The organism is Salinimicrobium sp. TH3, assembly GCF_026676115.1.
GTDB lineage: Bacteria > Bacteroidota > Bacteroidia > Flavobacteriales > Flavobacteriaceae > Salinimicrobium.
Genome location: NZ_JAPONB010000005.1, coordinates 230686 through 316510 on the forward strand (window position 1 = coordinate 230686; position 85825 = coordinate 316510).

At 40.7% G+C, this 85825-nt stretch carries 57 protein-coding genes and 1 other RNA gene (1 of these 58 cut by a window edge); 20 read left to right on the top strand and 38 right to left on the bottom strand.

What is annotated here, in order from left to right:
- Positions 1–452, top strand: the 3' portion of a protein-coding gene (locus OU683_RS10115; protein WP_268137817.1) for a hypothetical protein. Its footprint begins 313 nt before the window's first position; the window shows 452 of its 765 coding nt (coding positions 314–765); the start codon falls outside the window, past its left edge; it ends in the stop codon at positions 450–452.
- A gap of 139 nt (positions 453–591) precedes the next feature.
- Here OU683_RS10115 and OU683_RS10120 read toward each other — a convergent pair whose 3' ends face one another.
- From OU683_RS10120 to OU683_RS10135, 4 genes are all read right to left on the bottom strand, one after another.
- Positions 592–2223 carry an amidohydrolase gene (locus tag OU683_RS10120; protein ID WP_268137819.1) on the bottom strand — a complete coding sequence of 544 codons (1632 nt, stop codon included), beginning with the start codon at positions 2221–2223 and terminating at the stop codon, positions 592–594.
- Positions 2224–2299: 76 nt separating this feature from the next.
- Complete coding sequence (locus tag OU683_RS10125; protein WP_268137821.1) at positions 2300–3433, bottom strand: hypothetical protein; 1134 nt, start codon at positions 3431–3433, stop codon at positions 2300–2302.
- A gap of 208 nt (positions 3434–3641) precedes the next feature.
- Positions 3642–5372, bottom strand: coding sequence for a TonB-dependent receptor (locus OU683_RS10130; RefSeq protein ID WP_268137823.1), 1731 nt, complete (start codon positions 5370–5372; stop codon positions 3642–3644).
- Positions 5373–5391: 19 nt separating this feature from the next.
- The gene (locus OU683_RS10135; protein WP_268137825.1) at positions 5392–8412 is read right to left on the bottom strand and encodes a tetratricopeptide repeat protein; all 3021 of its coding nucleotides are present in this window, start codon (positions 8410–8412) and stop codon (positions 5392–5394) included.
- Between the two features lie 199 nt (positions 8413–8611).
- Between OU683_RS10135 and OU683_RS10140 the strand changes: the two genes are divergently transcribed.
- Positions 8612–9295 (top strand): cell division ATP-binding protein FtsE, encoded by a 684-nt coding sequence (locus tag OU683_RS10140; protein WP_228915182.1) that lies wholly within the window; start codon positions 8612–8614, stop codon positions 9293–9295.
- 289 nt (positions 9296–9584) lie between these two features.
- Here OU683_RS10140 and OU683_RS10145 read toward each other — a convergent pair whose 3' ends face one another.
- Together OU683_RS10145 and typA are read right to left on the bottom strand one after the other, a co-directional pair.
- Complete coding sequence (locus tag OU683_RS10145; RefSeq protein ID WP_268137828.1) at positions 9585–9824, bottom strand: uroporphyrinogen decarboxylase; 240 nt, start codon at positions 9822–9824, stop codon at positions 9585–9587.
- A 140-nt stretch (positions 9825–9964) separates the two neighbouring features.
- On the bottom strand, positions 9965–11764 hold the full coding sequence (gene typA, locus OU683_RS10150; protein ID WP_268137830.1) for a translational GTPase TypA: 1800 nt from the start codon (positions 11762–11764) through the stop codon (positions 9965–9967).
- A gap of 307 nt (positions 11765–12071) precedes the next feature.
- Here typA and OU683_RS10155 point away from each other — a divergent pair, with 307 nt between their 5' ends.
- The gene (locus OU683_RS10155) at positions 12072–12665 is read left to right on the top strand and encodes a nuclear transport factor 2 family protein (protein WP_268137832.1); all 594 of its coding nucleotides are present in this window, start codon (positions 12072–12074) and stop codon (positions 12663–12665) included.
- Between the two features lie 62 nt (positions 12666–12727).
- Entirely contained in the window at positions 12728–13546 is an 819-nt protein-coding gene (gene kdsA, locus OU683_RS10160) for a 3-deoxy-8-phosphooctulonate synthase (RefSeq protein ID WP_268137834.1), read from the top strand.
- A 291-nt stretch (positions 13547–13837) separates the two neighbouring features.
- Here the strand turns inward: kdsA and OU683_RS10165 are convergent, their stop codons facing one another.
- Positions 13838–16396 (bottom strand): adenosylcobalamin-dependent ribonucleoside-diphosphate reductase, encoded by a 2559-nt coding sequence (locus OU683_RS10165; RefSeq protein WP_268137836.1) that lies wholly within the window; start codon positions 16394–16396, stop codon positions 13838–13840.
- A 308-nt stretch (positions 16397–16704) separates the two neighbouring features.
- On the opposite strand from OU683_RS10165, the gene OU683_RS10170 reads away from it, so the two are divergent.
- Positions 16705–18132, top strand: a complete 1428-nt coding sequence (locus OU683_RS10170) for a mechanosensitive ion channel (protein WP_268137839.1) — start codon at positions 16705–16707, stop codon at positions 18130–18132.
- Positions 18133–18194: 62 nt separating this feature from the next.
- On the opposite strand, the gene OU683_RS10175 is transcribed toward OU683_RS10170, so the two are convergent.
- Positions 18195–19025: an endonuclease/exonuclease/phosphatase family protein gene (locus OU683_RS10175; RefSeq protein WP_268137841.1), complete on the bottom strand. Its 831-nt coding sequence runs from the start codon at positions 19023–19025 to the stop codon at positions 18195–18197.
- Entirely contained in the window at positions 19022–20239 is a 1218-nt protein-coding gene (locus OU683_RS10180; RefSeq protein WP_268137843.1) for an NAD(P)-dependent oxidoreductase, read from the bottom strand. The genes OU683_RS10175 and OU683_RS10180 overlap by 4 nt, the downstream gene beginning before the upstream one ends.
- A 235-nt stretch (positions 20240–20474) precedes the next feature.
- Here OU683_RS10180 and ssrA point away from each other — a divergent pair.
- The 10 genes from ssrA (at position 20475) to OU683_RS10230 (ending at position 32478) form a co-directional block, all read left to right on the top strand.
- Positions 20475–20874: a transfer-messenger RNA gene (gene ssrA / locus OU683_RS10185) on the top strand.
- 257 nt (positions 20875–21131) lie between these two features.
- Positions 21132–22379, top strand: coding sequence for a site-specific integrase (locus OU683_RS10190; protein ID WP_268137845.1), 1248 nt, complete (start codon positions 21132–21134; stop codon positions 22377–22379).
- Positions 22380–23191: 812 nt separating this feature from the next.
- Positions 23192–24403 carry a primase-helicase family protein gene (locus OU683_RS10195; RefSeq protein ID WP_268137847.1) on the top strand — a complete coding sequence of 404 codons (1212 nt, stop codon included), beginning with the start codon at positions 23192–23194 and terminating at the stop codon, positions 24401–24403.
- 308 nt (positions 24404–24711) lie between these two features.
- A complete protein-coding gene (locus tag OU683_RS10200) occupies positions 24712–25608 on the top strand; it encodes a DUF8464 domain-containing protein (RefSeq protein ID WP_268137849.1) in 897 nt (298 codons plus the stop codon).
- A gap of 98 nt (positions 25609–25706) precedes the next feature.
- The gene (gene mbpA / locus OU683_RS10205; RefSeq protein ID WP_268137852.1) at positions 25707–26003 is read left to right on the top strand and encodes a mobilization protein MbpA; all 297 of its coding nucleotides are present in this window, start codon (positions 25707–25709) and stop codon (positions 26001–26003) included.
- Positions 26000–26641, top strand: a complete 642-nt coding sequence (locus OU683_RS10210; RefSeq protein ID WP_268137854.1) for a relaxase/mobilization nuclease domain-containing protein — start codon at positions 26000–26002, stop codon at positions 26639–26641. The genes mbpA and OU683_RS10210 overlap by 4 nt, the downstream gene beginning before the upstream one ends.
- Before the next feature lie 238 nt (positions 26642–26879).
- Positions 26880–27317: a DUF6730 family protein gene (locus OU683_RS10215; protein WP_268137856.1), complete on the top strand. Its 438-nt coding sequence runs from the start codon at positions 26880–26882 to the stop codon at positions 27315–27317.
- A gap of 344 nt (positions 27318–27661) precedes the next feature.
- A complete protein-coding gene (locus tag OU683_RS10220) occupies positions 27662–29971 on the top strand; it encodes a TonB-dependent receptor (protein WP_268137858.1) in 2310 nt (769 codons plus the stop codon).
- A 38-nt stretch (positions 29972–30009) separates the two neighbouring features.
- Positions 30010–31224, top strand: coding sequence for a DUF4374 domain-containing protein (locus OU683_RS10225; protein WP_268137860.1), 1215 nt, complete (start codon positions 30010–30012; stop codon positions 31222–31224).
- Positions 31225–31254: 30 nt separating this feature from the next.
- A complete protein-coding gene (locus OU683_RS10230) occupies positions 31255–32478 on the top strand; it encodes a PepSY-associated TM helix domain-containing protein (protein ID WP_268137862.1) in 1224 nt (407 codons plus the stop codon).
- Between the two features lie 764 nt (positions 32479–33242).
- Here OU683_RS10230 and OU683_RS10235 read toward each other — a convergent pair.
- From OU683_RS10235 to xylE, 15 genes are all read right to left on the bottom strand, one after another.
- Entirely contained in the window at positions 33243–34250 is a 1008-nt protein-coding gene (locus OU683_RS10235) for an aldose epimerase family protein (RefSeq protein ID WP_268137864.1), read from the bottom strand.
- Positions 34251–34430: 180 nt separating this feature from the next.
- On the bottom strand, positions 34431–35729 hold the full coding sequence (locus tag OU683_RS10240; RefSeq protein WP_268137866.1) for a serine hydrolase domain-containing protein: 1299 nt from the start codon (positions 35727–35729) through the stop codon (positions 34431–34433).
- 103 nt (positions 35730–35832) lie between these two features.
- Positions 35833–37281 carry a cellulase family glycosylhydrolase gene (locus OU683_RS10245; RefSeq protein ID WP_268137868.1) on the bottom strand — a complete coding sequence of 483 codons (1449 nt, stop codon included), beginning with the start codon at positions 37279–37281 and terminating at the stop codon, positions 35833–35835.
- Positions 37282–37299: 18 nt separating this feature from the next.
- Positions 37300–38811 (bottom strand): alpha-L-fucosidase, encoded by a 1512-nt coding sequence (locus OU683_RS10250; protein ID WP_268137871.1) that lies wholly within the window; start codon positions 38809–38811, stop codon positions 37300–37302.
- A 92-nt stretch (positions 38812–38903) separates the two neighbouring features.
- Complete coding sequence (locus OU683_RS10255; protein WP_268137874.1) at positions 38904–41156, bottom strand: glycoside hydrolase family 3 C-terminal domain-containing protein; 2253 nt, start codon at positions 41154–41156, stop codon at positions 38904–38906.
- Between the two features lie 7 nt (positions 41157–41163).
- Positions 41164–43329 carry a glycoside hydrolase family 3 C-terminal domain-containing protein gene (locus OU683_RS10260; protein ID WP_268137876.1) on the bottom strand — a complete coding sequence of 722 codons (2166 nt, stop codon included), beginning with the start codon at positions 43327–43329 and terminating at the stop codon, positions 41164–41166.
- Between the two features lie 25 nt (positions 43330–43354).
- Positions 43355–45370, bottom strand: a complete 2016-nt coding sequence (locus tag OU683_RS10265) for a glycoside hydrolase family 97 protein (protein WP_268137878.1) — start codon at positions 45368–45370, stop codon at positions 43355–43357.
- A 53-nt stretch (positions 45371–45423) separates the two neighbouring features.
- On the bottom strand, positions 45424–47823 hold the full coding sequence (locus OU683_RS10270) for a glycoside hydrolase family 31 protein (protein ID WP_268137880.1): 2400 nt from the start codon (positions 47821–47823) through the stop codon (positions 45424–45426).
- A 32-nt stretch (positions 47824–47855) separates the two neighbouring features.
- Positions 47856–50324 (bottom strand): beta-galactosidase GalB, encoded by a 2469-nt coding sequence (gene galB / locus OU683_RS10275; RefSeq protein WP_268137883.1) that lies wholly within the window; start codon positions 50322–50324, stop codon positions 47856–47858.
- A gap of 145 nt (positions 50325–50469) precedes the next feature.
- The gene (locus tag OU683_RS10280; RefSeq protein WP_268137885.1) at positions 50470–52332 is read right to left on the bottom strand and encodes a hypothetical protein; all 1863 of its coding nucleotides are present in this window, start codon (positions 52330–52332) and stop codon (positions 50470–50472) included.
- A 24-nt stretch (positions 52333–52356) separates the two neighbouring features.
- Entirely contained in the window at positions 52357–53946 is a 1590-nt protein-coding gene (locus tag OU683_RS10285) for a RagB/SusD family nutrient uptake outer membrane protein (RefSeq protein ID WP_268137887.1), read from the bottom strand.
- Between the two features lie 11 nt (positions 53947–53957).
- Positions 53958–57080 carry a SusC/RagA family TonB-linked outer membrane protein gene (locus OU683_RS10290; protein ID WP_268137889.1) on the bottom strand — a complete coding sequence of 1041 codons (3123 nt, stop codon included), beginning with the start codon at positions 57078–57080 and terminating at the stop codon, positions 53958–53960.
- 40 nt (positions 57081–57120) lie between these two features.
- On the bottom strand, positions 57121–58440 hold the full coding sequence (gene xylA / locus OU683_RS10295; protein WP_268137891.1) for a xylose isomerase: 1320 nt from the start codon (positions 58438–58440) through the stop codon (positions 57121–57123).
- A 5-nt stretch (positions 58441–58445) separates the two neighbouring features.
- Complete coding sequence (locus tag OU683_RS10300; protein ID WP_268137893.1) at positions 58446–59936, bottom strand: xylulokinase; 1491 nt, start codon at positions 59934–59936, stop codon at positions 58446–58448.
- A gap of 9 nt (positions 59937–59945) precedes the next feature.
- The gene (gene xylE, locus OU683_RS10305) at positions 59946–61574 is read right to left on the bottom strand and encodes a D-xylose transporter XylE (RefSeq protein ID WP_268137895.1); all 1629 of its coding nucleotides are present in this window, start codon (positions 61572–61574) and stop codon (positions 59946–59948) included.
- 163 nt (positions 61575–61737) lie between these two features.
- Between xylE and OU683_RS10310 the strand changes: the two genes are divergently transcribed.
- The 3 genes from OU683_RS10310 to OU683_RS10320 all read left to right on the top strand — a co-directional run bounded on the left by OU683_RS10310 (position 61738) and on the right by OU683_RS10320 (position 65806).
- Positions 61738–62457, top strand: coding sequence for an NUDIX hydrolase (locus OU683_RS10310; protein WP_268137897.1), 720 nt, complete (start codon positions 61738–61740; stop codon positions 62455–62457).
- Between the two features lie 656 nt (positions 62458–63113).
- Positions 63114–65396 carry a PAS domain S-box protein gene (locus tag OU683_RS10315; RefSeq protein ID WP_268137899.1) on the top strand — a complete coding sequence of 761 codons (2283 nt, stop codon included), beginning with the start codon at positions 63114–63116 and terminating at the stop codon, positions 65394–65396.
- Positions 65393–65806, top strand: a complete 414-nt coding sequence (locus OU683_RS10320; RefSeq protein ID WP_268137901.1) for a response regulator — start codon at positions 65393–65395, stop codon at positions 65804–65806. Before OU683_RS10315 ends, OU683_RS10320 begins: the two co-directional genes overlap by 4 nt.
- Before the next feature lie 116 nt (positions 65807–65922).
- On the opposite strand, the gene OU683_RS10325 is transcribed toward OU683_RS10320, so the two are convergent.
- Positions 65923–66324 (bottom strand): BLUF domain-containing protein, encoded by a 402-nt coding sequence (locus OU683_RS10325; RefSeq protein WP_268137903.1) that lies wholly within the window; start codon positions 66322–66324, stop codon positions 65923–65925.
- A 355-nt stretch (positions 66325–66679) separates the two neighbouring features.
- Here OU683_RS10325 and OU683_RS10330 point away from each other — a divergent pair, with 355 nt between their 5' ends.
- Entirely contained in the window at positions 66680–67804 is a 1125-nt protein-coding gene (locus OU683_RS10330) for a sensor histidine kinase (protein WP_268137905.1), read from the top strand.
- 189 nt (positions 67805–67993) lie between these two features.
- On the opposite strand, the gene OU683_RS10335 is transcribed toward OU683_RS10330, so the two are convergent.
- Positions 67994–68368 (bottom strand): response regulator, encoded by a 375-nt coding sequence (locus tag OU683_RS10335; protein WP_268137907.1) that lies wholly within the window; start codon positions 68366–68368, stop codon positions 67994–67996.
- 47 nt (positions 68369–68415) lie between these two features.
- Positions 68416–72834: a chemotaxis protein CheB gene (locus OU683_RS10340; protein WP_268137909.1), complete on the bottom strand. Its 4419-nt coding sequence runs from the start codon at positions 72832–72834 to the stop codon at positions 68416–68418.
- Between the two features lie 542 nt (positions 72835–73376).
- On the opposite strand from OU683_RS10340, the gene OU683_RS10345 reads away from it, so the two are divergent.
- On the top strand, positions 73377–74546 hold the full coding sequence (locus OU683_RS10345; RefSeq protein WP_268137911.1) for a sensor histidine kinase: 1170 nt from the start codon (positions 73377–73379) through the stop codon (positions 74544–74546).
- 505 nt (positions 74547–75051) lie between these two features.
- Here OU683_RS10345 and OU683_RS10350 read toward each other — a convergent pair.
- From OU683_RS10350 to OU683_RS10400, 11 genes are all read right to left on the bottom strand, one after another.
- Complete coding sequence (locus OU683_RS10350) at positions 75052–75744, bottom strand: GNA1162 family protein (protein WP_268137913.1); 693 nt, start codon at positions 75742–75744, stop codon at positions 75052–75054.
- Positions 75741–76085: a DUF4810 domain-containing protein gene (locus tag OU683_RS10355; RefSeq protein ID WP_268137915.1), complete on the bottom strand. Its 345-nt coding sequence runs from the start codon at positions 76083–76085 to the stop codon at positions 75741–75743. The genes OU683_RS10350 and OU683_RS10355 overlap by 4 nt, the downstream gene beginning before the upstream one ends.
- Entirely contained in the window at positions 76082–76408 is a 327-nt protein-coding gene (locus tag OU683_RS10360; RefSeq protein ID WP_268137917.1) for a hypothetical protein, read from the bottom strand. Before OU683_RS10360 ends, OU683_RS10355 begins: the two co-directional genes overlap by 4 nt.
- Positions 76405–77337: a CsgG/HfaB family protein gene (locus OU683_RS10365; RefSeq protein ID WP_268137919.1), complete on the bottom strand. Its 933-nt coding sequence runs from the start codon at positions 77335–77337 to the stop codon at positions 76405–76407. The genes OU683_RS10360 and OU683_RS10365 overlap by 4 nt, the downstream gene beginning before the upstream one ends.
- 547 nt (positions 77338–77884) lie before the next feature.
- On the bottom strand, positions 77885–78103 hold the full coding sequence (locus OU683_RS10370; RefSeq protein WP_268137921.1) for a hypothetical protein: 219 nt from the start codon (positions 78101–78103) through the stop codon (positions 77885–77887).
- A 266-nt stretch (positions 78104–78369) separates the two neighbouring features.
- Positions 78370–80757 carry a GumC family protein gene (locus OU683_RS10375; RefSeq protein ID WP_268137923.1) on the bottom strand — a complete coding sequence of 796 codons (2388 nt, stop codon included), beginning with the start codon at positions 80755–80757 and terminating at the stop codon, positions 78370–78372.
- Positions 80758–80761: 4 nt separating this feature from the next.
- Positions 80762–81541, bottom strand: a complete 780-nt coding sequence (locus tag OU683_RS10380) for a polysaccharide biosynthesis/export family protein (protein WP_268137925.1) — start codon at positions 81539–81541, stop codon at positions 80762–80764.
- A 49-nt stretch (positions 81542–81590) separates the two neighbouring features.
- Positions 81591–82937: an exopolysaccharide biosynthesis polyprenyl glycosylphosphotransferase gene (locus OU683_RS10385; RefSeq protein WP_268137928.1), complete on the bottom strand. Its 1347-nt coding sequence runs from the start codon at positions 82935–82937 to the stop codon at positions 81591–81593.
- Positions 82938–82949: 12 nt separating this feature from the next.
- Positions 82950–83756, bottom strand: coding sequence for a glycosyltransferase family 2 protein (locus OU683_RS10390; RefSeq protein WP_268137930.1), 807 nt, complete (start codon positions 83754–83756; stop codon positions 82950–82952).
- Positions 83757–83766: 10 nt separating this feature from the next.
- Positions 83767–83946, bottom strand: a complete 180-nt coding sequence (locus OU683_RS10395) for a hypothetical protein (protein WP_268137932.1) — start codon at positions 83944–83946, stop codon at positions 83767–83769.
- Between the two features lie 262 nt (positions 83947–84208).
- Positions 84209–85825, bottom strand: a 1617-nt coding sequence (locus tag OU683_RS10400; protein WP_268137934.1) for an Ig-like domain-containing protein, incomplete at its 5' end; no start/stop codon positions are given.

An 85825-nucleotide genomic window follows, 5' to 3' on the forward strand; every position in this document is an offset into this window, starting at 1 on the left:
AAGAGATCAAAAGTGTAGAGAAAAAAAACCGGACAGCTTTTTCAAAGGATAAGAAACTTGCAACTTTTATCTTTTTTGCCAATAATAAAAGTGAAGATAGCGAAAACCGCCACAGAATCCTGGGTAAAGCATATATGAATACCTCCATGGTGGTTTTTGAAAATGAAATTGATGAAATGGCAGGTACCATCTCAAGGAGTGAAGTACAAACTGTAACGCTGCACCATGAATTTGGTCACCTCTTCGGGCTGGTAGATAATGGATCCCCTGCTCAAAGTGCACACGAAGACACAAATAAAGAATACCGGGCCCATTGTAATGTAGATGGATGTCTAATGGCTGCTGCTATAGACATTAGCTCCTCTCCCCTTAGCTTTTTTGAAAATGGGCAAAAGGTCATTGATTTCGATGAAAAGTGTAAGCTGGACCTCAAGGCCAATGGAGGAAAGTAAGCCCCTGGCTTACTATTCAAAATTCAAAATCAAGGTTCAAAATTTGTTAGTTTCTAATCGAACATGAAAAATAAAATCCTTCAAAGATATTTTTTAAAGGGTTTTCAGATTCTGAATTCGTACGTCTAAACCCGTACTTCTAATAAACTTTCTTACCACCCAAATAGGTAGCGCTGGCTTTCATGTCTGGAATTTGTTCTTCGGAAACCTTCATGATATCCCTGTCTAAAATGACAAAATCTGCAAACTTTCCTGGCTCTATTGATCCTTTTTCATCTTCCTCAAAATTGCTGTAAGCGGCCCATATTGTCATTCCGCGCAAAGCTTCTTCCCTGGTGAGGGCCTGTTCGGGCATATAGCCGCCTTCCGGATAATTTTTAGTGTCTTTACGTGCTACCGCGGCGTAAAATGTAAGGAAGGGACTCACCTGCTCCACAGGAAAATCTGTTCCAAGGGCGATGATCCCCGCTTCATCCAGTAACTTTTTGTATGCATAGGCTCCTTTCTCCCTCTCCGGCCCCAGCCTTTCCTGTGCCCAATACATGTCACTGGTGGCATGTGTTGGCTGCACTGAAGGAATAATATTTTTACTGAAGTATTTAAAATCTTCGGGAGCTATGACCTGTGAATGCTCCACTTTCCAGCGTCTATCTCCCGCATCTGCAAGAAGGGAATCATAAGTCTTCAACACAACAACATTAGCCGAATCCCCGATTGCGTGAGTATTCATTTGATATTCTGAACCGGCAATGCGCGCCGCAGTTGCTTTAAAGTCGGCTACCGAAGATAGTAAGGCTCCAAAATGATTGTGCTTATCTGAATAAGGCTGTTTAAGAGCGGCTCCTCTTGACCCCAAAGCCCCATCTGCATAGAATTTCACAGCACGTACATTAAGTTTATCTGTCTTAAAAGGTTTCCTGTCAAGGAAATAATCCAGATTCTCCTTTGTGTTACTAATCATTGCATAAATCCTTACATCCAACTCTCCTGTTTGCTGCAAACTGTCAATGAGTTCTATTGTAGAACGATCTAAACCTGCATCATTAACTGTTGTTAAACCATACTGAAAAACCTCTTTTTGAGCATCCAGCAAAGCAAAAGTCTGATCTTCTAAACTTGTTTGAGGAACAGCGTTCTCCACCAGTGCCATTGGATTATCAATGAGGATCCCGGTTAATTCTCCATTCTTCTTTTCAATTTCTCCACCTTCAGCAGGAGTATTTAGGGTAATACCGGCAGCATCCAGCGCCGCCTGATTCGCCAATAAAGCATGCCCGTCAATGCGGGTTATGGCTACAGGAGTATCGGGGAACAATACATCAAGAGTGTCCTTCACGGGAAATTCCTTTACTTCCCAATCGTTCTGATCCCATCCCCGACCAACGATAAAATCGGAATTCTTTTCCTTTTGAAATTCAGTGATACGAGCGACCACTTCTTCAAAACTCTTGGTGCCGGTAAGGTTAACCGTTTGCATGGTAGACCCAAGACCGTAGAAGTGAGCATGGGCATCAATTAAACCGGGGAGAATTGTTTTTCCCTGGGCATCGAAGACTTCGGCGGCATTGTATTTCTCCTGCAGATCTTTCGAAGAACCAACAGCGAGGAACTTTCCGTCTTTCACTACAAAGGCTTCCGCAGTAGAAAATTCATCATCCACGGTATACACATTGGCGTTAATTACAAGAAGATCGGCTTCTTCTTTATTAATGTCATTGCAGCCAAAGAAAATTCCGAAGCTAAGAATGGAAAAAAATATTTTCTTGATCATTGTTTAGAGATTTAGGGTAAAAATAGAAAATGCGCTCCAAACCGGAGCGCATTTATATCATTTTGAGCAATGGAGATTAAATCCAGCCTACAATTGCTTCCCAAATGGCTTCACGAATATCGGGGTTGGCACCGGCTGCAAGAGCAATGGAAATGAATAACCCGATCATGGCATAGGAGAAATCTTTAAATATCATTCTGCCTGCTTTTTTACGGTGCTTTTTACCTTTTTTGGTACGTGCAAGACTCACTGCAATTTCCCTTCCTCCAATAACTCCCAGGAATACCCAGGTGGTACTCATTGGAACTGTACTAATAAAAAGTTTATAGATCAACAGGATCACATAAGTTGCATCAATTAAAGTTGCTGCCCTTATGTCTGAAATCCTCGCCTTTTCACTCACCACTTGCTGTATCTTATCTCCCCTTAGGTAGAACAGGAGACCAAGACCTACAAAAATAGTGACGGAAAAAATTATAAACTGCATGAAGTCAAGCTGTCGTGGAAGGAATACCGCTATGTTCGCACCATCCTGCATCACCCATACACCCCATAATGTACCACTCACAAGCCACTGAACAATATTCCAGCTTTTGTTGAATTTACGGCTCTTGAAGTACTTTTTAATGGTGTTATAGGATAAGTACCAAACCAAGAATGACAGCACAAAAGCCATGATATACCCCGTCCAGGACTTCCATACTACAGAGGTAATCCCCGAGGTATCTGCACTAAAGACACTTAATATAAGAAAGGTAGTAGATACCGGCATCCTTAACCTTGTAAGTATTAAAAGTACAAGGGGTGCAATGATCTGGAAAAAGCTAAAATTCTCGGGATGAGGATATTTTGTCGTTCCATCTGGGTTCAATAGTCTTTGGTAGGTGACATCTCCATCAAAAACTATCCAGCTATAGGTAACTACGGCCAGAAAAATAATCCCAATAAATAGCCACATCGTCCACCACTTGCGGCTCTTATTACTTTCGATAAAGGTTCCCAGCGACTGTATACTGTCATTAGCCACAGTTGCATAAGCGGCGAAAAAGAATCCAAGCCACATCCCGGCCTGTCCATAACCTGTAAGAATTCCTGCCAGAACGAGTCCCACAATTACTATGGCAAGGAATGTTTTTTCCTGAACCATGAAATCGAGCACGTTCAAATACGGCCGGTTCCTTTTAATCCTGTTAAATTTAGCTTTTGCCATTTCCTAATTATAGGTTTTCAAAAATTTCTTAAAAATGCGAATATAACTTCTTTTATCCCTTTTTGGGGCTGCAAAAATATATACTTGCATATATCCACTGTTTAATTCCTATGTTATCTAATTGTTAAGAATTCTTTAAATCCAATATTCCTGGAAGTTGAGCATAAAAAAAGCCGGTAAAAACCGGCTTTTTCGCACTTCATTAATTTTATCTTCCGAAGTCAAACTTGTAGGTAGCTCCTGCCAGCACCTGCAGCCCTAAAACGGGATAATCTGCCCACTTCTCGTAATTATCCCCCAAAAGGTTATGACCACGGGCAAATATGGAAAGCCTGTTATTAAATCTATATCCAAGATTTGCATTAAGATCAACATAAGAATCCAGGGTGACACTTTCTTCTACAACAGGAGTTCCCGAAGTAAAATCAAACGTACCGTAATCTTCCCGCTCACCAACTATAAAAATATTGCCCCCTGCAAACCATTTTTCTGTGATTTGATAATCGGCTAATAAATTCGCTTTGAAGTCTGGCAGGTTCCAGGCCTCATCCTGCTCATCGGTATCATACACAAAGTATTCAGCATTGATACGCAGGTTAAGTTTGCGATTTACATCGAAGTTGAGTTCCCCAAATGCCGAAATAGTACTCACCTTGTCATAAACAACTGCAAATGAATTCCCGAAAGCATAAGGTGGCCTGCTCAGGGCTTCAGAAGGATCGGAAGGCGTGGACACAAAGAGTGGCCTAAAATCTTCGGCCATATATTTTAAACGGGTATTATAACCTATACTGCTGGTTAATTTTCCTTTTGCACCTACGTAAGCTTTATATTGTTGATCTGTAGATGCTATTCCTACTCCCGGAGTAAGAAAAGGGTTCTCGTTCGTAAATTCATAATAAGAATTCTGTCGCAGTTCTCCTTCAAGACCGGCGTAAGCAATAAAATAATCTCCGGCAGCGCGATAGCTTGCAGTGACCTGCGGGTAAACATATATCCCGCTGTCACTGTTCTCTGAATCATAGCTGTAATAGATCGCAGCACCCAAATTAAGAGTAAGATCGTCTCTAAGCACAACTAGACTCGAGGCCAGTCCAATATTCATATAACTGTAATTAATTTCCTCAGAATCGCCGATAGCTAGAGAAGAACTACCATTTAAATAGTCTAAAATCACATTGGTATGAAACAATTCGCCACCAATAGGAATTTCAAGCGTTGGTTTAAATGTAAGACGGTGTTCGTTAGATTCAAAGTCATCACCAAAATATCGGTATTTGACTTCTGCCCTGTCAAAAAAGGCCTTTTCCCAGTTAATTTCCCCACCAGCATATACACTGTAGTAATTATGCTGGGGATCGATATCATCGATAATGTTATTACTTACCTCATCCACGCGTACTCCATACCAGTTAAATAGTCGGTGCTCTACCCCAAATTCGGTGTTCCAGATGAGATTTCGGTTTCTTGAAGAGTAATTAAGATTGAGTTCTGTATCGTAATAATTATCCTCCAGTTCCACACCGTCAATCCCACCTTGAGCCGAATTATGAGTGAGGAAAATTCCGAAGTTATCGGTCCTGGTGACTTCAATATTGCTGTAGAACTCGGCTAAAGCACTGGTGTAGGTACCAAAACCAAGGGTGATGTAATTATCATACAGCTTTGGCGGACGCTGGCGCTCCACGGTTGTAGCCCTTCCTTTGGCAGGGGCAAAAGTGGAGGCAACCGGAACAGAAAATATGCTGTATTGTACAGGTCTTTTTTCAAGGTTCACTGAATCTGATATTTTTGGAGTCTCCCTTATTTTGGAGGCATCACTAACAGTAGGGGTATATGGTTTCACCACTTCTACCGTTTCGCTCCCAAGGTCCTGGGCATATGTGAAGCCGGTAAAAAATAAGAACATGATAACTACACTTAACGAGTTGATTTTCATGGGAAGGCTTTTATGTATTTTAATTGTTGGTTTCTACAGAAGCATTGGTCCTTGCTTCCTGTGCTTTTATCCTGGCTAGTTCCTGTTTGGCTTCATTTACAACTTCGGGGAACTGGGTGAAATTCTTGATCACGTTATCCAGAATGTAAGTGGCCTGGTAAGCATCACCTAAGGCATAGAAATTCTTCGCCATCAACACCAGCCCTTTTGCACCAAATAATTTGTAACCCGAATAATCTTTGGCTAAGCGCTGTACAGCATCATTTGAAGCCTGGAAGTTTCCGGCTTTGTTCTTGAAATAAGCATCATAGTACAATGCCTCGGCTGCCAGCTCTCCGGTGGCCGATTTCTGCACTTCGGCATAAGCTCTTTTTGCGCGCTCTTCATTTCCCGTTCTCATAGCGGCACGGGCAATGATCACCTGCGCATCGTTTTTAGCACTGGTTTCGGCATTTGGATTTGCCAGCACCTTTTCGGCATAACTTACAGCTTCATCATATTTTCCTGTTTCCAGGTAAGACTTCATGAGGTTAGACTGTGCAAAAATGGTATTTTGAGCAAAAGATGCTTGAGATTCAAGACGCTTTAACAGCGGAATAGCTTCGGAATAATTGCTGTTTTCCAGGTAAACTTCGGAAAGTCTCGCAAGAGATTGCTCGAGATATTCTGATGCCGATCTTCCAATCACATATTTGTAATGCGGAATGCTTTTCTCCCTGTTTCCTTCACGGAAATATAATTGCCCCAGGTAAAAATGAGCCTGTACCGAATGTATTCCGTTAGGGAATTTTACAAGGTATTTGTCCAGCGCAGTAATGGCCGCTGAAGTATTGTTGTTTTGGTACTGTTTTTCGGCAGATTCAAAGGTGGTGTTATCAAGATCTACATCGGTCACTTCCACAAAATCCAGATCTTTAACCCAGTTTGCATATTCATCTGTTCTACCCAGATCTACATAAATAAGTCTGGCCGTACTTACTGCCTGGATAGCTTCAGCCGAATTAGGAAAATCGGCTACTACTCTTTTCATCTTTTCCAGCGCCTGGTTAGGCTTATCATTGTTGTAATAGATCAAGCCCTGCTTAAGCAAAGCCTGCGGGACGAAAGTGCTGCCGGGAACATCTCTAATAAGCCTGTTATAGGCTTCCATCCCCTGGCTGGTATTGTTCATCGCTACATAAGTATTACCGAGTTCATAGGCTGCATCATCCCGATATGAAGAGCGGGGATATTTCTTAAGAAATTCGGTTAACTCCTGAATTTTGGTCTCATTGCGCTGCACAAAACCATAGCTTATTGCTTTCTGAAAAGCTGCATAATCATTTTCGGATCCATTAAGAGCGATTGCAGCATTATAAGCATCCATGGCAGGCCAGTAGCTACTGTTCACAAAATGGCTGTCTCCCAATCGCACAAAGGCATCATTCCTCCTGCCCCGATCTTTAGAAGCATCATTAGCGTAGCGCTTAAAGAACTCTATCGATCTTCCGTAATCGCGCTGTTTAAAATACGCGTAACCTATATTATAATCAAGGTTTTCCTTTTCTGAAGCTCCCTGTGCACCACTCATACCGGCAAATTCCCGGTAGCCAATCAGGGCTTCATCAAAATTGCGCAGGTTAAAATCGGTCTCAGCTTTCCAGAAGGTTGCCAGGGCCGTAAAGCGGGGGTCACGTCTTTCTGTAAGGGCAAGATCAAAATATTCCTTTGCTTCACGATACTTTCCTTCTTCAAAAAGTTCCAGTCCGCGATAAAATGCCACTTGCTGGTAAACTACATTATTTTGAAAATTGCGGTTTCCTTTGAGAAGACGCATTGCTTCTTCATAGTTCTTCGAAGTAATAAAAGAGTTGATGAGCAACTCATTAATTTCCTCTTTGGCAGGAGAATTGGGATAAGCCTCCAGGTAGTTCATTAAAACCTGTGGCGTACTTGCATAACTGTTCCCAATCTCGTAGCTCAATTTAGCGTAATTGAGTGCAGCATCGGCCTTGATCTCAGGATTGAAATCCATCTCGCTGGCATTCTTAAATGCATTGAGTGCCTGCTGCTTTTTATCATCTTTTAGGTAAGACTGGGCAAGGTGATAATATGCATTTTGGGCGACGGCATTTTTCCCATCAATGATCTTGTTGAATTCGGAAATGGCAGCCTCATAATTTCCCTGCTGAAAATAGGCGTAACCTAACTGGTAATAATCTGTGTTGTTCCACTTCCCTCTTTCCCCCTGGTATTCTTTTAAATAAGGAATAGCTTTTTCGTACTGTCCAAGGTTAAAATAGCTCTCCCCAATAATTTTATTTAGTTCGGACCTGTCGCGGCGATCGGCCCGGGGTAATTGCTCCAGTCCAAGTTGAATAGCTTTTTCAAAATTCCCCTGCTTAAAATTCATATCGGCCTGGAAGTAAGAAAGATCTTCCTCGTAACGTTCAGTGTCCTCTACCTCCTCAAAAAGGGCATTTGCCTGCTCATAATCATCCCCCTCATAAGCCATAAAGCCCAGGTAGTATTTAGCCTGGGAACCATATTTTTTGGAGTCTTTTACTTTGCTCAAATATTCTTTAGCTTCTTCAGGCTGATTTGCCTTAAAGTAAGCGTAACCATTATTGAAGTTAAAACGTTCCTTTTCAGCTTTGCTTAAGTTCCTTTGATCAACCGTGTCATACCACTTGCGGGCAAGAGAATACTTTCCTGTTTCAAAATAATAGTCGGCCACATCGAGATAGGCTGCATTGGTTTTGGTGCTGGTAGGATAACGCTCCACAAAATCCTCCATGAGCGCATCGGCTCCCGGTTGATTTAAGCGAATAGCAGCATTGGCTATATAATAGGCGGCATTGGCCTTGATCCTTTCATCATCCACTTCATCCTGTACTTCATCAAATAAGGTTTGTGCGGCAAGATATTGCTGATTGTTGTATAACTCCAGGGCGCGGTTATAATCGGCCAGTTCATTTGTCTGAATAGCAGATTGTTGTGAAAAACCTAAAACCGAAGAAAAAACAAGGACAACAAAAAGGCAGATTTTGCAATGTTTCATTCGTAAATTTTATTTTGTTGATGATTCAAAGATATAAGAAACTCTAAGGTAATAACGCCTATGTTGTAAGATAAATTATGTCTTTCCGTTAAATGAAACCTAAAATTTCCTTCGAAAAATTTCGGCAGAAGAAAAGCAACACAAGCTCATATATTTACGTTCTCTTTCTTACTTTTACCTCTCAAAAATGTGATTTTTCATGTCCAATAATGTTCTGTACCTAAAAGACGCTGCCATTTATCAACGGGAGACCCTTATCCTTTCTGAAGTTAATATAGAGATCGAAAAAGGGGAATTCGTTTACCTCATCGGGAAAACCGGAACAGGAAAAAGTAGTTTCATGAAAACCCTTTATGGCGATCTTCCTCTAACCGAAGGTGAAGGCCAGATAGTGGATTACGATTTGCGCACGCTTAAGGAAAAAGATATCCCGTTCCTGCGCCGCAAACTTGGTGTCGTATTTCAGGATTTTAAGCTGCTCAACGATCGTAATGTCAATGAGAACCTGCTGTTTGTACTTAAAGCTACGGGCTGGAAAGACAGGGCATCTATGGATGCCAAAATCGAGGAAGTTCTTAAAAAAGTAGGAATGGGCACCAAGGGTTTTAAAAACCCCTACCAACTTTCGGGAGGAGAGCAACAACGTATAGCCATCGCCCGTGCGCTTCTTAATGACCCCGAACTCATTTTAGCCGATGAACCCACCGGAAACCTCGACCCACAAACTTCGGTTGAAGTGATGGAGGTCCTTCAACAAATCAGTAAAAACGGAAAAACCATTCTCATGGCTACTCATGATTACGCTTTACTGCTGAAGTATCCTTCCAAAACCCTCAAGTGCGACGGACAAAAAGTATTTGAGGTGGTTCAAAAAACAGTGTAACGGAAGCAACAAATCCCAGGCACCAAATTCCAGGCAACAAATTCCAAGCAGCAAATCTCAGGCAACAAATTCGAAAGAAGCCGAAAGACAACCGAATTTAAGCTCTTATTTTTAGGTTAAAGGATAATACTGCTTCCTCATTGGGAGATTGCTTGGCTTACTGCGTGTGCTCGCAAGGACGGTTCAAAACAAAACCAGCGCACAAAGAAAACACCTTCCAAAAATGACATTTTTGGAAGGTGTTTTCTGTAATTCTAACTTTTTACCTCGTTCTTCTTCACTTTAACTTCTAACCTTCAGTGTTCTTCCGGTTAATGAAGAGGTAATAAATATTGATAAGAATAATAGCACCGTTTGTTATAGTGATTGGCAAGGAATCAAGAAGAATTCCGTAGGCGACAAATAAACCGCAGCCAAGACTGTTGATGTATCTTAAGGTGGTTATGTTTCTCATTAGGAAGGACAATAGCAAAAAGAAAGATGCCAGGTATCCAATCCATTCTATGTAAGATATTCCAAGTATTTCCATTTTAATTTCAGGAGTTAAAATTTATAGATTCAAGATCGGGAAGGTCGCTTTCACTGTTTCCCGGGTTATTAAAAGAATTTAAAATATAAGAGCCGCCAAAATTACGAATTTTGGCGGCTCTTAATATATATTTCCCTTAATTAAAAGGTCTTATTTCTCTTTCTGTCGTTCTCTGTAAGATAGATCTTTCTTAGACGTATATGTTTTGGCGTAACCTCAACATATTCATCCTTTTGAATATATTCCAGTGCCTCTTCAAGAGAGAACTTTATTGCCGGAACTATCTTCGCTTTATCATCTGCCCCAGAAGAACGTACGTTGGAAAGCTTCTTGGTTTTAGTAATGTTCACCACCATATCATCCTGGCGCGAGTTCTCTCCAATTACCTGACCTTCATAGATATCTTCTCCCGGATCAACAAAAAACTTTCCACGATCCTGAAGTTTATCTATAGAGTAAGGAATAGCTTTTCCTTTTTCCATGGATACCAAAGAACCGTTTTGACGCTCTGGAATTCCTCCTTTAAGCGGCTGATATTCCTTGTACCGGTGTGCCATAATTGCTTCTCCAGCAGTAGCAGTAAGCAGTTGATTACGTAATCCTATAATACCGCGTGAAGGAATCTGGAACTGGATGGTCATCCTGTCTCCTTTTCCCTCCATGCTCAACATTTCACCTTTTCTCATAGTCACCATCTCCACTGCTTTTCCAGAAACATCTTCAGGAAGGTCAATGGTTAACTCTTCAATAGGTTCGCATTTCACTCCGTCAATCTCCTTGATGATCACCTGTGGCTGACCAATTTGAAGCTCATAGCCTTCACGACGCATGGTTTCAATTAATACAGATAAGTGAAGAACACCACGACCAAACACCATAAATTTATCGGCACTATCGGTCTCCTCCACTCTAAGGGCAAGATTCTTTTCAAGCTCCTTCATTAGACGTTCCTTGATGTGTCTCGAGGTAACGAATTTCCCGTCTTTTCCAAAGAAAGGGGAATCGTTGATGGTGAACAACATGCTCATTGTTGGTTCATCAATAGCGATTGTTTTAAGTCCTTCAGGATTTTCAATATCGGCAACAGTATCCCCAATTTCGAAACCTTCAAGTCCAACAATAGCACAAATATCTCCCGCCTGTACTTCTTCTATCTTTCTACGGCCAAGACCTTCAAAAGTATGTAATTCTTTAATTTTAGTTTTCTTGATGCTGCCATCTCTCTTCACAAGCGCAACCTGCATTCCTTCTCTCAAAGTACCGCGTTGAAGACGACCAATTGCGATCCTTCCCGTAAAAGAAGAAAAGTCAAGAGAAGTAATCAACATTTGTGGAGACCCTTCTTCAATTTTTGGTGAAGGAATATGCTCAATAACCATATCAAGCAAAGGCTCAATATTCTTAGTCTCATTTCTCCAGTCGTCACTCATCCAGTTATTCTTGGCCGAACCATAGACTGAAGGAAAATCAAGCTGCCATTCTTCGGCACCAAGTTCGAACATCAAGTCAAAAACTTTCTCATGCACTTCCTCGGGAGTACAGTTCTCTTTATCAACTTTATTAATTACCACACAAGGTTTCAATCCAAGGTCAATAGCTTTTTGAAGTACAAAACGCGTTTGCGGCATTGGACCTTCAAAAGCATCTACCAAAAGCAGTACACCATCGGCCATGTTCAACACCCTTTCAACTTCTCCTCCAAAGTCGGCGTGACCTGGGGTATCGATGATGTTAATCTTTGTTCCTTTATAAACTACGGAAACATTCTTAGAGGTAATGGTAATCCCACGCTCCCTTTCAAGATCATTGTTGTCAAGGATAAGATCCCCGGTATTTTCGTTTTCCCTGAATAGCTGACAATGGTACATAATTTTATCTACCAGAGTAGTCTTTCCGTGGTCAACGTGTGCGATAATCGCGATATTCTTAATAGCTGTCATATAAACGCCTGATTTTTAAAGGCTGCAAAGGTACGTTTATTTTTTCCATTTAAAATAGCCTTGCTTTGATTTAAATTTAATTTTAGCAGCCATTTAACGACATGACCTTCAGATAGTTAACTAAGATGCCTTATTAGTGAGCCTTCCTGGCGTAACATTTAAAAAAAGGAATAGCATCTATAAAGCCCAAAAACTGAGACTCCTCATATTTTAAGATTGTAAAATTCATTTAAAGATCATAATTCCTTAATTTTAAGTAATTGTGCTCCAATATTTTACACGAATAAGAATTAAAAATATAAGTGCTATGAAGTCAATAAAAAAATGGAAGAAAAAGAATTTGCTGCTCTGGATTGTAGTACTGGGATTATTTGTTTGGAGTCAACCCGTTACAGCCCAGGTGGATGGTAAACCGAGCCTTGACTTTCCTATGGAGGAAGAACTAATTCAAAAGGCCAAAGAAACAGTTAAAGCTTATGAAATGGGGAATTGGGACGCACTCAGGGAACATTCTGATGCAGATGCAATGTTTTACAACCTGGGAAGCTACGACAGCCTTAGCCTAAAAGAAACAATAAACTACTGGAGCAAAGGCCGTGAGATCGCCACTCCTGTATTGGCCGAAGATGGTGTATGGCTGGGAGTGACTGTTCCCGAAGGCCCAAGAGAGGGCAACTGGGTTTTACATTGGGGATATAATACCCTTAGTTATCCTAATGGTGAAACTATTAGCTTTCCATATCACGTCGCTTTAAAGTTCAAGGATGATAAAGTGAGTCGCGCTCATTTTTATTATGACAACAACAGGATAATTCGCGGACTGGGTTATGAAATTCGACCCCCGTTTGATGAAGAGCTGAATGACAGTTTATCGCAAGGTGATAAAAGTGGCAACCATTAGTAACCCAAAGCCCGGTGCGTATAAAATTTCCAAAAAAGGTATCTTTGCAGTAAATTTATTTTATGCAACTCAACAAAATACCACAGATAAAGCACACAGATTCGAACAATTTCTTTTTGCTAGCCGGCCCCTGTGCCATTGAAGGCGAAGAGATGGCATTAAGAATCGCCGAAACAATTTTAAAAATTACAGATAAGCTACAGATCCCTTTTATCTTTAAAGGATCATTTAAAAAAGCAAACCGAAGCAGGGTTGACAGCTTCACGGGAATTGGAGATGAAAAGGCTCTAAAAATTCTTCGGAAGGTTTCTGAAACTTTTCACATCCCCACGGTAACCGATATTCACGAAAGAGAAGATGCTACCCTGGCGGCAGAATATGTGGATGTACTTCAAATTCCTGCATTTTTAGTGCGGCAAACAGATCTTGTTGTCGCAGCCGCCGAAACCGGAAAAGTAGTCAATCTCAAAAAAGGACAATTCATGAGTCCCGAAAGCATGAAACATGCCGTGACCAAAGTAACCGACAGCAATAATGAGCAGGTAATGGTGACCGACCGGGGGACTATGTTTGGTTATCACGATATGATAGTCGACTTCCGCGGAATCCCAACCATGCGTGAATTTGCACCTACAGTGCTGGATGTTACCCATTCCCTGCAACAGCCCAACCAAAGCAGCGGAGTTACCGGTGGAAGACCCGATATGATAGAAACCATCGCCCGTGCCGGAATAGCAACAGGAGCCGATGGATTATTCATTGAAACTCACTTCGATCCCGCAAATGCGAAAAGTGACGGTGCCAATATGTTGGACATACAATATTTGGAGAAATTGCTGAGCAACCTAACAGCAATCAGAAAGACTATAAATTCTTTTTAATGTGGTAGCTCGGCACGGATTGCAAATCCGCGCCAACTTAGAGATACTTTAGGCCTAACAGGTTTCAAAAACCTGTTAGGCCTTTTTATTTGATACTCTCTTTTTATTCTTTTCGGTTTCCCGATTAAGAATGTGCGCAATTGTAATTCATTAGTACATGAAGTCTGCACGGATTACAAATCCGCGCCATCTGAGATTTCCAATAATTTTATTTGGATTTATAGAATAGCAAAACCCCGCTCCTTTTCAGAAGCGGGGTTTTCCTATTTACCGGGGGACTAAATTAAATTCTTACCCGCATTTTGAGTAGCCACAGCTCTTGCAAACCAGACAACCTTCAGAAAAAATGATTCCTTCGGGATCACCACATTCACCACAGGTCTTATCTGCGGCAGGTGTACCATCGGGGACGAACTGTTTAAGGGCACGTACAACACCGGCTTTCCAGGTATTTATACTTTCATCAAGCAGGTTAAGGTTGTTAATGAGGTCAACTACATATGGAATTGGCATTCCGTGACGAAGTACTCCGGAGATCAATTTGGCGTAGTTCCAGTATTCTTCGTTAAAAGATCTTGACAGACCTTCGATTGTCACTTTATATCCATGCTTGTCACAGAACTGGAAGTCATATCGGGATTTACCATCCTCATCACGATTTTTGATCACATATCCTTTTTCAACCCAGGTTGGGAGGTTAAATACATCTTCCATTTTTCCAGTGAAGATCTCATATGGGCGGTCATTAAGAATACCTACTACGGCAAGCCATTTCTCTTTTTCGTTGTTGAACCGGATAATTTTTGACTCCAGTTTCTTGGGACGTTTTGGTGCATAAGTTTCTGCAAATACACTTTGAGCTGCTTCTGCACTCTTGTCTTTCTTATCATCTGAAGAGACAAGAATTCCGCTACGTGAACCATCGCGATAAACAGTAATACCTTTTAGACCCTGTTTCCACGATTCAATGTAGATATCGCTTACCTTCTCCTGGCTCACATCTGTCGCAAGGTTAATAGTAGAACTAATAGAGTGCGTGGTATATTTTTGAACAAGCGCCTGCATCTCTACACGCTTTTGCCAGTTAATTTCTGAAGCTGTTGCTCCTGCATAAGGACTTTCCTCTATAGCATTTTTTCCAGAAGCTGCCATCCATGTTTTTACTTTAGGATGATAAACCGTAAATTCTTCAAAAGCATCTCCTGTGTCATCAACAAAGGCTACTTTGGCATTTGCTCCGGAAGCGTTTACTTTTCTTCTTCTTTTATAAGACAACATGAATACCGGCTCAATTCCCGAAGAGGTTTGGGCAAGCATACTTAAACTTCCTGTTGGAGCAACAGTACTAATAGAGATATTCCTTCTTCCATGCTGCATCATGCGGCTGTAAAGATCGGGGAACTCTCTCTTCATCATTTGAACAAAATCTGACTGCTCTTCGATAGCAGGATCAAAAACCTTAAACGGTTCCCGGGTAATCGCCATATCAATACTACTGTCGAATTCTCCTTTAAGTTTAGTCTGCATGATCTTATCAACCACTTCAAGAGCCTCGTCTGTATCGAATTTCACCCCAAGGGCAGCAACAGCATCGGCAAGGGCAGTAAAGCCAAGGCCGGTACGCCTTCCTGTTTTACCATTTTCGGCAAGTAATTTCCAGGTGTCTATCTCATTCTTCTTGATAAAATCAGGCTCCTCATCCTTATCAATTTTGGCAAGGATCTTTTCTACAGCTTCGAGTTCAAGATCTACAAGATCATCCATCAACCGCTGAGTTTCATAAATTACCTTATAGAATTTATCATGGTTGAAAGAGGCACTCTCTGTAAATGGATTATCAACAAAATTATACAGGTTTACTGCAATTAAACGGCATGAATCCCCTCCCTGCATTGCAATTTCAGAACAAGGGTTGGTGGAACTGTTCTTAAAGCCGGGGTAAAAAGATGATGTTGAATAAGTATGTTGTTTATCCCAAAAAATTAGACCAGGCTCTGCTGTATTGTGCGCACATTGAATAATTGTATCCCATAATTCCTTGGCACGAACCACTTTCGTGTACTTTGGATTGGGACTGTCGATTGGCCAGCGTAAGGTAAAATCGGCATCCTCGGTAACGGCTTGCATGAACTCATCTGTTAGACGCAGAGAGATATTCGCACCTGTTACCTTTTTAAGGTCCTGTTTGATGGTAATAAAATCTTCAACATCGGGATGAGAAATATCTATTGTAAGCATTAAAGCTCCTCTTCGGCCATTTTGGGCAACTTCCCGGGTGGTGTTTGAAAACCGCTCCATGAAAGAAACCGCTCCTGTTGTTGTTCCCGCAGAATTTGATACCAGTGCATTCTTAGGACGAAGGCCCGAAAGATCAACTCCTACCCCACATCTTCTTTTAAACAATTGTACCAGTTGTTGATCTGTATGAAGGATTCCGCCGTAAGAATCATAAACCGGCGGCACAACAACACAATTAGAAAGGGATGCGATCATTTGATCATTACCAAGGGCTGCCATGACACTACCCTGAGGAATGCTGTACTTAAAATCCTTGAAGAGTTGAAATATTCTTTCTTCACTTAAAAACTCTCTAGACTTACCGTACTCAGACAGGTTTTCTTTTCCCGCTGCACGATCGGAATATTTGGCCTCCATCCTGGCAAATTCTTTTGCCATTCGCCGGTGCATATCTTCGGGAGTTAGTTCAAGAAACTTTCCGTTTCTGTCTTTTACTGCATACTTATTTATCCAGGTAGTAGCTGCGAGCTCGTCATTTTTAAAATATTTTAAACATGCTTGCAGTACTTCATCGTACGTATAAGTCTGGGTGCTAAATAATTCTTCAACCATGGCATTTGTTTTTGTTTTAACTTGAAAGAGGGATAAAGTTATTTTAATTCTTGAGTTTTCAATTAGGAGGTTTAGCTTTCTTATTAACTAAACACTGTTGAAAAAAATTTCAACTTTTTTTCTGAAAAATGGCATTTGCTTTCAGCCCTTGCTACTCCTAATTTTTCTGAATTATCATCTTCACTTTTTGTACCAAATAAATATTAACAACATCCCAAATATTTTTTTAAACTCTTGTTAAGTGACTGTGGCATAAGTGCTTTTTATTCTAACTTCCAATACTAACTTTCTTAAAAAACCAATAACTTATGGAAACGCAACTGGAACACATTGGTGATAGAATTGCCAATTTCTTACCCGAATTGCTGGGAGCCGTACTTGTCATCTTAATAGGCTGGCTCATCGCTAAAGGGATCAAAACATTAGTGGTAAAACTCCTTCGCAAGACCACCTGGGATGAACGCCTTTTTGGGAGGGATAATATTGAGGACACCAATGTCTTTGTAGGTAATATCTTTTATTACCTTATTATGATCATCGTCCTGTTGATCGCTTTGGAGGTTCTTGGAATTAGTGAAGTTCTCACACCCCTTGAAAATATGCTCAATGAGTTCCTCATGTTCATTCCAAACCTTATTGGAGCACTACTCATAGGTTTTATTGGATATGTACTTGCAAAATTCGTCTCCAATCTTATCAACATTGGTGGCGGATTGCTGGACAGGTGGGTAGATAAAACAGGGTTTAAGGATACAGATAAGCTTGTGAACATTATTCGTAAGATCGTGTTCATTGTTATTTTCATTCCCTTCCTGATTCAAGCCTTCAACACACTTCAACTGGATGCTATTTCAGAACCTGCAAACGATATCCTTTATGGCTTTACCGAGCTCATTGGAGAAATCGTAATTGCAGCACTTATCCTTGTTGTGTTCGTATGGGGAGGGAAATATCTGGCCAACTTCCTTGAAGATCTTTTCAAAAGTATGGGACTCGATCGAACTGCAGAAAAGATCCAGATTCACAACATGATTGGAGCGGGACAGTCCTTATCAAAACTCGTAGCAAACCTTGTATATTTCTTCCTGGTTTTCTTCGGAATTATTACAGCTGTCGAGATTCTTGGACTTTCCAGACTCACAGAAATCCTCCATCAAATCCTGGAAATAACAGGCCAGATTTTATTTGGGCTGGTAATTCTTGCCATAGGTAACTATATCTCCCTTTTAATCTACAACACTATGACACGGTCCAGCAAAAACCATTTTATCGCGGGAGTGATAAGATGGGCTTCGCTGGCTTTATTCATTGCAATAGCTTTACGCACAATGGGAATTGCCAATGAAATTGTAGAACTTGCCTTTGGATTAATTCTTGGTGCCATTGCAGTAGCAGTAGCTTTAAGTTATGGTCTTGGTGGCCGCGAGGCAGCAGGAGAGCACTTTCGGGATATTATTCAGAAGTTTAGAACAGAAGCAGCTGATGCCAGAGATCCAAACAAAGGAAATCCTGATGTTCGCAATACCGGAAAAAATTTCCCTCCTGAAGGAACCGGAGCCGGAAAAGCGAGTACTCCTTCCACACCTGGAGGTTCAGGAAATAAACCGACAGATCCTAATCCTCCAAGACCTGGGAACACAGGAGGACCGAATCCAAACAAAGATAATCCGTCGAGAGATTCAGATAAAAATGGTCCTGCGGGAGCAGGCCCGAATAAACCAATCAATCCCACCTAGGATGGGTTGAAAATATAAAGCCACGCAAATGCGTGGCTTTTTTTTTAACATTAGTTGAAGCTTTATAACAACTCAAGCTGTACAAGCACCGGAAAATGATCTGAAGGGTATTTCAAATCTTTTGAATCGCTTAGAACTCCATACTTCTTAACATCAATTTCTCCTGATGTGAAAATATAATCAATGCGCCGGGTTACCGGTGAAGTAAAATCATAGCCGTTAAAAGTACCTTCGGGACCAAAAACAACTTCAGCTTCATATTTTGAGTCCTTATAATGGGTTGAGAGAAATTCTATTTCTTCAGTTTCGGGTTCAAGATTCAAATCTCCCATTAAGATCATTGGCTTTTCCTCCGGGTTGAGTTTATTTATCTTACTTTTAATCAATTTCACACTTTCTGCCCTTGCCTGTACCCCGTTATGATCAAAATGTGTATTAAAAACCCAAAACTCCTTCCCGGTTTCCTTTTCTTTAAATAAACCATAAGTACATACCCGTGGATAGTCGGCATCCCAACCTCTACCCGGGTTTTCGGGTGTTGAAGAAAGCCAGAATGTGCCGTGTTCTAAGAGTTCGAATTTGTTGGTTTTAAAAAAGATGGCGCTAAATTCCCCGTTTTGATCCCCATCGTCGCGACCTTTTCCAAAATATTCATAGCCTGAAAGTTCATCCTGCAGAAATTCCAGCTGACTGTGCAATGCTTCCTGAACTCCAAAGATATTCGGCTCGTAAAATTTTAGTTGTCCGGCGAGATGATCCTTCCTAAGAGACCAGCTGTTCCTGCCGTCATCCTCGTTAGCATATTTAATATTATAACTCATCACGGTGAGCTGAGCTTTAGCCGGGATCATTGTAAACATTAAAACCATAAAACCTATAATCTCTCTTTTCATATTCCTATTTCCTTACCTTTTACATAATCCTTAAGGTATTCGAACCTGGAAGTAAGTCTGCCATTTTGGGTCATTCTTGCCCTCTCCAGAATTCCATTTTTGTCGCCGTTAAAAAAAGCTGGAAGCACATTTTTCAAAAACATTTCCCCAAAACCTTCACTGGCATCTTTGGGCAATTCGCATGGGAGATTATCGACAGCCATCACAAGGATGGAATTTTTCTCACGAAAATCCACCTCCCGTTCTTCCTGTGGATCGTAACCATAAAAAGGTTCGGCAATAGTGGACGGTCTTAAAGTACTCGCGATTGGTCCTGCAATATCACAGGAAATATCGGCTATATATTTAATGCTGAAATTTGTAGATTTCGCATCTTCCGCGGTAAAGAAAACCGGGGCTCCTTCCCCATAAAAATGTCCCGCTATAAAAAAGTCGGCTGCATGGGTGAAGCGAAGAAAGTTAGACTCATATTTTTCGGGATGTTTGTAAAAATCCTGATTACTGCCTTTTTCTCCGTCCCTGCGTTTGTTGTAATCAAGGACGTCAATCTGGCAATAAACCGGGGTGTCAAAAGTGTCATTTAAAAAGGTGTTTACTCCCACTTTTTTCACCTTCAGGTGATCCAGAATTTCCCGGGCACCATGAGCGACTTTTCCATTTCCGGTGAGTAAAATTTTTAAAGGCGGTATCTCAATTTTGTCAAGTTCTGCCAACATGGCATTAAGGTCGGGCAGACTTTCGGCTTTAGGGAGCTCAAAAATGCCATTTTTGAGACCTATTCCGCGTAACCCGTTATATGCACCAACAAGTCCTGCATATCTTCCGAAGCCAATAAGTCGGCCGCCCTTTTTATTGACGATCACCTCATGATCATAAAGCTCAATATTATTTTTTAGTATCTCCCTCAATAGGTCCCGGTTATAAGGCTGCTTTTTAATAGTATGAGAGAAAAAGAAATATTTTTTGTTAGGAATAAGGTTGGGTATTGGCACTTCTTTAACACCTAGCAGAACATCACAATTTGAAACATCTTCGAGGACCTCAAAACCGGCACGTCTATACTCCTCATCCGGAAAAACCCTGACATCGGAACTTTCCACTTTGAACTCGGCTTCAGGGAATTGCTTTACAGCTTCTAAAAGTTCATCTGGGGAAAATACTACACGACGATCTGGAGGAGTTTTTCGCTCTTTAATGAGGGCAAATTTTATCATATTCTTGTATAGCTTTAAAAATTGTTTGGAATTTCTCAAAGATAGGAATTATAAAGGGCGAAAAAAAGACTTAAAACGGCTTCGCCTCCCCGGTTGGTCAGGCTGGCTGCAAGAAACAAGAGACAGGACTTGCCTTTTATTCAGTAATAATTCCTACTTTTGTTTCTCTCATGTTAAAGCGGTATATCTATTGTTTGGCATGAAAAGTGCAATATTTATTGCAGAAGTTCTTTTTGGGGTCGACTTGGTTTTGACAGCGAGTCTAATTGAGTTGTAAGCACGTCGAGCGCTGGGAAATAGCTCGTAAATCTCATTTTTCACACTTTTTAAACGGCGAGAATAACTACGCCTTGGCAGCATAATCCGAATCATAGTAGGATTGCTCTAGTCCCTACAAGGTAGGGAGCCAAGATGTCTCGTGGAGGCCTTGATTTACGGCATTCACATAAGAGGCACCGATAAAGTAAATATAGAAACTGCAGGACCTTGATGTAGTTTCGAAATCTAATTGAGGATAAGTGTAAAGTTGGTGGTTTTCGGCCGGCTTTGCATCGAAAACTAAACGAAGACTAAACGTGTAGAAAGCTTCTGAATTGCTTGTTTGGACGAGGGTTCGAACCCCTCCGACTCCACTTTTTGAGTACCAAACTCAATCAAAAACCCCGAAATCCCAGGATTTACGGGGTTTTTCATTTTTAATAATATCATAAAATAGCATATAATTCCATCTGAAGCGAGACCAATACGGTGACCTATTCTGCAACCAAAAAATAGGTCTCGCTAAGCTGCAAAAAGCCTGTTTTACAATACTTTACACAAAGTTAAAGTTCTCATTCGCATTATCTTTTTAGGTACTTTCAGTGTTCAATCGAGACCTAAAATTTATTAAGCTATGAAAACTAATTTCCACACACACTTTCACATTGTAAAGAAAAAGCAAGATAAACGTGGCTTAGCACCAATTTATTTAAGGCTTACCGTCAATAGAAAAAGAAAAGAATACAGTATTACCCGTAGAATTCAACCCGAATATTGGAACGTAAAGTTGGAAAAAGTAGTGGGTAATAATCCAACTGAAAAAGAAATCAACACCCATATTAATAATATCCGTCACAAGCTCTATAAGATACATCAAGTATTATCTGATAATGATGAACCTATTACTGCCTTGAGAATGATCAAGGAATTAAAAGGGGAAACGAAACACAAGCCCAGGATGACCCTGAAGGTTTTTAAGGAGCATAATGAGCAAATGGACCGGCTTTCAGAAAAAAGTATTTCTAAGAGCACTGCAAAGAGATACTGGACCTGTTTTAATCATGTGGAGCAATTCATTCATGAAGAATATAAAGCTGATGATTATCGAATGAAAGACATTGATCATCAATTTATTTCCAAATTTGAATACTTTCTCAAGACCAAGAGGGAGTGCAATCACAATTCGGCATTGAAGTACGTCAACAACTTTAAAAAGATCATTCGTATTGCATTGGCCAATCAATGGATGGACCGGGATCCATTTTATAATTATAAGGTTCAGTTCGAAACGGTGGAAAGGGAATTTTTGAATGAAGAAGAAGTGCAAAAACTGGTGGAAAAAGACCTTCACCTCGATCGCCTAAAACTGGTGCGGGACATGTTCGTATTTAGTTGTTACACCGGACTAGCATATTCTGATGTAAAAAAGCTAAGCAGCGCTGATATCACAAAAGGTATAGACGGCGGGAAATGGATCCGCATCAAAAGAACAAAAACAAAATCTCTTAGCAGTATCCCCTTATTACCTGTTGCTGAAGAAATCATTGAAAGGTATCAAGACCACCCGGAAGTGAGGAAAGGAAACTGCATTCTTCCCGTTCTCAGCAACCAGAAATCAAACGCCTTCTTGAAGGAAATTGCGATGATGTGTGGTATTAGCAAACCTCTCACCACTCACCTGGCCCGTCATACCTTCGCCACCACCATTACCCTTACAAACGGAGTACCCATTGAATCTGTGAGCAAAATGCTTGGCCACAAGGATTTACGAACCACGCAGCATTACGCGAAAATTGTTGATCGAAAAATTAGCGATGACATGACAGACTTGAAGCAAAAATTAGAAAGGAAAAAAGAATTAAATCGAAAGCAGAAAGAATGACTAAGGCTTGAAAAAAATGGTTTTCAGACTTAACGGTTTTTAAGCAAATTCAGAAAGGATGGTAACAGTTGTAATCCACATTCCCAAAGCACATTCCCTTCCACTGCGTTCCAGGAAAAGAGCTTTGGGCGAGATCTTGGACACATGACTAACGGATTAATGAGGAGGTTCTTAAAAAATAGAATTTTGTATCCAATCCGTTAGTCAAGAGTCCGCCAAATCCTGCAAGTAATTAATTTAAGTTAATGATAGATGCCTCTTCACTTATTCTTTCACCTTCTCCCATCGCCGTTACCATTTATACTAATGCAAAACAACGGAATTTAGAAGTTAGCCGGCCTGAATGAAATTCCAACTCTTTCCACTAAAGTATCAATACGGCCTATCCTAATTCTAAATTCCCTAAAGGGGCAATGGAAAATGGTAACGGCGACGGCTCTACGGGAAGTAAATTAAAAGAAAAAGGAGAACTTGTTCAGATGCAGAAATTCGTTTTTGGGAAAATGGAAAACGCTCGAGATACAAAAAGTAAATCATGAAAAAGCTGAAATTGAAGAATTGGGTTTAATGGCAATTTTTGCTCTTCCTGCTTTTTTCTTCCTAAAATCTCAAAAAATAAAAATTCGACACTTTTTTCCAGAAGCTTTATCTGCCCTCATCTGGCTCATTTTTAAATGGGATCATTTTTGGATAATACCATTTTAAATGATTCGTATCCAAATCTTATTTATTGTAAAAACCGTTCAAAAACAAGAGGTTGTAATTATATTTAAGTGAATGAATGTCACTACAGAAAGAGTCCAACAATTGAGATGGTGGAGAAAAGAAAATCATACATTCGGGTCGGAACCCAGTACTACAAAATTGTAAATGCTCCAAGTATTTCCGGCGTGGAAAATGAAGCCCTGGTGCCATGGAATATTGAAACGATCCGGCAGGACCATGGAAAGACTTTTCTTGCAGTCATTCCGAAATATGATGGTTTCACCTGTATCCCGGATCATCTGGATTTTAAATCCTCCTTTCACGATTTTTACAATACTTATGCGCCGCTAAGCCACATTATAAAAGATGGAGATTGTGAGGTATCTTTCAAATTTGTCAGGCACATCTTTGGAACTCATTATGAGCTTGGCCTGGATTACCTGCAGCTATTATTTACAAGACCCACTCAAATCCTGCCTATTCTCTGCCTGGTGTCCCGGGAACGTTCAACAGGTAAGAGTACTTTTCTAAAATGGCTTAAGCTCATCTTTGAGAACAATCTCACTTATCTTACTAACGACAGTTTCACTAGCCAGTTCAACTCAGATTGGGCAAACAAACTCTTGATCTGTATAGATGAAGTACTATTCAACAAAGAGGAACTTACAGAAAGAATCAAATACCTCAGTACCACCAACATCAATAAACTTGAGGCCAAGGGGAAAGACAAGCGGGAAGTGGAATTCTTCGGCAAGTTTATTCTCTGTAGTAACAATGAAGAGAACTTTATTAAAATTGACCACCACGAAACTCGCTTCTGGGTTCTACAGGTACCGTTGATAAGAAAAGAGCAAACAGGATTTTTGGAAGCCCTGGCCAAAGAAATACCGGCTTTTCTGTTCTACTTGAAAAATAGGAAGCTCTATTCCAAACACCAGACAAGGATGTGGTTCACAGCTGATGAAATAGAAACTCCTGCCTTGAAAAGACTGGTACAGAATAACCGGAACCGGGTAGAAAGGGAATTGGCCGGTATTCTTCTTATGATCATGGAAGACCATGATCTGGAAACACTTGATCTTTGCCCTATGGATGCCTATAACGCCATATGTAAATCAAGACTCCGCTTCGATCTTACCCAAATTCGAAATATTCTGAAGAAGGAGTGGGAACTAGAGAACCAGGGCAACTCAAATCGCTATCAGAAGTTCCTGCTCTGGGGAGATGGCACTACTACCTTCAGAGAAGCTAAAGGACGCTATTTCACTATAAATAAAAATTTCCTGTTGGAAAATTTTGAGGATCTCAAAAATCCCTGAACTCCTTCTTCTGGGGAAAAATGATGAAATGATGACAAAACGATGACAGGGAAACTCCGGTGTTTACGGGAGGTTTCAGCTGCTGTCATCGTTTCATCAAAATGAAGATTGCTTTTGAAAGATAAACTTTTGAAACTATCTATTTTTTTGATGAATTGATGACAAAGTAAGATAAGACCAGTAATAGCAAGGGTTCCGGCTGTCATCATTTTGTCATCAAACTGTCATCAAAAATAAAATGATGACAAAAAAAGACTCAACAGGGCTCTTTCTATAAAGAACTACAATCTGACGTAAATAATATGCTGATGAAAACAAAAAAAATGAACTGTGAGGAAGCACGAAGCATAAGCATCTTTGAAACTCTCACAAAAATGGGACACCTTCCCATCCGAAAAACAGAAAAAGAAGCCTGGTTCCTGAGTCCCCTGCGATCAGAAACAGAAGCCTCATTTAAAATTTCCTTTAGACTAAACAGGTGGTTCGACTTCGGCATAGGAAAAGGAGGAAATGTGATCGACCTGGTATGCCTCCTCTTGAATTGTTCCGTAGCAGAAGCACTCGCTTATTTGGCAGATGGGATACCTGTTTCTAATTCTTCTCTGAATAGCCAAATCAGAAGTAGTGGAATCGAACCTGCAAATAAAGTTTTGAAGATCTTACCCATAGAACATAAAATGCTCAAGAAATATCTTCACACTCGCAATATCCCTATCGAAGTAGCAAAAACCTACTGCAAGGAAATCAGGTATATTTCGGATGGTAAAAGATTCTTTGCCCTGGGCCTGCAGAACCATTTAGGAGGCTGGGAACTGCGGAATCTTTACTTCAAAACCTCCACACCTCCTAAAAGTTATTCATATCTGAATCGGCGGAATGACCATATCATTGTACTGGAAGGAATGTTTGATCTTCTGTCTTTAGCAATTATCAATCCCGAAGAAGTTGAAAATGCAGACCTATTGATTCTGAATTCTCTGTCTTTTTTACCTGAGGTCCATGAAATTCTAAGCCAATACTCCACGGTGACTTTATACCTGGACCGTGACTCCTCGGGAATTAAAGCAACAGAAAATATTCTAAGAATCATACCTAATTGTAAGGATGGGAGTTCGTTATGCGCAGGCCATAAAGACTTGAATGAAAAACTTGTTAATGGCACCCATGACAGGAAGTATAAACCATTAAAAACCAAATCAGGCTAATGACTTATTTCTACTTTTTTGAGTAGCAAAGCAAGATGTGTCATTGTCATGACAATCTTGCTTTGCGCCCGGAGGTTGCAAAGACTGAAAACGAAAAAATGAAACGAGAATTCATTCAAATTCGCTGCTCGATTTACGAGAAAAAGCTACTCAAAAAAAGAGCGGCCAGGGCAGGAATTTCTCTTTCAGAGTATCTCCGTTCTGCCGCTTTTGAAAGAAATATTGTTGAAAGAATTACTCCGGAACAACTGGAATTTTACCACTTACTCGTACAATACAAAACTAACTTTTCCAGAATCAGCAGCATGTTTAAAAATCGAGATCCTCAGCTAGCTGCGACTGTGAAAAATTTGGCTGAAGATATAAGAACCCACTTAAAAAACTTTAGAAAATGATTGGGAAGGGACACTCCATATCCCGGACAAGGGAATCTATAGCATATGGCTGGAGCCAGGAGAAAGATGCCGAAGTAGTTCTTAAAGAATTTCTGGCAGGAGATACACCGCAGGAGATTGCCGAAGAATTTAAGATCATACAGTCACAAAATAACAGATGCATCAATAACACCTTAAGCTTTGTAGTGAGTCCCACCATAGAAGATGGAAAAAATATGACCCGAAAAGATCTTGGAGAAATAGCCAAGCGATTCTTGAAAGAGATGAACCTAAAAAACCACCAGGCAATTTCCTTTGTTCATAGAGATAAAGAACACACCCATATTCATATCTATGTGAATCGCATAAGTATGACAGGAGAGATGTATAAGGACAACTTTATTGGAAAAAGAAGTCAAATTGCTGCAGATAATGTGGCCAGGCTGATGGGGCTTACAAGGGTCAGGGAAATACAGAAAGAAAGGCTCCAAGAGTTAAAACAACATCGAAGGGAGGTCCAGAATATTCATGAAAGGGTTTTGCAGGTCAGACCGAAGTCATTGGATGAATACATTAAAAGAATGCAGGAGCACCGGGTGACGGTGATCCCATCAATCAATAAATCCAATCAGCTACAGGGTTTCCGGTTCGAATTATAAAGGAATAAACCTAAAAGGAAGCGAGATACACCGGTCTATGAGTGGCAGTAAAATTGTCCTCGGAATTAGTCAGAATTATAGCTTCACCAAATTAAAAGAAGTACCAAAGTCTGTGCAGTTGGCCAGTAATACAATTCAACTTAGTACCGGCTTTATAAATAAAATGATAAAGGATTTAGTCAAGCAAACCATAAAAAGGGCGCTGGATACAGGCATAGGATTTTAAAAACAAAAGAAGATGAAGAAGCTGGATGAAATCATGGAGCTTATGGCGGATGAAATGCAAGACTTTCAACACGGTCTCTTGCAGATGAAAAAAATGACTGATGAACTCAATACACGGAGCATTCCTATTACTACCGAGCTAATGGAAAAACAGTTAAGATCTTTCTTTCAAAAGCAACAGGAAAAGGAAGCGTTGGCCGCGGAAAAACTAACTGCTATTGACCTCAAAATAAAAAATGCTTACATACTCCCAAAAAATCTAGGCATGATCTTCGGAAGTATTCTGATCCTTCTCCTCACCTTGATTGGATATCTTAGTTTTGAAGTAATAGAATTAAAAGATGAAGAAATTGAGGAGAAGCTAATGAGGTCGTATAACATCTATCTCCAGGAAAATCCAGAACAGAAAAAGATTTATGAGAGCTGGCTGTCGGATCAAAACATTCCCTAATACATCCAATGCTGTTATTATTTTAGACATACCCCCCAAGTATAAAAACAACATCGGATCCCGCGCAGAAAAGTTATGGTAGAATTAGTGCCCTCAGCATTTGGTTATGTTGAATGCTTGAAGGTCTTTAGAAAAAATTATTAAATATGAAAGGTGAATTAATTTTCTTAGAATTAATCTAAATAACTTCTTTCATCTTTAGTTTTTCCTTTTATATTTGTGCCTTATTTTTAGTAAGTCTAAATAAACTGTAAACGTTTTTTATGCCACCCTTCCGGTTAATCGTTTTTGCTTTATCTATCTTTTGTTCGTCATTTTCCTGGAGCCAGGAATCTGGAAGATCCGTGATTAGAGGATCCATCTATAGCAGTAATGGAGAGCCACTACCGGGGGTGACCATCATTCTTCAAAATACCTCTAAAGGGGAGATGACAGATGTGGAAGGAAAGTTCCAAATTTCCAACATACTTCCAGGTTCTTACGTACTTGAAGTACGACATCTGGGTTTTCATCCCGTTGACAAAACCATAGGCCTTCAACCTTCAGAAGAAATAGATCTGGAGCTTCGACTGGAAGCCAAATCAGAGGAAATAGACAATGTGACCATCCTGGGCAAATCCATTACTTCACGGGTGCGCGAACAGGCTTTTACAGTAAGTGCAATATCAACCGAAGATCTTTATAACAGTACATCAGATGTACAGCAGGTACTTAATCGTGTCCCGGGAGTTAGGATTTTGGAAGAGGGAGGATTGGGATCGGACACGAATTTTACCCTTAACGGCTTTTCAGGAGACCAGATAAAGTTCTTTATGGATGGTATTCCCATGGATCATTTTGGCAGCTCCCTGAGCCTAAGCGACATCCCGGTGAATTCTATCGACAGGATCGAAGTCTATAAGGGCGTAGTCCCAGTGTGGTTAGGTACAGATGCCCTTGGGGGAGCGGTGAACATCATCACAAATCAGGAAGCCAAGTTTCTGGACGCTTCTTATTCCATTGGTTCCTTTAATACCCATCGCGCCTCGATCAATGGGGCATACACGGACCAAGATAGCGGATTCACCTTCCGAGGAAATATCAATTATAACTACTCCGATAATAACTACGAAGTTTTTGTACCAATAAGGGAAGGTAATAATATTGTGGACACCCGGGAGGTGGAAAGGTTCCATGACGCATACCAATCGGCAAGTACCAAAGCCGAAGTTGGGATTGTAAATAAGGAATATGCCGATCAATTATTGTTTGGGGTGCTCGCAGGCACAAGTGAAAAAGAAGTGCAGCACGGGGCTACAATGAATAGCGTCTACGGCGGAATTATGCGTAACAGTACTTCAATAATTCCCACTTTTAAATACAGTAAGGAGGATGTTTTTTCTGAAGGCCTTGATCTTAATTTTTACAGTGCCTATAATGCCACAGAATCTGAAATTATTGACACTTTAAGCGGTGTAAAATATAATTGGCTGGGGGAACCAACTTTTACAAAAGGTTCTACAGACGGCGAATTGCACCGAACCTTTACCACCCTCACAGATGTGGATTTTAGCACCCGAATGAATTTGGGCTATGAGTTGACCCTACAGCATTCAGTAGCTTTTAATTATTCCCTCTCCAATTTTTCCCGGGAAATTTTTGATGCTGAAAATCCTGAAAGCATAGAAAATCAATTTCCGAAATCCCTTTCTAAGCAAGTAGCAGGTCTCGCTTATAAATTCGATCCCAATGAACGCTGGAGCTCCACCCTCTTCGGAAAATATTATCAAATCACTGCAAAAGGTAGCAAGCAGTACGATTTTGGTCTCCCAACCCAACGTACAGACGATTTCCGGGAATCGCAGAACAGCTTTGGATACGGTCTTGCAACAGCATATTTTTTAATGCCCCAGCTTCAACTGAAAGCTTCCTATGAACTCACCTACCGTATGCCAACAGCCGATGAAATGTTCGGCGATGGATTGTTTATTACCTCAAATCCTGAATTGGGACCTGAGCAAAGTAACAACCTCAACCTGGGCGCATCATATAGTGCTGCTTTGGGAGATGAACATTTCGTCTCCCTGGGGAGCAGTTTCATCTATAGAAAAGCTGAAGATCTAATCTACCAGGTGGTTACAGTGGCTAGTCCGCAGACACGTTTCGATAACCTTAGCGAAACCCAAACCCTGGGGGTAGAGGGAAACTTTGGCTACGAATGGAGTGACTTTTTCCATCTTGGAGGAAATATTACCTTTCAGGATATTACAGATCAGGCAGATTTCATTTACAATGAGTCCTATACAAATACGGGATATCAAAAGAATTTTCAGAAAGGCTTCAGGCTGCCGAACACTCCCTACCTCTTTGGAAATGCAAATGCTAGATTCAGTTTTAAAAATATTTTTTCCGAAGAAGAAAGACTAAATATTTTGTACCGGTATAATTATGTGGAGGAATATTTTCTAAGCTGGGCAGAACTTGGCTCTACAGATTCCAAAAAGGTCATTCCGGCGCAGAATTCCCATGACCTCGAGCTTTCCTATTCCTTTCAAAATGGAAGGTATAATGCTTCCCTGGAAGTTAGGAACTTCACAGACCAGAGGCTGTATGACAAGTATTTCCTGCAAAAACCCGGACGGGCTGTATTCCTAAAGCTTCGTTATGCATTATAAGAATAATTAAACCAATGTTGAACCATAAATAAAAACAAATGTTATCTATTAAAAAAGTTGCAATTCCTGTGCTTGGTCTATTTACCGGGCTCTTATTTTCATCCTGTAGTACAGATGATGCTGAGGAAAATCCAAATCCTCAACCCACAGATGAACCTTATGTGCTTTCCCTTGCAATCCAGGGAAGTGAAGGGAATTTCACCTATTATACAGTTCCTTTTGAAGATGTAATGACTGGAAGCCTTTCTGCTGAAGGAAGAGGAATCGAGCAGCCAGGTTATTTTGATTTCAAACAAATCGATAATACCATCTACAGTATCGGTGGTCTTGATGATGTAAATGTTGTTGGGATTACAAAAAATGCTGAAGGCGAATTGGTACAAACGGGGGATGTGTCATTTACCAACAGCCTTTCGGATATTGTCAAGGCCGATGATAACACTCTGGTCGCTGTAACATTATCTGCAAATTCAGACATGGTTACTTTCCACACACTGGATGAAAACGATGTAAATGTTATAAGTACCGTGACAAGACCTATTTCAGATCTTACAGATGTTGATGTGCCGTCATATTCAGGAATGAGAATAGAAGACGGCCACCTATTTTTAAGCTACTATATAAGTGATCCCAACACTTACGCGACAAATTATACAGATGTTGCCCAGGTAGCAGTTTATTCTTATCCCGGTTTTGAATTCCAAAAGGTCATTACTGATGATCGCGTGGGGCCAATTGGTGGGTTTAATGTGAAGTCTGGCCTAATTGAAGATGAGAACGGAAATATCTTTGCCGTCTCCCATTCCAATCCTGCCAATGGATATAGCCAGTTCACCAATGACAGCGGAATCCTTAAAATTAACAGCGGGGAAACCACTTTTGACCTTGATTACTTTTTTGATGTACAGGAAGTAGCGGGCGGAAATCCTGTTCACCTGATCTATTTAGGCAACGGAAAAGCCTTTGCTGAAATCAATATGGCTGCCAGGGATCAACAAGCCGTGTGGTCAGATAGTCCACTTCAATCGGCTATTATAGATCTGAACAACAAAACAGTTAACTTCATTACCGGTATCCCAGAGCACAATGGTTCCGGAAGAAGGTTGGCCGCATTGCAAGACGGCAATTATCTTTATTTAACCATCCCTGGGGAGCAGGGGGTTTCTGTTTACCGTGTGGACACTACCAACTATACTGCTACAAAAGGAGCAGATGTGGAAGCCAACTTTGTTGCCGGCTTTTTTAAAATTTAAACTTACAACCTGAATTAGCATTTCCTGATTATGAAGCCAAAGAAGAAGAGCAAAAAGAGCCTGTTTAGGAGGATCAATGACTGGTTACATTTGTGGCTGGGTCTTTTCTCGGGAATCATTGTATTCATAGTTAGTATCACAGGATGTTTTTACGCTTTTCAGCAGGAAATAAAGGATGCAATGGAACCCTGGCGGTTTGTGGAAGCCCGTGATGCTGCTTTTGTACCGCCAAGTGTTCTTTTAAATACTGCCAAGGCTCATATGCCGGAAAAAGAACCTACAGGCCTTACCTACAGCAACAAGGAAGGAGCGGCAGCAGTAGGCTATCATACCTTTGAAAACGGAAAAGAAGGTTTTTCTGTCGTGTTCATGAATCCCTATTCCGGGGAGTTCCTTAAGAAAATGCAGACCGAGGGCACAGATGAGTTCGACTTCTTTCACTTTATAATTGACGGCCATCGCGCCTTGTGGCTGCCTTACGAAATTGGTCGTCCTATTGTTGGAATTGCCACCTTGATCTTCCTGGTCATGTTAATTTCGGGACTTATTATGTGGTGGCCTAAAAAGTGGAATAAATCTGGTTATAAAAAGAGTTTTAGCATTAAGTGGAATGGGAAATTTAAAAGGGTAAATTATGACCTGCACAATGTGCTTGGTTTTTATACCCTTATTTTTGCTTTCATCATTGCAGTAACTGGCCTTGTCTGGAGTTTTAAGTGGTTCGAGGATTCTTTGTATTACGTCACTTCAGCCGGGGAAACAAAAGCTGCACATGAGCATCCACATTCCGACCTCTCACAGGCAGGACTGGTGGATAACGAAACCATTCCGGTACTCGACCGGGCTTTTTATAAGGTTATTGCACAGGAGCCAAATGCGCAAGGATTTTATATGACTCCGGTGTTAAAAGATCCTGATGATGCCATTGAGGTCATTGCTTACCAGGATTTCGGTTCCTGGTACAATCGGAATGAATATTTCTTTGATCAATATAACCTTAAGCGATATAGGACAGATGATGATGTTTATGTTGATGCATCTTTTGCCGATCAATTAAGCTTACTAAACTACGACATCCATGTAGGAGCAGTATGGGGATTGCCGGGTAAAATTCTTGCTTTTCTGGTAAGCCTTGTGAGTGCAAGTTTGCCCATCACTGGTTTCCTTGTGTGGTGGAATAAAAAGAAGAAGAAAAATGGCGGGGATAAAAAACAACTTCAAAGAAAAAAGGAATCGAGAGCTTCACTTACTTAAGTCTAAGGTTATTTCTTATTGTATGGTAAGAATTAAATACCGTATAGATTTGAAAAACATAAAGTTTGTTAAAGCGAGACCTATTCGGTGACCAAAAAATTGGCTCCCGCTGGGAGGTGTCTTAAACATTAGGAAATTTAATTTTAGGTCGTTCCCTCCGACTCCACGATCAAGCGCAGCTAAGCTGCGGATTAAAACAGGAAAAACCTGCCAAGCCTTTTCGCTTGAGCAGGTTTTTTTCGTTTTAAGACGCCTGGCCCGCAGGGACAGCAAAAGTATGGCTGACATTTGCAGGATGGAATTCCCTAGGGGAAGACGCAGTCAACCCCAAGAACTCCTTTTTTGAGTACCAAACTCAATCCAAAACCCCGAATCCTAGGATTTACGGGGTTTTTTATTTTTACGAATATCATTTAATATCAAATAATTGCACATTTCTGGTTACCAATCCGGTGACCAATTATTTCGGTGAAAATTGGTGACCAGAACCACCAAAACCCCTAATTTTCAATTATTTAAAAAATATTCAAGTTTCAATTTATGATCAAAAAAATGAGTACTTCTTACCAACTTAGTTTTTAACTTCGAAAAAGCAGGAGTAATATCTTCACATGGATCGTCTAAAACTGGTGCGGGACATGTTCGTTTTTAGTTGTTACACCGGACTGGCATATTCTGATGTAAAAAAAGCTAAATTTTCCCCTTTTTATTTCTAATGGCCCCGGCGAATTTATTTTTCTCTTAATTCTCTTCTTTTCAGTATTTTATTCTACAGAAAACCTGAAAGAAGTTTTTGATCTGTATATCTCTCCCGGTTCAAGAACTACAGAAGGGAAATTCGAATGATTGGGGGAATCGGGAAAGTGTTGGGTTTCGAAACAAAAGCCCGTCATTTTATGATACTTTTTATCAGTCTTGGGAATAGGCAAACTGCCATCCAACCAGTTACCGGTGTAGAGCTGCATTCCTGGTTCGGTTGTAAACACTTCCAGTTTTCGTCCGGAAGTTGGTTGTACAGCTGAAGCCGCAAACCTTAATCCCCTCCCATTTTCATTCAGTATCCAAGTATGGTCATAGCCACTTGCAAGTCTAAGTTGCTCGTCTGCATCCATGATATGCTCACCTAGAGTTTTGGGTTTCCGAAAATCAAAGGCAGTATTACTTACAAGCCTAACCTCGCCCGTGGGAATTACTGATTGATCAACAGGTAAAAATGCATCAGCGTTTATCTCCACCCTGTGATCTAAAACTTTTTCTTCGAAATCTCCTGAAAGATTGAAATAAGAATGCTGAGTAAGGTTCACAATTGTTTTCTTGTTTGTGGTGGCCTCGTATTCGAGATCAAGGGAATTATCTTCGTTTAATTTATACATCACAACCACATCAAGCTTCCCAGGATATCCTTCTTCCATGTCTTTACTGGTGTAGGTCAGCTTTAGAGCATTTGAAGCCGACAATTCCTTTACCGACCACATAACCTTATCAAATCCTTTTTCGCCACCATGGAGGTGGTTCTCTGTGTTGTTCTGAGCAAGAGTATATTTTTGACCATCAAGAGTAAATTCACCTTTAGCAATTCTATTTGAATAACGACCTATAAGTGCTCCAAAAAATGGATTATCCTGTAGGTAATCTTCTGGTGCCTCAAGGTTCAGGACTACATTCTCAAAATTTCCATTTCTGTCGGGCACTTTTAAGGAAGTCAGACGTCCCCCGTAAGAGATTACTTTTAATTCCACACCGTTCTTGTTAGTAAGCTTGTAAATTTTCATAATATTCAATTGTTGAGAAGCATTTAAATCCCCCCTTTATTTCCATCTGTTATGAGTTTGTCACTTCCAGAATTAATTGCTCAACCCAATTCCTGTTGTGCTATAATCACTACTTCCCGTAATTTAAAACGTCTATTTGAAGCCGAAATTAAATTTTAAGAATTTAGCTTTAGCAGGATCTTAGTCGGCCACACTTGCCAACACCATTTGCCGGAATTTCCACCCCGTTTCATCACCGGTATCCCCCTGGGTCTGTTTCAGAATTATTCCAATCACATCTTCCTCCGGATCTGCAAAATACTGGGTGTTGAAATATCCTCCCCAGTCAAAGGTGCCTTCACTACCCAAACCTCCCGCGCGAACACCTTCATCAGTAAGAACAGAGAATGCCAGGCCATGATCTTTATTGGGATCTCCAAAAAGGTCTTTTGCCTGGTCTTTCAAGATGAGATCAACTGTGGTTCTGCTCAAGATCCTGTTTCCGTTAAACTCGCCTCCATTCAAGTACATTTGAAGGAAGCGGGCGTAATCTTCCGCGGTGCTCGTCAATCCTGCCCCGCCGGAAAAGAACATCTTTGCTCCCTTTACAGGATAATCGGGGTCGTAAAAAGTTACCGGGAAATTCTTCCATTCTCCGTTATCCTTGTGCTGCACGGCAACAAGTCTGTCCTTCTTTTCATTTGTCATATAAAATTGTGTGTCCTCCATCCCGAGCGGATCAAAGATCCTTTCCTGTAAAAACTCGTCAAATGGCTGACCCGAAATTACCTCAACAAAATAACCCAGCACATCAAGACCTTCGCTATAATGCCATTCCTCTCCGGGAGTTGCGTATAAAGGCAATCCTGCTAACTTTTTTACATTTTCTTCAATGTTGACCTTGTCTGTGGTGAACAAATCCACAATTCCGGCCTTAGTGTATATTTTCCGGATCCTGTCATCTGAATCTATCCTGCCATATCCCAAACCTGAAGTGTGAGTCAGTAGCTGTCGGATAGTAATTTCCTTTCCTGCAGGTTTCGTGGTGTAGGTAGAATCCTTCTCGTTAAAAGCAGCGATCAATTGAGGATCCTTGAACTCAGGAATGTATTTTGAAATGGGATCATCCAGCCGAAATTTTCCCTCTTCCCACAGCATCATCACCGCGGTGGATGTTATTGCTTTTGTCTGAGAAGCTATTCTAAAGATATCATCCTTTTCCAAAGCTTCGCCCTCGGCATTGGCCATTCCGAAGCTTTTATGATAGACGATCTTTCCATCTTTTGCTATCAAAGCTACAGCTCCCGGAATCTCCTCTTGTGCAATTGCCTCTTTGATCATTTGATCAATTTTTTCCAGGCGCGACTCACTCATTCCTGCTTCCTCTGCAGAAGTTGCGGGAACAAGACCGGAATTCCCAGGATTCTGAGCTGATAAAAGATTCGTTACGAGTAGAAGAAATAATACGTACTTCTGTGGATGAAATAAATTATGTAGCATAACTATAGCTTAAAAATGAAAGACTAAAATAAAAAAATGAAAAGCCATATTCTTCCCCACAGGAGGAGAATAAGCTTTTCAAAAAAACATAACTAACTAACAACTATTCTTCTGTGTCCATAATAGCATTCAGCAAACCGGGATAAAGAGTTTCTCCGGTATTCCTATCAAAAAGGGCAAATCCGAGATCGTTTACATCCCCATTGTCCCAGTATATTGGTACCAGCCCATGTTCGAGGGCAGCTCTGGTTACATATTCTAAATAATACTCACGATAGGCTTCATGTCCCTCAACTCCTTCTCTTTTGATAGCACCATATTCCCCAAGAATGACACCTATCCCTTTATCAATAAAGTTAGTTTTCATTTTCTGAAACTGGTTATCGACATAAGACTCATTTGCCCAGTCCTCAGATTCAGATGCATCATCTCCCCATTGATAAACATTAGAGTTTTCATTCAGTGTAAAATTATAGGGATCATAATAATGTACCTCCATGAACAGTCGATTATCTACCACATCTTCAGGAATGACGGCATAATTTACGGTGTGATTAATATTAGTATTGAATCCCTGAACGACCAGGTGCCTGTAATGATTCCTTCCCCCGGTTTCCCGTACGGTGTTTATGAACGTCTGGTTAAAGCTGTTTTGAACAGTGTAATATTCTTCCGTAGGGGTGCCATAATCGCCTTCCACCATGACTTCATTGGTACCGGCAAAGAGTAATTTGTCTTCGTAATCTCTAAACCGAATTGCAATTTGCTGCCACATGGCGTCAAGGCGTGCGTTAACGTATTCCTGCTCATCGTATGTCGGTTGCATCCAACCGCCATCCCAGTGAATGTTTATAATGGCATACATATCGTTATCCAGAACATAATTAACCACTTCTTCTACGCGATTCATCCAGGTTTCTCTTATCGTGAAATTTTCTGCATCTGAAAATTTACTCCAGGCGACGGGAATCCTTACCGCATTAAAACCGGCAGCTTTAACTGAATCAATAAGGCTTTCAGTTACAACAGGGTTTCCCCATGCAGTTTCTCCCCCAATGGCTTCAAGAGAGTTCCCAAGGTTCCAGCCAATTCCCATTTGATCTGAAAGCTGAACGCTACCCATATCTCTCATTCCTGAATTATCTGGCGGAATAGAAGCTTTCACCTGCTCATCCGGTTCCTCCCCTGCTTCCTGCGTAACCTGAACCTCATCTGTTAAGTCTCCATTGTCTGCACTGATGGTTAAAGTGGCAGACCTGCTTTCAAGTAATTCATTTGGCTGCGCAGTAACCTGGATGTTCATGGTTCCTTCCGAAGCAGGTTCAGAAAAACTAAGCCAGTTTGGTGCACCGGTTATGGTCCAGCCGGTGTTGCTGGTGATCTGCATTCCTTTTGTTCCTCCTGTAGCATTAAAAGCCATGGTTGCAGGAGTAACATTCAGGGATGGGTCTACAATAACAGGATCGTTATCGTCCTCCTGCGAACAGGAAGTAAATCCCGCTACCAACATAAGTAACAGGAGGGTCAACGAAGTAAATTTTATCTTTAGCATGATTGAAATAATTGGTTGTTATTTTCCTTTTGAAATTTTCACCACAAATGCCTTTTCATTTATTGTTTCTGAAGGAGTGGTAATGTGCAGTCCCTGCTCATCCAGCTTGTAAGCTATTTCCCCGGCTCCCAGCACCGAAACCGATCTTATATTTGGAACTTTTCCCCCCAACACTTCCTTAGAAAAAGATTGTAGTGTTACTTTTTTATGGTTCCCGGGCCAGCCCAGGAATATGGCATAGATAGTATCCCCTTTTTGAGTGTAGCGTACATCTTGTGCAGTGTAGCTCAGTTTATCCAGAAACATCCCTGATCTTTCCTGCTTGGTGGGTCCTTCACCATATACCTCCCAGGTGCGGGTGCCGTAGATAGCTTCCCCGTTAATGTCCAGCCATTGTCCTATTTCCAGTAGAATCTCCTGTTGGTTCTGCGGAATGATTCCATTGGCTTTGGGCGAAACGTTTAACATTAAGGCTCCGTTCTTGCTTACAATATCGGCCAAGAGATCAATGATCTCATTAGAAGTTTTCAGGCCAAGGTCATTCGTATAGCTCCAGCTGCCTACAGAAACGGTTTCATCGGTAAGCCAGAATTCTTCAGTCTTGTCTTTCATTCTTCCTTTCTCAAGATCTTCCAGACTCACGGATTTCGGCAGTTCTCCTTCTTTATGAGTAATCACTACCTGCTTGTCATTAGCTTCCGCGTGATTAAAATAGTAGGCTACAAATTGCCTTTTTAAGGAGTCTGGTAATTTATTTAGTTTACTGTCAAAGTAAATTAGATCCGGGCTATAGTTATCAATGACTTCTTTTAATTCCCCCAGCCAATTGCTGTAAAACTGTTCCTTTGGAATGTTCCCGTACATGATGGACAGCAAAGAATCTTCGGAAGCAGTTGGCAACTCAGGATTATAGGGAAAATAAGAGGTGTCGTCCAGCCATTTTGTAGAATCCTGCTGTGCAATCTGAAGGTTTCGTGCTTTATGGAAAGTAGCGACAAATTTCATATCCCTTTCCTTAAGTGCATTTTCAAGAGCTCCTAAAATGTCCTTTTTGGGACCCATGTCTACGGAGTTCCACGGATTGATCTCGCTGTCCCAGTTGGACCAGCCATCGTGATGAATGGCTACAATACCGCCGAACTTAGCACCGGCCTTTTTCCAAAGTTCTGCCCAGGAATCGGCATCAAATTCTTCAGCTTTGAACATGGGCACGTAATCGTGATACCCAAATTCTGAATGAGGGCCGTAGGTTTCCACGTGATGCTTATATTCGTTGGTCCCTTCTATGTGCATGTTCCGCGGATACCAGTCGTTGGCATAAGCCGGAACCGAAAGAACGCCCCAATGCGCATAGATCCCGAACTTGGCATCCTTAAACCATTCCGCAGTCTCATCGTACTTCGCGAGCGAATCCCAGTCTGCAGTATATTTCTCTTGCTGTGGCTCCACAGCGCTATCCTTCTGATTATTTTCTCCACAAGCCGACAACAGTAGCAGAGAAAGAATTATGGTAAATCTTAAGTATTGCATAATTTCTTATTTCTTCCTGAAATTTTCCGTCAAAGCTTCAGGAAAGGGGTTCCAAAAATGCCATTTTTGGAACCCCTTTCCTGAAGCCTTTTTTATTTCACCTGAACAACTACTTCCTCCAGAATATTCCGGGAAGAATTACCCAGCTTGAGGGTATAAGTGCCGGGTTCTACAGTCCATTGCCCGTTATTCATATCATAGTAAGCCAGGTCCTTCACCGGAACATCAATAGTCACCGTTTTTGTTTCGCCTTTAGTTATGTTTGCTTTGTGGAAACCTTTAAGCTCCTGCGCCGCCCGCTCTACTTTGGAATCTGATTTTGAAACATAAAGCTGCACCACTTCTTTTCCGTCAAAGTCTCCGGTGTTCTTCACATCTACAGAAACCTGAATAGTTTCATCTCCTGCATAAGCTTCCTTTTTGTCCACTTTTGCATTGGAAAAATCAAAATTGGTATAAGAAAGTCCGTAACCAAAAGGATACAAAGGCTCCACATTTTTGGTGTCAAACCAGCGGTAACCCACTAAAATTCCTTCATCGTAGGTGGCAACCTCGTCTCCGGGGAAGCTGTTGTTGGCATGTGCAGGGGAATCCTTTAGGTCTTTAGGCATGGTCCAGGGAAGTTTTCCGGAAGGGTTTACTGTACCAAGAAGTACATCTGCCAGGGCATTACCGCCTTCAGAACCATTGAACCAGCTCCATACAAGTGTTGAAGTTTGTTGTTCGATATTTTCAATGTCAAAAGGAGCACCGGCAATCATCACAACTATAGTATTAGGATTGGCCTCCATTACCTTCTCGATCAATTCTTCCTGTCCAAAAGGCAGATCAAGACTGGCTCTATCTGAAGCTTCTGTCTCATAATCACGGTTAGATCCCGCAAAGATGATGGCAAGATCAGAATTTTTCGCAGCATTAACGGCCTCTTCGAGCAGTTTCGGATCCAGCTCATCCATGGTTACAGGTCCATCGAGAGTAATGTCACCAAACTTTGCTTTTTCGGTTTTGGAATAGCGCTCCAGGTAACCCGGGGCATGGTTTATTTTCACCGATTCTGGCAATCTGTTTTGAAGTCCTTCAAGCGGAGTCACCTCTCGGGTTGTCTTTACCCCGGCACCAAAACCTCCCAGTGCATTTTTCTTTGTTGCGTTATCCCCTATTACCGCAATACTCTTAATGCCGTCCAGCTTTAAAGGCAGCATGTTTTTGTCATTTTTGAGCAGCACCACAGATTCTGAAGCAATGTTATAAGCATCTTTAAAATGCTGTTCTGTTATTCTGGCGCCTTTTGCACGACCGGTAGTATCGATGCTCTTGATGTTATACATCAACCTTAACACCCGTCTTACATGTTTGTCAACTTCTTCTTCAGCAAGTTCTCCAGATTTTACAGCTGCAATAAGAGGATCGGCAAAGTAGAACTCATTAAAAGGACCGGGAGTTCCCATCTCTACATCGGCTCCGGCCTTTAAGGCTTTTACCGTGCTGTGGATAGCAGCCCAGTCTGAGATCACAATTCCCTTAAAGCCCCATTCATCGCGCAGTACATTCTGCAGCATGTATTCATTTTCATTGAGATAATCTCCGCGGAATTTATTGTAAGCGCCCATCACACTATAGGCATGAGCATCTTTGATCGCAGCTTCAAAGGCTGGTAGATAGATCTCTCTAAGCGTTCGTTCATCCATTTGAACATCTACGGTACCACGATTGGTTTCCTGGTTGTTCACAGCATAATGCTTGATACAGGCTGCTACATCATTTTCCTGAACCCCCACAATGTAAGGCACGGTGATCTGTTTATTTAGAAATGGATCTTCTGAAAAATATTCGTAGGTACGGCCTCCCAGCGGAGTCCTGATGATATTAAAGGCAGGAGCCAGCAAAACATCTTTATTACGCTCGCGGGCCTCGGCACCTATGACACTCCCAAAAGTATGCGCCAGTTCAGGACTCCAGGTAGCTGATAATCCGGCGCCTGCAGGAAGATAAGTAGCGAAATCATTGTCCCAACCGGCAGGTGCCCATGAGTCGCGTGAAATTTCTTCACGAACTCCCAAGGGTCCATCGGCCATTGTGAGCTCCGGAATTCCCAGTCGGGGTACACCCGAAGTCGCAAACATACTTGTGCCATGCAGCATTCCGGCTTTTTCTTCAAGCGTCATCTGAGAGATCAAATTTGTGATCTCCTCTTCGTATTCCATGCTGAGCGGTTCCCCTTCAAAAATGGCTTTTTCCTGAGACGTTCCTGCAACGGCAATATCTCCTCCTCCCGCATTGTCATTGCACGCCGTAAAGCTCAAAATGCTGAAAAGGCCTACTAAGGGTATAAATTTATTTTTCATGTGATTCTTATTTTTGAATAGGTAATTTTTTTGTTAGATAAATTTTATCGGAAGCGCCGCCCACCTGGATTTCAATGTTTCCATTTTCCAGTTCGAACTGCTGATTTTCCACGTTCCAGTATTTAAGATCTTCAGCTTTCAGCGGAAGGTCAACTGTTACGGTTTTCCCTGCCGGTACCGCCACCCGCCGGAATCCTTTTAATTCTTTTATGGGTCTTTCTACTGAAGAATTTAAATGCTTCACATAAAGCTGAACTACTTCTTCCCCGTCCATCTTCCCGGTGTTCCTGAGTTTCACTTTTACAGTGGCAGTCTCACCATCCTGGAAGCTGTTTTTATCCACCTCAAGGTTTTCATAGCTGAAGTTAGTATAGCTTAATCCGTGGCCAAAGGCGTAAAGGGGATCTCCCTCAAAATACATATAGGTTCTTCCATTCCTGATGTTGTAATCCATCAACGGCGGAAGATCTGTAATGCTTTTCACCCAGGTCTGCGTCAGTCTTCCTGCCGGGTTATAGTCTCCAAAAAGTACATCTGCGAGGCCGTTCCCCAATTCCTGACTGTTCTGCGTCATGTGCACAATCGCCGGCACGTTCTCCTCTGTCCAGTTAATGGCATAAGGAAAACTGCTGATGAGGACTGCCACAGTTTTTGGATTCGCCTGATGTACAACTTTTATGAGATCTTCATATTCCAGGCTTAGCGATTGACGATCAACAGACTCTTTGCCTTCACTCGGCACAGGACAATCTGCCCAGCCGGCGTCGCAAACAGGATGATTTCCTACCAGCACAATGGCAACATCTGCCTCTTTTGCGATACGGGCAGCCTTTCCATCTGCATTGTTTTCAGCAGTTAGAATTTCCACGTTTTCTCCAACTTTATTCCTGATGCCTTCAAGCGGAGTAACCCGATACGGCGGAGTACCACTGTACCAGTCGAGCAAAACTTCATCTGCTCTGTTTCCGATTATCGCGATAGTTTTGATCCTGTTTTTGTTTAGTGGCAAAAGACCCTCTTTTGGATCGTTTTTCAGCAGTACAATGGATTTTCGGGTGGCTTCAAGTGCCAGCTGTTTATGAGCTTCAGTGGTCCATGGATCTATAGTGTCTTTTCCGGTGCCAATTTTAGCGTACGGATTTCCTTCCGAAGGATCCAGCATGCCGAGTTTCAGCATGACACGATAATTCCCACGGAGAACCTCATCGATATCGGCTTCAGTTAAGTAGCCATTGGCAATTGCGCCGTAAACAGCTTCGGTATATTCATCCAGGAACTGATTGATCCCGGCTTTGATCACGGCAGCGGCCCCCAGATACTTGTCTTCGTAATATTTGTGGTCTGAAAGCAACAGCTTAAAAGCTCCTCCGTCTGTGCAAATGATCCCATTCTGTCCCCACTCATTTACTGTAATTTCCTTGAGCATAGGATGCACCGTTGCGGGGATGCCGTTCACTTTATTGTAAGCGGCCATGTACGCCCGGGAACCACCTTCTAAAATGCCCTTTTTGAAGGGTAAAGCATAATACTCTCTCCACAACCGCTCATCAAAATCTGAAGAAGTGTAGGTACGGCCGTCTTCATTGGAGTTCGCGAGGAAGTGCTTCATTAAAGAAGCCGTTTGCCAGTAATTGGAATCCTCTCCCTGAAGTCCTTTTACAAAAGCAACTGTGAGCTCCCCTGCCAAAAATGCGTCTTCACCGTAACTTTCTTCGGTGCGGCCCCAACGGGGATCTCGGGCGAGATCTGCATTTGGCGCCCGCACTACAAGTCCGCCATGGTTGTATTTCTGAAATGCATACCGGGTTTCCAAACCTTCAGCAGCCGCAACTTTTTGGATCAATTCCCTATCCCAGGTTTCCCCCAATCCGTAAGCCTGCGGAAATGTTGTGGTGACCTGCACTTCACGGTTTTTCCCTTCCCAGCCGGCAGGTCCGCCTAAAGCAAGTCCATGCAATCCTTCCACATGACCCGTCCCTTTTACTCCCAATCTTGGGACCGAAGGATTTGTACTCAGCGCACTTATTTTTTCATCGAGCGTCATGAGCGACAACAGGTTGTCTATTCGCTCTTCGTCATCCAGCTGCGGATTTTGAAACGGATACTCAAAAGCCTGCTGCGACCAAAGCGGAAGGGTCAGGGAAAACAGGATGTAAAACAGATACTTTTTCATGTTTTGCTATTTTCAGAAGCAGCGACTACAACTTCTTAAACCTTATCGCTGTGCCTCCACTTTCACCGAGATTCAGCATAAATTTGTCGGTCGCAGTTACTTCTTTTTTGCTTATTTCCAATTCCATTGGATTATTCTGATATCCGGTTCCTTCGGCATCGGCATAGATCTGAGCTTCATAATTTGCTCCTTCATCTAAAAATGAGAGGTCGATCTCCAGATCCCGGCTTTCTTCATTGGTTATGCTTCCAAGGTACCAGTCGTCGCTGTCAATATCTTTTCTCACTGTGGTAATATATTCTCCAATCTCTCCATTGAGAATCTTTGTATCCTCCCAGTTAACAGGAACATCAAGCAGGAACTGGAAAGCTGGTTTATCAACGTAATTCTCTGGCAGGTCGGCAAACATTTGGACAGGAGAGAAGACCGTTACCAAAAGTGCAAGTTGTTTGGCTGTGGTGGAATGTACATTCCTGCCGGGATAACCCTGACTGATCTCCACATCGAAAATTCCGGCAGTGAAATCCATAGGCCCCGACAAAAAACGGGTAAATGGAAGAATGGTGACGTGGTCCGGAGGGTTACCTTCACTCCATGCATTATATTCAATTCCACGCGCGCCTTCACGAGCCATCATATTAGGATAAGTTCGGCGTTCGCCTGTGTCCTTTATAGGTTCATGGAAATATACCGTAAGATTATATTCCGCTGCTTTTTTTAGAATGTCCCTAAAATAGTTGACACCAAACTGACCGTGATGCCACTCCTTCATGTTGAGTTTAGAACCAACGTGACCTATTTTCACACTTTTGACTCCTACTTTGTTGTAAAGAGCAAAAGCGCTGTCCACCTGTTTCAGGTAGTTGTCAATATTGGAACCGGTTTCATGGTAACCTACGATTCGCACCCCGTTTTCGGCAGCATAGTCGGTTACTTCCTGGAGATCAAAATCATCTGTGGAAGTGGTGAAATCGAACTCATGCATATGGCTCTCATACCATTGTGGAGTCCAGCCTTTATTCCAGCCTTCAATCAGCAAATTGTCTACTCCCAGTTGCTTTGCATAATCAATATGTTCTTTGGCATTTTTGGTGGATGCCCCATGATCTGGCCCTTCCCAAAAAGTGTATTTTCCAATGTGCATTCCCCACCAGATGCCAATGTACTTATAAGGCTCGATCCAGCTGGTATCTTCGATTTTATTTGGCTCGTTAAGGTTAAGGATCAGGTAAGAAGTGATGAGATCTTTAGGTTCTTCTCCAATTTGTAAAGTTCTCCAGGAAGTGGTAAAGGAATCTGTGGTGCGGACTTTCACTCCGTCAGCCCAGGGCACGAGATCAATTTTAAGTTCAGTGCCTTCCTGCGGAAATAATGTGTAGCTGGCAAAATCGGTAAGATTGGCCTCATGAAAACTCAGGGCAAGTCCGCTTTCACTTTCAATGGTGAGCGGCGTATGTACAGTATCCAGTGCGCTTACCGGAGAAGCTTCATACAGATTCTCATAACGTTGTTCATGGTACGCAGGGATCCACCAGGCTTTGCCATCATCTTTTAAATTGAAAGTGGTGAGTTCATCCATAATAAAGATGCTGTCCTTAATTCCCTGCTCCGGAAAAACATATCTGAAAGCGATCCCATCATCAAAAGCGCGGAACTGCACCTGCAGTTTTCTTTGCTTTCCGGATTTCTCCTGAAGGTTCACCAGCAACTCATTATAACGGTTCCTGATCTCTGCCTTTTCTCCCCAAACCTGTTCCCAGGTTTCATCTTTTGAAGTCTCTTCCACTCCGGTTATCTCAAAATTGTTTCCGAGGGTGTCGTTGTCTTTAAAGACAAAACCCATTTCTGAGGAGCTAATAATCTCATTGCCTCCATGGAAAACCGAATACCTCGGATTTTCATTTTCCAGTTCAAAAAAGATTGTGTTCTGTCCTCCCGGAGAACTTAGCTCGTAACTATTTTCCGGTTGATTACAGCCCACAAGAGCTAAAAAGATCGCCGGAATTATGCTTAATTTCTTTATCATGATATTCTTAATCATTGCCGCCAATTTGTGACTGAGACTCTCTACAGACAGCATTTTCAATTATTAATTTATTTCTTCCATTCAGTTTTAAAGGTAGTCTGACCCTTCAGCGGATTTTTCAGAACTTCAAAGGAATTTCCCTTTTTAGACACTCTGATAATTTCAGCTTTTTCCCCTTCAGGCAGATATACTTTTCCTGTTGCAGAACTGACATTGTCGCTGGCGAAAACCTTCAGCTGAATATTTTTCCAATCCATATCCTGGGTCGACTGTGCAAGTTTTATATGTGGGATCACTGCTCCGTCTTTTACCAAGGCGATAATAGGTACTTCACCAGCCTTGATGGTATGCCAGCCGCTCTCGTAAACTTTTCCTGATTGATAATCAACCCATTTTCCTGGAGGTAGATATACTTCCCGCTCAGTGGTTTCTTCAAAAAGTGGCCCCACCAGCATATCAGATCCAAATAAATACTGATCATCAATTAACCAGGATCCCGGATCATTAGGGAATTCAACGAAGAGCGCTCGCATCATTGGAAGCCCCTGTTCTGAACTCTCTTTTGCCTGAGCATAGATATAAGGCATTAATTCATACCGCATATTATCAGCTTTTCTAAAAGCTTTCAGGAAACTTTCATTGTAAAGCCATGGTTCTGTTGGTGGTTCGCCGTGACTTCTCACGTGCGAAGAAAGCATTCCGAAGGGAGTCCAGCGGCGATAAAGATCTTCGGGGGCGGCAGTTACAAATCCGCCAACATCATGACTCCAGAAGGTGAATCCGCTCAACCCAAGGGAAAGTCCGCCGCGTAAAGTAGCCGACATGGCAGTATTGGTCGTAGCCGCGTCGCCACCCCAATGTAACGGGTAACGCTGGCTACCGGCCCAGGTACTTCTTGCCCAAATAAGGGAATAACCTTTTTCTTTTTTAGTGAGTTCGGCCACGGCCTTGTTGTAACGCAACGGGTACAGGTTGTGTTCGTAGAAGCCAGTGCGACCGGAATGATATAATCCTGTTGCGGGTGCAGCTTCTCCAAAATCTACTTTAAAAACACCCACTCCCTGATCAAATAAGTGCCTCAGTTTCCCCTGATACCAGGTCACGGTTTCAGGATTGGAAAAATCGAGAACAGCATCTTCGTAAGGAATGTTGCCCTTACGATCTTTAACCGCAAGACCTTGTTCTACTATCTCGTCAAAAAGGGTATTTTCAGGAGTAAAATATGGCAGCTGCCAAAGCGATACATGGAAGCCATCTTCTTTCATGTCTTTCATCATGTCTACGGAATCTTCAAAACGATCGGCCGCAAATTCGTAGTTGTTCCTCCAGTCCACATCAAACCAACCGGTATCAAAATGTATCACGTCACTCGGGATCTTATACTTCCGAAGATTTGATGCAATTTCTCGGCCTTCTTTTTCCGAAAAATAGGTGATACGGCTCATCCAGAAACCGAAGGACCAGAGTGGCGGCATTTCAGATTTTCCGGTGAGGTCGGTGTATTCATCAAGAATGTCTTTTGGTTCGCCGAGGAAGAAGAAAAGATCGGCAACATCATCGCCCAGCATCATGTTATTGGCAGCATTGAAATATTTTCCGAAGTCAACAGTAATTGGCGAGGAAGTATGCATAAAAACTCCGTAGCCACGGTTGCTCATGTAGAACGGAATAGGCTTGTACATAGTTTCATTCTGAACCCCGTTCGCATCATCCACCCAGAGCACTACTTTTTGGCCGCGCTTGTTGAACTGCGTAAAAGATTCGCCAAGGCCGAAGATCTTTTCTCCCGGCTCAAGGCTCAACACGGCTGCCATACTACGGGAATAATCGCTGTTTCTTCGCACGTATGAGAAAGGCAGCACGGGAGTGTAAGTGTTAGTAACATCGCTGCTGTGAAGTGTACTGGTTAGTAATTTCCCGTTCCCGTCATATAGCTTTACATGCCAGGGTTTTGAAAGAATCTCTACTCTTCCATTCGGGTTCGAGTAGCTATGACCACCTTCGATCTTTGAATATTTCCAGAGTTCAGGGCGGTTTGGAGCAATACCATCAATAAGCATTAGCGACTCTTCCTGCTTGTGGAACTGTGGTCCCGAAGCCATCTTTATCCGTACAGTTCTATCAGAGACAAATTGTATTTCGAAAGGTAGTTCGGGAGAAACCTCATATTCGGTTGTAGGGAATTCATTGGCTTCAACGGGAACAGGCCGCATGAGCATGTTGTTGAAAGCCTGCCGCGTCTGATAATCGTTCCGTAAATATTTTACGGTACCTTTTCCGGTTTTTGGATCAAAATTCACCAGTTCATCGGCAAAATAAAAGGTGTTATTGTAATCGACAAAGTCTTTGCTTACATCTACCGGAGTGTTAAGGATATCAACTTCCTGAAGCTGTGCTTTGGCACCTGTACTTCCTGAAACTGCCAGGATAAGAGCAAGTCCCAGCTTTTGTAACCAGCCGTTTTTCATTGTTGTGGTATTATGGATTAGGGGAATCATTTCTATTCTAAATTTATTGTAGTGGTTGCTTTTTGAAGACCATCTGCAGTAGCGGTCACTTCTACCGGACCGGCTTCTTTTCCGGCACGAATGACCACCAGAACTTTCCCATTTAAAGCTGAATGTGAAGCTCCTTTAAAGGACTCGTGGCTGGTAGGATCGCCGCTGGCGACAGCTTCTATTTTTCCACCGCCTTTTACTTCAAAATGAACAAGGTTATTCGCCCGGGGTGCTAGGGTGCCTTTCTCATCTGTGATATTCACAGTTATAAATGAAAGGTCCTGCCCATCGGCTTTGATCGTACTTCTATCCGGCTGCAGAGTCAGTTTTGCAGGTTCTCCGGCGGTTTTCACTTCTCTCTCAAGAACTACCTGTCCGTCCTTCCTGGAAACCGCCTTTAAAATGCCTTTTTTGAAAGGGAAGCGCCACATCACATGCAGGTCATCTCCCTCTTTTCGTTTGGTGCCCATAGATTCTCCGTTCAGGAAAAGTTCGACCTCATCGGCATTGTTGTAATATGCCCAAACATCAACGATCTGTCCTTCCTCCCAATTCCAGTGTGGCAAAAGATGCAGAACAGGTTCGTCTGTCCATTCACTTTTGTACATGTAGTAAGTATCCTTGGGAAATCCTGCGAGATCAACAATTCCGAAGTAAGAACTTCTGGAAGGCCAGGTATAGGGAGTAGGTTCTCCGAGATAATCGAAGCCTGTCCAGATGTAGAATCCGGAAAGGAAATCATGTTTTTTAATGATCTTCCAGGTCGCTTCATGAGTGGATCCCCAGGGCGTCCTCACCTGATCGAAAGCTGATATTGTATTGTCCGGATTTCCTCCGTCAAAAGGAATATCCCAGCGCACCGGCCATATCTTTATAGTATCTGAAGGAAATTCGTAATGTCCTCTTGTAGCCAGAGCCGAAGTAGTTTCGGTGGCAATAAAAGGGGTATTCGGGAAGTTTATCTGGTGCTTTGGATAAGTCTGATGCGCATAATTGTACCCGATCAGATCCAAAGCTCCCGAACCGGCAAGGGCATTAGGTTGCTGTGGTTCATCAAACTGAAGAGTTACGTCCTGATCGCCCGTGTGGATAGGCGGATTCATTCCGGCGGTCACGGGACGGGTAGGATCTACTTCTTTGGTAATACGCGCCAGTTCCCTGCCTATTTCGGCACCTCTTTCGCTCCACTGCTCGGGCACCTCATTCCCAATGCTCCAGATAAAAACACTGGGATGATTGCGGTCCCGAAGGATCATATCTCTCATGTCCCGCTCATGCCATTCTTCCCAATAATTGCTGTAATCACTTTCAGTTTTGGCTCTTTCCCATATGTCAAAGGACTCATCCATCACGATAAATCCCATTTTGTCTGTTAGTTCCAGAAGTTCAGGAGCCGGCGGGTTGTGTGCGGTTCTAATTCCGTTGACGCCCATTTCCTTCATGATCTCCAGCTGTCGTTCAATGGCTCTTTTGTTGACGGCGGCACCTAAAGGCCCAAGATCGTGATGATTGTTCACACCTTTGATCTTCACCTGTTCGCCATTCAGAAGAAAGCCTTCTTCCAGATCAAACCTGAAATCCCTGATCCCAAACTGCGTGGTATATTGATCGACAATCTTCCCATCCACCTTAATTCTTGTCACGGCGGAATAAAGCTGCGGGTCATCTACAGACCAAAGATTAGGCTGCACAACCTTTATTTGCTGAGTAACTTCTGAAGTATCCTGCACCTGAATCTCAAATTCTGAAGCAGCTGAATTCACCTCCTGATCCTTGTAAAACAAGGAGGTCTCTAAAATGCCATTTTTGACACCGCTGTACTTGTTTACCAGTTTCACCTCAACCTGAACCAGGGCGCTATCCCTGCTCACCTCGGGTGTAGTAACAAAAGTTCCCCAAAGAGGTACGTGTAATTGATCTGTCTGTTCCAGCCACACATTCCTGTAAATCCCCGAACCTGAATACCAGCGGGAATTCGGCTGATCCGAATTATCAACCTTTACCAAAATTTCATTCGGCTCATTTCCGTAGTTGAGGTAAGGAGTAAGGTCATATTGGAAGCCAATGTAACCGTTAGGCCTGTTGCCGAGGTAATTCCCGTTGATCCAGACTTCACTGTTCTGGTAAATTCCGTCAAAAGTTACAGCTGTCAAATTTGTACTGTCACTTTCTTCAAGGGTAAAGTTTTTTTTGTACCAACCAAGTCCGCCGGGAAGTGCTCCACCGCCGACTCCTGCTGGATGTTCCGGACTAAACTCTCCTTCTATGCTCCAGTCGTGAGGAAGGTTAAGGGTTCTCCAATTGGCTTCAGAAGAACTCATTTTTAGAGAGTCCCCCAAAAAGAATTGCCAGTCTTCATTGAAAGAGATTTTTCTTTCGGGTTTAGAGGCTTCAGAATGATTATCACAGGAGTAAATGAAGTTCAGAAAAAGAACAACTAATGCAGGAAAAAAATATCTCTTTTTAGTCATGGAAATTCAGTTAACAAGTGGCCTTTTCAGAAAAAACAGACCGGAAAATTATATGCTGAAGCAAAAAGAAAGAAGTTTTAAGTGGTTAAAACTCCTTTCTTTTCTAAATTCAGCAATTCAAACAACAACTTACTTCAACTAATTATTAGTACATAAGGATTTCGTCAATGGTAGCAGTAACAGCATCCATGTCGGTAATATCTGTGGCTAAACCAATAACATCTACGACAAACACAAGTGCACCTTCGGCTGGGCTTGCTGCTTCAAAAGTCACGGTATAGGTCCCATCTCCATTGACCGTTATGAAATCACTGTCTCCCGATGGGGTCCAATCGGTATCAGCAAAATAGATCTTCGCGTTATGAGATCCTGTAGCGTCAATCCCACTTAAGGTAAAGGTCACTTCTATCCTGTCACTAAAAGCAACTTCGGACGGATTTAATCCCGGATCTTCTTTTGTAGCTCCAAAATCATTGAATAGTTCCAGGCGTAAATTACCGTTCTCTTCAATGTCTCCTATTATAAGCTTCGAGTTATCAAAATTTAAAGCGGTAGGCTCGGTATTTCCATCTCCGTCTCCATTACCATCTCCTTCTCCGCCATTGCTCCCCAGGACGTAGTGGAAAGCCAGCCATTCATCTTTAGCAGCGTCATAGCTTGTTCCAAACCAAATTCCTTTGGTCGCAAAGTCATCAAAGGCTTTGACTACTTTGAGGGTGTTGGTAGCAGGACTCATCCAGTGATCTTTTACCCCAAGCAGGCTCATTCCTTCTTTAAGGACTACTTCGTTAGTTTCTTCGTTGATGGTGAAGGTACCGGAAGTTTCAACTCCATTCTGGTATTTGGTGTACGTTTGCCCTCCCCATTGATCAAACCTGATCCAGGAGTTTTCGGCCATTGCATCCCAATCTGCATTCCATCCCCAATCCCTGGAGCCATCTGCATTTTCTGTCCAGCCAATTCCTCCAGTTATCCAGTCAACCGGATTTCCGGTAGCATCAAGCTCCCAGTATCTTCCGGAGGAAGGTCCGCCGGTTAACATTTGCAGTAATTCCCCAGGTGCGAACTCAGGATCAAAACCTTCATCTATAGTTGGTTCTTCTACTTCGGGCACATAGTTTTCCTTGTATTCTTCAGAAACAAAATTGTACACCAGCATTGCAGCACCATCACAATCATCACGACGAAGCACACCAAGTTGCATAGCATCTTCGGTAAGAGAGAATATTCTAATGTTCCCCCAATTATCTACACAGGCATCGTTGCTCTCGTTGTGTAGTATTTCAGCATCGTTTAGAGTAAGGGTGTAACTATTCTTATCGAGATAAAAAGTACCGCTTTGTTCCCCTAGTGCCGGTAACATGTTGTGGTCTACAGTTACATAAGGTCCGCCCTCAAGGCTAAAGGTCATAGAACCATAATCTCCTGCGGGCATTAGCCACTGGTTCCCTGCCCAGTCTGGTTGCCAGTTCCAGCAATCTCCACCTTCTTCGTAACAGCCATCATTACCACCTTCGAGCCATCCATTATCTGTTCCATAGAAATAAAGAGGGCCGTTGAAGTAGATAGATTCTCCATTTTCATTAAGGTCAAGATACCAGGTTTTAGATTCTCCGTTACCACCGGTGAGCTTCGTCCACAATGGATCGTTAACATAACTGATGTTATCCTCAGTAACCGATACCGTGACCGGCTCCAGATCTACAACCCCTCCGGGAGTGATCACATTAAGGTCAATGGTATATTCTCCCTGAAAGGCATAGCGAACAGTATCAACAGCCCTGGTAGATCTTCCTGTACCATAATTCCATACCGGTGTTGCACCGGGAGTATTGAATTTAAGGATCACTGTATTTCCTCCCGGATCTATATCATAATCCTGAATGATCTCATAATCTATTTGAGAAGGATCCAAAGTGTCTCCTAAACTATATTCATCTGGCTGACATGCGGTGAAGACCAGCGCCGAAACCAGTAGAAAACTTATAAATGCTTTTATTTTTTTCATAATACTTCAGTTTAAATCATTGGACTACCATCCTGGATTTTGCACCAGTACACCATCTGACAATGTTATTTGGTTATTCGGGATTTGCTGAAGACCTCTTGTGGTTTGAATATTGGAAGCCGATATGGTCTTTTGTGCTTCAACTCCCCCATTGAGTACCGTTGTACTTACAGCTATTTCTGCTGCAGCTTCACTTACACCTCGTCTAAGCAGGTCCCAGTATCTTAGTCCTTCAAGAGCAAATTCCAGTCTTCTTTCTTTTTGAAGACTTTCCTGGGTAAGTGTAAGAGATGTAAAATCATCCTGATATGCCCGCTCACGTACTTGATCAAAGTATGCCTGCGCATTAGAACTACCCAACTCGGCTGCCATCAAAAGAACATCGGCATAGCGAACTACGTAGAAGTCCTGGAATTGTCCAATCATAAAATCGGTTCCTCCCAACTCTACAGCAAGGCTTCCGCCATCTTCGGTAGCTAAGGGCGTGTACTTTTTACTGTAGTAGCCGGTATACTCTCTTTGGCTCTGGATCTTATCAAAAGAAATATCTTCCTCCTCAACAGCTATAATAGAAGCCTCTCTGCGGGTATCTGCAGGATTATAGGCATCATACAGTTCTTCTGTCACGGTAACTCCCCAGCCGTTAGCGTATGGATATTGAGTAAACTCCCTCATCCCAAGCATTACCATCCAGTGATTACCATCTGTGTTTCCATTATAATCGCTGGTAAAGGTGTGTTTTACCGAGAAGACTATCTCCTGGTTGTTCTCTCCTGCAAAATTATCAAGAGATGCAGCAGGCCAAAGTGTAGCATAATCTGCAACCAGTCCATGACCACTATTCTGTATCACATCTTCAAGGTGTTGTAAGGCTTCTGATTGGCTCACAAGTCCTACGAGGTCTGATGCACTGTAGTATCCGGTGTAATAAAGATACACTCTTGCCAGCATTGATTTTGCAGCCCATTTTGTAACTCTTCCGGGTTGTACGGTGTTGTAGGCAACTGCAGGAAGATTTTCTGCCGCAAAGGAAAGATCTTCTGCAATTACAGAATATACTTCTTCGGGTGTTGCCTGTGGCATATTCTCTGAACTGGCTTCGGTTAACAGAGGAATATTTTCCCACAATTTAACCATCTGAAAATATAGATAGGCCCTGATAAACCTGGTTTCAGATTCAACTTGATTTCGCTTTTCGGGATTTTCACTCCAATCAATCTGGTCCATCTTACTAAGAAGAACGTTGGCCCGATAAATACCCCTGTAATAAGCTACCCAAAGCGGCTCGTAAAGATTGGCATCTGTAGGAGAACGACTGATGTCGAATTCATCCACGGCCTGGAAAGTAAAAGTATCAGCATTTCCTGTTCCGCCGTACATATTATCTGAAAGGATCATGCTTGCAAGGGGGTAGCTCAAACCGCCAACTCCCCCAACTGCAGCCTGCATTCCATCATAAACCCCTACCAGAGCCGCATCTGCATCCTGCGGCGTCCTGTAAAAATTTTCATCTGTTACTTCTGTGATGAGTTCTGCATCAAGAAAATCTTTTGTGCAGGAAACTGTTGCCAGCATTCCTAATAACAAAAAGAAGGTTATTTTAAATCTTTTCATGCTGTTTTTTATTAAAATGTTACGTTTAGTCCTACTAATAAAGTTCTTGGTCTTGGATAGTAGCCCAGATCGACCCCTGATGAAAATGCAAAGGTGTCGTTTGATATTCCATATCCTACTTCGGGATCCATTCCATCGTACTTAGTGAAGGTGTAGAGATTTAAGGCCGATAAATAAAGTCTGAATTTTTCTACTTTGAATTCATCTGTAAGATTTGTAAGGTCATATCCAAGAGTTATATTGCTGATCCTGAGAAAATCCCCGTCCTGTACATAAAGATCTGAAAACTTAGAGTAGTTCCTGTTATCCAGGGTCACCCGTGGGATGCTGTTTGTTGAACCCGGACCTGTCCATCGTTCAAATACTGAGGTTGTGTAGTTAGCAAACTGGCTCGCCTGATTCCTGTAGGATTGAACAAGTTGATTCCCAGCCACCCCATTTGCAAGAAATGTGAAATCAAGACCTTTGTATTCGAAATTTACATTAAAACCATAGGTAAAGTCAGGGTTTGGATCTCCAATATTGACTTTATCCTGATCATTAATAATTCCGTCATTGTTCTGATCGATAAAAATGACATCTCCCGGACTTGCATTTGGCTGAATTAATCTGCCGTTTGCCACATAATTTCTCACTTCCTCTTCGGTTTGAAAAACCCCACCGGTTTCAAGTCCCCAGAAGTAGCCCAGCGGATACCCGCTCTGGGCACGGTAGAATTCAGGTGCGTTGTCAAATAATTGATTTGTTTCTCCATGAATTATTCCATCATCTGTTGGGATATTTCCAACTTCATTCTGGTTATATGCTCCGTTGACGCCCACGTTATAGTGAAAGTCCCCTATACTGTTGTTATAGGAAAGAGCAAGTTCGACACCTGTGTTGGTTACGTCACCTCCGTTAATAAAAGGTGCACCGGCACCGGCAGTAGCCAGGATAGGCGCCAAAATAAGCCAGTCTTTGGTAGTTTTCTCATAAAGGTCAAGAGTAACACTCAAAGTATTCTGAAGTAATCGGGCATCTAAACCAAAGTTTATTTGTTCAGAAGTTTCCCACTGCAGACCAGGATTTGCCAATCTGTTTGGATAAGCTCCCGGAGTAAGTACTCCTTCTTCATTTCCAAAAATGTAATTTGTATTGGCAAAAGTTACAGGAGCAAGGTATTGGAAGGCAGCCGAGTTTTGGTTACCTACCTGCCCCCAGCTGGCCCGGAATTTCAGGTAATTTAAAACTTCGGAATCAATAAGAAAATCTTCTGCCGAAGCTACCCAGCCTACAGAAACAGAGGGAAAATACCCCCACCTGTTACCTTCGGCAAAATTGGAGGAACCATCGGCCCTAAAAGTGGTATTCAATAAATATTTATCCTGGTAGTTGTAGTTCAACCTTCCGAAGTAAGACATTCTCATGTTCTCATTGTTTGGACCACCACCAAGTTCCATTTGGCTATCATCTGTATTTAACGCATTATCCAACCACGAATGTTCAAGATCATTGAATATTAGATCTACGTTACTGCCATTTATATAAGTACCCTGGTATTTAAATGCAGAGGTACCGCCCATTACTTCAAAAAGATGATCTTCGGCCAAAGCAAAATTGTAGGTCAATAGATTGTCGAACAATAAGGAATAGCCTTTACTCTGGTTTTGATAAACCCTATCCCTGTCTCTGAAAGCGTATACAGAAAGTTGATATTCAGGAAGGTAAGAATGTCCTTCGGAAGCGTAGTAGTCTAAACCAAGGCTGGTCCTGAATTTTAGATTATCAAGTAACTGCAGTTCTGCATAAACATTACCCAGTAACTTTTGAGTATTGTTTTCGTTTTGGTTATTGTATACCATGGAGGCGTAAGGGTTATTGTACCCAGCCAGCCATTCCTCATCATTATTGGAGGTATCATAGAAATTTCCATTTTCATCGAACATTGGAAGCAATGGCGGTGTTCCAAAAGCTCCACGTAACGTATTGTTGTACTGATTGCCAACTCCAATACCATTGCTGTTGATGTAGGCAAAGGTGAGGTTCTCCCCAAAAGTTAGGAATCCATCATATAGCTCATGCTCAGAATTGAACCTGAAGTTTACCCGCTCATAATTTGAAAAATCTTCCCCTCCAACGATTCCCTCTTCCTGAGTATAGGCAATTGAAGAAGAAAAAGTAGAGACATCGCTACCACCACTAAAGCCCAGGCTATAGTTCTGGGTAACGGCATCATCGACAAACATCTCATCAATCCAGTCAACCCCTTCCCCAAATCCTGAAATTTGCTCCGGACTGAAAATAGCTGATCTCCCGGAATTTAAAGCTGCCTCGTTGGTAATGATAGCATATTCAACAGAATTCAAAATATCTATAGGGTTTGCTACATTCTGCACTCCGTAATAAGAATCAAAAGTAATTCTGGAACTATTCTTTCTACCCCCGCGTGTTGTAACTAAAACTACCCCGTTTGAGGCCTGTGAACCATAGATGGCAGCTGAAGCCGCATCTTTAAGAATAGAGATAGATTCAATATCGGCGTTGTTAAGGTAAGAAATATCGCCGGTTAGCACCCCGTCCACCACGTACAGAGGAGAATTGTTTCCGGTAGATCCCATCCCTCTAATAACAACGTCAAGACCGGAACCCGGTTGACCGGAAGTAGAAGTTATTTGCACCCCGGGTGTCTGACCCTGCATTGCCTGCAAGGCACTTGTAGTACTTCTATTTTGAAGATCCTCCCCGTCAACCTGTACGCTGGCACCAGTTACCAGTGCTTTTCTCTGGGTACCGTAGCCAATTACAACGATCTCATCAAGTTCTGATGTCGCTATCTGGAGAATAACATCGATCTCTGAAAGGTTGTTAACAGGAATTTCCTGGGATTGAAATCCCACGTAGCTAAAAACCAATGCTGCATTTGGTGCGACATCGATTTCGTAGTGACCATCAAAATCAGTAGTAGTTCCGGTGGTGGTGCCTTTTACCATCACATTCACTCCAGGAATGGGCAGCCCGTCCTCGGCCGATACTACGGTACCGGAGACGACAGTTTCCGCTTCCTGTGCGAAGCCTGTCTCACATAACGTAATGCTGAGCAGGAAGGCAAAAATGCCCAGGAGCCTGGAGGAATGAAAACTTAAAGTTCTTTTCATAATTTCAAGATTTATAGTTAATTGGAAAGCTTAGTATTTATTAATAGGCATTTGTAATTATTTGCTCAAATTGCTCCTGTTTACCACTTATTGGTAGAGGTTCTCCTGTTTCCAGGGCTATTTTGCTCAAATCCACCAGGCTCAGTTCTCCATTTTCAAACCTTTTGCCATTACCACCTGTAAAGGATTCATACCGTTTTTCCCTTAGGCTGTTGAAGTTTGTGCCTGTGAGAACTTGATCGGCACAGATCAAGGCTCGTGCAAAGACATCCATTCCTGTAATATGAGCAATAAACCTATCCTCCAGGTCAACAGAATTTCTTCTCACCTTGGCATCGAAATTTATTCCTCCTCCTTGTAAACCTCCTCCACGGAGTATCACCAGCATGGCTTCAATGAGTTCGTGAACATTTACCGGAAACTGGTCTGTATCCCAACCGTTTTGATAATCTCCCCTGTTAGCATCTATGCTCCCCAGCATCCCCGCATCAACTGCAGTTTGTAGTTCATGCTCAAATGTATGACCGGCAAGAGTAGCGTGATTCACCTCAATGTTGAGCTTAAAATCTTTTGAAAGACCATAGTTTTCAAGAAAACCTATAGAAGTGGCTGCATCAAAGTCGTATTGGTGTTTCATTGGCTCCATTGGTTTGGGCTCAATGAAAAAGTTTCCTTTAAAGCCATTTTTTCGAGCGTAATCCCTGCACATGCCTAAAAACTGAGCCAGATGCTCCTTTTCCTTTCGCATGTCTGTATTTAGAAGGCTCATATAACCTTCTCTCCCGCCCCAAAAGACGTAATTCTCCCCTCCTAATGCTATAGTTGCATCTAGCGCTATTTTGGCCTGTGCCCCGGCATAAGCTACCACATCAAAATTGGGATTGGTCGCTGCACCGTTCATATATCGCGGATTAGAAAAAAGGTTTGAGGTACCCCACAACAATTTGATGCCTGATTCCTTCTGCTTTTCCCTGGCGTATTCCACCATGATCTGTATACGTTTCTCAAAATCAGCAAGACTGGAAGCCTCATCTACAAGATCTACATCATGAAAGCAATAGTACGGCAGCCCCAGTTTTTCCATAAACTCAAAAGCTGCGTCCATTTTGTCCCGGGCCCTTCCTATAACTTCGTTATTTTTATCCCATGGAAAGCTGTCCGTTTCCGGCCCAAAGGGATCATTACCTTTGTTTACCATGGTATGCCAGTAAGCCATGGAAAAGCGCAGGTGTTCCTTTAGAGTTTTACCTGCCACTTCGCGATCTGCATCATACCACTTAAAGGCAAGAGGATTATCACTTTCCTTTCCTTCAAAAGGTATATTTGGAATGTCCTTAAAAAATTCTTTTGTTTGGCTCATCACTTCTATTCTATATTAATGTTCTTTTTCCAGTGTTCATAAATTTCTGAATACCTCCCGGTGAGCTCATGGTTGGGTTCTACACGTTCAAGGCATTTAAGCCCCTGCATTGCTTCCTGCAGGTCACCAAAAAAACCGTAGCCATAAGCTGCACCTCTTGCTGCTCCCTCGGCACCAGAACTATTGTATATCTCAAGGGTGGCCCCTGTGGTATTGGTGAAGATTTCTCTAAAAACCGGGCTGAGAAATAAATTAGCATTGCCGGCCCGTACTATTTTTCCCGAAGCTCCTGCTTCTTTCATTATTTCAGATCCATAATTCATTGCGAAGACAATTCCTTCACATGCCGAGCGTACCAAATGGCTTGCCTGATGAATATTGAAATTCAGGTTTTGGATCCCTGAGTTTGCTGCTTTGTTGTTGAAAATTCTTTCCACTCCATTTCCAAATGGATAAAACCTAAGGCCTTCACTTCCCACAGGTGCTTTTGCAGCTAAAGAATTGAGGAGCTCATAGGAAAGAAGTTCGTTGTGCCCTGTAGACATGATCTTTCTTAACCACTTGTAGAGTATTCCCGAGCCGTTAATGCAGAGCAGAACTCCATTGCGCTTTTTCTCCCTGCTGCTGTTAACGTGTAAAAAGGTATTTACCCGGTTTTGTTCATCGATAAGATCTTTCTCGGTCACCGCATATATAACTGCTGAAGTACCGGCAGTAGTTGCAATCTCCCCCGGCTCCAATACGTTTAGGGACAAAGCATTGTTAGGCTGATCTCCAGCCCTGTAGGTTATAACAGCTTCTGGGTTTAATCCCAGCTCCTGAGCTATTTCAGGGTGAACCCTTGCCTGTTTCCCGAAGTTTGGAACGATTTCGGGAATTAACATTTTTGAGAGGTCCATAGCTTGAAGCACCTCTACCGCCAGTCTGTTTTTACCAAAATTCCAAAGAGCAGCTTCAGATAAACCGGAAGCAGTTGTTTGTGGGATCTTAGAAAATTTTGAAGCGATGTAATCTCCGGGAAGCATCATGTAAGCAGCTTTGGCAAAAACTTCGGGCTCGTTCTCCTGCACCCATTTAAGTTTAGAAGCCGTAAAATTTCCGGGACTACCAAGTATTTGGAGTCTACAGTTATTGGTCCCCATTTGGGAATATATTCTATCTCCTGTCTCTGCAGCACGGCTGTCACACCAAATTATTGAAGGTCTTACAGGATCGAGATCTTTATCTGTGAGAACAAGACCATGCATTTGGTAAGCTATCCCAATACCCCTTATTTTTTTGAGATCCAGTTTTTGTTTTGTGGTAAGGGCTCTAAGACCTTCTTTAATATGATTCCACCAGGAAACAGGATCCTGCTCAGCCCATCCAAACTGGGGAGCAGCAATTTCCATTTCAAAATCGGGCGCAGCTATCCCGGCAATCATAGCACCTTTGTTGGCATCAAGAACTGAAAGCTTTATAGAGGAACTACCTAAATCAATACCAAGGAAATACATAATTTACTTTTAAACCGTTACTTCTGCAGCTTCCTTCTTGGGCTGCTGCCATAAATCTTCCATTTCTTCAAGGGTTTTCCCTTTAGTCTCAGGCACGAATTTCCAAATGAAAACCGCGGACAAGACAGCCATTACACCATAGATCCAGTAGGCAAATCCATGGTTGAAGAGCTCGTTAAGCTCAGTACTGTTATTCATTAGCGGAAAGGTCCAAGACACCAATAAATTTGCTAGCCACTGCATGGCAACAGCAACTGCCATCACCCCCTTTATTTTATTTGGAAATATTTCAGAAAGCAATACCCATGTGACGGGTCCCCAAGACATGGCGAAGGCAGCTATATAAAGAAGCATAAGCAACAAAGCCGCAATTCCGGTAGTCTGCCAGTAAAGCACTGTTCCCAGTCCTATCATACTTACTGCCATCACGAGACTTCCTATAAGCATAAGTTTTTTTCTTCCGAAGCTATCTACAGTAAAAATAGCCAGGACCGTAAAAAGCATGTTTATGACCCCCACTATAATAGTCTGCAATAAAGAGGCGTCAGTTTCCATCCCCATTCCTCTAAAGATCTCGGGGGCGTAATAGAGCACGACATTTATACCCACAAACTGTTGAAACACTGAAAGAAGAAGACCAATTATTACAATACCCCAGCCATAGGTAAGCCAATGAGCTCTTTTTACATCAAAAGAAGTGCGGATGTCCCTTAAGATTGAAGAAGCTCTTTCCGGATCATTTAATCTGCTTAAAATCTTCATTGCTTTTTCATCCTTTCCTCTCATCACCTGGAATCTCGGTGTTTTTGGCACAAAAAGCAGAAAAATGAAAAAGAGAAAAGCAGGAATAACTTCAGACAAAAACATCCTTCTCCAGCCCACAGAATATATCCATTCGTCGGTCTGTCCCTGCACGATTGAATAATTGACAAAATAGACCACCAGCATACCTGTTACAATAGCAAACTGATTAAAAGAAACGAGTTTACCCCTAATATTTGCAGGGGCCATTTCGGCGATATATAAAGGAGCCAACATACTAGCCAAGCCTACCCCAATACCACCTATAATGCGATAAAATATAAATGATGTGAGCACATCCCGGCCAAAATAATTGAACATTTCGGGAAAGGCTGATCCGCCCGCAGATATTAGAAAAAGGATTGCAGATAACAAAAGACCATTTCTTCGCCCCAACTTATTGGCCACCTTATCTCCCATAGATGCCCCTATTATACAACCCACCAAAGCGCTGCTCACCATGAATCCTAAAATGGAATTTCTAAGATTTTCTGTCATCACCCCCGGAAGGTTTAAGAACTGAAAATAAAAAATCGCCCCTCCTACCACTACCATAAATAAAACGATTGCGTAAGCAGTACTGCGTTTGAAAAATTTGAGAATGAAAGAGCTAAACAGGATACCTACCGCCACTACGCAGAGACTAATGATAAGTTTGAACCCGGAGATCGCAGCACTCGCCATTATGGCGTCATCTTCAAGAGGTGCAACAAATTGATTTTCAAGAGCTCCAACTGCCCCAGAGATTACAGCGGTATCATATCCGAATAATAAACCACCTAAACTGGCCACAATGGTTATAAAAAAAACGAGTGAAGAATAATTTTTTGAAGCCATAGTAGTCAATTAAACCATAACTAATGGTATATTTGACTACAAGTTTACTTATAAATTTCTGCATTAACAAAATTTTTGTATTAATTTTTTGGAATAATAAATTTTTAAGGAACAATTTTGTAAAAGTGTTTAAAACATTAAATTGGCTCATTAGCTGAAAATCATGGTCAGACAATTTATTGACGAAGAATCGGGAAAAGTAGTAGAACAATCAGTGATGAATTCTATTACTATTGATTGTGTAATTTTTGGATTTGACAAAGGAAGTCTTGAAGTGCTACTCATCAAACATGCTCATGGTATTAAGAAAGGAGAATGGGGTTTACCGGGAGGTTGGATTAAGGAAGAAGAAGGAATTGACACCGCAGCCCACCGTCTTTTACGGGAACTCACCGGTTTAGATCATGTTTATCTCGAGCAGTTAAAGGCATTTGGAGAGCCAGACCGGTTCCCTTTGGGGAGAGTAATTACCATAGGATACTACGCTTTAATCAAGCGGGAGGCATATAATGTTGTGGCAGGCTTTACAGCTTCAGACGTTAGGTGGTTTAAAATTGATGAAATTCCCAGTCTTATTTATGATCACAATGAGATCTTTGATTTCAGTTTAAAACAGTTGCGGAATCGAGTAAGGCAAGCTCCTATAGGATTTAAGTTACTCCCCGAGAAGTTTACACTACTACAGCTTATGCAACTATACGAAGAGATTCTGGGAATCGAAATGGACAAACCGAATTTTCGAAGAAAAATTTTAAAAATGAAACTTTTAGTTGATCTCAAAGAGAAAGAACAAAACGTTTCTCACAGAGCAGCAAAATTATATAAGTTTGATAACGCGGTTTATAAGAAATTGGCTAACAGTGGCTTCAATTTTGAATTTTAGAAATTTGTTGTATTAATTTATAATTCAACTGGAGTAAAAATTTGGACCACCTCTCAGACATAAACATTTCTAAGAGAACCTTAAAGGCAATTGGATTTGTGGTAGTCATTTAGAGCCATTCATTTATGAAGATTGTAAAGCCGATGATTATCGTTTGAAGGAGATCGATCACCAATTCTTCTCCAAATTCAGGTATTTTGACTTAAAGAATCTACTCTTCTCGTTGGCTATAAGCGATTGATGCCGTTGCGCCCCGTTGCAGTGGTTGATATTTTGTCAATTTTTAATGCAATTTAATAAGGAAAGGCCGTTGCTGCCGTTGATGATTATACAGGAGCTGGGAGAAGTATTTTTCCAAAAAGTAAAAAACTCCCTACAGTAGAACGTTTAGCTCTGGAATATCATTCATTTTTCCATTTTCTTGCTCGCCTAAAGTTACGACCACCTTACTTTATTTATAATCTTCAATAACGACTTCGAACAAGAAATCCTAATTAATTCGAAACCTGTTATTGTGGGAAATTGCCTATATAATTTATTCATGCTCCCGACAAATAGAATATTTAATTCGTTGAAGACACCAAAATTAAAACTGAATCTCTTTGCAGGCCGTTATTTAATGTTACCTTCCCGGTTTGATAAAATCCTTTAGCTTAATGAGTTGCTACAAGAACATTTTTGAAAACTTACCCTTTCCCTGCTTATTATTCGAAAAGAAGAATGATGTGTTTATCATTAGTGAGGCGAATACCCTCTACTGCGAAGTAACCAACTTAAACGGGAAAGAACTTAAAGGTAAAATGATTGAAGAAGTTTTTCCGGAAAACCCTTCTTCCTCTTCAGGATTAGAGAGAATTCTGAAATCTTTAGAGACTGCATATAAAAATCAGAAGCCTCATAAAATAAAGATCCTGAAATATGATCTCTATAACGAACAAAATGATAACTACATACAGAAGTATTGGGAAGTGGAGAATATACCCATTAATGATGACGCCAAAGATACCAGGTATATTTTAAATGTGGTAAAGGATATTACAGCCCAAATTTTGGAGAAAGATAGGTGTAACATGCTTCAGGTTAAATTAGACGATAAAATTAAAAAACACGATCAAATAATTGAAAAGGTCACCGATGGGCTTTTTTCTTTGGACAGGGAAGGGAGTTTTGTGAGTTTAAATAAAGGGTTCATTGATATCGCCGAAACTTCCGAAAGTGATTTATATAAAATGAATTTTTTACCGTTTTGCAGTGAAGACCATCGCGAAAAAATCTTAAAAAAATTTAATGCAGCTATAGGTGGAACAAATCAAACATTTGAAGCTGATTTTATTTCGGGAAAAGGTAAAAAGATGGTTCTGGAAATCTCGCTTGTTCCCCTCAGGAATAGTAAAACAATAACCGGGATATATGGTATTGCAAAAGACATAACCAGGCTAAAAGAAAGTGAAGTTGCCGTTTATAGAAGTGAAAGGAAATTTAAGGCTTTGGTTCAGGAAGGATCTGATCTTATAGGAATCCTGGATTTAAACGGAAAATATAAATTTGTTAGTGAAACATCCTCTTCTGTTCTCGGAATTTCTCCAAAGGATTTTATTGGCAAAACTGCTTTTGACTTTATGCATCCTGAGGACCAGGAAAGAGTAATTGAAGAATTTTCGGGGCTGGAGTTTAAAAATCAAATCCAAATAGATCCTTTTCGTTTTAAGAATGCTAAAGGAGAGTGGAGATGGGTTCAAACTAAAGCTACCAATCTTACAAATGATCCCGCCGTTGGAGGTATTGTAACTAATTCTAGAGACATTACCGATCAAATTATCTCTCAAAAAGCGATCAAAGAAAGTGAAGAACGCTATCGTTCCTTTTTTGAAAATAGTTTAGATGCGGTGATGGTTACTATTCCAGATGGGAAAATATTAGCCGCAAACCCCAGCGCATGCAGGATGTTTCAAATGAGTGAAAAAGAACTTTGCTCTGTAGGCAGGAGTGCGGTAACAGATTCCGGGGACCCGCGTCTGACCGCAGCCCTAGATATAAGAAGGCAAACAGGAACCACAAGTGCAGAACTGACTTTTGTTCGAAAGGACGGAACGAAATTCCCGGGGGAAATCACATCTTCTATTTTTAAGGATCCAGACGGAAATTCTAGAAGTTCAATGATTATACGAGATATTACAAAGAGAAAAATTTCTGAAAAGGAACTTCTGGAGGTAAATGAAAGTCTAAGAACCAATACTAAGGAATTGATAAGAGCTAATAAAGGCCTTGAACAATTTTCCTTTATTATTTCCCACAATTTAAGAGCACCTGTAGCAAATATACTTGGATTAACGCAGCTACTTATTGAAGAGAGTTACTCGAACGATATGAAAATTAATTTGAGAAAGGAAGTTGAGTCAAATGCGCAACGTATGGACAAAGTAATTAAAGACCTTAATCAAATTCTCCAGTTAAAACAAGATTTTAGTGAAGCTAAACAAGCTATAAATTTTAATGAAATTGTTCAATTTATAGAAATTAGTCTTCACGATATATTAGAAAGAGAAAACATAAAGATCGTGACCAATTTTGAGGAAATTAATCAAGTTAGGAGTGTACGAAGTTTTATCTACAGCATCTTTTATAATCTTATCTTTAACAGTATCAAATACCGTCAACCCGGGGTTGATGCAGAGATAAAAATAACTTCCAAAAAAGAGAATGGAATTATAAGCTTGATATTTCAAGATAACGGTTTAGGAATGGATTCTTCAATAAAAAAGGATGATATTTTTAGCCTTTATAAGCGCTTTCATCACCATATCGAAGGAAAAGGTATGGGCCTATTCATGGTGAAGACCCAGGTGGAAATGCTTGGCGGAAAAATAAATGTATTGAGTAAAGTCAATTGTGGATCTACATTCATTATAAAATTCAGTAATAAAAAATTTAAATTATGATAAATGGCGTGCAACATTACTTAGTAGTTGATGATGACAGCACCAGCAATCTTCTTTGCAAATTGATCATTCAAAAATTTGACGCAAAAGCGATAGTAGCTTCATATCTCAGACCAGAAGAAGCTCTGGAATACATCATTGAAAAATATTCAAAAACAAATAAGTCTATTCCTACTATTCTGTTTCTCGATGTAAATATGCCAACTATGACAGGCTTTGAATTTCTGGACAGGTTTTTAAAATTCAACACAGAGATCCAACAACAATTTACTGTATATATTCTTAGCTCTTCCATGGAAGATTTTTCCTCTGAAAGAAAGAAGTATCCTTCTATTGCTGATTTTCTATCTAAACCTCTTATGGTTTCCCACTTGAAGGAAATTCATCATCAAAAAATCAACGTTTTTTAGAGTTAAACTTTAAACCTGTGAAATTTCTTTTCCCTTAGTGAAGAACTGTTTTTAGAATAGTACAGGCTGATTTTTATTAAGTTAATTATCATAGAACGCACGTCGCCGATAAATAACTATACCATCATTAACTCCACCACTCTTTTGAGAGCTACTTGAGACTCAGGATTTAATACTTCAATGTAGTGCAGATAATTTTTTAATTTAGCTTCATTAAACCTCTTGATATCTGTAATAAAATCGGTCATATATCCATCAAAAGGAAGTCTGGAAACCGGTTTCTCCAGGAATTTAATGATATCGTGGTGCCGGGAATCTTCTGCAATTTTTCTGTATAAATCTTCAATAATATTCTTTTCCCCTTCGATGAGTTGAAAAAAACTTCGTTCATTATAGAGCAGGATACCGGTAATATCCCGGCTTTTATTGAATTCGTTTGTTTTGGTCATAATATCGCTAATTGATTGATCTTTCAGCTCCAGGTTGGCTGTACTAACGTAGGAAATGGCATATCTCATAATAACTGATTTTAAAATTTATAAATAATTATTCTTACAGGAATGATCTTATCCCGAAGAATTGCAACAACCTGGTAACTTACGGCTAATCAAGACAATAATACTCCTGGATCTCACAATTGGCAGTAGATTAACCTGTCTTTGATGGTAGAGAAGTGGATCGGTCAGGTGAAGGGGTGACCGTTAAGAGTGTTGAAACCTTTTGTGATCTTGCCTTGGGGATAATTGTGTGTTATTTTAATAGACGCTGATATCTCTTTCTCCAGGTATTCTCAATGAATATCTGTTAACACTATCTAAATCATTAGAAGATTATCCTTCAAAGCAATACCTTATAAAAAATAGAAAAATATCTATGAAATTTACCAACTTTATTAAAAACAATAAGGAAGATATCTCTAAGGAATGGGTGAAGTACGCCCGGGAAAATATTGATGGTATTAATAAGCTTGAACTGAAGGAGGTTCAGGATCACATAGGCCAAATGCTCGATAGAATCGTAGAGAGCATGGAAACATTGGAAACAGATGTACAGCAGGAGGAAAAATCGAAGGGTAGGAAGAATATGCGGTCTGGCGAAAGCAAGGCTGCCCATCAACATGGGGAACAGCGGGCAGATGTAGGTTTTAATATCATGGAATTAAGTTCTGAATTCAGGGCTCTACGGGCAAGTATTTTACGACTTTGGGAAGCACATAGTAGAACAAAAAAAATGGAGACAGATTTCCAGGATATGATACGTTTTAATGAGGCTATTGATGAGTTATGGATGATTTCCCTGGAGCGCTTTGACAATAAAGTCGAGGAAAGCAAGAATTGGTTTATTGGTATTTTGGGGCATGATTTGCGTAATCCTCTCGCAGCCATTTCGGGTGTTCAATCAATCCTTAAGTTGTCTAAAAATTTGTCGGAAAAGGAAAAATCCCTAATTGGGAGATCCGACTCCAGCGTAAAACGTATGAAAGAATTAATAAACAACCTTTTGGAGTTGACAAATTTAAGGTTGGGCAGCGGAATAACCATCAACAGGTCCCCGGTGGATCTTTCAGAACAGAGTGTGAAAATTGTTCAGGAAATACAACTGGGTTACCCGGACTCTGAACTGATCGTCAAAACTCCAGGTCCCGTACAGGGTGAATGGGACATTGTTCGGTTGGATCAATTAATGACAAATCTTATCACAAATGCCTTACGACATGGAAATCCGGGAGGCCCTGTTACAGTGAGTGTATCGGCAAAAGGCAATGAGGCATTTTTTCAGGTTTACAATGAGGGATCTCCGGTGCCGGAGAATATAAAAAGTTTGATTTCTACCGGGTTTTCTAACAAGCTTAATAGGGATCCGGCAAAAAAGGATAGCTATGGACTGGGCCTTTACATCGTAAAAGCTATTGTAGATGGCCATAAAGGACGAATTGAATTAAAGAGCACTAAAGAAACAGGTACCACTTTTACAATTATTCTTCCGCGAAAATTATAGCATCAAAAGATCTAGGTTTAAAAATTCAATGTTATAATTTCTAGGATTCAATTTCAGCAATTCCAATACTTTAATAGTTAGACTCTTTCTTTTAGAAAATTGGAATACAGGTTGATCATCAATGAGCAAAGGGGCAAGTTGTAGCATTGCTTTGGCCGGAAAAATGATATTTGGTAGTGCTGAAATGACCTAACCTATTCCCATAGTACATTTATTTATTTTTTGCAATAATTCATCCATTTCAAAAGGTTTGGCAATAAAATCATTGGCACCAGCTGTCTTGCATCTTTTTCCCGCATCGTGAAGGGCAGACATCATGAGTATAGATACCTGACTAATATTTTTGTCGCTTCTAATCCTGGCACAAACATCGGTGCCATTCACCCCAGAAATGAGCATGTCCAGAAGTACCAGATCTGTACCATGAGCAGTAATATTTTCTTCAGTTTTTCCTGGCTCTTGAGAAAATATTACTTCATAACCATTCATTTCCAGCAGCATTTGGAGCATTTCCCCGATCGACCTATCATCATCTACTATTAAAATTTTTGTATTCTTTATCATTATATTCTGATTTATAAAAAGTTATTTCGACATATGCAGGCAGGCATCTATATTACACAAGGCAGGGAAAAGGTAAAAACGGAACCCTCACTTATTTTACTCTCTACTGAAAGGGTTCCCTGATGCCTGTTTATGATCTCATTGGAAAGGAACAGTCCTATTCCAAAACCGGAATAGGTATCTTCCCTTTCCCCGGTCACCCGGTAAAATCTGTCAAAAATCTTACATAGATCATTTTCAGCTATTCCTATTCCATGGTCCTTCACACTAACAGCAACACAGTTATTTTTTCCTTTCTCGATTTTCACTTCCACCGGTTGATGGTTAGAGGAATATTTAATAGAGTTGGTAATCAGGTTTATTAATACCTGTCCAATCCTATCCTTGTCTGCACTAATGTTACACCTGAAATCATGTTTTACACTTATTTCTTGTCCAACTTTGGAATGTTTTATGTCCTGTATGGTTTCATCCACTAACTCATTAATGTTAAAGACTTTATTTTGGAATACCAGCTTGTTGTCCTCCAATCGGGAGAGATCCAGTATTTCGGAAATAAGCCTGGAGAGTCGTCCTATTTGGACATCGATTCGCTCCAAAGAAGTTTTCAAAGGCAGAGATTCCAGAAGTATATCTTTATCTTTTTTTAATAAGCTCAATAGTAATTGCACATAACCTTTTATAGAAGTAACAGGGGTTTTGAGTTCGTGGCTCACCATTTTAAGGAAATCTTCCTTGCGCTTTTCCTCATCCTTTAATTTCTGAATTTCTATTGCTGAACTTATCCAGAATTTGATCTTTCCTTTATCACTTCTTAGTGGGACTGCTCTGTCCAAATGCCATTTATATTCTCCGTTTTTATTTTTACTGCGAAACTCCATTTCAAAATCCTTTCCTGTAGTTAATGAACACTTCCAGGAGATTAGAAAAGCATCAAGATCATCGGGATGAATACAATTTTGCCAGCCCCTTCCCTCAAGTTGCTGCTGACTCTTACCGGTATCATTAAGCCATTGTTGGTTAAAATAGTAAGCGTTCCCCTTGTCATCTGTATTCAGTATTTTTTCCGGCATGAGATCGGCCATTTTTCTAAAATGGGATTCACTTTCCTTTAGTTTTATATTGAATTCTGCCTGCGGGGTAACTTCTGTAGCGATATCTACGATTCCGGTAATCTTGTTATCAGAATCCCGCTGAGGGTAGTAGGTGAAATTGTAATAAGAGCGCTCTTTTTTTCCATTCCGAACTATATCAACAGGCATTTCATAAGCCTTGTGTGGCTCTCCTGTTTTATAAACCTTATCCAATAATTCTTTAAAACCTTGTTCCCTCAATTCCGGCAAAGCTTCCAGGATTGGTTTGCCAATCACTCCCCTGCCTTTTCCCCAGGTTTCCAGAATAGCATCGTTCGCTATTTCTATAGTATGATCCTCTCCTGTGAAAGCGGCGATCAGGGAAGGGGAGGAATAAATTAATTCATAGTAAAGGCGCTGAGTTTCTTCAATTTTCTTAGCTGCTTCTTTTTGGTCTGAAACGTCCCGGCTTATTTCAGAAACCCCAATAATTTTACCACCTGAATCTTTTATAAGTGAACCGGTGAGCGATACCGGAATCCAATTCCCGGCTTTTGTGATCCTTACCGATTCGAAATTATTTATCTTTCCTTCTTCTTTAATTATGGTAATCTTCCTGTCTTCATTTTGCTGGTACTCCTGGGGAATAAGGATTGAAATGTGTTTCCCAACAATTTCTTTTGATTTATACCCAAAGATTCTTTCCGCTCCATTATTCCAACTGGTTATGATTCCTTTGAGGTTTTTGCTGATAATGGCATCCTCAGAAGATTCTACAACAGCTGAAAGTTGCGCATTTTTATCACCCGTTCTTTTTAGTTCGGTAATATCCTGAACTGTTAATAGGATCTGGTCGACTTCACTTCCGGAAGTATTAAAATATCCCGCGCTTAAAATCAAACTTTTGACACCAACACCATGGAATTCATGGGTTATCTCAAAATTTTTAATACTTTCTTTTTCCGGTTGTAGATTTTCCAACAAGGTCCTCAATTCGGGAATATCCCATTGTTTGTTTCCTATCTCATAGATCAATTTGCCCGTTGTCTCCTCTTCGTCGATTTTAAATGTCGTGTAAAAAGCTTTGTTGGCAGAGATCAAATGCAGTTTTTTGTCCAGGATCAACAAGGGTTCCCAAATAGTATCTACCACGATCTCAGAATAGTTCCTGGCGCTGGTAAGTTGGGAATTAAGATTCTGCAATTCCTGGTTTAAGCTGGTGAGTTCCTCATTGGTACTTTGCAGTTCTTCCTGGCTGGTCTCAAGTTCCTCGTTCACACTTTGTAGTTCTTCGCTGCTACTTTCCAGTTCCTCATTGCTGCTTTGCAGCTCTTCATTGACCGCCTCCTGATCTTCGGTAATGCTGCGCATATCTTCCCGGGTTTGGGATAGTTCGCGTTCCAGTTGTTTTATGCGCCCTCTCTCCTGGGGGGTTGCAGGGGTCTCTTCCCTGGAGTAGGTTTGGCCATGGTCATGAAAGAGGATCAAATAGTGCTGTTCCAAAAGGTTGGGTAAACAAACAGCCTCTATAGAAATATTATGGGTTTGATTATTAGATTCTATTAAAAGATCCTTTTCTACTGCTGAAGACTCCCCATCCCGATGATCACTCTCATTTTTCTTGACCTGGTGTAAAATATTACGCAGCTCAAAAGCCAATCCCAATTTTGCCAGTTTTAAAAGGTTATGTGTAGGCCTTCCCGGAGCCTGGAAAAGAAATTTACTGGTATCGCCTCTAAAAAGCACAATATCCAGATTTTCATTGACCACTACTCCTGGTGGAGTATATTTTTTGAGCAGAATGTCGTCTGCAATCTTTTCAAAGTCGGTGCGGGTATTTTCTTTTCCTGGATTGGTGTTGGTGCCTTTCGAATTTAGTTTGCTCGGTTTGCCGGTCGTGAGCACGAATCTGGCCTGGGTGTCTTTAGGGGAAAATATTTTAAAGCGCTTTTCTGAAGGAGCAAAGAGATCTGGTACATTACTTACAGCTTCAGATTTTCCCAGCAATAAAAATCCTTTCCGGTTAAGGGCATAGTGAAAAGTAGTAAGGGCTTTATTCTGTAGGTAAGGCTGCAGGTATATTAATACATTACGGCAACTTACAAGGTCAATTTTTCCGAAGGGTGGATCCATGAGGAAATTGTGAAGAGCAAAAACACATATTTCCCGTACCTGCTTGATCAGCCGATACTGGCCGTTCTTTTTAGTAAAGAATTTTTCTAACCGCTCAGGAGAGAGGTCCTGTACTTCACTTTTTGTATAAATTCCATTTCGGGCTTTATCAATGGCAGGCGGGCTAATATCTGTACCAAATATCTGGATCCTTTCCCCGCGTACCGATAAAGGATTATTTTCCAAGAATTCCAGAAGACAAATAGCAATCGTATAGACTTCCTGCCCGGTACTACAACCGGCCACCCACACACGAATAGGTGCTCCTTCATTTTTATTCTTGACTATTTCCGGAATGGTGGTACTGCATAATTTTTCAAAAACCTTTTGATCCCTAAAAAAAGTGGTCACGGGAATTAATAGGTCTTGATACAACACATCCTGTTCTGAGGTATCAGATTTCAATTGCTCAAGATATGTGGCAGGATCTTCATGAGTGCCAAGAGCTATCCTGCGAAGGATCCTCCTTTGAATGGTAGATTGCTTGTAGTAGGTAAAATCTGTCCCCTTTCGGTGCTGCAACAAGGCAAGAATTTGTTTAAAAATGTTCTCGTCCTGCCCCTTGGATTCTTGATCTTTAGTCTTAGTGTCCTTAATTCTGATCTTTTGAACAGTTTCCAGGATCTTTGCAGGAATTTTATCTGGCGGCAGAATAAAATCCACCACCCCTGCATCTACCGCACTTTTAGGCATTCCATCATACTCTGCCAAATCCAGGTTATGGGCAAAGGTTATTCCGCCATGCTCCTTGATAGCTCTTAAGCCTTCGGTTCCATCAGATCCTGTCCCCGTCAATACGACCCCAATGGAATGCGACTGGTGCACCCAGGCAAGGGAGGTGAAGAACAGGTCTATGGGCAGGTTTTGTAATTTTTCATCTTTATGAGGCCTGGGGCTGAGCTCCAGTTTTCCATCATTAGATAGGAGCATTTTATTGCTGGGAATGATATAAATGTTATTTGGCTCCACCTTTATCTCATCTGAAATTTCCTGCACAGGGATGCCGGTGACCTTCTGCAGCAGTTCTGGCAACAGACTGTCGTGGTTAGGAGCCAGATGCTGCACCAGGACATACGCCATCCCGGAATCTTCCGGAATAGCCTTGATGAACTGTTTAAATGCCGCCAAACCGCCAGCGGAAGCGCCAATGCCCACTACCGGAAATTTATTTTCAGATTTGGTGAGCGCCTCATGGGGTGTCTTATGTTCAGCTACTTTCATATATCAAATTGGGGGAAAAACTAAAGGTAAGCTATACATAAGGTTATATAGGTCATATTAACTTTTAAAGTGATTCTGGATCAATCTTTTATGATTATTAATGAACTACGGAGATTGAAACTGATTTATGTAAAAGTATACTGACTTTACCAGAAACTTTGACAATTTTAGACTTGGGCCAACCTACCGGTAACAAATAAACCCTGCGGAAAGGTTTAAAAATGTCATAAGGTTTAGGTTAATTCTTATCGTACAATCAAATGCACTACCTTTATAGCCTCAATAAATCGATAGGATACATAATTTAATCGATTAATTGCATTAATATCATTTTTACAGAGTAACGTTCAAGTAAAGAATAGAATTTTCTGATCACGCTTTTCTGAGATTGTGTGGAAAGGGATATTGAAAAAGGGAATATATCTGCAGCATTTTAGAGGAAGTCGGACTTTCTTTTGACGGAAAAAGACTTTGAAGGAAACAAGAATTCTAATTAAACGCCTTACCTGCTCAGAAATAATATTTACCTAATAAAACCTTATATGTCAGATACCTTTATCCCTTTTAAAAATACCCCTGCAAATTCTACTGAACAAATGGCCAGAGAATTTAAATTTGTTATTGATCTTATGCCCCAGATGGTTTGGGCTACCCAGCCCGATGGTTATCATGATTTCTACAATCAGCGCTGGTATGATTTTACTGGTCTCAATTATGAGGAAACAAAAAATAAGGGCTGGTCTCTGGTTCTACACCCCGATGATTATGAACGTTCGTGGAAAGTTTGGAAACATTCCCTTGACACAGGAGATCCCTACGAAATTGAATATCGCATGAGAAGATTTGACGGGAAGTACAAATGGTTTCTTGCCCGCGCACAACCACTAAGAGATGAAAAAGAGATCATTGTCAAATGGTTTGGCACCTGTACAGACATTCAGGAGCAAAGAGAAGTCCTGGCAGAACTTGAAGCGGTTAAACAAAATCTTTGCCTTTCCAATCAGGATCTGAAAAAATCAAATAATGAATTAAATCGTATTAACCAGGAACTGGATAATTTTGTTTATTCTGCATCTCATGATCTTAAAGCTCCTTTAAATAATATCGAAGGATTAATAGGCCTGTTGGAACCTTCCGAGGAAGGAGAATCTGATCAAGCCAGAATCTTAAATTTAATAGATGATTCTGTAAAGCGTTTTAAAGAAGTTGTGGATGACATGGCCCTCATCGTTCACACAGCAAAAAATAAAGATGAGGTGATTCATGTAGATTTCCCTGTTCTACTAGGCGAAATCAGCAGCGACCTGAGACATCTTATTTCTTCGACAAATACGGCAATGACCCTTGATCTGGATATTAAAACTTTTGAATATCCGAAGAAAGAAATAAGGAGTATACTGTTTAACCTTATTTCCAATGGGATAAAATATAATAATCCTAATCGAACTCCAGTAATTACTGTTCGAACTAAATATGCTTCTGGAGGGATCCTGCTGGAGGTGGAAGATAACGGGCGGGGAATTGACCCGGAATACATTCACGAATTGTTTAATAAATATTTCCGTATCAGCTCCGATGTTGAAGGTTCGGGATTAGGTTTGTTCATTGTGAAAAAAATGGTAGAGAACAGAGGTGGAAAAATAGCCGTTGAGAGTGAAGCAGGAACAGGTTCTCGTTTTTCTGTATTTCTGAAGACGATGAATGAGGTGTAGTCGACTAAACATATCCTTAGTATACTTTAAGTTATGGTAGTGCAATTTAGATACTGGCATATAGGAATTGGCTTTGTTTTAATTTCAAATGAATAAAAAGGAAGAGGAGCGAGTGCATAGAAAAATTCATTTCGAAGCCATTTTAAAGATCTGAATGCTAATTTCAGAATCTAAGGGGTATGATGAGATGTTTCGAGGTTGACGAGGAAAAATTTAAGAGCTGGGAGAGATATTACCCGTAAGGCCTTTGCTTACAGCTGCTATTACCTGGACGAGGGTTCGGGAGCCTTTTTAAGTAGCCAAATTCACTCTGCGGTTGATTTCAGTAAGAAAATCATGGCGCTTAGACGAGGGTTCCGTTCCTGCAAGAATAGAATAATTAGGACCAAATAAGTTCGATAGCCTCCGGGTCCACGATCAAGCGCAGCTAAGCTGGGGATTAAAACAGGAAATCCCGCCAAACTTAGTTTGAGCGGGATTTTTTTTCAGTATTAAATTGAGTGAACTAGTAGGCCTGATTCTTTAAACGAACCTGAAATTCTTTAGGACCAGCAAGTTCTTCTCCGTCAAGCTTAAATTTTGGACTATACTTCCCGGTAGGTAGATCCTGAAAAGTATATGCATTACAGGCCTTGGCGACATCCACGTATTTAGTCGCAGCCGTATTAAGTGCAGATATCGCAAGATCGGCCACAAGACCTAACACGCCCCCGGCACCGGTACTTACCGAAGCGTCATAAATCACCTCCCCTTTTCTATTATAGAGGACCTCATTAGTCATTGTTGATTTAATAATATATTCCACTTCAACCTTGACAGTAGCTCCAATTGAAGACTTATCCCACTTATTGATAACAGTAAAAACAGCCAGGTCGGCACCAAAGATCTCCCCAAAAGGTTTTAGTGATGAATCTAGAAATAATTCTGCGTCATAGGCACTTTCCTTCTTTAAAATTTCCATTGATAGAAACGGAGGAATGACATAATATCCGGCATTGGCCAGAGGAACATTTAATGTGGTATGGAAATATTCTTTTGCTTCAACATTAGTAGTTCTGTTGATTGGTGGCATCAATAAAACAGTAAGAGACTCTTGCTCATACATTTGTGGATAGGCTGCAGACTTAGCCACTTTTGGTGCACTACAACTGGCAAGGCTCAAAACAATTAAACAGGAGATAAACAGTGCTTTTTTCATAACTCGGTCATTTTTAAGATTCTGTCAATAAAAATTTTAGATTCGGGATAAAGCTCCATTTCCTTAGCCAGCATGCCTTTCCCTTCGGCTACTCTTCCCGTTTTCATTAGAATAAACCCATAATCAGCGTGGATTCCGGGGGGAACAATACCTCTCGTGCCCTTCTGTTTTGAGATCACTTTTTCATAATTCTCGAGCAGAGTCGCTAAGGATGCTTCGTCACTGTTTTTGATATAGTTGTAGCTGGCAGCTTCGTATTTTTCCCAGGAATATAATTTTTTAGGGGCACTACAGGACGCAGCCAGGATTACTACGCTAAATATTAAGATTGCTTTTTTCATGGAAGGATTATTTTTTTAGTCTCTTGAGTGGATACAAAAATTCTTTTTTTATAGATCATTTCGCCATTGTGAATAACCGAGACCACATGAGGTCCTGTTGCAATGGCGTAGACTTTACCTGTGGGTTTGTTACTATGATTTTTTTGCACTTCTGCTGAAAAAGAAGTTTTATCATCGATATTTACCTCTACACCCGTATCGTAATCTTTTGGATTACCCAGGAAAACCAGGAAGGCCTCATTTTCCAGACCTGCAGTGGTGGTTTTTACACCGGTACATCCTACTGCCGTGAACACAGCAAATAAAAGGATCAGTTTTTTCATATTTTAGTTTCTTTAATGTAATAGCTATCCAGGTTACCGCTGTCAATCGCTCCTTCTACAAAGGAAACCATTGAGAATTCGGACTGCGGAGTTTCACCCCCCATATAAGTTATTTTAACCTTCCCGACAGTTTTACCCGGCAATTCGACCATCATACCCGTTTGCGGATTCTTTACACTTTTACCCTTTTCAACGACTTCAAAAACATCATTAACTTTTATCCCCTGACTGGCACCTCCGGATATCAAGATCCCATCCTGGTCGTAAGTAAGGAAGTATGATTTCCATGGCCTATCCATACAGTTGTTGATAATATTTTCAACAAGCTTGGAAATTGCCACCGAAATTGCTTTGTCACTAAGGGTTGCATCATAATCTGCACGTTCTCCAAGTCCCATGACGGTCTTGTTGGTAGTTTCGGCCTCACCTTTTGCTTCTTCAGAATAAATGATCTGCCCGGTAGAAACATCTACCAATCGCAGGCTTACCCCTGCCTGTACGGTTTGAGTTTTGCTTCTGGAAAAAGCATTCACATCACCAACATTTTTACGCCCGAATTCAGTAACCGAACCAATAATGAGGTAATCTGCCCCCACCTTTTGCCCCTGGTTTTCGGAGAGCCTGTACTCCTCCATTATTTTATCCATCTCCTGCCGTTCCAAAAGAATAAATTTATTTGAGGAAGCCAGCTTGGTGGTTAAAATATCCAGTGCCTGATTGGTAATCGGATCATTTTCCTTGTCATAAAAGATCCCTTTAGCGTACTGGGTCTCATTAGAAAATCTTGCAATAGCTACTTTTCGCTTCAATCCCTGCGCCTCAGGTTGTTGCAATTCCATGACCTGGGGTTCCACCTGAACCACTTTTTGCTGCACAGTGCAGCCGATGAGGGTGCAACCAAGTGCGAAGTTCATTAGAGTTTTTCTCATTGTACAATAATTTTGAATAGAATTTTTCTACCGGAATACCGGATCATCTCATTTGAGATAAATCTGGTAGGGCAGAATCTCAAAATGGCTACACAAGAATAAGAAAAATATGTTAAAGTATATTAAATTAATGGTAATATTTAAATTTTCTGCACCATACGATTAGAACCTATCTTCAAAGCACAACATCTAAAGAATCTGGTATTAGGTGGAAACCCTACGTCTATAAACAGAAAATCCCGCCAAACATTAGTTTAGCGGGATTTTCTGTAATATGAAACCCTCACCTCAGGGACGGTAAAACAATAAATGGGTAGAAAGTTATTATGAAGTAAGCGAAGTAACCCTCTCAGACTATCCTAGCTTAGCGCAGGAAGGCGAGTGTTAAGTAATATTTATTTAACTAGATGACAAAAAACCGGATTGATCCCAATTTTATTAAATCTCGAATGAAATATTGTAAGAAATAGATATGAAAAATTAGAAGAATTTTTAAACTAAATCATCGTTTACAGGAAAAAACTTCTATAATCTAATATAGAAGAACTTAAGGTTTGACCTTAAGTTCTGGTATTTCTTTCATTTTGCCATTTTCTTGTTTACCCAAAACAATGACCTCTTTATTTTCTTTATATTCCTCTATTGCCATTATTAATTGGCTTCTGGTATCTCTTCGAATTTTAATACCTGATTTTTGAGTTTTACTTTTAACCTCAATATAATAACCATCTCTGAGGTCTGTTGGTTTTGTAGAAGGTCTACCCATAATATTTATTTTTAAAATAGCAATCAATCATTGTACCAAGATTATGGGAAGGATGTGTTCAAAAATTTTAAATACTTAACCAGGACCATGTTTCATCATAGGTGATCTTTCAAAGGCTTTAAGTATCTAAGGACGATGAGGTAAAGATTTCAAACGTTGCACCTGTTATATGAAGGTACGAGATAAAGATCTGCCATTTTTGCAAACAATTTGTTGGCCTTTTGTCCTTGTTAAATTATTACATATCAAATAATCTTCAGGTTTATTTAATAGTAAATCGGTTCGGGATCTCTACTCCTTTTTAACCATGAACTTTTTTTATCTTGTACATATCCATAACCATATTTAGACCCATACCCCAAATGCGTTGGTTTGAGATCATTAAGAACAAAACTAATATTATTGAATTTCCCCTCTTTTAAACAATCTAGAGGAAATTCCAGTAGATCTTTCTCTGTAAATCCTGATCTTACAATAAAGAGAACAGCATCGGCATACTTGGTTAGTAATGAAGTATCTGCTACAGGCATAGCCGGTGCTGTGTCAACCACTATAAAATCATACCTCATTTCTAAGTCTTTGAAGACCTTCGCCATTTTTTCCTGTTTCAAAAGTTCATAAGGGTTTGGAGGAATACTTCCGGAAGTAAGAACATCTATATCCTTATGAAGATTGGAAGGCCCTAAAAGGAATCTTAAGCAAAGGTTATCATTAAGCAAATAGTCGCTTAAACCCAGTAGATTATCACTATTCGCTTTGTAAGCCTGAAGTTTTGGATTACGTAAATCACCCCCTAACAAAAGCACTTTTTTACCTGAATTCGCAAGTGTAATTGCAAGATTAACAGAGGTAAAAGTCTTTCCCTCTCCCTTTGTAGTGGAGGTAACAAAGAGGACAATACCTCCTGTCTTTTCCTTAACATTTATTAAAAGATATTGAAGGTTAGTGATTAAAATTCTAAAAGATTCTGCAAGAACAGAGCGATCCTTACCTCTTATTAAACCATCCCTTTTTCTCTTAATCTTCGGGATCATTCCTACTACAGGAATTTCTTTTGAGAAACCTTCAATATCGCTTTTGCTCTTTACTTTATCATTGAACATTTCTTTTACATAGAGAACCGAAAAAGGCAAAAAGAGTCCCAGAATAAAAGTTCCCAGATAAATATTCCTTGCGCTGGGGGCAACGGGATAATCTGTAAAATAAGCTCTGTCAACTATTTTTGCTTTAGGCTCCGTAACTGCTAAGGAAAGTGAATTCTCTTCTCTCTTTTGAAGCAGAAACAAATAAAGTGTTTCTTTTATATTCTGTTGCCGTTCAATTCCTCTGTATGCACGTTCTTTAGAAGGGACCGCATAAATTTGTGACCCAATACTTGAAGATTGCCGTCTCAATTCTTCCTGACTTATTTCAAGATTGGAATGCATTGTTCTTAAGCTCTGAACCACATTATTTTTAATTTGTTCAATGTTGTTATTAAGCCTTATAACCATTGGGTTTTTTTCACTTGAACCTCCCAAAATCCTATTCCTTTCAAGCACTAAATCGTTGTATTCATTGATTTGCTGGTTCACCCCCATCTCAGAAATTCCCAAATTGGTTGGTAAAAGATCCGATTTTGAATTGGATCCTATATATTCCAACATCGCCCCGGCTAGTTCCAACTGGGTACCGATTTCTTGTCTTCGCTTATTATATTCGTTGGCATTCTGAATAAATAGTTGAGACTGGGCCTGTATATCTGTTAATAGATTTTCTTCCTTGAAGGTCTCTTTCCCCGTCTCAACCGAGTCCAGTTCTCCATTGATTATGGAAAGACGCTCATTAATAAAATTGGCAGTGTTGCCCGCAATAAGATTTCTATCTTCAATAGCGTCTCGGTTATACTCCAAAATCAACTGATCAAGGATATCCCGTGCTTTTTGCCTTACCGGATCCTGTAATTCTAAATTCATAAGTCCTGAAGACTTTGCTTCTTGAACTAAATTAATGCTGTTGCGGTAATGTGCAGCTACCTTTTCTATTGTTGAAAAAGTAATTATGGTCTGATCTGATAAGCCTTCATATTTGGGTAAAGAGGTTGCTCCCAAAACTATGTCCGCAAATTCTAGCTTCACTGGTGTACCAGATTTTACTTTAATTGACTTTATCCCTTCAAGATCACTAATAATAAAATCCGAACCTTTTTGGGTGATCTTAAAGCTAGCCCCCCCTAGTTCCTGCAGCCGAGCTTCATCCATGCGCAAGACTTGCATAGAAAAAGGTATATTGTCATATATTTCAATAGTTCGAAACTTACCTTCCTTAAAATACTGGTATTGAATATTTAAAGATTTAACTACCTCGGCCATTAATCTTCTAGATTTTAAAATACCAATCTCGGTATCAAAATTGTTCGCTCCCATTCCCCCTATCCCTAACTCGGAATAAATAGCCTCACCTACCCCGCTGTCGACAGATTTATCTTTAATTATTATGCTCGCTTTTGCACTATAAACCGGAGTGGTATACCTGAGGTATAAGAAACCAAGCGAGAGAAAGACTGTTAACGAAAGAAGAAACCAGGGCCAATAATGGAAGTATTTTACAAGCTCCTTCTTCAAATTCAGCTTTTCAGATCTTGGTCTGTTGGAAAAATTATTTGTACCAGTCATAATTTTATTTTGTAAAGAGAACTACTAGGGAAGCAATAACAGATGCAATAGAAATATAAGTGGCTGCTATATTGGTAGAACCGGCAGCCTGTCTTCGAGAAGATCTTGGTTCTACATATATCACATCATTCTGCCTTAGGTTGTAGTAAGGGGAATTAACTACGTTGGCATCCGTAAGATCGAGATAAGCATAAGTTTTCACTCCTTCTTCTTCCCCAAGAATCAAAATATTATCCCTTTTCCCAAATATTGTTAGATCTCCCGCCATAGCAATTGCTTTAGACAAGTTAATGTGGTCGTCGTCAATGGAAAAAGTACCAGGACTGTTTACCTCACCCAATACACTTATCTGGAAATTAAGAATACGCACATTAATAATAGGATCTTTTACATATTCCAGAATCGATTTCCGAATTTTCTCTGCAAGTTCAGTTGTAGTAAGCCCTTGTACTTCCATAACACCAATGACAGGAAATTGTATTGTTCCCTCGCTTGAAACAAGATAAGTCTCAAGTTCAACGCTTCCTCCTACTCCGGCTTCAGAAGCTACAGATTTTGTAAGATTAAAAGGGATCGTAGCCTCCTGCTCGGGAGCTGAAACTCTTATCGTCAATTCATCATCTGGCTGAATTTGTAGGTTGTCGTTTCTATTTCGTTCTACACTTTCTCTTAATTGGTCAACATTCTGAAAATACACCATGTTTTTTCGAGTGACGCAGGAAGAAACTGTTAATAAAACAATTATTAAAACAAAAATCCTGTTGATGGTATTAGAACTTGTCATAGAGCTATTTTTGATTGAATATAAGGTAGATATACCTTAAGATCTATTGTTAAAAAGCTTTTTCTTCTCCTGTAAAAGCGTTGTATATGGTATAATAGATAATTTTAAGATCTAAAAGGATATTCCATTTTTCCAGATAAAAAATGTCAAGTCTTGTTCTGTTGATAATATCCGACTTACGGGTAATTTCTCCTCTATATCCCTTTATTTGCGCCAGTCCTGTAATACCGGGTTTGGCAAAATGTCTCACCAGGTATTTATCCACCGTTTGAGAAAATTCTAAGGTATGAGCTTCCATGTGCGGTCGTGGCCCTACCACTGTCATATCTCCAAGAAAAACATTAAAAAATTGCGGTAACTCGTCAATACTTGTTTTTCTTAAAATCTTACCAATCCTGGTCACTCTTAAATCATTCTTGGTGCACATCCTGATATTTGCCTCAGGGTTTAAAAACATTGAACGAAATTTATAACAGTAGAAGGATTTTTTGTTATATCCATGTCTTAGTTGTTTAAAAAACAAGGGATCTCTAGATTCTAACCGGGTCAAAATATATACTAATGGAATTGTCCAGGATAAAATAAAAATTATAACAAAGGAGGAAAAAATAATATCGAAGATCCGCTTTCCGTATTTAGCATAATTTTTCTCCAGGGGAGAGTTTCGAAGGTTTAAAACTGGAACTGTGCCATATATCTGCACATTCATTGCTCTGGTAAAGATCTCCTTGTTATCGGGAACAATTTTTATTTTCTTGAGATTATTATCTGCAAAAGCAATTAGTTGATTAATCTCTGCCTTTGATAACTGAGATGCCATACAATAAATTTCTTCAATCTTATTCTGCTGAATAAAGGTAAAACAGTCTTTAATCTCTCCCCGAAAATCTTCACCATCATATTTACGGTCATTACTAAAATACCCTTTGTACCTATATCCAAAATCCGGTTCTTCGAAGACTTTTTTTATTGCTCTGCTGTTTTTATCATTCCCAATAATTATCACATTTATATAATTGCCCCCTTCCATTCGGTACAACCTCCTTGCAGTAAAAAAGAACCAGCGATAAAAGGTTAAGAGAAAAAATAAAAAAGAAAGCACAAAAATTTGGTAGCTAAATGAAAAATCGACCTTTGAGAAAGGAAAAATGGCAAAGTAAGCAAGGGTGAAAATAAAGTAATGTTTTAAAAATTTATGAAATTTGGTGATAAATTTCTCTTTCCTTTCGATGGTGTAAAAATTCAAACCTATTGCGGCAATTAACCAAGCGAGATTATATGAGATAATAGCAACAGCATTAAGATAAGTGTCCGGGGTTAAAAGGAACAGGGTCACATTTATTGTAATCAAATGAGCCAGTACAGAGAATGGTATAATAAAATGAGCCCCTTTCATGGTTCATATTTTCTAATGTGTGGAAACAGTACCTGACAACTTATTGTAGGATTTTTCTTTAGTCACGTCTTTTATAAGAGGTAACAAATATTGAGGGATTTTTCTGGCGATTTTACAGGCGAGGGTAAATACTCCGTTTAATTTGTACATTTTTATAATTCGAAGATCTTCCTTTGACTTCTGTATTTGGAGTTTTGCGGAGGTGCTTAGGCCGCCCAATCTCATTTTAACTACCCACTCATCCAAAAAATGTTTCTCTAAGTCATTATTACTGAACCATCTTAGTGATATTTCGTAATCACTTGCTATTGTATAGCCATCATTATAAACACCATAGGCTGCAAAAATCTCTCGTCGCACGAAAATGGTAGTATGGAGGGGTATCCATCCATAGAACAAAAATTTTTTATTAAAGGGTTTAGATGAATAGACCCTTTTAATTCTTTCTGGATGTTCCTGATCAACAAACAAACCTTTTGCATAGACCAGATCTGCACCAGAAGCTTTGAAGGCATTTGCCACTTTTTGTAAAGTATCAGACTCAAAGAAAAAATCATCTGAATTTAGAACCCCTACAATATCTCCTGTAGCATTTTTGATCCCTTTGTTGTACGCATCAAATACTCCTTCGTCCTTTTCAGAAATATAATAAGCAAGTTTGTCCCTGTATTTTTCTATTTCCTCTTGAGTTCCATCAGTGGATCCACCATCAATAATTATATGTTCCACGTCTGGATAAGTTTGATCAAGAACAGATTGAATGCAATGTGCAATACAATGCCGCCGATTATAAACTATGGTGATGATTGAAATTTTCATATTACTAAAGTTATTTTTTGCTATAAGTATGATGCACAATATTTATTGTCATCCCTAACCAAACCAGGTTGTAAAGAATTAGAGCCAGGGTGATTTCAATTGCTTTGGATGCGGTCAGAAAAAAAGTTATATCTACTATAAGCAAGTGTAAAAGAGAAGAAAATGCAATTAAAGATGATAAACGTTTCATAACTGATGTTTTTATAATTAGATGATCACTTTATAAAGGGAAGACTTCAATATTACTGTGGTTAACAATTTTAGAATCGTTCTTTTATAAAAATGAAACCTGTTAATAGAAGAACCAGAGGACAAGGCTTATCACCTTATTCTTGGTATTAACTCAGGTAAAATTGTAATACAGGTTACCAGAACATTATTTTGAAGTGGACTTTATTTCCCTACTTCTGTTATGGCATGGGATCGAGATTATTTTCCAAAAGATTTAAAAGTTATCTTTTTAAAACAAACCTAAGGACAGATTTATCATTTCCTGTTTCCAGTGCAATTAAGTAAATTCCATCAGAAAGATTTTCAAAATCAAAATTGTAAGAATATTCTTTTCCTGCCTCAGCCTCACCTGCCTTGAGGTGGGCAATAAATATCCCCTTAGAATCATAAAGGTTTAGGTTGAAAAAATCTCTTTTTAAAATAACAAAGTGAACAGTTGCATTGCCAGATGTGGGATTAGGATAAGCAAAGAAACTTTCCTCTGGTTCAACATTTAAATAAACCTCTGAAACTTTTGTCATTGATTTAGCCGAGGCGGAAAGAGCGGTCGCTAATACCACGTTTGTATAATCGGAAGACAAATTACCCTGAACAGCTTTTAACCGGTAATATAAAATACCACCGCCTTTTTTACTATTTAGATTCCTGTCCTCATAAAAAGTTGTGTTTGGCCCTAAACTTATAAAATCCAGCCGCCCTGAAAAATCTGCCTTTGTTGAACGCTCAAGAATAAATCCGTCTTCTGCCAAACTGTTATCCGTCCAGGATAAGTTGACCTGGGTTGTAGACACCCATTGAGCAAAGAGATCACCAGGAGCTTGCAAAACAGCTGGAGCATTTACTGTTATAGTGACTACCTCCGAATTAGTTACTGCTCCAAGATTATCGGTAGCTTGCGCTGTTAATAAGTAAGTCCCTGAAGAAATATTGTCCCAGTTTACTGAAAAAGGATCGCTAACATCTTCACCAATAAGGATGGTTCCATAATAAAATTTAACGCTGGTAACGCTTCCATCTGGATCAGAGGCATTGGCCTGAAGAGTTATATTTGCAGGAGCCGTGAAAGTTGCATTATTTTCGGGAGCACTAATTGAAACATCTGGGGGCAAATTACCTCCAGGTTGAGAAACAATTACAGTTACAGCTTCAGAGGAGCCAATACCCCCCTTGTCATCCAATGCCTTTGCCGTGAAAGAATATGTACCCTCAGGAACATCGCTCCAACTAAATTCATAGGGGCTTTGCAAATCCTCCCCTAATTTAGATTCATCATTATAAAATTCCACTTTTGTCACAACTCCGTCAGAGTCTGAAGCCGTGACTAGAACATTGATAACAGCAGGTACCGTATAAGTTGCATTACTAGCGGGAGAAATAATGTCTACGACCGGAACCACGTTCACAGGAGCTGTACCTTCAGTAACTGTGAACTTATTAAAAGAGGAATATGATCCTGCAGGTGAGTTTAGAGTTATTCTTACATCTTTTGGCAACTTGCCGTTTACATATGGGACCCGTACCTCTATGCTTGTCGAAGACACAGAAAGTATTTCTGCAGTTGAAGAGCCAAATGACACACCAGTGACATTCTCCAGGTTTTGCCCATTTATTAATGTTATACTACCCACAGGCCCTAAGGAAGGGATAAAGCTGGTAATAACTGGAGTTCCCATGACATTTACGGTCACTACTGCTGAAATGGTCCTCTCCTGCTTATCATCGGTCGCTACCGCAGTCAGAGCGTAAGTTCCAACCACTGCGCCGGTCCAGGTGAGACTCCAGCCATCATTACCATCGCTGTCTATTCCAAGGGAATTAGTGCCTTCAAAAAATTCCAC

Bases quoted from the DNA above. Each gene is read 5' to 3' on its own strand.
- OU683_RS10120 (WP_268137819.1), bottom strand. From the start codon at position 2,223: ATGATCAAGAAAATATTTTTTTCCATTCTTAGCTTCGGAATTTTCTTT.
- OU683_RS10125 (WP_268137821.1), bottom strand. From the start codon at position 3,433: ATGGCAAAAGCTAAATTTAACAGGATTAAAAGGAACCGGCCGTATTTG.
- OU683_RS10130 (WP_268137823.1), bottom strand. From the start codon at position 5,372: ATGAAAATCAACTCGTTAAGTGTAGTTATCATGTTCTTATTTTTTACC.
- OU683_RS10135 (WP_268137825.1), bottom strand. From the start codon at position 8,412: ATGAAACATTGCAAAATCTGCCTTTTTGTTGTCCTTGTTTTTTCTTCG.
- OU683_RS10140 (WP_228915182.1), top strand. From the start codon at position 8,612: ATGTCCAATAATGTTCTGTACCTAAAAGACGCTGCCATTTATCAACGG.
- OU683_RS10145 (WP_268137828.1), bottom strand. From the start codon at position 9,824: ATGGAAATACTTGGAATATCTTACATAGAATGGATTGGATACCTGGCA.
- typA (WP_268137830.1), bottom strand. From the start codon at position 11,764: ATGACAGCTATTAAGAATATCGCGATTATCGCACACGTTGACCACGGA.
- OU683_RS10155 (WP_268137832.1), top strand. From the start codon at position 12,072: ATGAAGTCAATAAAAAAATGGAAGAAAAAGAATTTGCTGCTCTGGATT.
- kdsA (WP_268137834.1), top strand. From the start codon at position 12,728: ATGCAACTCAACAAAATACCACAGATAAAGCACACAGATTCGAACAAT.
- OU683_RS10165 (WP_268137836.1), bottom strand. From the start codon at position 16,396: ATGGTTGAAGAATTATTTAGCACCCAGACTTATACGTACGATGAAGTA.
- OU683_RS10170 (WP_268137839.1), top strand. From the start codon at position 16,705: ATGGAAACGCAACTGGAACACATTGGTGATAGAATTGCCAATTTCTTA.
- OU683_RS10175 (WP_268137841.1), bottom strand. From the start codon at position 19,025: ATGAAAAGAGAGATTATAGGTTTTATGGTTTTAATGTTTACAATGATC.
- OU683_RS10180 (WP_268137843.1), bottom strand. From the start codon at position 20,239: ATGATAAAATTTGCCCTCATTAAAGAGCGAAAAACTCCTCCAGATCGT.
- OU683_RS10190 (WP_268137845.1), top strand. From the start codon at position 21,132: ATGAAAACTAATTTCCACACACACTTTCACATTGTAAAGAAAAAGCAA.
- OU683_RS10195 (WP_268137847.1), top strand. From the start codon at position 23,192: ATGGTGGAGAAAAGAAAATCATACATTCGGGTCGGAACCCAGTACTAC.
- OU683_RS10200 (WP_268137849.1), top strand. From the start codon at position 24,712: ATGAAAACAAAAAAAATGAACTGTGAGGAAGCACGAAGCATAAGCATC.
- mbpA (WP_268137852.1), top strand. From the start codon at position 25,707: ATGAAACGAGAATTCATTCAAATTCGCTGCTCGATTTACGAGAAAAAG.
- OU683_RS10210 (WP_268137854.1), top strand. From the start codon at position 26,000: ATGATTGGGAAGGGACACTCCATATCCCGGACAAGGGAATCTATAGCA.
- OU683_RS10215 (WP_268137856.1), top strand. From the start codon at position 26,880: ATGAAGAAGCTGGATGAAATCATGGAGCTTATGGCGGATGAAATGCAA.
- OU683_RS10225 (WP_268137860.1), top strand. From the start codon at position 30,010: ATGTTATCTATTAAAAAAGTTGCAATTCCTGTGCTTGGTCTATTTACC.
- OU683_RS10230 (WP_268137862.1), top strand. From the start codon at position 31,255: ATGAAGCCAAAGAAGAAGAGCAAAAAGAGCCTGTTTAGGAGGATCAAT.
- OU683_RS10235 (WP_268137864.1), bottom strand. From the start codon at position 34,250: ATGAAAATTTACAAGCTTACTAACAAGAACGGTGTGGAATTAAAAGTA.
- OU683_RS10240 (WP_268137866.1), bottom strand. From the start codon at position 35,729: ATGCTACATAATTTATTTCATCCACAGAAGTACGTATTATTTCTTCTA.
- OU683_RS10245 (WP_268137868.1), bottom strand. From the start codon at position 37,281: ATGCTAAAGATAAAATTTACTTCGTTGACCCTCCTGTTACTTATGTTG.
- OU683_RS10250 (WP_268137871.1), bottom strand. From the start codon at position 38,811: ATGCAATACTTAAGATTTACCATAATTCTTTCTCTGCTACTGTTGTCG.
- OU683_RS10255 (WP_268137874.1), bottom strand. From the start codon at position 41,156: ATGAAAAATAAATTTATACCCTTAGTAGGCCTTTTCAGCATTTTGAGC.
- OU683_RS10260 (WP_268137876.1), bottom strand. From the start codon at position 43,329: ATGAAAAAGTATCTGTTTTACATCCTGTTTTCCCTGACCCTTCCGCTT.
- OU683_RS10265 (WP_268137878.1), bottom strand. From the start codon at position 45,370: ATGATTAAGAATATCATGATAAAGAAATTAAGCATAATTCCGGCGATC.
- OU683_RS10270 (WP_268137880.1), bottom strand. From the start codon at position 47,823: ATGAAAAACGGCTGGTTACAAAAGCTGGGACTTGCTCTTATCCTGGCA.
- galB (WP_268137883.1), bottom strand. From the start codon at position 50,324: ATGACTAAAAAGAGATATTTTTTTCCTGCATTAGTTGTTCTTTTTCTG.
- OU683_RS10280 (WP_268137885.1), bottom strand. From the start codon at position 52,332: ATGAAAAAAATAAAAGCATTTATAAGTTTTCTACTGGTTTCGGCGCTG.
- OU683_RS10285 (WP_268137887.1), bottom strand. From the start codon at position 53,946: ATGAAAAGATTTAAAATAACCTTCTTTTTGTTATTAGGAATGCTGGCA.
- OU683_RS10290 (WP_268137889.1), bottom strand. From the start codon at position 57,080: ATGAAAAGAACTTTAAGTTTTCATTCCTCCAGGCTCCTGGGCATTTTT.
- xylA (WP_268137891.1), bottom strand. From the start codon at position 58,440: ATGAGCCAAACAAAAGAATTTTTTAAGGACATTCCAAATATACCTTTT.
- OU683_RS10300 (WP_268137893.1), bottom strand. From the start codon at position 59,936: ATGTATTTCCTTGGTATTGATTTAGGTAGTTCCTCTATAAAGCTTTCA.
- xylE (WP_268137895.1), bottom strand. From the start codon at position 61,574: ATGGCTTCAAAAAATTATTCTTCACTCGTTTTTTTTATAACCATTGTG.
- OU683_RS10310 (WP_268137897.1), top strand. From the start codon at position 61,738: ATGGTCAGACAATTTATTGACGAAGAATCGGGAAAAGTAGTAGAACAA.
- OU683_RS10315 (WP_268137899.1), top strand. From the start codon at position 63,114: ATGAGTTGCTACAAGAACATTTTTGAAAACTTACCCTTTCCCTGCTTA.
- OU683_RS10320 (WP_268137901.1), top strand. From the start codon at position 65,393: ATGATAAATGGCGTGCAACATTACTTAGTAGTTGATGATGACAGCACC.
- OU683_RS10325 (WP_268137903.1), bottom strand. From the start codon at position 66,324: ATGAGATATGCCATTTCCTACGTTAGTACAGCCAACCTGGAGCTGAAA.
- OU683_RS10330 (WP_268137905.1), top strand. From the start codon at position 66,680: ATGAAATTTACCAACTTTATTAAAAACAATAAGGAAGATATCTCTAAG.
- OU683_RS10335 (WP_268137907.1), bottom strand. From the start codon at position 68,368: ATGATAAAGAATACAAAAATTTTAATAGTAGATGATGATAGGTCGATC.
- OU683_RS10340 (WP_268137909.1), bottom strand. From the start codon at position 72,834: ATGAAAGTAGCTGAACATAAGACACCCCATGAGGCGCTCACCAAATCT.
- OU683_RS10345 (WP_268137911.1), top strand. From the start codon at position 73,377: ATGTCAGATACCTTTATCCCTTTTAAAAATACCCCTGCAAATTCTACT.
- OU683_RS10350 (WP_268137913.1), bottom strand. From the start codon at position 75,744: ATGAAAAAAGCACTGTTTATCTCCTGTTTAATTGTTTTGAGCCTTGCC.
- OU683_RS10355 (WP_268137915.1), bottom strand. From the start codon at position 76,085: ATGAAAAAAGCAATCTTAATATTTAGCGTAGTAATCCTGGCTGCGTCC.
- OU683_RS10360 (WP_268137917.1), bottom strand. From the start codon at position 76,408: ATGAAAAAACTGATCCTTTTATTTGCTGTGTTCACGGCAGTAGGATGT.
- OU683_RS10365 (WP_268137919.1), bottom strand. From the start codon at position 77,337: ATGAGAAAAACTCTAATGAACTTCGCACTTGGTTGCACCCTCATCGGC.
- OU683_RS10370 (WP_268137921.1), bottom strand. From the start codon at position 78,103: ATGGGTAGACCTTCTACAAAACCAACAGACCTCAGAGATGGTTATTAT.
- OU683_RS10375 (WP_268137923.1), bottom strand. From the start codon at position 80,757: ATGACTGGTACAAATAATTTTTCCAACAGACCAAGATCTGAAAAGCTG.
- OU683_RS10380 (WP_268137925.1), bottom strand. From the start codon at position 81,541: ATGACAAGTTCTAATACCATCAACAGGATTTTTGTTTTAATAATTGTT.
- OU683_RS10385 (WP_268137928.1), bottom strand. From the start codon at position 82,937: ATGAAAGGGGCTCATTTTATTATACCATTCTCTGTACTGGCTCATTTG.
- OU683_RS10390 (WP_268137930.1), bottom strand. From the start codon at position 83,756: ATGAAAATTTCAATCATCACCATAGTTTATAATCGGCGGCATTGTATT.
- OU683_RS10395 (WP_268137932.1), bottom strand. From the start codon at position 83,946: ATGAAACGTTTATCATCTTTAATTGCATTTTCTTCTCTTTTACACTTG.